The 115,343-nt window shown below is 33.5% G+C and carries 109 protein-coding genes and 1 pseudogene (1 of these 110 only partly in view); 62 read left to right on the top strand and 48 right to left on the bottom strand.

Features of this window, described 5'->3' with window-relative positions; all coding sequences use genetic code 11:
• From ABGT15_RS04935 to ABGT15_RS04920, 4 genes are all read right to left on the bottom strand, one after another.
• Positions 1-674, bottom strand: partial view of an SDR family oxidoreductase gene (locus ABGT15_RS04935; RefSeq protein ID WP_367230306.1) — the 5' portion only. Its footprint begins 64 nt before the window's first position; the window shows 674 of its 738 coding nt (coding positions 1-674); it begins with the start codon at positions 672-674; its stop codon lies beyond the left edge, outside the window.
• 41 nt (positions 675-715) lie between these two features.
• A complete protein-coding gene (locus ABGT15_RS04930) occupies positions 716-1,888 on the bottom strand; it encodes an acetyl-CoA C-acyltransferase (RefSeq protein ID WP_367230305.1) in 1,173 nt (390 codons plus the stop codon).
• Positions 1,889-1,931: 43 nt separating this feature from the next.
• Positions 1,932-2,516, bottom strand: a complete 585-nt coding sequence (locus tag ABGT15_RS04925) for a TetR/AcrR family transcriptional regulator (protein ID WP_367230304.1) — start codon at positions 2,514-2,516, stop codon at positions 1,932-1,934.
• Positions 2,517-2,610: 94 nt separating this feature from the next.
• Positions 2,611-3,348, bottom strand: coding sequence for a response regulator (locus ABGT15_RS04920; RefSeq protein ID WP_367230303.1), 738 nt, complete (start codon positions 3,346-3,348; stop codon positions 2,611-2,613).
• Positions 3,349-3,415: 67 nt separating this feature from the next.
• Here ABGT15_RS04920 and ABGT15_RS04915 point away from each other — a divergent pair, with 67 nt between their 5' ends.
• The 5 genes from ABGT15_RS04915 to ABGT15_RS04895 all read left to right on the top strand — a co-directional run bounded on the left by ABGT15_RS04915 (position 3,416) and on the right by ABGT15_RS04895 (position 8,734).
• Positions 3,416-4,060: a LytR/AlgR family response regulator transcription factor gene (locus ABGT15_RS04915; protein ID WP_367230302.1), complete on the top strand. Its 645-nt coding sequence runs from the start codon at positions 3,416-3,418 to the stop codon at positions 4,058-4,060.
• Between the two features lie 308 nt (positions 4,061-4,368).
• On the top strand, positions 4,369-4,587 hold the full coding sequence (locus tag ABGT15_RS04910) for a hypothetical protein (protein WP_367230301.1): 219 nt from the start codon (positions 4,369-4,371) through the stop codon (positions 4,585-4,587).
• 71 nt (positions 4,588-4,658) lie between these two features.
• Positions 4,659-6,692 (top strand): tetratricopeptide repeat-containing sensor histidine kinase, encoded by a 2,034-nt coding sequence (locus ABGT15_RS04905; protein ID WP_367230300.1) that lies wholly within the window; start codon positions 4,659-4,661, stop codon positions 6,690-6,692.
• Between the two features lie 84 nt (positions 6,693-6,776).
• A complete protein-coding gene (locus ABGT15_RS04900) occupies positions 6,777-7,844 on the top strand; it encodes a ligand-binding sensor domain-containing protein (RefSeq protein ID WP_367230299.1) in 1,068 nt (355 codons plus the stop codon).
• Positions 7,845-7,948: 104 nt separating this feature from the next.
• On the top strand, positions 7,949-8,734 hold the full coding sequence (locus tag ABGT15_RS04895) for a hypothetical protein (protein WP_367230298.1): 786 nt from the start codon (positions 7,949-7,951) through the stop codon (positions 8,732-8,734).
• 65 nt (positions 8,735-8,799) lie between these two features.
• Here the strand turns inward: ABGT15_RS04895 and ABGT15_RS04890 are convergent, their stop codons facing one another.
• Together ABGT15_RS04890 and ABGT15_RS04885 are read right to left on the bottom strand one after the other, a co-directional pair.
• Complete coding sequence (locus tag ABGT15_RS04890; protein ID WP_367230462.1) at positions 8,800-9,222, bottom strand: VOC family protein; 423 nt, start codon at positions 9,220-9,222, stop codon at positions 8,800-8,802.
• Between the two features lie 86 nt (positions 9,223-9,308).
• The gene (locus ABGT15_RS04885; RefSeq protein WP_367230297.1) at positions 9,309-13,010 is read right to left on the bottom strand and encodes a metallophosphoesterase; all 3,702 of its coding nucleotides are present in this window, start codon (positions 13,008-13,010) and stop codon (positions 9,309-9,311) included.
• A gap of 57 nt (positions 13,011-13,067) precedes the next feature.
• Between ABGT15_RS04885 and ABGT15_RS04880 the strand changes: the two genes are divergently transcribed.
• The gene (locus tag ABGT15_RS04880; protein ID WP_367230296.1) at positions 13,068-14,258 is read left to right on the top strand and encodes a Pycsar system effector family protein; all 1,191 of its coding nucleotides are present in this window, start codon (positions 13,068-13,070) and stop codon (positions 14,256-14,258) included.
• Here ABGT15_RS04880 and ABGT15_RS04875 read toward each other — a convergent pair.
• On the bottom strand, positions 14,255-16,564 hold the full coding sequence (locus tag ABGT15_RS04875; protein ID WP_367230295.1) for a GAF domain-containing protein: 2,310 nt from the start codon (positions 16,562-16,564) through the stop codon (positions 14,255-14,257). The two genes, ABGT15_RS04880 and ABGT15_RS04875, sit on opposite strands and share 4 nt — an antisense overlap.
• Positions 16,565-16,887: 323 nt before the next feature.
• Here ABGT15_RS04875 and ABGT15_RS04870 point away from each other — a divergent pair, with 323 nt between their 5' ends.
• Positions 16,888-22,281, top strand: a complete 5,394-nt coding sequence (locus ABGT15_RS04870) for a T9SS type A sorting domain-containing protein (RefSeq protein WP_367230294.1) — start codon at positions 16,888-16,890, stop codon at positions 22,279-22,281.
• Positions 22,282-22,542: 261 nt separating this feature from the next.
• On the opposite strand, the gene ABGT15_RS04865 is transcribed toward ABGT15_RS04870, so the two are convergent.
• The 12 genes from ABGT15_RS04865 to ABGT15_RS04810 form a co-directional block, all read right to left on the bottom strand.
• Positions 22,543-23,604 carry a PoNe immunity protein domain-containing protein gene (locus ABGT15_RS04865; RefSeq protein WP_367230293.1) on the bottom strand — a complete coding sequence of 354 codons (1,062 nt, stop codon included), beginning with the start codon at positions 23,602-23,604 and terminating at the stop codon, positions 22,543-22,545.
• Between the two features lie 227 nt (positions 23,605-23,831).
• Entirely contained in the window at positions 23,832-24,464 is a 633-nt protein-coding gene (locus ABGT15_RS04860) for a hypothetical protein (protein ID WP_367230292.1), read from the bottom strand.
• 58 nt (positions 24,465-24,522) lie between these two features.
• On the bottom strand, positions 24,523-25,158 hold the full coding sequence (locus tag ABGT15_RS04855; protein WP_367230291.1) for a hypothetical protein: 636 nt from the start codon (positions 25,156-25,158) through the stop codon (positions 24,523-24,525).
• Between the two features lie 2 nt (positions 25,159-25,160).
• Positions 25,161-25,541 (bottom strand): hypothetical protein, encoded by a 381-nt coding sequence (locus ABGT15_RS04850; protein ID WP_367230290.1) that lies wholly within the window; start codon positions 25,539-25,541, stop codon positions 25,161-25,163.
• Between the two features lie 45 nt (positions 25,542-25,586).
• Positions 25,587-26,381, bottom strand: coding sequence for a hypothetical protein (locus tag ABGT15_RS04845; RefSeq protein WP_367230289.1), 795 nt, complete (start codon positions 26,379-26,381; stop codon positions 25,587-25,589).
• A gap of 271 nt (positions 26,382-26,652) precedes the next feature.
• Positions 26,653-27,093: an immunity protein YezG family protein gene (locus tag ABGT15_RS04840; RefSeq protein WP_367230288.1), complete on the bottom strand. Its 441-nt coding sequence runs from the start codon at positions 27,091-27,093 to the stop codon at positions 26,653-26,655.
• Between the two features lie 15 nt (positions 27,094-27,108).
• The gene (locus ABGT15_RS04835; RefSeq protein WP_367230287.1) at positions 27,109-29,205 is read right to left on the bottom strand and encodes a DNA/RNA non-specific endonuclease; all 2,097 of its coding nucleotides are present in this window, start codon (positions 29,203-29,205) and stop codon (positions 27,109-27,111) included.
• 69 nt (positions 29,206-29,274) lie between these two features.
• Positions 29,275-29,619, bottom strand: coding sequence for a hypothetical protein (locus ABGT15_RS04830; RefSeq protein ID WP_367230286.1), 345 nt, complete (start codon positions 29,617-29,619; stop codon positions 29,275-29,277).
• 359 nt (positions 29,620-29,978) lie between these two features.
• The gene (locus ABGT15_RS04825) at positions 29,979-30,404 is read right to left on the bottom strand and encodes a hypothetical protein (RefSeq protein WP_367230285.1); all 426 of its coding nucleotides are present in this window, start codon (positions 30,402-30,404) and stop codon (positions 29,979-29,981) included.
• Between the two features lie 31 nt (positions 30,405-30,435).
• A complete protein-coding gene (locus ABGT15_RS04820) occupies positions 30,436-31,785 on the bottom strand; it encodes a DUF2586 family protein (RefSeq protein ID WP_367230284.1) in 1,350 nt (449 codons plus the stop codon).
• Positions 31,786-32,077: 292 nt separating this feature from the next.
• Positions 32,078-32,257, bottom strand: coding sequence for a hypothetical protein (locus ABGT15_RS04815; protein WP_367230283.1), 180 nt, complete (start codon positions 32,255-32,257; stop codon positions 32,078-32,080).
• A gap of 36 nt (positions 32,258-32,293) precedes the next feature.
• The gene (locus tag ABGT15_RS04810; RefSeq protein ID WP_367230282.1) at positions 32,294-33,031 is read right to left on the bottom strand and encodes a hypothetical protein; all 738 of its coding nucleotides are present in this window, start codon (positions 33,029-33,031) and stop codon (positions 32,294-32,296) included.
• A gap of 288 nt (positions 33,032-33,319) precedes the next feature.
• On the opposite strand from ABGT15_RS04810, the gene ABGT15_RS04805 reads away from it, so the two are divergent.
• Positions 33,320-34,120, top strand: coding sequence for a S24 family peptidase (locus ABGT15_RS04805; protein ID WP_367230281.1), 801 nt, complete (start codon positions 33,320-33,322; stop codon positions 34,118-34,120).
• An 88-nt stretch (positions 34,121-34,208) separates the two neighbouring features.
• Here the strand turns inward: ABGT15_RS04805 and ABGT15_RS04800 are convergent, their stop codons facing one another.
• The 7 genes from ABGT15_RS04800 to ABGT15_RS04770 form a co-directional block, all read right to left on the bottom strand.
• A complete protein-coding gene (locus tag ABGT15_RS04800) occupies positions 34,209-34,808 on the bottom strand; it encodes a hypothetical protein (RefSeq protein ID WP_367230280.1) in 600 nt (199 codons plus the stop codon).
• A gap of 198 nt (positions 34,809-35,006) precedes the next feature.
• Positions 35,007-35,219, bottom strand: a complete 213-nt coding sequence (locus tag ABGT15_RS04795; protein WP_367230279.1) for a hypothetical protein — start codon at positions 35,217-35,219, stop codon at positions 35,007-35,009.
• A gap of 21 nt (positions 35,220-35,240) precedes the next feature.
• Positions 35,241-36,260, bottom strand: a complete 1,020-nt coding sequence (locus tag ABGT15_RS04790; RefSeq protein ID WP_367230278.1) for a hypothetical protein — start codon at positions 36,258-36,260, stop codon at positions 35,241-35,243.
• A 10-nt stretch (positions 36,261-36,270) separates the two neighbouring features.
• Positions 36,271-37,584: a hypothetical protein gene (locus ABGT15_RS04785; RefSeq protein WP_367230277.1), complete on the bottom strand. Its 1,314-nt coding sequence runs from the start codon at positions 37,582-37,584 to the stop codon at positions 36,271-36,273.
• Complete coding sequence (locus tag ABGT15_RS04780) at positions 37,577-38,134, bottom strand: DUF6046 domain-containing protein (RefSeq protein ID WP_367230276.1); 558 nt, start codon at positions 38,132-38,134, stop codon at positions 37,577-37,579. Before ABGT15_RS04780 ends, ABGT15_RS04785 begins: the two co-directional genes overlap by 8 nt.
• An 18-nt stretch (positions 38,135-38,152) precedes the next feature.
• Complete coding sequence (locus tag ABGT15_RS04775; protein ID WP_367230275.1) at positions 38,153-38,623, bottom strand: hypothetical protein; 471 nt, start codon at positions 38,621-38,623, stop codon at positions 38,153-38,155.
• Positions 38,624-38,667: 44 nt separating this feature from the next.
• Positions 38,668-38,865, bottom strand: coding sequence for a hypothetical protein (locus ABGT15_RS04770; protein ID WP_367230274.1), 198 nt, complete (start codon positions 38,863-38,865; stop codon positions 38,668-38,670).
• A 291-nt stretch (positions 38,866-39,156) separates the two neighbouring features.
• Between ABGT15_RS04770 and ABGT15_RS04765 the strand changes: the two genes are divergently transcribed.
• The 12 genes from ABGT15_RS04765 (at position 39,157) to ABGT15_RS04710 (ending at position 52,845) form a co-directional block, all read left to right on the top strand.
• Positions 39,157-42,144 (top strand): hypothetical protein, encoded by a 2,988-nt coding sequence (locus ABGT15_RS04765; RefSeq protein WP_367230273.1) that lies wholly within the window; start codon positions 39,157-39,159, stop codon positions 42,142-42,144.
• 30 nt (positions 42,145-42,174) lie between these two features.
• Positions 42,175-43,203, top strand: coding sequence for a toxin-antitoxin system YwqK family antitoxin (locus ABGT15_RS04760; RefSeq protein ID WP_367230272.1), 1,029 nt, complete (start codon positions 42,175-42,177; stop codon positions 43,201-43,203).
• A gap of 156 nt (positions 43,204-43,359) precedes the next feature.
• Complete coding sequence (locus tag ABGT15_RS04755) at positions 43,360-43,827, top strand: hypothetical protein (protein WP_367230271.1); 468 nt, start codon at positions 43,360-43,362, stop codon at positions 43,825-43,827.
• A 484-nt stretch (positions 43,828-44,311) separates the two neighbouring features.
• Entirely contained in the window at positions 44,312-46,240 is a 1,929-nt protein-coding gene (locus ABGT15_RS04750; RefSeq protein WP_367230270.1) for a hypothetical protein, read from the top strand.
• Positions 46,241-46,243: 3 nt separating this feature from the next.
• Positions 46,244-46,393 (top strand): hypothetical protein, encoded by a 150-nt coding sequence (locus ABGT15_RS04745; protein ID WP_367230269.1) that lies wholly within the window; start codon positions 46,244-46,246, stop codon positions 46,391-46,393.
• 128 nt (positions 46,394-46,521) lie between these two features.
• Positions 46,522-46,809, top strand: a complete 288-nt coding sequence (locus ABGT15_RS04740; RefSeq protein ID WP_367230268.1) for a hypothetical protein — start codon at positions 46,522-46,524, stop codon at positions 46,807-46,809.
• On the top strand, positions 46,796-47,098 hold the full coding sequence (locus tag ABGT15_RS04735; protein WP_367230267.1) for a hypothetical protein: 303 nt from the start codon (positions 46,796-46,798) through the stop codon (positions 47,096-47,098). The genes ABGT15_RS04740 and ABGT15_RS04735 overlap by 14 nt, the downstream gene beginning before the upstream one ends.
• A 155-nt stretch (positions 47,099-47,253) precedes the next feature.
• On the top strand, positions 47,254-48,330 hold the full coding sequence (locus tag ABGT15_RS04730; RefSeq protein WP_367230266.1) for a hypothetical protein: 1,077 nt from the start codon (positions 47,254-47,256) through the stop codon (positions 48,328-48,330).
• A gap of 10 nt (positions 48,331-48,340) precedes the next feature.
• Positions 48,341-49,069, top strand: a complete 729-nt coding sequence (locus ABGT15_RS04725; protein WP_367230265.1) for a hypothetical protein — start codon at positions 48,341-48,343, stop codon at positions 49,067-49,069.
• A 9-nt stretch (positions 49,070-49,078) separates the two neighbouring features.
• The gene (locus tag ABGT15_RS04720) at positions 49,079-51,691 is read left to right on the top strand and encodes a PKD domain-containing protein (RefSeq protein ID WP_367230264.1); all 2,613 of its coding nucleotides are present in this window, start codon (positions 49,079-49,081) and stop codon (positions 51,689-51,691) included.
• A gap of 67 nt (positions 51,692-51,758) precedes the next feature.
• A complete protein-coding gene (locus ABGT15_RS04715; RefSeq protein WP_367230263.1) occupies positions 51,759-52,232 on the top strand; it encodes a phage holin family protein in 474 nt (157 codons plus the stop codon).
• Positions 52,233-52,434: 202 nt separating this feature from the next.
• On the top strand, positions 52,435-52,845 hold the full coding sequence (locus ABGT15_RS04710; protein WP_367230262.1) for a hypothetical protein: 411 nt from the start codon (positions 52,435-52,437) through the stop codon (positions 52,843-52,845).
• 128 nt (positions 52,846-52,973) lie between these two features.
• On the opposite strand, the gene ABGT15_RS04705 is transcribed toward ABGT15_RS04710, so the two are convergent.
• Genes ABGT15_RS04705 through ABGT15_RS04695 form a run of 3 tightly spaced genes read right to left on the bottom strand, consistent with a single transcriptional unit; the run spans position 52,974 to position 54,274 of the window.
• Positions 52,974-53,306 (bottom strand): hypothetical protein, encoded by a 333-nt coding sequence (locus tag ABGT15_RS04705; protein ID WP_367230261.1) that lies wholly within the window; start codon positions 53,304-53,306, stop codon positions 52,974-52,976.
• A gap of 32 nt (positions 53,307-53,338) precedes the next feature.
• On the bottom strand, positions 53,339-53,794 hold the full coding sequence (locus ABGT15_RS04700; RefSeq protein WP_367230260.1) for a hypothetical protein: 456 nt from the start codon (positions 53,792-53,794) through the stop codon (positions 53,339-53,341).
• A 3-nt stretch (positions 53,795-53,797) separates the two neighbouring features.
• Positions 53,798-54,274, bottom strand: coding sequence for a M15 family metallopeptidase (locus ABGT15_RS04695; protein ID WP_367230259.1), 477 nt, complete (start codon positions 54,272-54,274; stop codon positions 53,798-53,800).
• Between the two features lie 1,890 nt (positions 54,275-56,164).
• Between ABGT15_RS04695 and ABGT15_RS04690 the strand changes: the two genes are divergently transcribed.
• Positions 56,165-57,865, top strand: coding sequence for an amino acid permease (locus ABGT15_RS04690; RefSeq protein WP_367230258.1), 1,701 nt, complete (start codon positions 56,165-56,167; stop codon positions 57,863-57,865).
• 44 nt (positions 57,866-57,909) lie between these two features.
• On the opposite strand, the gene ABGT15_RS04685 is transcribed toward ABGT15_RS04690, so the two are convergent.
• From ABGT15_RS04685 to ABGT15_RS04675, 3 genes are all read right to left on the bottom strand, one after another.
• Positions 57,910-58,299, bottom strand: coding sequence for a DUF1398 domain-containing protein (locus ABGT15_RS04685; RefSeq protein ID WP_367230257.1), 390 nt, complete (start codon positions 58,297-58,299; stop codon positions 57,910-57,912).
• 87 nt (positions 58,300-58,386) lie between these two features.
• Positions 58,387-60,558 carry a S9 family peptidase gene (locus ABGT15_RS04680; protein WP_367230256.1) on the bottom strand — a complete coding sequence of 724 codons (2,172 nt, stop codon included), beginning with the start codon at positions 60,556-60,558 and terminating at the stop codon, positions 58,387-58,389.
• Positions 60,559-60,730: 172 nt separating this feature from the next.
• The gene (locus ABGT15_RS04675; RefSeq protein ID WP_367230255.1) at positions 60,731-61,936 is read right to left on the bottom strand and encodes an aminotransferase class I/II-fold pyridoxal phosphate-dependent enzyme; all 1,206 of its coding nucleotides are present in this window, start codon (positions 61,934-61,936) and stop codon (positions 60,731-60,733) included.
• 178 nt (positions 61,937-62,114) lie between these two features.
• Between ABGT15_RS04675 and ABGT15_RS04670 the strand changes: the two genes are divergently transcribed.
• The gene (locus tag ABGT15_RS04670; RefSeq protein WP_367230254.1) at positions 62,115-62,573 is read left to right on the top strand and encodes an Lrp/AsnC family transcriptional regulator; all 459 of its coding nucleotides are present in this window, start codon (positions 62,115-62,117) and stop codon (positions 62,571-62,573) included.
• Positions 62,574-62,667: 94 nt separating this feature from the next.
• Positions 62,668-64,071, top strand: coding sequence for a dihydrolipoyl dehydrogenase (gene lpdA / locus ABGT15_RS04665; protein ID WP_367230253.1), 1,404 nt, complete (start codon positions 62,668-62,670; stop codon positions 64,069-64,071).
• A gap of 44 nt (positions 64,072-64,115) precedes the next feature.
• On the opposite strand, the gene ABGT15_RS04660 is transcribed toward lpdA, so the two are convergent.
• From ABGT15_RS04660 to ABGT15_RS04650, 3 genes are all read right to left on the bottom strand, one after another.
• Positions 64,116-64,490 (bottom strand): DoxX family protein, encoded by a 375-nt coding sequence (locus ABGT15_RS04660; RefSeq protein ID WP_367230252.1) that lies wholly within the window; start codon positions 64,488-64,490, stop codon positions 64,116-64,118.
• Positions 64,491-64,544: 54 nt separating this feature from the next.
• Complete coding sequence (locus ABGT15_RS04655) at positions 64,545-65,438, bottom strand: DUF4349 domain-containing protein (RefSeq protein ID WP_367230251.1); 894 nt, start codon at positions 65,436-65,438, stop codon at positions 64,545-64,547.
• Between the two features lie 163 nt (positions 65,439-65,601).
• Complete coding sequence (locus ABGT15_RS04650; RefSeq protein ID WP_367230250.1) at positions 65,602-67,326, bottom strand: tetratricopeptide repeat protein; 1,725 nt, start codon at positions 67,324-67,326, stop codon at positions 65,602-65,604.
• A gap of 198 nt (positions 67,327-67,524) precedes the next feature.
• Here ABGT15_RS04650 and ABGT15_RS04645 point away from each other — a divergent pair, with 198 nt between their 5' ends.
• The 5 genes from ABGT15_RS04645 to ABGT15_RS04625 are packed head-to-tail and all read left to right on the top strand — an operon-like array spanning position 67,525 to position 74,970.
• Complete coding sequence (locus tag ABGT15_RS04645) at positions 67,525-68,946, top strand: choice-of-anchor B family protein (protein ID WP_367230249.1); 1,422 nt, start codon at positions 67,525-67,527, stop codon at positions 68,944-68,946.
• Positions 68,943-70,301, top strand: a complete 1,359-nt coding sequence (locus ABGT15_RS04640) for a hypothetical protein (RefSeq protein ID WP_367230248.1) — start codon at positions 68,943-68,945, stop codon at positions 70,299-70,301. The genes ABGT15_RS04645 and ABGT15_RS04640 overlap by 4 nt, the downstream gene beginning before the upstream one ends.
• Before the next feature lie 6 nt (positions 70,302-70,307).
• Complete coding sequence (locus tag ABGT15_RS04635; protein WP_367230247.1) at positions 70,308-71,609, top strand: anthranilate synthase component I family protein; 1,302 nt, start codon at positions 70,308-70,310, stop codon at positions 71,607-71,609.
• 17 nt (positions 71,610-71,626) lie between these two features.
• Positions 71,627-72,934, top strand: coding sequence for a tRNA lysidine(34) synthetase TilS (tilS, locus tag ABGT15_RS04630; RefSeq protein WP_367230246.1), 1,308 nt, complete (start codon positions 71,627-71,629; stop codon positions 72,932-72,934).
• A complete protein-coding gene (locus tag ABGT15_RS04625; RefSeq protein WP_367230245.1) occupies positions 72,934-74,970 on the top strand; it encodes a protein-disulfide reductase DsbD family protein in 2,037 nt (678 codons plus the stop codon). Before tilS ends, ABGT15_RS04625 begins: the two co-directional genes overlap by 1 nt.
• 29 nt (positions 74,971-74,999) lie before the next feature.
• Here the strand turns inward: ABGT15_RS04625 and ABGT15_RS04620 are convergent, their stop codons facing one another.
• Positions 75,000-76,199 carry a sensor histidine kinase gene (locus tag ABGT15_RS04620; RefSeq protein ID WP_367230244.1) on the bottom strand — a complete coding sequence of 400 codons (1,200 nt, stop codon included), beginning with the start codon at positions 76,197-76,199 and terminating at the stop codon, positions 75,000-75,002.
• Positions 76,200-76,383: 184 nt separating this feature from the next.
• On the opposite strand from ABGT15_RS04620, the pseudogene ABGT15_RS04615 reads away from it, so the two are divergent.
• Together ABGT15_RS04615 and ABGT15_RS04610 are read left to right on the top strand one after the other, a co-directional pair.
• A pseudogene (locus tag ABGT15_RS04615) lies at positions 76,384-76,827 on the top strand (magnesium chelatase domain-containing protein); the annotation flags it as partial.
• 204 nt (positions 76,828-77,031) lie between these two features.
• Positions 77,032-78,174: a hypothetical protein gene (locus ABGT15_RS04610; protein WP_367230243.1), complete on the top strand. Its 1,143-nt coding sequence runs from the start codon at positions 77,032-77,034 to the stop codon at positions 78,172-78,174.
• Between the two features lie 7 nt (positions 78,175-78,181).
• Here ABGT15_RS04610 and ABGT15_RS04605 read toward each other — a convergent pair whose 3' ends face one another.
• Genes ABGT15_RS04605 through ABGT15_RS04595 form a run of 3 tightly spaced genes read right to left on the bottom strand, consistent with a single transcriptional unit; the run spans position 78,182 to position 79,923 of the window.
• Positions 78,182-78,391 carry a hypothetical protein gene (locus ABGT15_RS04605; protein ID WP_367230242.1) on the bottom strand — a complete coding sequence of 70 codons (210 nt, stop codon included), beginning with the start codon at positions 78,389-78,391 and terminating at the stop codon, positions 78,182-78,184.
• Positions 78,375-79,031, bottom strand: a complete 657-nt coding sequence (locus tag ABGT15_RS04600) for a hypothetical protein (RefSeq protein ID WP_367230241.1) — start codon at positions 79,029-79,031, stop codon at positions 78,375-78,377. Before ABGT15_RS04600 ends, ABGT15_RS04605 begins: the two co-directional genes overlap by 17 nt.
• 4 nt (positions 79,032-79,035) lie before the next feature.
• Positions 79,036-79,923 carry a hypothetical protein gene (locus ABGT15_RS04595; RefSeq protein WP_367230240.1) on the bottom strand — a complete coding sequence of 296 codons (888 nt, stop codon included), beginning with the start codon at positions 79,921-79,923 and terminating at the stop codon, positions 79,036-79,038.
• An 855-nt stretch (positions 79,924-80,778) separates the two neighbouring features.
• On the opposite strand from ABGT15_RS04595, the gene ABGT15_RS04590 reads away from it, so the two are divergent.
• From ABGT15_RS04590 to ABGT15_RS04450, 29 genes are all read left to right on the top strand, one after another.
• Complete coding sequence (locus tag ABGT15_RS04590; protein ID WP_367230239.1) at positions 80,779-81,282, top strand: glycoside hydrolase family 108 protein; 504 nt, start codon at positions 80,779-80,781, stop codon at positions 81,280-81,282.
• The gene (locus ABGT15_RS04585; RefSeq protein ID WP_367230238.1) at positions 81,282-82,055 is read left to right on the top strand and encodes a methyltransferase; all 774 of its coding nucleotides are present in this window, start codon (positions 81,282-81,284) and stop codon (positions 82,053-82,055) included. Before ABGT15_RS04590 ends, ABGT15_RS04585 begins: the two co-directional genes overlap by 1 nt.
• A 242-nt stretch (positions 82,056-82,297) precedes the next feature.
• A complete protein-coding gene (locus ABGT15_RS04580) occupies positions 82,298-83,434 on the top strand; it encodes an ATP-dependent Clp protease proteolytic subunit (RefSeq protein ID WP_367230237.1) in 1,137 nt (378 codons plus the stop codon).
• Positions 83,435-83,466: 32 nt separating this feature from the next.
• The gene (locus tag ABGT15_RS04575) at positions 83,467-84,513 is read left to right on the top strand and encodes a hypothetical protein (RefSeq protein WP_367230236.1); all 1,047 of its coding nucleotides are present in this window, start codon (positions 83,467-83,469) and stop codon (positions 84,511-84,513) included.
• Between the two features lie 66 nt (positions 84,514-84,579).
• Positions 84,580-85,152 carry a hypothetical protein gene (locus tag ABGT15_RS04570; protein ID WP_367230235.1) on the top strand — a complete coding sequence of 191 codons (573 nt, stop codon included), beginning with the start codon at positions 84,580-84,582 and terminating at the stop codon, positions 85,150-85,152.
• An 86-nt stretch (positions 85,153-85,238) separates the two neighbouring features.
• Positions 85,239-85,628, top strand: coding sequence for a hypothetical protein (locus tag ABGT15_RS04565; protein WP_367230234.1), 390 nt, complete (start codon positions 85,239-85,241; stop codon positions 85,626-85,628).
• A 3-nt stretch (positions 85,629-85,631) separates the two neighbouring features.
• Complete coding sequence (locus tag ABGT15_RS04560) at positions 85,632-87,008, top strand: hypothetical protein (RefSeq protein ID WP_367230233.1); 1,377 nt, start codon at positions 85,632-85,634, stop codon at positions 87,006-87,008.
• The gene (locus tag ABGT15_RS04555; RefSeq protein WP_367230232.1) at positions 86,971-87,492 is read left to right on the top strand and encodes a DUF6712 family protein; all 522 of its coding nucleotides are present in this window, start codon (positions 86,971-86,973) and stop codon (positions 87,490-87,492) included. Before ABGT15_RS04560 ends, ABGT15_RS04555 begins: the two co-directional genes overlap by 38 nt.
• Entirely contained in the window at positions 87,492-89,219 is a 1,728-nt protein-coding gene (locus ABGT15_RS04550) for a hypothetical protein (protein WP_367230231.1), read from the top strand. The genes ABGT15_RS04555 and ABGT15_RS04550 overlap by 1 nt, the downstream gene beginning before the upstream one ends.
• A complete protein-coding gene (locus ABGT15_RS04545) occupies positions 89,220-90,080 on the top strand; it encodes a hypothetical protein (protein WP_367230230.1) in 861 nt (286 codons plus the stop codon).
• Entirely contained in the window at positions 90,080-90,262 is a 183-nt protein-coding gene (locus ABGT15_RS04540) for a hypothetical protein (protein WP_367230229.1), read from the top strand. The genes ABGT15_RS04545 and ABGT15_RS04540 overlap by 1 nt, the downstream gene beginning before the upstream one ends.
• 31 nt (positions 90,263-90,293) lie before the next feature.
• On the top strand, positions 90,294-90,737 hold the full coding sequence (locus ABGT15_RS04535; RefSeq protein WP_367230228.1) for a phage holin family protein: 444 nt from the start codon (positions 90,294-90,296) through the stop codon (positions 90,735-90,737).
• Positions 90,737-91,039, top strand: a complete 303-nt coding sequence (locus ABGT15_RS04530) for a hypothetical protein (RefSeq protein WP_367230227.1) — start codon at positions 90,737-90,739, stop codon at positions 91,037-91,039. Before ABGT15_RS04535 ends, ABGT15_RS04530 begins: the two co-directional genes overlap by 1 nt.
• 114 nt (positions 91,040-91,153) lie before the next feature.
• Positions 91,154-91,660 (top strand): hypothetical protein, encoded by a 507-nt coding sequence (locus ABGT15_RS04525; RefSeq protein WP_367230226.1) that lies wholly within the window; start codon positions 91,154-91,156, stop codon positions 91,658-91,660.
• The gene (locus tag ABGT15_RS04520; protein WP_367230225.1) at positions 91,660-92,832 is read left to right on the top strand and encodes a PBSX family phage terminase large subunit; all 1,173 of its coding nucleotides are present in this window, start codon (positions 91,660-91,662) and stop codon (positions 92,830-92,832) included. Before ABGT15_RS04525 ends, ABGT15_RS04520 begins: the two co-directional genes overlap by 1 nt.
• Positions 92,820-93,437, top strand: a complete 618-nt coding sequence (locus tag ABGT15_RS04515; RefSeq protein WP_367230224.1) for a hypothetical protein — start codon at positions 92,820-92,822, stop codon at positions 93,435-93,437. Before ABGT15_RS04520 ends, ABGT15_RS04515 begins: the two co-directional genes overlap by 13 nt.
• Positions 93,437-93,841 (top strand): hypothetical protein, encoded by a 405-nt coding sequence (locus ABGT15_RS04510; protein WP_367230223.1) that lies wholly within the window; start codon positions 93,437-93,439, stop codon positions 93,839-93,841. The genes ABGT15_RS04515 and ABGT15_RS04510 overlap by 1 nt, the downstream gene beginning before the upstream one ends.
• Positions 93,841-94,299 carry a hypothetical protein gene (locus ABGT15_RS04505; protein ID WP_367230222.1) on the top strand — a complete coding sequence of 153 codons (459 nt, stop codon included), beginning with the start codon at positions 93,841-93,843 and terminating at the stop codon, positions 94,297-94,299. Before ABGT15_RS04510 ends, ABGT15_RS04505 begins: the two co-directional genes overlap by 1 nt.
• Entirely contained in the window at positions 94,299-96,938 is a 2,640-nt protein-coding gene (locus ABGT15_RS04500; protein ID WP_367230221.1) for a hypothetical protein, read from the top strand. The genes ABGT15_RS04505 and ABGT15_RS04500 overlap by 1 nt, the downstream gene beginning before the upstream one ends.
• Positions 96,938-98,881: a hypothetical protein gene (locus tag ABGT15_RS04495; RefSeq protein ID WP_367230220.1), complete on the top strand. Its 1,944-nt coding sequence runs from the start codon at positions 96,938-96,940 to the stop codon at positions 98,879-98,881. The genes ABGT15_RS04500 and ABGT15_RS04495 overlap by 1 nt, the downstream gene beginning before the upstream one ends.
• Before the next feature lie 62 nt (positions 98,882-98,943).
• On the top strand, positions 98,944-101,697 hold the full coding sequence (locus ABGT15_RS04490; RefSeq protein ID WP_367230219.1) for a hypothetical protein: 2,754 nt from the start codon (positions 98,944-98,946) through the stop codon (positions 101,695-101,697).
• 164 nt (positions 101,698-101,861) lie between these two features.
• Positions 101,862-102,002: a hypothetical protein gene (locus ABGT15_RS04485; RefSeq protein ID WP_367230218.1), complete on the top strand. Its 141-nt coding sequence runs from the start codon at positions 101,862-101,864 to the stop codon at positions 102,000-102,002.
• A gap of 90 nt (positions 102,003-102,092) precedes the next feature.
• A complete protein-coding gene (locus ABGT15_RS04480; protein WP_367230217.1) occupies positions 102,093-102,617 on the top strand; it encodes an HNH endonuclease in 525 nt (174 codons plus the stop codon).
• 3 nt (positions 102,618-102,620) lie between these two features.
• Complete coding sequence (locus ABGT15_RS04475) at positions 102,621-103,382, top strand: sigma-70 family RNA polymerase sigma factor (RefSeq protein ID WP_367230216.1); 762 nt, start codon at positions 102,621-102,623, stop codon at positions 103,380-103,382.
• Positions 103,372-103,926, top strand: coding sequence for a sigma-70 family RNA polymerase sigma factor (locus ABGT15_RS04470; RefSeq protein ID WP_367230215.1), 555 nt, complete (start codon positions 103,372-103,374; stop codon positions 103,924-103,926). The genes ABGT15_RS04475 and ABGT15_RS04470 overlap by 11 nt, the downstream gene beginning before the upstream one ends.
• A complete protein-coding gene (locus ABGT15_RS04465) occupies positions 103,923-104,126 on the top strand; it encodes a hypothetical protein (protein ID WP_367230214.1) in 204 nt (67 codons plus the stop codon). The genes ABGT15_RS04470 and ABGT15_RS04465 overlap by 4 nt, the downstream gene beginning before the upstream one ends.
• Positions 104,127-104,150: 24 nt before the next feature.
• On the top strand, positions 104,151-104,375 hold the full coding sequence (locus ABGT15_RS04460; RefSeq protein WP_367230213.1) for a hypothetical protein: 225 nt from the start codon (positions 104,151-104,153) through the stop codon (positions 104,373-104,375).
• A complete protein-coding gene (locus ABGT15_RS04455) occupies positions 104,368-104,595 on the top strand; it encodes a hypothetical protein (protein WP_367230212.1) in 228 nt (75 codons plus the stop codon). Before ABGT15_RS04460 ends, ABGT15_RS04455 begins: the two co-directional genes overlap by 8 nt.
• Before the next feature lie 894 nt (positions 104,596-105,489).
• On the top strand, positions 105,490-105,765 hold the full coding sequence (locus tag ABGT15_RS04450) for a hypothetical protein (RefSeq protein ID WP_367230211.1): 276 nt from the start codon (positions 105,490-105,492) through the stop codon (positions 105,763-105,765).
• A 6-nt stretch (positions 105,766-105,771) separates the two neighbouring features.
• Here ABGT15_RS04450 and ABGT15_RS04445 read toward each other — a convergent pair whose 3' ends face one another.
• Positions 105,772-106,797 carry a hypothetical protein gene (locus ABGT15_RS04445; RefSeq protein ID WP_367230210.1) on the bottom strand — a complete coding sequence of 342 codons (1,026 nt, stop codon included), beginning with the start codon at positions 106,795-106,797 and terminating at the stop codon, positions 105,772-105,774.
• Between the two features lie 130 nt (positions 106,798-106,927).
• On the opposite strand from ABGT15_RS04445, the gene ABGT15_RS04440 reads away from it, so the two are divergent.
• The 3 genes from ABGT15_RS04440 (at position 106,928) to ABGT15_RS04430 (ending at position 108,928) form a co-directional block, all read left to right on the top strand.
• Positions 106,928-107,464: a hypothetical protein gene (locus ABGT15_RS04440; RefSeq protein ID WP_367230209.1), complete on the top strand. Its 537-nt coding sequence runs from the start codon at positions 106,928-106,930 to the stop codon at positions 107,462-107,464.
• 411 nt (positions 107,465-107,875) lie between these two features.
• Positions 107,876-108,217: a hypothetical protein gene (locus tag ABGT15_RS04435; protein ID WP_367230208.1), complete on the top strand. Its 342-nt coding sequence runs from the start codon at positions 107,876-107,878 to the stop codon at positions 108,215-108,217.
• Between the two features lie 75 nt (positions 108,218-108,292).
• Entirely contained in the window at positions 108,293-108,928 is a 636-nt protein-coding gene (locus ABGT15_RS04430; RefSeq protein ID WP_367230207.1) for a recombinase family protein, read from the top strand.
• 8 nt (positions 108,929-108,936) lie between these two features.
• Here ABGT15_RS04430 and ABGT15_RS04425 read toward each other — a convergent pair whose 3' ends face one another.
• The 8 genes from ABGT15_RS04425 to ABGT15_RS04390 all read right to left on the bottom strand — a co-directional run bounded on the left by ABGT15_RS04425 (position 108,937) and on the right by ABGT15_RS04390 (position 115,303).
• A complete protein-coding gene (locus ABGT15_RS04425; protein ID WP_367230206.1) occupies positions 108,937-109,293 on the bottom strand; it encodes a hypothetical protein in 357 nt (118 codons plus the stop codon).
• A gap of 212 nt (positions 109,294-109,505) precedes the next feature.
• A complete protein-coding gene (locus ABGT15_RS04420) occupies positions 109,506-110,102 on the bottom strand; it encodes a DUF6705 family protein (RefSeq protein ID WP_367230205.1) in 597 nt (198 codons plus the stop codon).
• Positions 110,103-110,107: 5 nt separating this feature from the next.
• Positions 110,108-111,634, bottom strand: a complete 1,527-nt coding sequence (locus ABGT15_RS04415) for a hypothetical protein (protein ID WP_367230204.1) — start codon at positions 111,632-111,634, stop codon at positions 110,108-110,110.
• Positions 111,635-111,710: 76 nt separating this feature from the next.
• A complete protein-coding gene (locus tag ABGT15_RS04410) occupies positions 111,711-111,875 on the bottom strand; it encodes a hypothetical protein (protein ID WP_367230203.1) in 165 nt (54 codons plus the stop codon).
• Between the two features lie 6 nt (positions 111,876-111,881).
• Positions 111,882-112,019, bottom strand: coding sequence for a hypothetical protein (locus tag ABGT15_RS04405; RefSeq protein ID WP_367230202.1), 138 nt, complete (start codon positions 112,017-112,019; stop codon positions 111,882-111,884).
• 193 nt (positions 112,020-112,212) lie between these two features.
• Positions 112,213-112,533, bottom strand: a complete 321-nt coding sequence (locus tag ABGT15_RS04400; RefSeq protein WP_367230201.1) for a hypothetical protein — start codon at positions 112,531-112,533, stop codon at positions 112,213-112,215.
• Between the two features lie 388 nt (positions 112,534-112,921).
• Positions 112,922-113,263, bottom strand: a complete 342-nt coding sequence (locus ABGT15_RS04395; protein ID WP_367230200.1) for a hypothetical protein — start codon at positions 113,261-113,263, stop codon at positions 112,922-112,924.
• A 270-nt stretch (positions 113,264-113,533) separates the two neighbouring features.
• Positions 113,534-115,303, bottom strand: coding sequence for a recombinase family protein (locus ABGT15_RS04390; RefSeq protein WP_367230199.1), 1,770 nt, complete (start codon positions 115,301-115,303; stop codon positions 113,534-113,536).
• Positions 115,304-115,343 lie beyond the last annotated feature (40 nt).

The following is a 115,343-nucleotide window of genomic DNA, read 5'->3' as shown; positions in this document are numbered from 1 at the left end:
GTGTCACCCACATGGATTTCAAATCTGTTATTGCTTAATCCGTTGAAAAGATCGTTGGCAACTACGTTTGGATGTATTCCTTTTTCGCCTCCGATTTCTTTTGAAAACTCGGTGTTTACCAAAGGCGGCATTACCTCAAACACTTTGATTTTTGAATCTTTCAGAAAATGTCTTAAAGACTGTGTATAAGAATGTAAAGCTGCTTTACTTGCAGAATAAGTTGAAAGTTTATGACTGGCCACAAGCGCAGCTACTGAAGATATGTTTACCACAGCGGCTTCGTCTTTTTTGGAAAGTACCGGCAATAATTTTTCAGTTAAGCGAATTACCGAAAGATAATTTGTGGAAATTTCGTCCAATGCGCTTTCAAAAGCATTTGCGTTCTCTTGGGTAAGATCGTGTAAAATGGCCCGTCCGGCATTATTGATCAGGATGTTAAGATTGGGGTATTCTGATTTTACTTTTTCAACGAGCGAATCGATTTCATTTTCGTTGGTAACATCACTAACGATATAGTGAACATTATTCAGTTTTGATACCGCTTCCTGCAAGCGCTTTTCATTGCGGCCGGTTATGATAACTGTATTGTTGTTTTCTGAAAATAATTTAGCCATCTCATACCCAATTCCAGATCCTCCGCCGGTAATTAGTATGGTGTTATTTGTTGTTTTCATTATTGTTGATTTAAATTTTTAAATTAAATATGCGTTTTGAATTATAGTTTTTCGATTACTACAGCCGAAGCGCCTCCACCACCGTTACAAATTGCAGCAACTCCGTATTTTCCGTTTTCCTGATGCAATACCGATAAAAGAGTTGCGATTATTCTAGATCCGGACGATCCGATTGGGTGTCCCATGGCAACGCCTCCGCCATAAACGTTTATCTTTTCAGTAGGTATTCCTAAGATTTTTTGATTAGCGAGAATAACAGAAGAATACGCTTCGTTGATTTCAAAATAATCAATTTGATCAAGTGAAAGATTGGCTTGTTTTAAAGCTTTAGGAATGGCTAACGATGGGGAAGTGGTAAACCATTCCGGTGCTTGTGCGGCATCTGCATAGCCAATTATTCTTGCTAAAGGCTTTAAATTGTATTTTTCTACAATTTCATCTGAAACCAGTATAATTGCACTGGCGCCATCGTTTAGATTGCTGGCATTGGCGGCTGTAATGGTTCCGCCTTCTTCGAAAGTAGGAGCGAGTTTGCTTATTTTCTCCGGAATGATTTTGTAGATATCTTCATCTTCATTTACAGTTACAACACCAGCTTTTGTTTTAATTTCAATGGGAACAATTTCATTTTTGAATTTTCCTGCTTTTGTAGCTTCGGTAGCTTTTCTGTACGATTCAAGGGCATAAGCATCCTGTTCTTCTCTGGAAATGTTATATTTGCGAACACAAATTTCGGCCGCATTTCCCATGTGAAAACTGTTGTAAACATCGGTTAATCCGTCTTTTAATAATCCGTCGATTAAAGTGGTATGCCCCATTTTGTTGCCTTTGCGTTGTTCTGTATAATGAGGCACATTGCTCATGCTTTCCATTCCACCGGCAATAACGACATTGTCGATCCCTAATTGTATTTGCTGCGCGCCAAGCATTACGGCTTTCATGCCGGAAGCACATACTTTGTTTACCGTTGTGCTGTCGACTTTCTTTGGAATGCCTGCGAACATTGCTGCTTGTCTGGCGGGTGATTGTCCAAGGTTTGCTGAGAGAACATTCCCCATGTATACGGAGTCGATATCGTCCTTATCAATTGTTGTGTTTTCTAAAATATTTTCAATGGCAATTTTACCTAGTTCTGTAGCACTTAATCCTGAAAGACTTCCTAAAAATCCTCCTATTGGTGTTCTTTTTGCTAAAATTATATTTACGTTTTTCATGAAATTATTTTATACCGTTCGGTATATTATTGATTAAAAAAAATTATAAAGCTTCAATTATTAATTTTAAACTGTTCATTAACGATTTCAAATGATTCATTTTTCCTGTAACTTTTGTGATCATTATGCCACCTTCAATTAGCGAGATAATTACTAATGCCTTGTCTTCTGCATTTGTTTCAGGTTTGAATTCTCCTTTTTCTTTCCCTTTATTTATCAGATAAACAAAGCTGTCAAACCATTTTATCAATGCTTTTTTGGCTTCATTTTTTAGTTCTGTATGGGTGTCATCAGCCTCAATAGCTGTGTTCATAATCGGGCATCCGCCGACCGGAAATTTTTCACCCAAAAAACCTAAATACAGTTCCGGAAAACATAAAAGTTTTTCTCTGTACGTTTTCTTTTTATTGATTTCACTGTTTAACATGATCAGCAGCCTATCAAAATTATATTCAAATGCAGCAATGGCAACCTCGTCTTTATTTTTGAAATTTCCATAAATACTTCCTTTGGTTAAACCGGTAGCCTCTGTTATATCGCTTAAGGATGTCCCAGCATAACCTTTGGTGTTAAAGATAGGGGCAGTCTTTTCTATAATAAACTGACGTGTGCGTTCTGATTTGTTCATGATCAAATTTTACATTACAAAATTATACCATTCGGTATATAATATTTTAAAAGTTATGTTAAATTTTAAAAAAGGCTCACTTTACAGTGTAAATTTATATCAGCTTCAAAATTTTACACTTATTGATTAATTCTTCATCTGAAGATTTTTGATCCAGTAAAACTCTTTTAATATTGGCTTTCCTTTTTTCAATCGAACTTAGTGACAGATCAATATAATTGGGTAATTCTTTAGTTTTAATCCCTTTGTCCAGCAATAAAATAATTTCCGTGTCAAATTCATCCCATTTGATAGTTTCCTTGAAAAAACCATTGAGTGATTCGTATATTGTTTTACTTATAAAACTGTCTCCATTTAAAATATTGTTGATTACATTGGGGAATGTCGAGAAATCAATATCGTTTTTCGATATAAATCCTTCCGGATAAATTGTTTTATATACTTTATTAAGAATTAGCGTTTCAGTATGCATAGTTAGCATAATAATTCTGCAATCGGGGAATTTTAATCTGATGATTTTGGCAATGTCAATTCCGGAAAAAATTTTTTCTTCTTCATAAGGGGGAATACTGATATCAACTAATGCCACATCCAGATTAACTCCGGTTTTTATATTCATCATTATATTTTTAAAAGCCATAGTACCGTCAAAGGCCTTTTGGAAAGTAGGCTTATTTTCCTTGTAAAGACTGGCAATCAGATTAGTATAGGCATCAGCTGTCATTGGATGATCATCTACAACTAAAATAGTAAGTGCTTGTGACATAATATAACCGTAAATATTTGTTTTAAAAACCGTAAGTGAATAACTTCGTTGGGTATTATTTTGCATCAAATTTAGTTGAATCGTGTTAAATTCCTATATAATAATTGATGCAACCCAAACTTTAGAGAAAAGTTTGCATAAGTTTCAAGAATTTGAAGAGCTTATATGTGTCGGAATTTGTACAGATTACAGCAGTGCATTAAATACCTTGCTGGAGAAAAAACCGCAATTGGTTTTCTTTTATTTTTCAGAAGAGATTCCGCTTCATCTTTTGTTGGAAGTTCAGCAGTATACGGATAATTCACCCTACATCGTTGCTTTTAACCCTGAAGAGAAAAATGCCTACAATGCTATAAAATATGGCGTTATGGATTATGTTTTAACCCCAGTAGACAGTATTGAACTGCGAAAATCAGTTTTAAAGTTTCTAAAATTTTTTAAAAAAGAAAATGTTGAAAAACTGTGTATTAAGTCCAATGGTGATTATCATTTCATTGCGATAGCAGATATTGCATACTTAAAAGCAGATAATAATACCACCGATTTTTATTTGCAAAACGGGAAAGTAATTTCCGGATTTAAAACCATGAAATTTTTTGAAAGTCAATTGCCGTTTTATTTCTTCAGAATCCATAACAGTTTTATCGTGAACATTCATTTTGTGAATAGAATTAATGTGGGTAAATCGGAATGTTATTTACTTGATAATTTATTTAAACTTCCCTTTTCCAGAACATATAAGGAAAATATCGAAACGATTATAAGAAGAATCGTATAAAAGATGTGTAAAAAATAGGGTTTTTATGGTTTGTTTTTCAGTCACTTACTTAAAAATGACTGTCATCCACTAATCAAATCCTGCTAATCACTAAGTAATCATTGCGGTTTACTAACAGGCCATTAGAAAGGTATACTTTTGAATTGTTCGAAAAGAACAATTGAATTCAATTTGGTTTTCAATAAAGGGACTAATATTACGTTAGTTATTGAATTACCGCTGAAAAAGTTATCCCGGCTTTTCAGAAAATCATTGATGTTGTTTAAACATCACCAAACGCTTATTGTTTAATTTTAAAAATGATTTTTATGAAAACGTATTATTTTTTATTTGTTGTAGCCCTAATCCTGGTATTAAATTCATGTACAACCGAAGATTTCGAAGAGCCTCAAAAAAAGTCAATAAACCCTGAAAAATTTAATGAGAACCCGGATATGCTTAGAGTAGGGGATTCTGTAATTACTAATATTATAATAATTGACACCATAACAGAAGGAGATCCTTTAGGGCCTCCCAAAGGAAAGTAAACTATACATTGTAAAATAAAAAAACTATGCTTAGCATAGTTTTTTTATTTTTGGATAAATTAAATAAAACCTTGAGACACTTATTAATCTTTCTTTTTATAGGCACTTTATTACTTTCTTGTGAAGAACGTAATCATGTCAGCCAATCAAATGCCCTTTTAAGAAAAAGTGATAGTCAGATTTTAAGAAAAGATTATCACCAACTATCTGATATTCAGAAAAAAAAACATCTGGACTCTATTTATAAAAAAATTCAGCTTGCTGAAGCCGATTCAATCAAAATAAAATTCCTTTTTGATATAGCCGCGGAATATTATTATTTGGAAGAAAACAGACTTTCATTTCAAGTTAGTAATGAAATTTACGAGTTTTCAAAAAAGGATCAAGATTTGTTCAATGTGGGGAAAGCCCTTTATTATATGGGTGATTGTTATGAAGAATCTCAAAAAGACAGTGCTTATTATTATTATAAAGAATCGGAGAAAATTTACAGATCAATAAATAACAAAGAAAAATTAGCGCACGTACTTTATAATAAAGCCGCTATTTTATTTACCGAAGGAAATTATGTTGAGAGTGAAGTAGAGCTGATAAAGACATTAAAAGAGTTGGAAGGCACTCAAGATTATGAGTTTATCACAAGATGTTATTTTTTACAGGCCTCAATCCACATAGAACTTGATGAACTTGACAAAGCCATTCAATACTTAGATTTAACAAAAGAATCAATCTTAAAATTAAAGCAATTCAATAAAAACCTCGATGTTTTTTTACTGTATGATGCTTTAGCGGCATCTTCGTTGGGCAATGTTTACGATAAAAAAGGTCAATATGATAAATCGATAAAAGAACTTGAAAAACGTTTAACCCCTCAATTAAAGGAAAAATATCCGATATATTATTGCGGTATTGTAGGCAACTTTGGGTATTCTAACATGAAAAAAGGAAATTTTTCGGTTGCAAAAAAATATATTGAAGAGTCAATAAGACTAACAAAACAAAACAAAGACATTGAAGGTTATTTAGCCAAAATTATTAATTATGGCGAGTATTATTTGTTAACAAAAGACACTGTAAATGCGAATCGCTTATTCAAAGAAGCTTTACCCTTAACAAAAACACAGAAAAAAGGAGCTCTTCTTTTAAAAACGCTTGATTTTTTATCTGTTTCTGATCCGTCGAAAGCCAATTTTTATAAAGACGAATATGTTAAGGTTAGCGACAGCCTTGTAAAACAACAACGAATTAGCAGAGAAAAGTTTGCCCGTATTGAATACGAAACAAGTAAAGTAGAAGACGCCAATAAAGTTTTAAACAACAGAAACCTGATTTTGATTATCGGGATAACCATTGCCATTATTATTTTCTTGATAATAATCATTGTCAGACACAAGATTGCACAAAAAAGAGAAGCCATTCTATTGGCACAAAAAGAAGACGCAGACGAAGAGTTGTTCAATCTGATAAGTGATTTTCAGATTCAGTTGGCTGAAACGAAGGAGAAGGAACAAAATCGTATTTCAAAAGAACTGCACGACGGAATTATGAATCAAATTTACGGGGTTCGATTGAATCTTGGATTCTTGAATGGTTTTGATGACAGCGATTCCAAAGAAAAAAGACTTTTCTATATTGCTGAACTTCAAAAAATTGAAAGAGAAGTCCGGGAGTTATCGCATGGTTTAAACCATGAAACAAAATTCAAGCAATCTGATTTTACTTTCCTTTTAAATGCTTTGGTTGCCTCCAATGATGATTTATCGTCGACCAATTTCACTATTGATATTTTGGATGAGATTGACTTTAGTAGCTTATCATCAGTGATTAAAGTTAACGTCTACAGAATGCTTCAGGAAATGTTTCTGAATGTGAACAAGTATGCTAAAGCTTCTCAGTGTAGCCTGAAGATTCATAAAGAAGATGATTTAGTGCTATTTGAAGTTACCGACAACGGTGTTGGATTCAATGTTTCAGATGCTGCTAACGGAATCGGAATTAAGAACATAAAAGACCGTTCCAAATTAATTAATGCACAGTTGGATATTCAAAGCGATCCGGGTCAGGGCACCAAGATTATTATCCGTATAAAAAAACAGGATTTGTAAAAGCTACTTAAAACTATTTATTCCTGTATTTGCGAAAACTTTAAGATAAACGATATGATTAATCAGAATAAAATAGCAAGACAAATGATAAAACTCTCATTATTAGTAGTATTCATTTATTTTTCTTCTTGTAAGGATCAAATCAAAACTAAAAGTATAATCAGTAGTGAAACGGAACAGAAAACTAATGCTTTCAAAACGAATACAGTAACCAAAATTGACAGGAATATCCGCAGTATTTTCCAGGATAAAAAAGGGAATTACTGGTTTGGTACAAATGGAGCAGGAGTGTATCGTTATGATGGTACAACATTGCTGCAATTTACGGAGAATGATGGTCTTTCCAATAATCAGGTTCAAAGTATTCAGGAAGACAAATTCGGAAACATTTGGTTTGGTAATGGTTTATTTCGTGTAAGTCGTTTTGATGGACAAACGTTTACCACACTCACAAATTCATTTGACAGTAGTTCCGTCAGTAATTGGGAAATAAAACCTGACGACCTTTGGTTTTATGCTGGAGGTGGAATTTTTCATTATAGCAATAATTTATTTTCGTATTTACCTCTGAATGAAACAGATGGTAAATCTAAGGATTTGCAAAATTCTCCCTATAACTTAAGTTCCTACGCAGTTTATTCAATTTTGAAAGACAAAAGGGGCAATCTTTGGTTTGGTACTCAGGCAAAAGGAGTTTGCAGATATGATGGTAAATCGTTAACTTGGTTTACTGAAAAAGGTCTGAGCGGACCAGCAGTACTTAGTTTGTTTGAAGACAGTAAAGGGAATATCTGGTTTGGAAATAATGGAGCTGGATTATTCCGATATGATGGAAAATCGTTAGTCAATTTTACAGAAACAAAGGGACTAAGTAATAATGAATTTCGAATTTCAGGCAAACCGGGTTTAGGCACTTTGGCTCGCATTTATTCTATAACTGAAGACAATAACGGAAACCTTTGGATTGGAACCGTTGATGCCGGTGTTTGGAAATACGATGGAAATAATTTAATCAATTATACCACTAAAGACGGACTTACCAGCAATGCTGTAAACACAATTTATAAAGACAAAAAAGGAAACCTTTGGTTTGGAACAGACGAAGACGGGATTTGTAAATTCAATGGAAAAACGTTTACTAGTTTCTTATAAAATACATTAATTGATTGATAATGAATATCGCATCATTTTTATCGGGTTCTCTCTTTTGTTTTTTGCTTGTTTCCTGTACTGCACAAGTAAAAGAGCCTGAGGCAATGTTTAAATTGCCCAAGGAATTAAAAGAAATTTCAGGGATAGAACTCGTAAAAGAAAAACTATTTGGAATTGCCGACAGCGGTAACGAAAATATTGTCTATCAGATAGATAATAAAGGTGATATCGTCAAAAGAACTACAATCACAGATGCCGAAAATATTGACTGGGAAGATTTAGCTTCCGATGCTGAAGGAAACCTGTACATAGGTGATTTTGGTAATAACGATAACGAGCGCAGAGATTTAAGCATTTACAAAATCAGCAGCGATTCTTTGGATGAGGAACAATGTAAGTCGGTTTCCAAAATTAGTTTCAGTTATCCGGAACAAAAGGATTTTCCACCAAAGAAATCCGAATTGTGGTATGATGTGGAAGCCTTTATAGTTTACAAAAATCATTTTTATCTGTTTACGAAAAATCGGAGCAAAAAATTCGATGGGACGACCTTGCTTTATCGTGTACCGATGCATTCCGGAAATCATGAAGCCAAATTAATCGGCTCGTTTAAAACAGAAGCCAATTACAATAACAACGCCATTACAGGAGCAGCCATAAATTCGGAACAGAATAAAATAGTTATTCTAAGTCATAGTAAAATTTGGCTTTTTGAGGATTTTAAAGGAGATAATTTTTTCAGTGGAAAAACCACGGAGTTGCCATTACAACATTACTCGCAAAAAGAAGCCGTTACTTTTAAAAACAATTCGACACTCTGGATTGCCGATGAAAAAGTTAAAAAGAATGGAGGTAATATTTATCAGTTTCACCTCAACGAGTTAAACTAACAATGTGTTGTTCTTAAAAGCTTAGCTAAGCTATTGTTTAAAATCATAGTTTACTTTTTTTGCTTTTATTTCAATGGTTCAGCAATTCCGATTAAAATTCCTTCAGGACCACGAATGTAACAAAGTCTGTAAGAATCTTGATATTGAACTACTTCTTCGACAAGTTGCGCACCGTGTTTGTAAAGTCTGTCGAGTGTATCGTCTATGTCTGCAACCGCAAACATAACGCGTAAATAGCCTAAAGCATTTACCGGAGCATTGCGATGATCTTCTATCACTTTCGGATTGAGAAATCGTGATAATTCCAGTCGACTGTTTCCGTCTGGTGTAACTAACATGGCAATTTCTACGGTTTGATGGCCAAGTCCTGTAACCCGGCCAGCCCATTCGCCTTCAATCATTGCCCTTCCTTCTAACTCTAGACCGAGTTCCTGGAAAAAAGAAATTGTGTCGTCCAGAGATTCTACCACAATTCCAACATTGTCCATTCGAAGCAAATTATGTTTTGTCATAGTCTTAAATATTTATGATTTAGCCAATTTCTTTTAGTGGTGCATAATATTCAGTACTGATGTTAAAAGCCAAAACCTAATCCGAAAGCAAAACGATTTCCGTCTGAACTGTTAAAAAAAGTCGCTCTTGCTGTAACAGTATTCAGTCCGTTTAGCCAAATTCCGCCACCTACGGATTGATGCCATTTGTCTGAAGTTTCACTGTCAAGCCAAACGCGTCCGTAATCGTAGCCGCCTAAAATTCCGTAGCTCATAGGAATAATACTTTTTCGTATTTTCCCGATAGACCATCTCAAATCAGAGCTTTGAAAGAACGATTGTTTTCCTAAAAAACGCTGGGTTCTGAAACCTCTTAAATCGTAATCACCACCTAATGAAGCTCCTTGATAAAATTCATAATTGTCATTTAAGACCGCTTTACCTTTTAATAATGTTCCGAAGACAAGTTTTCCATTGGAACTGATTTTATGACTGATACCGTAAGCTCCTTCCAGATAAGGGAAGTTTCTTTCAAATTCCGACAGATTTGCTTTCCAGCTTGCCAGTAAATAAAAAGTCATCCCCATGGTTGGGTTAGAAGCATTATCGTAATTTTCGAAACCATATTTAAAGTCGATGCCTGCAAATTGCTGGTACTCGAATACTTCAGGATTTACAATGCCTGGTAATTTTATAAAACGATCACTGTTTTCTTCGACTTCTATGTTTTCAAAATGAAGCTGAATTTGTGTGTTGCTTCCGTTTTTACCAATTCGGCGCAGTGATGGAGCCACTTTAAAAATCTGAATCTTAACACGGTTATAATCCATTCCGAAAGTATCGTCATTGTTTGGTGTTTCATTGCCATAGCCAAAATAATTGATACTGAAATTAGGTGTAGTGTATCGGGCATCAACTTCAAAATTCCAGTTGCCGACAGCTTTGGTGAAAATATTGTTATAAAATAATTCGAAGCCACCGGTAGCAAAATAATAGTTGCCTTTAAAACTGTGTTTTTGTTCGTAAGGATTATTGATAAAACCATATTTGGTGTAACTGATCGCAGCTCCTAATTTAATACCGTCATCAGGGTTAAACCCGAGAGATGGAAGTATCATCGTTGCGTTGAAAGTAGGCCTTTTGTAATAATATTCGTTGGCCTCATAATCATCAGATAGCGCAATTGAAGTGTTATTTTCGGTCTTAAAAGTATTCTCTTTCGATTTGAAATCGTGAATTTTAATTTTTTTTCCGTTTTCAACCAGATAAGAATCATTATTCTGACCACCAATCAAACGGATAAAAACAGGATTGTTTCCTTTGCCTTTTACTTCAAAAATATCATCATCATCTAATCCGTACAGCCATATTTCGTTGGTTTTAGCTTTACTGTATTCTCTTGAGAAGCGAATTTCTTCACCGTCTTTTTTTATTCTGGAAATTTCAATTTTTGTTTTGCCTTGTGCTAATCGAGTAATTACAAATTTGTCCTTTTTATCCGTTCCTAAAAGCAAGATTTTCTTTTCCAGTAATTCGCTATAACGAATTGCATATTGCTCAAGTTCAAGTTTTCTGGACTTTAATTTTGTCTTTAAATCTGAAGTGGTAGCATCGTTGTTTATTTCTTTTGGAAGATTGGCAAAAGCCTTGTCAATATCCTCATCTGATAAATTGTCAACAATATAACGTGCTTGTTCCTTCCATACGTTTACATCGTTATTTCTTATAAAAGCTTTATCGAGGGAATTCGCTGCAAAATTGAACCATTTTAAATTTGGAAGTTCTTTTTTGAATGATGTCATGTGTCTGGCCGCCGGGATATTAGCAATTAAGCTAAGCAGGTTTCCATCAATTTTTGCAAAAGCCTGATCACGGTCGCGCGGAATTGGTTTATAAATTATTTTGTCTCCCTTTTTATATTCAGCCCAACGCCATTGATCGATGTGTCGGTCCCAATCGCCAATCAGTATATCGAAAAGACGGGCTCTTATATAGGATTGCTCATCTACTTCATATTTTTCGTCTTTGCGCAAGTTGGCTAATAAATCATCACTACCAACTATTGCATCCGGTTTTCCGAAGCTTTCCAGTTCTTTGTGTTCGTCAATCGGGCGTTCTTCAATCATGTATAATTCATCCCCAAAGCCGTCATTATATCTTCCAAGAGTTTGTTGTTTAGGAATGTAAAATAATTTCGGATTGGAATGATAAACACCTACGTTGTCTGCCAAATCCCCAATGATAAAAGGGGTGAAAGGATGTGCAGTAGTGTAGTAATCATAAATAAAAGCCTCGGCAGTTGTGTTTTTAAATTCATTTTCAACATTTTGATTGTTAAATGCTACAGTTTGTAAAAAGCGGGTAGCACTTTTTTTCAAGGCTCTCATTACATATTCTTTTCCGTTTTTATCTTTAAGGCGAAGGGATAAGGATTGATGTCCACCTCCGGCTATTGCAGGTTTTAGGCCTCCGAAAAGCGTATCCAGATAAACAATTGGGGCTTCAATATCTTTTCCGTAATAGTTTCTGTAATGCTCACCCCAAAAGAATCTGTAAAAAGCATTCTTTTCCGTCATTTTTTTTGAATAGATGGAAGAAGATATGGTTTTGGCATTAATTTTTGGGTAATCAGTCTGAAGAGTACTTTCCGGAGTAATCAGGGTTTGTTTAAAAAGCTCTTTTTCCTGATTGTTTTCCGTACTGAAAAACTGAACTTCCGTACTTCCGTTTTGCTTCATTTTCAGGATTGCATAGCCATTTCCTCCGAAAGAAAAATTAGTAGGGTAGATGGTTCTTGCCGCTTCTTTTTTTGAGGCAGATCCGCTTATGATTTGTTTTAAACCTTCGTGTTCAATGTATTGAAGATTATGTTCATGACCGGAAACCACGATAATATTTTTTTTGTTTTGAATCATCGGCAATATTCTGCTGATGAATGCTGAATATTGTTTGTTTTGGATATCCTGCGGACTAATACCCGAAGTCTTTCTTAATAAATTGATAAACGATCCCAATACAGGAACAGGAATTCTGTTTTTTGAAGGATACAACTGTTTTTCCCATGAAAATTGACCGCCATGCGGACCATTACTCATCAGCGGATGATGGATGGCAATAATTGTTGTTTTATTCTGATTCTTATTGATTTGACTTTCAAATTCTTCGAAAAATTTTTCACGGGTTTTAATATCGCAATTGTCATTAATGGTTGGTTGGTTATCCCAATCTTCCAAAAACCATTGACTGTCAACAACAATAAGAGCAATACTGTCGTTGATATTTACGTTGTCGATCGCACAACTTTTTCGGGGCAGGAAAGACTTTTTTTCTTTCAGATATTCGTTGACATAAAGTTCTTGCTGCTGAAGCCCTTTTATTCCATGATACCAATCATGATTACCTGGAATAAAAATGGTTTTTCCTTTGAACTGGTTTGAAATTTTGAGTTGGTTTTTAAGTTTTGTTTCTGATGTTGCATATTCCGGGTCATTTTTATCGGCAGGCATTCCTAAGGGATAAATATTATCTCCCAGAAAAAGCAAAGTGGAATTTTTTGATGCGGTTTTCAGTTTTTGTTCTAAAAGGGATAGTGTTTCCTGGGTTTGGGTTTCATCGGCATTTCCGGCATCACCAATCAGGTAAAAAGTGTGGATTGTTTTGACAGAATCGTTAGCCTGATTTTGAACTTCCGATTTAGTATCCTTTCCAAATTGCGCGTTATGTGTCGCACACGATTGAATTAGTAAGACTAATGTAGTAAACAGGAGAAGATAAGTATTTCGCATTAATCGTTCGTTTAGCCAAAACAATTTCATAACTTAGTAATATTAAAAGAGAATATAATGAATATTATTCAAAATGCGGAAGACTTCGTTTTCAATCTATTGAAAGAATCGCTTCCGGATTCTTATACGTACCATAATTTTAACCATACACAAAAGGTGGTTACAGCATCCAAGAATCTTATTCAGCATGAGAATATTAATTCAATGGAAGCTGAAATAATCCTCATAGCAGCCTGGTTTCATGACACGGGTTATACAAAAGGGTTTCAAAGTCATGAAAATGAAAGCATTACAATAGCTAAGGATTTTCTTAAAAACCATAATAAAGATAGTGAATTTATTGATAAAGTATCTCGGTTAATTAAAGCGACTGAAGTTAATCATCATCCACAGAACATTTCTGAGAAAATAATTAAGGACGCGGATTATTGGCATTTTGCAAATGAAGATTACCTTTCAATTTGTCAGTTGTTGCGTGAAGAGTGGCGTTTAACACAAAATAAAATATTTACCGATCTGGAGTGGGCAACAGAAAACAGACACATTTTAGTAAACTGTCACCGTTATTTTACGGACTATGCCAAAGAAAATTGGCAATTGCTGAAAGATAAAAACATCTTCCAACTGCATAACGAGATTAAAAAACTGTCAGGAGAAAATACTGGTTTCACTAAATCAAAACTTAATAAAAAAAAGCTCGAAAAGTTGGAACGGCCTGAGCGTGGTATCGATACTATGTTCAGAACAACCTTAAGTAATCATACCCGATTAAGTGAAATTGCAGATAGTAAAGCAAACATTTTACTTTCAGTAAATGCAATCATCATTTCCATTGCGCTTTCAACCTTAATCCCAAAATTAGACAGTCCCGGCAACGTTCATTTGATTATACCTACTTTTACACTTTTGATGTTCAGTGTAGTATCTATCATCTTTGCTATTTTATCGACTCGTCCTAAAGTTACCAGTGGTATTTTTACCCGAAAAGATATAGAAGAGAAAAAAGTTAATTTACTTTTCTTTGGAAACTTCTATAAAATGCCACTTGCTGAATACGAGTGGGGCATGAACGAATTAATGAAAGACCGTGATTATCTATACAATTCGATGATAAAAGATTTGTATTATTTAGGTTTGGTTTTAAACAGAAAATACAAGCTTCTGCGAATTACCTATACGATTTTTATGGTTGGTATTATTTGTTCGGTAATTACTTTTGTATGGGCGTTTAAAAATGCAGGCATTTAATCTAGTTTGACTTTTACACGAATGGCTTTTAAACCCGAAACGCCTTGTAAATCTTCCACTTCCAGAAATTCTACGGTTGGTTCCAGTATTTTCTGAAACTGAAGGTACTCAATGTATTTTGTATATTCCTTTTCTTCATCGGTATGGGAATAAACAATGGTAATTTTACCTTGCTCGGTAATACGCTTTTGAGTTCCTTTTTCCATGGCTTTGTCAATTCGTTTTTTTACCACTTCATATCGGGCATTGTAGGAACCGTCAACATCGAATCGTTTTTCGTCCATTCTGAAACGGATGGTTATCGGCGAACTGAAAACCAAAATCAGCGATGTGACTTCCAAAGGGTAAGGAAGTGAGTCTTTTAAAGCATAATGTTCTTTTTCCATTTCGGCCAGAACATGAAGTTGCCATAGCCGCATATTGTACAAAAAGGTTAAATTAAAATTCGATTGCGGCGCTATGGAATGACCAATGTACATATTGTGTTCAACACCATCGGTATTAAAACGTTCAAAATAGTGAGGAAAGATACTTTGGGCTTCTTTTTGTTTGAAATCTAAAACAACACTGAGCTTTTTATTTATGGTTGTTAGCGTTGTATCGAATTTTTTTCTTTCATTGTAATAACTCCCGGTATTTTCATCTATTTTATCAAAATAATCCTGAACAAGTTTTGAAATTTTACTGTTGTTGATTTCACTATTCAGAATAGGATGGATTTCCATTTCCACATAGCGGTTAATCTGTTGTTCACTATCGGCTTTTAAATTGGTTAAGATGTCTTTTAAATAAGATTCTAACTCAAATTTCCGCTGCTCAAGAATTTCAAGATTTGTTTCCCGCTGTAATACTGTAATAATATGAATCAGATCATTTAATTGATTTTGAATGTCATTTTGAACAGCATGATTTCGGTTGCCCGACGATTCTTTAATATCAATTTGTCCATACAGCGGATACACATCTTTAAAAACGATTTCTTTAAAAGCGTAATTAGGGTTGGAATGTTCGTTAACAATGAATTTGCGGGCTTCTTTTTGAAACTTCCAATAGACACTTGGATGAATTGTGGTGTATTCTTTCTGAATTACTACTTCTATATTATTTTGAAGATCGGAATTGTATCGGTCAATTGTGTCCACAATGAAAGGCATAACAATATCCAGTTTGTTGGCATTTAGGGTGTTTAATTCTCCTTTTCGGGATGAAACCATTTCAACGATGCCTAAAAGCGTATCATTTTTTACGACTGGGGCTAAAATGCAGCTTTTAATATTTTGTGAAAGCAGATGAGATCCAAAAAAGTGGTTTCCTTCATCAGCGGTGAATTTTTCCAGATTCGATATAGCAAGGGTTTTCTTTTCATCAACCAACGTCTGATACACTTTGCTGTTTAATATGTTGGTGCATTTTATCTCTGTGCCTTCACAAAGTAAAAAACTCTTGATTTTATTTTCGTTTGGAATTGTATTAAACTTGATTTCCTCTGAAACAAAAGAAGTAAAGCCAATCTGTAAATCGGGAATTTTAAATATGGACTGAAATATTTTTTCAAAAGCCTCACCAAAATCAGTTTCTTCTCCATTTATTTTAAGCAAACTGCTTTTTAAATTAGAGACTGCATTATCAGTAGTGGCATCATAAAGGATTACTATTCCAAATCCTTTTAAGATCCAGCTGTTAGGCGGAAATTTTTCTTTCCATAATTCGATGTCGTCAAAATTATCGATTAGCTGATCAATATCTTCCTGAGTAATAATAACAGACGTTTCTGTAGGGATTATTTCTAAAAAATCGGCATTGTACAAAATACGATAATGCTTTGTAATTCCTTCTGCATCCGGTATATCGTAATAAAGTGGTTTGTTAAAATCAAAATGTTGGTTGTAATAGGCGTTTAATATTAAGCAGCAGCTCATCACATAAAATTGATGCTGGTCGAAATCACGAATGGTAATATCAAAGTTTGTCCCGGCTTCTCTCAGGATTTTCTTAAAGCGTTCTGTATAGTTAAAGGTAATGTTTAAGAAAGGTATGGTAACAGCCTTGATTTCATTGTGAGTAAGAGCTGTTGGAAATAAATCTGATAGTAGATGGTTAATTAGCACTGCATTATCATCTATTTGTCGCATGCTTGTAATCCCATCACGAAGTTCTGGAAATTCAGCCGTTTTCTGCAAAAGCGCTTTGGCGTAGTTGGAACGGTAATCTACATCGGAAGCAGCAATCTGCTCTAAGGTTTCCATTACTTTATGGAAAGATATTTTTATCTGGAATGGATTTTCCTGAAATTCGTTAAAATTCATTTTTGTTTTGGCTTATGGACTATAAAGTTAGTGAATAAGCTTCATTGAAGTACCTTTTTTTATCTTTTGGTTAACTAAAATTGAACTTATCATCGGATTTTGTAAATATTAAAATATAGGAATTATAATACGACTCATATATGTGTTAGCAAATGACGATAATCGATTATTTATGTTTATTGTGGGAAAAAACACAATATACTTTAGCTAATATTTAATTTTACGTGTCTCTAAAAACAACTAAAATATTGTAAAACAGTATTTTATCAAAATCCACACTTTACAGGCATTTTCAAGGAGTATTCAAACAAAATTATTATTGTATGAAGTCAACTTTTACTTATGTTATACTAACATTCCTATTGTTTGTTGGTAGTGTGAGCTCGTATCCTAATGTAAGGGTAACGGAAATTCACAAAGATAAGGTGTCAACTTTGAGTAACGGAACTATTCAATGCAACACCGAAGAACCTATTCCTCTTGCAGGAAATGTATTTGATAATCTGACATCCAGTTTTTCCACTTCAGGTTTATGTGTTTTAGGGTGCGGCATATCAAACATATCAAGATTAACGGATACGAATTTAAGTAATTACGCAACTGTTACTACCGCTATTGGGGTTGGCGTAACACACAGGTTGAGAGTAACGGATAATAATGATGTGTTTTCATCAGGAACTTTTGCAGGATTTCGCATTGCTCCGAATGGTGGAATACTTTCAGTAGAATTACTGGATAATATTTCCATAAAAACTTATTTAGGAGGCACTTTGCGAGAATCGTTTACAGGAACATCCCTTATCAGTTTATCATTATTATCAAGTCCCGGAAATTACATTGTAGGATTTAACACTTCACAATCGTTTGATGCAATTGAAATTTCAATCAACAGTTTAGTCGGAGTGTCAACATCTACAAATGTTTACTATGCTGTAATAAGGAATTACTGTGCCGGCCCAGATTTGGTCTGTAATACTCCTACAAGAATGAATCTTCCGAATTATCCGGCGGCCATTCAAAATTCGCATACAGGATTGTCCGGTATTGGGGTGGGTAGTATCATAAATCCTGAATCTGCAATATCTTCAAGCACAATAGATTATGCAGGATTGAATTTAGTTTCGGGTGTCGCTGGTTCTGTGAATTTAGCTGTAAAAGATCAAATTACAGATTATCCGACAGGAACCTATGCAGGCTTTGAAATAGAAAATAGTAATCTGGTTACACTTTCAGCAATAGGCAATGTTCAGGTAAAAACGTATCTCAACGGTTCCTTTCGTGAACAGTTTTCGGGAAATAATTTACTTGTAAACGGAGGTCTGTTAGATGCATCCGGACGTTATAAGTTAGGTTTTGTTTCCACTTTATCGTTTGATGAAATTCAAATTTCAATTAACCAGACAGTTGGATTAAATTTGGGGCTGACAAAAGTTTTTGGTGCAGTTTTCCAGAAATTTTGTGCAGGACCGCCTTTGCCTTGTAACACACAAACAGCAATTAGCGCTCCAACTTATCCGGTTTTCATAAATGGGGTTCGAACAGGTATTGATGGAATAGCTTGCGTGGCATGCTCTATCAGTAACAGTGAAAATTTAATTGATGCCAATACATCTAATTATGCCTTGATAGACTTGACAGCAAGTGTTGGAACTAGTGGTAAAATTTCTGTAAAAGAGCAAATTACAGATTATCCGGCTGGAACTTTTGCAGGTTTCGACATTGAAGGCATCGCTTTATTGAATGCAAATGTTTTTGATGCCATAAGAGTTACGACCTATCTGAATGGTATCCAACAGGAAACAAAATGGGGTAGTGGGGCTTTAGTATCTGTAAACACGAATTTATTAATCGGAACGGGCAGGCAAACGGTAGGTTTTGTTTCAGCCATGCCTTTTGATGAAGTACAGATAGCTCTTACCAACACCGTTACGATCACTTTGGGAACTGTCAAGGTTTATAGTGCAGTATTGGAGAAATTCTGTCCTACAACGGTAGTATGTAATCAAACATATCCGCTTACAAATCCAACATTTCCAGTCACTATTGATGGCGCACGATCCGGAATTAATGGAGTGGCCTGCGCTGCCTGTGCTGTGAATAATGCTAATAATGTTTTGACACCAAGTACCTCAGATTATGCTAATATCTCCATTACTGTAGGCGCTTTAGCATCAGGTTCATTAGCAGTAGCCGATCAATTATTTACTTATCCGTCAGGAACTATAGCTGGATTTACTATCAAAGATCTGAACAATCTGATAGAACTGGATCTGTTTCAAATATTGACGATAGCAACATACAATAACGGCCAGTTCCAAGAATCGAGAACAGGGGCACAATTACTGAGTCTGTCACTGCTTACTCCAATTTTCGGCAGCGGTCCTGGTTTTTATAATGTAGGGTTTAAAACAACATTACCATTTGATGAAATACAAATTAAGGTAGGTTCATTGGCCAGTGCAATAAGTAATGTAAACGTTTATGGAGCTTTTGTAAATACGAAAGACAGTAACGATGGAGGAGGACCACTTTTTTGTGTTAGCTCCGATTTGGGTGTTGTCAAAACAGTTAGTAATGTAAATCCGCCTGTTGGCTCTACGGTTGTATTTACTATTGTAGCTTCAAATTCGGGTCCGAGAGACGCTGACGGTGTAGTTGTAAACGATCTTTTGCCATCAGGATACACTTATGTTAGCTCCACGGTTTCCACTGGAAGTTTTAACAATTCGACAGGGGTTTGGAATATCGGAAATTTAAATTCAGGAGCCAATGTCACACTAACCATTACAGTCATTGTTAATGCTACCGGAAATTACGTCAATACGGCAACAATAGTTGGGAATCAACCAGACCCAAATCCTAATAACAATACTTCCACATCGACAACAACTCCAGTTAATGTAATTATTGCCAATGATGATACCGGTACATCTGTTAACGGATACGCGGGTGGAACTTCTTTTACGAATGTGTTGGTTAATGATACAATTAACGGGCAGCCGGTTTTAGCCTCGCAGGTAAATACTACGTTTGTATCTTCCACAAATGCAGGTATTACGCTTTCGGGTACTAGTGTTGTTGTAGCTCCAGGAACTCCAGCCGGGTCTTATTCTTTGGTATACCAGATTTGCGAAAAATTAAATCCGTCTAATTGCGATACGGCTACCGTTAGTGTAACAGTTACCCCTCCGGTCATTGTTGCCCAGGATGATACTATTAATGGCGGAAACGGAACTACCGGCAATCCAAATGCAGGAAATGTACTTGCCAATAATGGAAACGGAAACGATACTTTAAACGGAACCAATGTTACTGTTTCACAAGTCAATATAACGGTCACCACTCCAGCAACTCCAATTAACGGTAATCCGGTTCCGGTGATTAATCCTTCTACCGGTCAGGTCTCCACACCATCTGGAACCCCGGCAGGAAATTACACATTGGTGTATCAGATCTGTGAAAAACTGAATCCAGCCAACTGTGATTCTGCAACAGTAACAGTAACGGTTACACCACCACAAATTGATGCTGTTAATGATATAGGTTCGTCTGTAAATGGTTATGCAGGCGGTACGACTTTTACTAATGTTTTGGTGAATGATACTCTAAATGGTCAACCGGTTTTAGCCTCGCAGGTAAATACTACGTTTGTATCTTCCACAAATGCAGGCATTACGCTTTCGGGTACTAGTGTTGTTGTAGCTCCAGGAACTCCAGCCGGGTCTTATTCTTTGGTATACCAGATTTGCGAAAAATTAAATCCGTCTAATTGCGATACGGCTACCGTTAGTGTAACAGTTACCCCTCCGGTCATTGTTGCCCAGGATGATACTATTAATGGCGGAAACGGAACTACCGGCAATCCAAATACAGGAAATGTACTTGCCAATAATGGAAACGGAAACGATACTTTAAACGGAACCAATGTTACTGTTTCACAAGTCAATATAACGGTCACCACTCCAGCAACTCCAATTAACGGTAACCCGGTTCCGGTGATTAATCCTTCTACCGGTCAGGTCTCCATACCATCAGGAACCCCGGCAGGAAATTACACATTGGTGTATCAGATCTGTGAAAAACTGAATCCAGCCAACTGTGATTCTGCAACAGTAATAGTGACGGTCACTCCTCCATTGATTGTGGCTCAAGATGATAATGCAGCACCAATTGGTACAGCGGGTGGAACTGCCTTCACAAATGTGTTGGTGAATGATACTTTAAACGGTCAACTAGTTTCCTTGTCACAAATTAATCTTACTTCGATATCATCTTCCAATTCAGGAATTACACTTCAAGGAACTAACGTAGTTGTTGCTTCCGGGACACCTCCAGGAAATTATACACTGGTGTACCAGATTTGTGAAAAATTAAACCCAACTAATTGTGATCAGGCAACCGTTTTTGTAACAGTTACCTGTGAACAAATAGTAGCACCAACGGCTTCTGTAACGGCACAGCCAACTTGTACCACAGCTACGGGAACCATTACGGTTAGTTCACCGGCTCCTGGAACGGGCATTAGTTATACGGTAACGGGAACCAATCCGGTTGTGGCACCGCAAAGCAATACAACAGGATTGTTTTCCGGTTTGGCTCCGGGAGTTTATTCGGTAACAACTTCTAAATCGGGATGTACTTCGGCAGCTGTTTCGTTAACTGTGAATCCGCAACCGACAACGCCTGCAGCACCAACGGCCTCTGTAACGGCTCAGCCAACTTGCACCACAGCAACGGGAACCATTACGGTTAGTGCACCGGCTCCTGGAATCGGTATTAGTTATACGGTAACGGGAACCAATCCGGTTGTAGCACCGCAAAGTAATACAACGGGAGTGTTTTCCGGTTTGGCTCCGGGAGTTTATTCGGTAACAACTTCTAAATCGGGATGTACTTCGGCGGCTGTTTCCTTGACTGTGAATCTGCAACCGACAACTTGTAATGTAGCTGGAATATTTCATACTAATGTGACATGTACCGACTATAGAAATAACGCAAGTAGTCAATTAATAGGTCAGTTGTGCTATGCAACGAGATCAAATAAAGTATCTAATGTAACACCAGGACAATTTTTCTATTATACGAGTATAACTGCACCATCATCCAGTTTCTGTGTAGAAATCATTGAGACTAAATCCTGTAGCAGTCTGGCGTTGTTTAGCATTCAGCAAAGCAATCAGATTACACTGTATAATGCAAGTTGTTCCAATGTTGCTTCAGGAATTCAGGTTTCACTGGGACTAGGAAGAGTTTGCATTAATAATGCTGTTCCGGGAGCCCAATACATACTTTCTGTAAAATACGATTCAAAATCTGTTGTAGGTTCTACTTTTACTGGTACGGCACCGATATGTCAGTATTCATTTGAAAGCAGAATTAATGGAGTTACCGTGGCTAATAGCAGTACAAGCATTAATATGGTGCCAAACTGTTCTACGGCGTTAGTTTCGAATACAGGTTCAGTAAATGCTAAATCTGTAATGTCAGTGGTTTTAGCACCAAATCCTTCAACTAATGATTTCGAATTACAAGTTGAATCATCCAGTAGTGAAGAAATAATCGTAAAAATTGCTGGTGTAAACGGAAGTTTTATCAGGGAAATTAAATCAACTTCTAAAGAAAATATACGTTTTGGTGAAGAACTTTCAAGAGGTATGTATTTTATAGAAGTGATTCAGGGTGAACAACGTAAAGTCGTCAGAGCATTAAAATTATAACTTATTGTATAGAAATGAATGATTGATAATTAAAAAGCCAATTCTAAAGAATTGGCTTTTTTTGGATACTATTATAATGGCCTATTTCTATCCGATATTGACCGTGTTTTTCGTAACGACTTTTATTACAATGTATTTGTGGCTGAAGAAGATGATTAAGGAGAATGGTTCAAAGTGAACTATCATCTTTAAATATAAAAGCTACAGCGGGTTTTGCTGTAGCTTTTTTGTGTGTACAAGTTGAAAGCTATTCGTTAGAAATTATACGCCATGTAATAAATCGTATGGGTAATATTTTAAGTCTTTAAAGGTGCTGTCGTCTAAGCCTAACAATTTTACTAAAGCAGCGCTTTCGAAACTCCAGTAGCCATCGTATGAATGGCTATTATGCCTTCCATGCCATGAGTTTGCTTGAGTTTTCTTATACCAATCACTTTTTACATATTTAAATAGTAATTTTGTTGCTTCTTCTTTGTTTTGAGTGTGTATTATATCGTACAAACTAGAATATTTATTGCCATATTTCATGATATCGAATCCTTTTGGGACTGATTCGTTTTGTATGGCATTACATAAAGTATCCAACAGAAAATCGGGTTTATTGACTACAAAACGCAATTTAATTAACCTTTCTAATTTTTCTTGATCAATATTCAAAATATAGCCTAAACTAAGCATAGAAAGTACATCCCAATAATCATCAACAACATAATAACCATCAAAATCTTTTTCTGTTTTTTTCCAACCGTTCTGCATATAATCTAATGCTTCCAAGTAGGTTGTTTTAATTTCTGATATTGAACTTCCAACAGAATATTGGCATTTTAAAAGATTTAAAGCATCTAAAAACATACTGTAATTTAATCGTCTTACATACTCATCTATTGGCGTTCTTACTTTACTAAAATCTCCGATTATTAGTTTTTGTTTATATTGACTAATTGAAGAATTGTAATCCTTAATGTTTTCTTCAAAATAAGCAGTATTTTTATATGTATCTCTCATAGATATTTTAACTTTTTCAATATGTATTGGAGGACTTTCCAATTTACCATAATTTTTTATAAGTCGATCTGTATATTCTTTAATAATATTTTTGGTAAAGTCATCCCATTCAGGATAGCTTCCTTTATGCAACGGTAAACTTTTAGACATGCCGGTTGGGTCTTTGTCAAAATCTTCTATTGTTTTGGCTAAGTTAATATTATTATTTTTTGTAAGTTTTTTACTGGCTAATTTGTCAGATATTTTATTGCCTACAGATAGTTCTAAAATGCTGAAATGATAAATTAAGAGTTTAATTTTTTTATTCCATAAAAACACCCGCCTCCAAAAAAATGAAGACGGGTGAGTTGTATGGTAATTGTTTTTATTGGTTATCTGCTCTTGGGAAGTTGTTGCTGTTTAAACCATCCATGGAGCTTTTACCGTTGATGATGATTTCGCGGAATCATAATAATTTAAAAATAGTTTAATAATTGGGTTTGTTATAGTTTAGTGTTTACCTATGTAAATAGTTATGCAACTCGAATCGAGCATAAAAAATATAATTAACTACTTACTTCAACCTCCTCAAATTCACATCCTTTTACACCAGCTGATTCTAAAGCACTTTTGGCCTCTTCTGTAATGAATAGTAAAGTTGAATCTTCTTCGATTTTAAAAATAGGAGGGAAACCGTTTAGTGGTTCTTTTAAAACCAATTCCCTGATGCTGCCGACTTTTTCTGGATAGAGATAATGTTCTTCAAATACAGACTTTTCTTTATTGAAAGCATCTATGTATTCTAATAATTGCAGTGCAATATAATCGTTGTTTTTTATCCTTAAATCGTCTAAACCAATGCCTTCTTCAATGTGATAAGCTTCTAATTCTTTGTGATTAAAAAAAACAATGGGAACAAGAGTGTGTTTGAAATTTCCAAGTTCGTTAAGTATCGAAAGCATTTTTTTGCTTAATATGTTTAATAACAAACTGTTAATAGGAAAGTCTGATTTAGGAATAACATTAAAATCTGCTCCGAAACATATTTTTTCAGGGAGTTTATGTTTTTCAATACCAGACATAAAAAAAGATATGTCTTTTTCATCTTCAAAAGGAATGTGAACAGCTCCTTCCTGGTATTTTACATAGTTTATTTTTCCTAAATATTTAAAATCGTTCCGTAGTTTGTAAATTTTCATGAATACTTAATGGGTTTATGATGAAAAAGTTGTTTTTAAATTGTTTGGTGAATCCAATTTAACGGCTTACTTCCACTTCTACAAATTCACATCCTTTTATGCCGGCAGTTTCTAAAGCAGTTTTGGCTTCTTCGGTGATGAATAGTAATGTTACATCTTCTTCGATTTTAAAAATAGGAGGGAAACCATTTATCGGTTCTTTTAAAACTAACTTTTGTATGCTTCCAATTTCATCTGGAAAAGCCCTTGACATCCTATATACCGAATTATCCTTGTCGAATGCAGCTGTAAAATCCATTAATTGGAATGCCAGATAATCTTCATTTCTTTCATTTAAATCTTCAAAACCAATGCCTTCTTCAATATGATAAGCTTCAAGCTCTTTATGATTAAACATAATTACAGGAATTGTGCGAAATTTAAATTCACCAGTGCCAGAAAGAATAGTTAGCATTTGATTACTCATAATGTCTATAAGTAAGCTATTTGCAGGATAATCGATAGTAGGGATAATTTTATAATCAGCCCCAAAATAAAGTTGTTTAGGAAGGTCAAAGCTTTCTATTCCAATTATTTGACCATATAAATCATCTTGTTTTTCATAAGGGATATTTACAGCACCTACTTGATGTTCAACAAAGTCTATGTGTCCTCTAGAATTTTCGCTTTTATTTAATATAAATACTTTAGTCATAATTATTTTAGTTTAGTTCCTTTTGGCAAACTTGAAATTTTATCATGTAAAATGTCTTCTATATCTAGTAATACATTCTTTAATATATTATCGGGAATATTTTCTAATTTTCCATATTTAGCAATTAGCTTGTTTTCTTGATTTTTAATGACTTTTTTTACAGATTCATCCCATTCAGGATGACTACCTTTATGCAACGGTAAATTTTTAGACATTCCAGTAGGATCTTTGTCAAAATCTTCTATTGTTTCGGCTAAGTTAATATTATTATTCTTTGTAAGTTTTTTACCGGCTAATTTGTCAGATATTTTATTGCCTACAGATAGTTCTAAAATACTGAAATGATAAATTAAGAGTTTAATTTTTTTATTCCATAAAAACACCCGCCTCCAAAATAGGAAGACGGGTGAGTTGTATTGTAATTGTTTTTATTGGTTATCCGCTCTTGGGAAGTCGTTGCTATTTAAACCATCCATGGAGTTTTTGCCGTTGATGATGATTTCGCGGCCACCATAATAATTTAAATAACCTAGTTCATTTGGTTCATCATAATCTGAAGGTAATTCATAAAAAGGAGTAAACTCCATTCCCACGATATTGTTTTCTTCAAACAGTTGTTTTGATTTTTCTGAGATGATGAAATAAGGCGCGAGATATATCCAATCTAGTTCTTTTTTTAAAAATAGTTTTTGTTCTGTTGGAAAAAAACCGTTATGTAGAAGTTCCAACAGATGTGGTTCATCTTTAATTTCTCCTTCATTATAGAATATGGTTTTTTCGCCCCCAAGGATGGAATAAAATGAGGATTTTCCATAGTCCATATACGGATTGATATTATCTTTAATTTGAAAAATATAATAAGGTAAATCTACGCCGTCTTTTATATTTAAAGTAATTGGATAAAATTTATGTTCAGGTAATTTTAACTGCTCTAATAAGGCTTTTAGCTTTGGGGAAACGGTATAAAATTGTAACATATGACATAAATTGTCCTCTAAGATCAAGGGACCATTGTAAAAATCAATGGCTTCATACAAAAAATCTTTGAATTTTTTATTGTGAACATCTCTTTCTAATCGGTATTGTAATTGATTGATGATTTCTGTAAAATCTTCATTTTCATTGTAATCTGTTCCGGAAAAAGTTACATTGTTAGAAGGATCAATTGATTGAGTCCGATTTATATTGGGTTCGAATGCTGTATTTAAAACATATAATTTCATTACTTTTTAAATTTTAAATCGTACGGCGTGTTTGGATTTAGGAAATAAATATAGGAAAATTCAATATTTTTTCTGTGGTAAATAAATACACTACCTTCAAAAAATGAAGACGGGTGAGTTGTATTGTAATTGTTTTTTTATTTATTTTTTTGATAGTATCATAATTCATTGAATATGCTTAAATAAAAAAGCTACAGCGGGTTTTGCTGTAGCTTTTGTGTTTATAAATTGTTTGTCATTTGTAAATCATAAACAATTTATTAATGTTATTTTATTTTTTATTTTTAATTTCTTTCAACCAATCTGGGATATATTGGTTTTTCCTAGGAAAACGATTAAGATCATCAATATATTTGTCATCACTCGGTTCGTAGGTAAATTCTGGCTTGAGATCATATTCGAAATTTATTGAAAATTCTCCGTCATGATTTACTTCAATTTCAGCAGTATACCATGTGCCTTTGTCAGTGTTTTTTTCATAAACAGCTTTTCTTAAATTAATGAAGATGAAAGTTAAATCTTCATCGTTGTCTTCTGTAAAAGGGTATTTTGGGTCGAAATAAAAAGTTTGGCTGTCTTCATCAATGTAAAAAGCTTCTATTTCAACAAATTTTGATATTACTTTAGCTGTTATTGTAAAAGATTTCCAATTATCTTGAGCGGGTAAATTATTGTGAGAAATCTCAATTATTGAATTAATATAGTTATCCATTTTTAATTTAAGTTATTACTCGTTAAATATAGTGAAATTTTTAATCTTGCCATCGATATTCTCTTTTATTTCAAAATGAGATGGTCTTATGGTTTCATCTGAATATTTTATTTTTATTTCAATATTAATATCAACTTTGGGGGTATTCTTTAAAGATTTTGCCCATTTTTTTTCCATTTGCCCCCATTCTCCACTATGATAATTATTGATAGTTTTATCCATAGGAACCAAATTTTCGTTTCCACCAAATCCGCCAAATTGATCCCCTATTAAGTGACCTCCTTGATCATTAGGAAGTCTTCCGTCACTTTTGCCTACATTTCTTTGTCTATATGGGTTTCTTGTCCCTTTTTCTAGCCTTAATTTTCCTTTAGCACTGTTGATTCTTCCTTTATTATCAGTTGAATATTCATATCCATTTTTGATATAAGAGGAGTTTACTTGTAAACGTTTTTTATCATTTTTTTTAATTTCTTTTTTCTTCTCTTTCTTCTCTTTCTCCCCAGGACTAAAATCGTCCACAACTCTTTTCGGTTCACTGGCTTTCATCCACAAATCAAACGTTTGTGCTTTGACATCTTTTTTTGGCCAGGTAACGTTAAGTTTAGGATATAATTTGGCTTGAGTATTAAGGGCTGTGAGTAACATGGTTTCATTGGCTCCTTGTGCATCCATTAGTTTAGCCGTGGCACGGGCTTGAAGTAATAGTGCCCAACGTTGCCAGTTCTTACCGTCGGCATCCGAATCTTTCTCGTATTCTCCTTTTTTGAAAAGTTTTTTAAGATGCTTGTTTGCTTTGAGCTTTTCCCTGACTTCGTCACCTAATTCGGCTATTTTTAGCAATACTTTCCCTAGTTTTCCTAATTTACTGGTCCATTTGGCTAAGTTGGCACTTCCGCCGGTGAAAATAGCAACCAAAATTTCTAACAAAATGGTGCCTAAAAAAATCCCAATAACACGGCCTTTTTCAAATGAAGAAGATTTAACCCAGTTTTTGATGGTTTTTTTTATCGATTCCCCAACATTTCCCAATATGGCAAGAAACATGTCTAAAAGTTCGCTAGGTTTTAAATTGGAAATCATGTTGATTACCGTTTCATACATCTTTTTTATTTTGGAAAAGAAAGTACCGGCAATCAAGTCTTTAATGGTTTGTATAATGGAGCCAACCATATCGACTAAACCTTCTAAAGCATCATAAATTCCTCGTAAAATTCCCTCTATAATACCAACGATTACTCCAGCAGCTCCTTGTAGAATTTCACCTGCAGCATCGACGGCCTTAATCGTAAGGTTCATAAATTCCGGACGTGAACTTAAGGAACCCAATTGCCTTTGTAATTCAATATATTTCTTGTTTGGAATTCTGACAATATGTTTACTAGATAGCTGTAGCTGACTGTATAATAATCGTGCACTATTAAATGTAGGGTCAAAACTTGCTTTTAATCCTAGTTCGGCAATTTTAGCTCCGCCAATGTTTTCTTTTAAAGTAATTCCGTGAGAATGTTTACTTTGTGTGTTGAGTAAATAGAAAGCTTCGGCTATTGTACGCATGTCATTGCCAGTTTCTAGTTTGTAGTTTTTAAAGTAAACTTTAGCGATATTGTTCTCGAAATTCTCTCCCGATTTTACATAATGGAAAGTTTGTGTGTAGCGGTCTAAATAATTATCTTTCGGAATAATCACAATATTGCTTTTTTCAATAAAACCAAATTGGCCGTCTAACGTTTTTATCTTGTACCAGCCGTTATTCTCAAGCTCTTCATGTATTACGGTAACCATTTCCGATGGCTTATATACTTTAGCATATCTGCCAACTTTTGCTTTGTATTTAGCATCATTAGGAGAAGGAGTGTAATGTAATCGGATTCCTTTTTCAGCAATGATAAATCCTCGAACATCCAGTCTTTTAATCCCAGACTGAGTTTGTTTTTTTGATGAAGGATTGGCTGTTTTTTTAGTATTGCTTCCTTTTTTTGCAGGAGTGTGTATAAGGTCATTAAAATCGCTTCCTGGAGCTTGCCATAGCGTTTGTAAAAATGGCTTAACTCGCGCCAATTCAGAAGGGCTGGCATTTTTGAGGGTTAGTGTATGTGTTTTTCGATTCATGGTCGTATTTTTATAAGGGGCAAAAAGGAGGTAATCGGTACTTTGGCATTGGACTGGTTTGATTTAAGATTACAGCACTTCAATTTTTACAGGTTTAGGCTGTATGTGATCGGAAAAGGAAGTGGTAATGTTCAGACGTAAATCGTCTTCCTGCTCAATTTTGGCGTCTCCACCCAAATAGCAGTTTTTGAACAATACTTCCAGTGCTTTGAATTCATCCATTTTAGAAGCCTGCAATACCGCCGATCGGATACTGATGTCCGGTTTTCTGAAATACGCGAATAGGGTAGTACCGTCATCATCGGTAATGCTCAGTTTTACAACCTTTCTGTGTTTAAATTTCCATTGGTTCAATTGCGCTTGAGTGATGCTTCCTTCAAGTACATCTTCTGTATTTTGGGTAATCGGGTTCATATGTAGAGTTTTGTGTTTATTCGTATTTAGGATTGCTTTTGTAAAAGCATAGTTGTGGCTGTATCCGGGCGAGTAGTTAGCGCGAATTTGTTTTGTATTGCTGTTGTAATGGAGTGTTTTTGCTGTAAAGCAGTATGTTTTATAAAAAAAGGCTGCCTGAGTTTTCTCAAGTGGAAAATTCTCAAAACAGCCTCTTTTTGGGACCTATTCCTGCGGACTTATCAAGAGCAGTTGTAAAGTGTATGCTGGCAAAATCTTGTTATGTGTAATTTCTTTTGCGTTTTTGCATCAAGGATTTGGTTTTCTCTTTTAAATCGGCCGGAATAAGCGTAATATGAATGGAGTTTAGGATCTAAGGATTAGTTCCACTCAATGTGAGAACAGATAAGGTCGAAAGAAACCTGGATCTTAGTATCTCCTTGGCTGATTCCTCTGCTGTTTGAGTTAAACTCACAGTTTCTTACTGTATGTGTAATCACTTCATTACTGTCATCCAAATAACTTACGATGATGCTGAATGGTGCTACGTCCTGTAATCTTTTTCCTTTTGGTAAAGCGGCCAAAATAGCCTCTACTTCGTAGTTGTATAAGGTGATGGAAGCTTTAGCCTCGTATTTTCCTCTTCCTCTGTGTACTGGCATGTCACCGGCACCATAGTGGTTTTCTTTCGATACGGAGTCGCTGTAATTTACAGCTGTGATTCCTGTTACAATGTTTCCGGCAATACTTACTTCGATTGAAGACCAGCTGTGTTGTTGTCCGTTAATTAATGGTAATTTATTCATGTTATTCTGTGTATTTTAATTGATAAATGGATTAGGCTTTGTCGATTCCGAATGGATTTTTAAATCCTAAATCAACAGTGATTTTGCGAGCTGTACCGATTGGGATGATCTCTGCTTTTACTCTTAATTCTGAAGTAGCCAAGATGTTTTGAGAAGGGTTAACATATACATCGAAAGCTGAAACTTCTTGGTTGGCAACCATGCCTTCTAAAGCAGCTCTACACAAACCTTCAAAATCTTTAGAAACGGATTGTGGTAATTTTCCGCTGATGTCCACTAAAACTGGAGAAGCTAATTTTGGTAACAAAGCAGTGCGCAATAAACGAGTTGCTTTGTTGATCGTACGGTTGTTTTCTACATAAGCAAAATCAGAAGTACCTTCCGTACAAGTATGGCTGTCGTTGAAATACAAACCGGCTAAACCTGTATGTGTTTTAGCGAAAATATAGCGGTTGTCATTTAAGGTACTTAAAGTTCCTTGTGTTTTGATTTCTTTACCACCTACGAAACCAGCTTTTGCAAAACCTTCACCGGCAAGGTTGAATTTTTCAATCCAAGCAATGTTTTCAGAAACTTTAGCTTTTGAAATGGTTCCTAATGCCATACCAACGGCAGCTGAGTTTTTGTAGATTTTTTTGAAAACGAATTGAAGAGCTGCTCCGTTTGCTTCTTTAATCTCTCCATCAACTTCAATATTGTAAACAGCTGGAGTGTTTACGGTAGCGGGTTGAGCTACTACTAATACTTCTTTTGGGGCTAAAGTGTAAAGTGTGTCGGCTGCTTCAGTAGCTCCTTTTAGGAATAATTTTTCTTCGTTTGCTTTTTCAGCGTCCATTGCAATAACTACAGATACGTTTGTAGCATTTAGAGCTGCTAAATTTGGAGCAGTATCAACGTCAAATTTTTTACCTTCAAGAATAACTTCAAATGGCATATACGCTGCATAAGCCAAATTAGCCTGAGTTTGTGCAGTTGCAACTGCAGTTGTTGTTTGTGCGAAAGCAGCGTCTAAATCAGCATAAATAACAGCCATCTGACGGATTTTACCATCTGTTTTTTCCTGCATTTCCATAGCTTTTCCAACAACTTCTCCATAAGACGTACCAGTTGTTGCCATGATAAATAAATCTCCCGAAGGGTTCATTCTGAAGAATTGCTCGATTTGGTAATAAGCCGATTGTCCATCAACATCGTAAGCGGCAGTAATTCCTAATGCTTCAGCATCTTCTAGGGAAGCTAAACGGTAAACTTTGTCTTTTTCAAAGCCTTTGGTTGTTGCTTCTCCGTCAAAAAGTAAACCGGAAACCATGTCCTGGTCTGGGTTTCTTCTTCCTAATCCACCCGATAATTTGTTAATTACTACATCGTTTAATGTACTCATAATGTAAATATTTAATTGTTAAAATTTTATTTTTATTTAAAATTGGGCAAACCATGGGCTGTTGCGAATTGGTATATTCGTAATTGTCAAGGTGTTACCTTATTTTTTATATTTGATTGTAAATAGTATTCTTTTTTAAAAGAACAGAATCGTGTTGGTTGAAATACCCCGTTTAGGATTTAGATTTTTCAACTTTTGAGGATGTTTACTTTACTATTTGTGAGAGCAAATGTATAACCCTTTATTGATTTTTTCAACTTTTAAAGTCTTTATAATCAGTAGTTTCAGTGCTTTATGTTGTGGCCGGCGTAGTTAGTCCTTCATTGATTATGGTATAGATAGTACGCTCAGTTAAGAACAGCGTATCAGAAAGCTCGGCAACTACAACTTTCATTTGTTTGGCCTGATTTGCATTAAGGTAATTGATAACGTAATCTCTTCTTTTTTCCAATAATTGTTTGCTTCTTCTCATGATGTATAGGTTAAGTTTTTTAAGATGGTTGTTAGGTTAGTTTATCTTGATGTTTTTTATTGTTCTAGGATCTGCTTTTGGTTGGTCGTTTTCGTCTGGAATTTGTACCAGGGAATTCGCTGCGTTAATCGCGGTGTCATCCGTATCTGTAATGCCATCATTATCTAAATCCGAGTCTGTTAGTATTGAAGATTCTGTTTGATGTACTGGATTTGTGTTCAAGTATAAATCTCCAGTAACGTTTCCTTCTGCTACATCTGTTAAACTGTAACCTAATCTTAGGATTTCATCATTTGTAGCGCCATTTCGGATCAATTTGTATTTCTTCTTTAAACTATTTTCAACCAGTGTAGTCTTATAGCTGATTTTCCAAATGAAGAAATCATTTTTATCCCAATAATCACCTTCGTTCGTCCATTGTTTTTCCTGTACTTTAAAGGTGGAATTAGTGTCAATCAACGCGGTGTTGTCAATTATATCGGCTTTGTATAAGATAGCTTTGTCGATATGACTGGCAATTGAAAAAGCATCGTTATAATTGCTGTTCAGAGGTAGTACGATATAACATGAAAAGGATACTTCAGCTTTATAGGTTTTTTCCGAAGAGGATTCCCAGTTGACAGTATCGTACTTGAACATGATTAAAGGATTAGTGACAGTGTTTTTAAAAACAGTATCGCTGTAAAGCTGAACAAGAGCATTAATAACAGGTGCTGTACCAAGCTCGTTTTCAATTGCAGCTTTTTTCTGAGTATAAAATTCTTTTAAAATCATATGTTTAATTTTTACACTGCAAATATTAAACATATGTTGTAATTTACAAAATTTTATTTAGTGATGATTCAGTTATTTCAGTAATATGTTTTATGTATTTTAAACATATTGTTGGTAATGTGTTTTGAATTAAATGATTAATGGGCTTGCAATTAGTTTTAATTTTTATACCTTTATAAAAGAAATCATTAATACAACAGTTTTAAATTAAATATTTTAATTTTGCAACATATATTGGAATTACTACAAAATTTAAACATTTTGCACAAATATTAAATAGTAATAAAAATGGATATCCACGATAAGATAAAATATATTATAGAAATACTGAATCTTAATAATAACTCATTTGCGAAACTGATAGGGGTTACAACAACAACTATTGACAGTATTACAAATGGAAGATTACAAGAAGACGGTCAACGAAAAAGAACAAAGCCCGGTTTTGATTTGATCAATAGTATCATTATTCACTGTAACATTAATCCGGAATATCTATTTGGGAAAAGTGAGTCTATCTTTTTTGATCATGAAAAGGATAATGTTGGTCTTAAATTGCCCAAAGTGATCACGGTTAATGAAAGCGGGAAGGAGAATATCAACTTTATAGGAATACAGGCAAGAGCCGGTTATTTGGATGGTTATGCCGATCCTGAGTACATTGAACATTTACCTTCATTCAGTATGCCGATGCTTAAAAACGGAACCTACAGATGTTTTGAGGTTAAAGGAAATTCCATGACCAATACCATACATGACGGTGATTTTGTTTTTGGGAGATACACTGAAAATTTTGATGATATTGTAGACGGAAGGATTTATGTTATTGTTAGTAAATTTGACGGCGTTGTTGTAAAAAGGGTGTTGAACCGAATTAAGGAAAGCGGTAAACTGATTTTAAAATCAGACAATCGCGACGGCAATTATCCAACCTATTCTATCGATGCCGAAGATGTTGTAGAAGTTTGGTATGTTAAAATGTATGCTTCTAAACAAATGCCGGATCCTGTCAGTATTTATGAAAAACTTCACAATATTGAAGGAAAGCTTTATGAGTTGGAAAGCATTGTTAAGAAAGATAAAGTCTGATTATTAAATTCTTATTAAATTAAACCTCAATCGATTTTAAGCGACTTAAAAGTAAGTATCTTAAAATCGATTGAGGTTATTTTTTTGATTATTTTATTGTTTCAAATTCTTTGGTTTTGACATAGTAATCATGAAATTTTGGATATAAATGATTTATTATTTCATCCAATCGTTTTGTGTTCCAATTATTTATTTCTTTATTTATTTCACTGCAGTTTAGTTCAAGGTTTTCCAGACTTTCTGTTTTCAGATGGTTAAACTGTTCTTTAGCATTTTCTTTGCATTGAAATGTAAATGATAAAAATTGCTGATTCTTATAATCGCATTCTGTGATTTTGCCAATTAAGTCAAACCCGTGGAAGAAAATTGGTCTGTATTTTAAAAATCGACTGTTTCCTGTAAAAGGCACTTTGCAATTATATGTTTTTATGACAATTTCTTGAGTATTGTTTGAATTGATCGTTATTCTTTTAAGCCTGTTTAAATCACTGTCCTCAACTATTGCGTTCTTAATATCGAAGCGTAGTTTTTTAATTTGAAAGTCAGTTTTGATTTCTTTTTTAATTCTTTCTTCAATAAGATTATGGCTAATCTTAATTTCAAGTTCTTTGCTTATGGATTCACTTAAAGTGATTAAATGGTTCTGAAATAATACACCTTTACTGCCTCCGAAAATTAATTGATTCATCTTTGTGGCTTTTACCTTATATTTTTTTACATTTGTTTTACGGCTGCTAAAATATGTACAATTTTTCTTAAAAAAACTATCAAAATGAATTTTAACAATTTTATAGTACTAAACTTGTTAAAATGTCAAATTTTCCGTTGCTTTTTAAGAGTAAAGGAAATACCCCTTCCTGGTTTTAACAAAAAGGGGTAATGAAAATTAACTAATGGTACCTGTTCCTGTTCCGGCCTGAGCACTTGCACTACCGGTAGTTGTAACATTGACACTCACTAGTCCTGTTTTTACAAATGTGTCAATCGCGTTTGCTAAACCGCTAGCTAAAGAATCAATTGAAGATCCTGATGTTTTTGCTTTTTCAGCAGTTAATACTGCTTTAATGGCGCTTTCTAATCCAGCTTTATTTAATGGCATAATTTTTAGTTTAATAGTTTTTTATTCTAAAAGAGAATTTATGTTAGCGTTTATAGGGGTAAATGCTGCAGAATTGATAGGCATTCCAGATGGCCCCACAGGAGTTGTAACTGTAATTTTCTGTATTTCCGAAATTAGAGAATTCAGCTCCGTTTTTAAGTTTATTCCTCCTGCTGTAATTTTAAATTTATTGCCCATCTCAAAAGTCAACTGATCTTTCTTAAACGATGTTTTCGCATCAGTGATAAGTGCTTCAAAACCATTTTCTATCGCAACCTTAGCCAGTTTATCGTTTAAAGTGAAAAGAGTGCTACCGTCATTAATATTAACTACAGTACCCGTTTCATTTAGGGTTAGCTTTTGTTTTTCGTTTCCATCGGCATCCGTAAACAGCATTTCTGCTTTAGTGGTGTCGTTGGAGGAAAGCGTGAATTTTAAGCGTTCTACAGTATTTTCTCCATTAACAGTCGACAAAATAGTTTGGTGTTGCGTTCCGTTGAAATTGTTTTTCGAAATTTCCTTTCCGTTTTCATCATAAAATGAAGTGGTCACACTTGGAGCAGGCGAGGAGAGATTGAAATCGATCTCCGCCATTTTATTGTATTCAGGTGTAGTGGTTGCAGTAGTTCCTCCTTCACTGGCTTTCTTTTTTTTGAAAAGTACTTGCAGCTGGTCAGTTTTCGAATTGATTTCCAAATATTGATTTTGGTCATTTTTATAGCGGATAAAAGTGCGTTCCACTTCAGAACACTCCGAAATAAAAGCTCTTGTTTCCACACCATCGATTACCGAGGCCAATACCCAACTTCCAAGTTTAGGAATTGCAATAATACCTTCTTCTTTATCTTGAATGGAACCTTTTAAGCGTACATTTTTTATGATGGCTCCATCCCCGCGCATAATGTTTACCGTATAGGCGTCATCCGCACTGTGAAGTGGTTCAGCTGTTTCCCTGTTGATTTCCGTTACTTTTGCAGCAAAGGTTTGAATGGTCTGATTGTTACTGACAACATTCTTTATTAAATCTGATATGTTTCCCATGATTTGTTTTTTACATTACTTCAACTCTTCTTCCTAAATAGATCTTTTGTCGGTAACCGCCATCACCGTAGCTTCGTTCGACTTTCTTTACCTGGAAGGTTCCGTTTTTATCGTCGTCTTTATTGTTTTCCAAAACAACTTTATCTGTCGGACGAACAAATGGTTCACCAAAGGTTTCGAAATAGCCTTCAAGACCATTTGGCTTATTTTCCATGGCTCTTAACGCGGCATATTGATACAATTCAGAGGCAGTTTCCAAAGCTTTTTTCTTGTAAGCCGTCACATTTTTGGGAAGTTCCGTTTCATTGTCATGAAGCACATAGGTTTTAAATAACTGTCCGTTTGGATCTCCCATTTCTACGTGAATAGGCGTGTTTGAATTCGGAAAGTATTTCTCCACTCTAATTCGTGTATTCCTTGTGGCTTCCTGTAACACTGTTAGATTATCATTAATGATGTTATAATGAAAACGGAAACGGGCCTTACCTGGAAACAAATCACCTCCAAAGTTGTTCATCGCATTGTCAAGTTGTGAACTCAAAAGATCTAATCCCTTGTTTATCAGTTTTTTTACCAAGGCTCCGGCTATAGGAGATTGGATGAAATTACGATTGATAAAACTGCCTAATTCTGCTGCGGAATGATGCTGCGGATTGTTGGTTATGGTTAAAACCGGGACAGCTTTTTCAATTTTGAAATAGGTGTAAATGCCTTTATTTTTTAGCATTTCGAAAACCTGCGCGATGCTATGGTTTCTGTTGATGAGCAAGTTTCCCATGTCTTCGTCCAAAGCATTTATTTTAATGGGCAAGCCAAGTTGTTTTACTCTTTTTTCGAAAAATTGCTTAGGATTGAATTTTTCTTCATTAAGGGTTGGATTTGTAGCAATGGCATTTAAATTGTCATCAGAATGTTGGGCGTCTCCATCATCTACAGCTTTAACTTTTTTTAAGGCATACATCATGTCTTCACATTCTATGGTTACCGGGGAATCGCCTTTTACCGCTGTAACATAGCCTCTAAAAGCAGGTTTGTATTCACCATCATATCCCAAATGGATTTCCACAAAACTTTCAAGTTTGAAAAAGTCGCGAATGGATTTTTCGGAGCCTTGTTTACCGACAAGATTGGCCGTTCCACTTTGTTTAAAGCCGGAAGCATTGGTAAAGACTTTTTTAGGCATTTCAAAGGATGCCGTATCGGTGAGTGATTCGTAAGAACTGCTTATTTCAACCTTCTTTACATAAGTGAATTCGTAAAACTTGGGTGTAGGAACCAGCTTTACGGTATCATAGACTTTGATTTTAGCATTTAGATTAAACATTGTTTTTGATTATTAGTTCAACAGTTTCATCTGAAGTAGCACTTGCAGAAAATTTTTGAATGTTCTTTGTCCCCGAAATGGAAGGGATGGAATACGAGTCGATTACCAATTCATAAATTCCAAATCGGTTCAGGATAGCGTGTGTAATCCTCAAAGAATAAGGCGCATTAAGGAATTGTTTCAAAAGGAAAAGTTTCTCTTTTGGAAATTCGTTGTCCTTTTCGTTGGCAATTAAACCATCGATTGAGATACTGAAATCACCATTTGTGATGTGTTCTTTAATGGTAGATTCTCTTCCTTCAATACTCTCTTTTTTAATACTTTTGGTTCGGTTTAGATTTACCGTAACGGCGTCAATGCGCAAGCTGGGTAGTTTAAGGTCGGGTTTGGAAAGCGGTTCGAAAATTAAAGGAGCAAATACCCTTAAGTTAAAATCGCCACCTGTTTTGTCGATGATAAAATCTTTCGATTCTGAGTCATTAAAATTGATACCGGAAAACGCTTTGTCTTTGGTACTTAAAATGTCGTTTACATTAATATTGAATGCCATTGTTATTGTTTTAAATTTTTAATTTGAAAATGTTTTTGCGAAAGCGGTCATAAATGTGTTTTCCAGTTTCGCAGCGTTGTGTTTTTGGATCCAAAGCGCTTCTTCCAGCAGTTTATAGAACTCGTCAATCGGCAAGGCATAAGGATCTACATGAAAAGCATGTCTGATAATTGCTGCAGATTTCTTGTACTCGTCTTTTTGCGGAGTAGCATCTATGGAAAATTCGCTACTTGCTTTAATCATAGCAACTATGGAATTACCGCAAGACAGCATAAAATCATCATCATAATTTTCGTCCGATAAGACACATTCTTTAAATAAAAAGAGGATGGCTTCGTGTACATTGTCTTTGTATTTGTCCTGATAGGCTATGAAAGTTGCATAGGATGGTTTTCGGCAATAGGTTGTTGTAGTGCCGTCTTCGGAACTGAGTTTTAAAACAGTACCGTATTTTTCCTTTAGTTTTTCTATTGTTTCTTTGTCTGACATTTTTATTGATTTTCTCTGTGTTACGATACAGTTTGTTGCAGTGTTTAAACAACTCCGCTATCTCTTCTTTCCCTTTTTACGATTTCGGCGATACTTTCTTTTTTGTCTGAAGGCATCATGGGAGTGATGTTGAAACTCCCGATTGTAATAGTGCCGCCGGTTTGTTGGTTTAAAGGATTTTTAAAATTGCTCATGTCTGGTGTCTCCAGCACTTCGCCCAAGTCTTTAGGTGTATGGTCCATAAATTGATGTTTTACAATTAGTATTATGTGTTTTAATTTTTTTTGGGATTGGCTTTCTGAAAACAGTTGAGAAAGCATAAGAAATCCATTGCCGAAATCAAGCAATGAAATGATGTTGTTTGAGGGTGTAAAAGTAATTAAGAAGAATTTTATAAAGGGGCAATTTCAAGCACTGAATTCGGTAGTTTCAGTAAAAGGCAATAATGCTGAAACTACTGAATACAAAGGGATTAAAGTTATACAAATCTCATTTTGACTCTTAATTTTGCACCCAGAAAAAACACAAGCACAATGAGTAAAAATGTAATTCACGATATCAATATTATAATCGAAAATAATCCTGATTCAAAAGATTCTGAGCAATTGAGCAAAGACTTTTTAGAGCAGATTGCTCTGGTTATAAAAGAAGCAAGTGAGCAAAACGATACAGAACAATTAATGCAGGAGCAGCAAACCAATACTGCTACTGCCGAAAATACCAGTACCCCAGCCGGAGAAGGCGCAATTGCCTCATCAAAAGGACAAAGCGCTACTCCGTCAACGGCAAAAAGCACTACTTCTTCGGCTTCGGGGGAAACCACTACTACTTTTAGCGCTCCAACCGGAGGAGGCGTTACTGATAACAGCGAGCAGGAAGCCATGAACCTGAGCGCATCAGCTGACACTACTCCTTCGGTTTCGGAAGCGGAAAATGGTGAAACCGATTCGTTTTCGGGAACAACTGCTGAGACTTATGCAGGAGTCGATACGCAACAAAGTATAGCGGTTCCTAAAGCGTTGCAGGGGAAGACCAATGAGCCAAGTATGGAAACTCTGAAAGAAAAAGTAATAGATGAAATATCCAAAGCAGTTAAAAATAATGATGAATCAGTTATAGATTATTGGAGAGGAATTTTAAAAGCCCTTGAAAACGGAGCCACAGCAAAAGATTTCTATCGTAAAAAAGATCATGAAAGATTTACAAAAATGTATTTTGGGTTACAAAAATGGAGACTTGCCACAGATGAAGATTTAAAAAACTCACCTTCAATTTATAATGTCAATTGGGGAGAAGCAAGTGAGAAAATGATTTCGAAATTGCGAGAATTGGCAATTAATGATCCTGAAATTGGTGATTACTACAAAAAATTAATTTATAAAATAAAGGATTCTAATGTAGATATTTCTAAACTATTTGAAGAACATGATGAACTTTTCCTGTTGCTTAAAACGATATTTCCTTCTTTGCCCGAAAGAATAACGGTAATAACTAGAAAAAGAATATATCCCGATTTAAGCCCCAAAAAAGTATACCCAAACCTTGGAGCAGAATGTATTTATTCTATTTGGTCCGGTACACTTATAGATGAAGTTGTCGTAAAGTACGGTATTGGAGAAAAAACTATTGGGAAAAATGGCAGATACCCTGAATTGAAACATGGTCATTGGTATGATTATGATAGGATAAATAATCCAATCAAAGCAGGATCTACTTTTTGGAATGCTTCAATTTACAATACTAAAAAAGGAAACGATTATTTATATAATACAATCGAACAACGACAAGCTTATTACCTATTTGCGGATGCTTATTTAAAAACTAAAGGTATAATTTCTGAATGGTTTGATGCAGCGGCTAGAGTTACAATGGGATCAATAAAAGATTCTCTACAAGGAGAAACAGCATTAGGAGCCGCAGAACAACTGAATTTATGGTATTTGTCTAATGACACCGAAGAATTTTTAAAACAAGGTAATAAGTATTTGTTTTCTGATAATATGAAAAATGTAAAACTTTTATTGGAAGGAAAAGGAAAACTGAGCGGTGAATTTATCGATGCAAAAGGTAAAAAGCAAAGTTTTAAGGGATTAACAAAACAAGAACTAGACCTTAAATTAGTTGAATTTGAGCAATCTTTAGTTCAGGAATATATCAATTCTTCTTTTAATGATTTAAACAACAGTTTCATGAAAAAATCATTAGATGAAGTCGCATATACTTCAGGAAATAAAGAATATGATGCTATTGTTAAACAAGTTAATGAAAATTTCTCCCATTGGATGGCTCCAGATATTATTCAGGAGATAATGGAAGAACATTTTATGGAAAAAAAGAAACTCACCTTTAACTTTGCGAAATATGAAGATAGAGTTAAACTTGGTCAAATAATGGTGAAAAAATTATATTATTTGAAACTAAGTGACACTTTTAAAGTAGATAATATTGATAAAATACTTAAAAATCCCAAAGACTTCAGTCAAAAAACAATCTTTTTCAAAATTAATCAAGAAAATGCTGTTAGAGAAAAAACAAAATACTTAAAAGAATATAAAATAGCATCTCGATTAGAGAATATAAAAAATAATTTTAACAAAAAACATACTTACATTCTTTCTAATTTAGACAAAGTAGGTGAAGTTCTTAGCGATGTTAAGGATGCGATAATTGAAGAATTATTAAAATCTGCGGGTGAGATTAAAGAAGATTTTGAAAATGATTTGAATGAGCTATACGATGAAATTGCAACCGAATTCAATAAAATAAAAAAAGGTAAGCATTATGATAAAGAATATAGTGATAAGGTTGAGCAGTTGTACAATGAAATTAAGGATATTGTGGAAAAAAGAAACGAATTACTTGAAAGAATAAAAAAGATATCTAAAAATAAAGCTATTAAATTAAAAAATCAGGTAATTGAAGAAGTGACCCAAATTCCTAATGAAATTGCTGGTGATGTTTTAGTTAAAACAGCAGAACGGATTTACCCTGGAGTTGGTAAACTCAACGACAAAGGGAAAGAAAATTTATTTAAAAAAAATTACGAAGCTTCTGTTGCCATTTTGTTATACGAATTTGCCACAGGTACTGGACCGGAAGCCCGCAATTTTGATTATCATAAACATGCTTTTGCCCGGGCTATTTTACACGGTCGAATGATTAATGAAATTATGGAAGAAACTTTAAAGTTATTGCGACAAACCCGTTATGATTTTGTAAACAAACCTGATAGTAAAGAATTAAAAATTGATTTAGAATTTAGTCCAACCCCAACTTATGCCATAGAAAGTTTAGATAAACATTTGGATTCCAATTTTGCTCAAATATTTATTGGAGGAGCATTTGCTTTAGTCCGTATAAGAAACGGTAAATTAGAAGGCTATATATACAATCAAACATCAAGGGAATCGTTAGGACTTCATTTGGAAATAGGAAATATAAAAAGGAAAAAAAATGGAAAAAAAGAAACAGCAATATCAACTGTTGTACAACGATTTTATTTTACTTTCAAATTACCTTAAAATGAATTACCTTGCAATAAATTTTAACAAATGAAACCATACAAGATTTTAGTTGTTATATCATTGATATTTTTTACGGCCTGTGCACCAAACCGGGAAAGTCTCATTGGTAAGTATTATAATGTTGAAGACGAAAAAGCTGTCCATTATGTGGACTTCAAAGAAGATGGTACTTTTTTTCATTATTATAAAAAAGATACTGTCCAGAGGAGTCATTCAGGTGAATGGTTTCTGGAAGAAAACAAAATAAATATTTATGACTGGGAAGAATACAGTTATGAGTACCTGAAAATCATATCAGGTATGGGCGAAGTAAAATTTGGTTCAAAATTGGCGAATCAAATTTTCTGGATAAGCGGTTCATATTTAAATACTACGCCTGATGGGAGTAATCCAGGAAGTTATATAAAAGAAGAAGATGTTGCAGAAATTGTTGCCGGTAGAAAAGCTGAAGAGAGAAGATGGGATAACTATTTAAAAGATAAAGACACTTTTTATTATCCTAACTCAAAAATTATCAAAGCCATTGGTATCTTGAGTGATGAACCTGGAGCAGATCTAAATGCTAAAAAACAAAAGAATTATGACTGGAAACATTTTTATCCTACAGGAGAAATAGAATCGAAAGGAGAATACTCATTGGATAATAAAGAGGGTATTTGGAAATTTTATCATAAAAATGGACAATTAAAAGAGTTGGGGGCGTTTCAGGATAGTTTAAAAGTGGGTCCTTGGGAAAGTTATCATGAAAATGGAAACTTAAAAGAAAAAGGGGTGTATGTTTATATAAAAAAAGGAGGAATTGATGAAATATCTGAAAACTCAAGTTCAAAATATTATCTGACAAAAAAACGTGGAGTATGGAACTATTATGATGCTTCCGGAAAATTGGTGCGAACTAAAGAATTTCTTTCTAGGGAGAAAGCGTATGATAGTTTATTGCATGTCTGGAATAAAGATGAAGATAAAGAATATATAATATCTCAAAGAAATGAATACATTCAAAAAGAAGATAGATATTATAACGACTATAAAGCCTCTTTGAATGCAAAAAAATAATTTAAAAGAGTTTTAAAATTATTGATTTGTGAAAAAAACGGAATGCTATAGTAATACTTCATTGATGTGGCTTTTTTTCAAATGAATTGTCGAGTAGTTAGGATACATTTGAAGCGTGGCATGTTAATCAATTACTTTCGTAAAAAAAAGTTAAAAATGAGTAAAGCCATTTTCATTATTCTTCTGTTTATAGCCTTAACTTCCTGTCAACAAAAAGACACCGCTATTAAAGAAGTCTCAGTAGAGAAAAATCAAAATACAGAAATCAACAATGAAGCTGCATCAGCTAACAAAATTGAATTAAACGATTTCATTGGACAGTACGAATTTAGAGATACTGATAATCCAAAGGAAAGTCTTTTCTTGATGATGAAAAAAGTCGATGTAGAAAGTATTCAAGATTTTGAAGGATTTTCGTGGGAAGAAAAAAATGAAAAAGGAGAAGTCGTTAGGATGACTTTAACGGGATTACTTTATGGCAATACAGATTTGTTTGATGATACTAGGGAAGGGTACGCTCCGGGCTTTTTTGTTGTAAATTCTCAAATTGAACCATATGAAAATAGTGGTTTGAAATTAAGTTTAAATGTTAAGGAATCTGATATTCTAGAAAACCCTGTTTAATTTCCTACACAATCGACAGAAGAAGCTTTAGAGGAAGGGAATAAAAAATGGGAGATCACAACATTTAATGTTTCGAAAGATCTTTTTTTTGAAATTAAAAGTTCAGAAGAACTTTTATTGAAATCAGATTTAGGTGAAAAATTGTTTAAAAAGATAAAATAGTGAGTGATAAATAAATCTATTTTACATTGTTAAAAGCTACCCTAACCGGTAGCTTTTCTCTTTTTTACAACTTACTGAAACTACAGATCCCAAGGCTCCAAATATTTTTCTAACCCAAATATTGACGTTACTTTTACACTCAGAAAATCACACAGGCTTTCTTTGTAAAGGAAGTTTTCTTATAAGCTGAAACAGCTTAAAAAACACCAAACAATTTATCACTAAGAATTGACTCTTTTTTTGAGTCAGGTTGCCTTCTATTGCCTTAAAATTTCATGCGGAAAAGCATTTCATAATAAACATTATAAAAACATTTAATTAAATGAAACAAACAAAAGAAACATTAAAAACGTACTTTGAAACGGGGGATAAACCCACGCAAAGGCAGTTTACAGATTTAATCGACAGTTTTATCACCGAGCCGGAACTGATCGAAATCCAGAGGAAAAATTCTGAGGAAGAACATGTATTTGAAACGCTTAATTATCAGGCTAAAAACGGTGATTTGGTTATAGGTCAAAAATATATTTTATCAGACTATCAAACAAAATATTATATCGAAGGATCATCTTCGGCAAATATTGAAAAGGAATTCAAAAATCAAAGTTTAGTATCAGGTTATGGTTTTTTTGATCCTCCAATAGTAGATGTAGTTGTTGGTAATGATGTTTTTGTAACCAGTTTGCCATCCGATTATACGGGAACAATTCAAGTTGGGGACAAGGTTAGTATGACTTCAAGTATTTCAGGATATTATGTAAAGTTTGCAAACAACTTCCATAATATTATTGGAGCAACTTTTAAATGTTCTTTAAAGCGATATGATTCCATAGATACCGATGCAACTATTTTAGATAGTAATTCAAAAGTAGTTATGTGCTCTAATGGGGTAATAAATACAGATGTTCATGATGGAACTGCTTATATGGATATGTCTGCAAATGAAAATAAAGCAGTTCTTAGTGAAATTCTATTATTAACAGCTATTTCTAATTACCAATTCTCACCTATAGCAGAAAGTATCACATATCCCGGAGAAATTCTGGAGTATGATTTTACCGATCAAGATATTAAAAATGATAATGGTAAGATAATTGGTTCAAGAAACGGTTTGATAACAAGACGAATTTCAGCCGATAAAAAAATCGATATTGATAAGGACTGGCGGGTTCAAAGGTATAGAAGATATAAGATGTCAGAAACAGACTGGAAGAATTATTTGCTGAACAACTCACAAACACCTTCACTTTACTATTTAGGCAGTAATCATGCATTAACCGCAGCAAATATTAATACAAGAGATGATCACAAATATTTACTTCCTTATGTAGATGTGAAAAACTTCTTTCAAGACTTTAGTAAAATGATCCCAACAGAGAATCCTTTTATCAAAGGTACTACTAATCCAGGCTATTTTGTATATGGAGATATGATGGAAAAAACGGATGATAATGCTTTTAAATTCAGTGTTACTGCAGCAACGAGTAAGAATGCTAAAGATTTTTATATTTTCCCGATGAGCACCGAAGCAAGAGTTGACGCCGTAATTGTGAAAAAGTTGGAGAATACCGTTTTTCTTAATTACAATGCTCAGTATACTTCAAATGATGTTATTGATGTAAAAATTACAGACAGTATTTCCGAATCAACGTTTTGTGCCGGAGCAATTATTAACTCGTCATCAGGGTACCGAATTAATAATCTTTCAAAAATTACTGCCATAGATAATTTACGACTTCGTAATAGTGGATATATTAAAAATATGCATGTTCTTGCTACTAGTATTGTCAATAACAGTGGGGATTTACAATATGTAACAGTTGCAGGAATGGCGGCCAATGCATCTCCATTTGGTATGACCTATATTGATGTCTCATTCGATGCACTGTGTTCAATAAGAAACACAATGATTGGAGGAAAACGGGTAGACAGAATGACTTTTAGCAATGTTAAAACAAATAAATGTCTTTTTGCATTTACCAGAGGCCAGTATTTGAGGTTTGCCGATAGTATTATGTATTTGACTGCCACTATGATGGACTGTGATTACTATACTAATACAATAATATTGGATACAACCGGGCCTAATGATTATCTAAATAAAAAAGCTTATGGATATTGGTATAGTACCAACAGTTCTTTAACCAGAAAAAGAGTGATTATTAATGATTTGGGTGAAATGGTGTATCACAGCATTGATTCATTAAATCAAAATGCATCAAAATATTTAACCTATACAAGTCCTAAATAAACCATGACACAACAAGAAAAATTAAGATTAGAAGAATTAATGGCTGAGTTGAGATTATTTACTAATAACAATGCTTTTGTCATGATGGGTGAGCAAAAATTAGCAGAGTTATTAGAATTACTGATTATGAGCCAGAATTCTTCTCAGTTGTAATTGCTGAAACTACAGATTATACAGGCTGTTTTAGACATGAAATTTGTAAGATGAAAGTTATTTTTACACTATGAAATTTCAAGAAACAGAATAGTGTAACAAGTAAAAAAAAAATTAAAACATAGCTTATGAAAGATTTTATCCTAGAAGAGGATTTGCTCATTGAAGATGGAGATTTTGCTGTCAAGTTTGCAGATCAACAGAATCTTGAGCATTTGCTCCTGAGTGAAAAAGGAAGTTATAAAGAATTTCCTGTATTGGGTGTGGGCATCAAAAAATATATTAACAGTCCCGATGCAACATCTCGATTACGATTAGAAAATGAAATAGACAAACAATTATCGTATGACAATTTTTATGTAAAAGTATTGGATGTCAACGATTTGCAAAACATTAAAATAGATGGGAACTATTAGACCTTTACAAAACCAGAACCTCTTCGATATTTCATTGCAGGAATATGGAAGTGTAGAAAACGTGTTTGATATTTTGGAAGATAATGACATTTTTGACGTTACTAAAGATATCTCCGTATATGAAGACTTAAAAGTAAGCAGAGAAGTATTTAAAAAGGACATTGTAGAGTATTACAAATCCAGAAATCTAAAGCCGGCTACGTCTTTAACAGAAGAAGAAGCCGAATTAATAGATGATTTTTCAGGGATTGACTACATGACACTTGATGATGACTTCATTATTTACTAAAAAGTAAGTGCAAAAACGATATTCAATTTCTTTAGGAATATCTAAATGATACTGTAATTCTAGCAGTATTTATAAATAATTTAAAAACATATAACTAAGTCATTATAAGCATATTAAATATGTCTTACAGGATGATCTATATTAAAAAGTAAAATATGGCACGTACAATTGCTGAAATCCAAAATCAGATTTTGGAAGAAAAAGGTAAGCAAGCAACCTTAAATGGCTTGACCGATAATCAATCCAAAACTGCAATTTGGCGACTATGGATTAATATCGTGGCAACAGCGATTTGGATTCATGAAAAAATCGTTGAAAAGAATGCGTTGATATCCAGACCACACACCTTGAACTGGTATCGTGAACAAGCTTTAAGTTTTGTTTACGGACAGGATTTAATTTGGAAAGAAGGATCGTATAAGTTTGATACACAAGGACTTTCTGAAACCGAAATCAGTGAAAAGAAAGTTGTTAAACATTGCGCGGTAAGTGAAGTGGATTTGAGTTCTGTAATCAATCCTGATACTAGTGTTAATCAAATTTTTTCCGATTATTTCCACAATCAAGTGGGGGTGGTTTTTATTAAAGTAGCGACAGAGAGCGGGGGATATATCTCGCCCGTTGATTTAAACGTACTATCATCATTTAAAGAATATATTGCTAGAATAAAAGATGCTGGTAACCAGGTTATTGTTAGTTCTTTACCTGGGGATGTTTTGAAGCTTCATTTAAATGTTTTTGTTGATCCTCTTACCATTTATATTAAGCCACAGGATATTAAATATTATAAGGAGTTAATGATGGGGAATCCAATTCCAGAGGATTATGAATTTGATCCTCAGAATGGGGCTTTGATCTCTAAGCCTTCTGTAAAGCCTGTAGAAAAGGCGATTGAAGATTATTTGAAGAATATTGAGTTTAACGGTGCTTTTGTAAAGTCTTTCCTAGTTGATACCATTCAAAAAGCGGAAGGTGTAAAAATTCCTGTTTTGAAATCAGTTAAAACAGTGTCTTCCCTTGGTTTAGGAAATTTAGCACAACAGGGAAATAGTGCAGCTAGAAATTCAGAGCCACTGTCCGAAGCACAACAATTGGAATCAATACTTCAGGATGCCAGTAAAATAGAATATTTTATTCCAAAGGCAGGATATTTCGACCTAAAAAGCAAATATTTTGAGATTAAAGTAAATTATGTCCCTTATACTTTTTACAGAGATAACAGAATCGAATAAACAAGACTAAATGAAAAAGTATACTGTAATTAAATGGGAAAAGCTGTTACTATGGCTTATTCCTCCCATTCTTAGAAAGAAAACACATTACGATTGGCTAAACACTTTGCTTTCACCAATTCGTGCAATCTATGAAGAAACGCTCTACAAGATGCAGCACACCGGGCAGGTTATCTATTTAGAGAAAGTTTTAAATGAAGCATTTAATCCAGAAAGAATATATAACCCTAACTATACTGTTGAACAAAAGAAATCTCATCAATTGATTTATATTGAGGAAACGGTAAAGCCAACTTTACATTTTCTTTATCTGCATGAAGAGTATTTAAATATAAACATCGATAAATCATTTATTTATACATATGATGAGCTTAAAAGTCAAGGAAAAAAGCCGTTGTATTTAGCAAACAAAATGGACTATACTGAAATGACCTATGCAAATTTCAGGGTGTTTATTCCCGAGGCTTTAAATTATTCACCTCCAATTGAGTTATATGGGAATGAAGTAAGATTAAGTGATACTGGAGGAGTCGTTTATCATCGATTAACATTAGAAGAATTAAGCAAAAAACTTGTCTTTAACAGCCATCCGATAGCAACAAAAGAAATTAATGGTGCAATTGAAGTGCATACCGCGAAATATCATGATTTGCTTAATTTTTACAAACTGGCCGGTAAAACGTATGAAAGTTACAGCTACCGTGTTAAAACAATAAACTTAACAGAAGAAGTCATATAAATTAATAAAATGAAACAAATAAATTTTAAGAGACCGGGAGGCTTCCCGTTAGAACAAGAAACGTTAGATAGGCTTCAAACCGCTTATAGAACTGAATTATACGGAGTATTAAAAGCACATTTAGGTATTGATAGTAATGTAAATTATATTATAGCTAAGCCTACAATGGAAAAGAAAGGATGGGCAATTATTCATCAGTTAGAAAAAGATTTAGAGAACCCGACAGTTACAAAAGTTCAGGGAATTTTGTATCCTATTGAGGAAAGTAATTCATATTTAAAATACTTGAAGACTACTCGGATAGATTCCTCGTTACAATTTGGAAATGGAGTGCCGGAAAGTGTATACACGGATTACAAAGCAGAATATGTTTCGGATCTTGAAGGACATACACTTTCAGAAAAATACGTTGTAGTTGACGAAGTTCTTTCTCAATCAATAACTACCTATTATTATGATGCAGACCAATTTACCATTTTAAATACAATTCCTGTTTTAGAACAAAAATTTTTGCCAATAAATGGCAGTAAGCCCATGGAGGGGAATTTAAAATTAGGAGGACATTTATTATCTAATTTAGATACCGATTTATTCAATGTAGCTAATGTAAGATCGCATGAGTTTAATTTTGGACATCCGACAAAACGAGGGCTTCTTTTTCCAAATGACTATTTAGGAAAAGCTTTAGTTGATGCCAGTGACGCTTTAAATACTATTTTGCATGTAAACAGTGAAAAAGATTGGGAAAGAACTGTTATTGGAGGCAAAATTAACTTGCCAAATATTGATTTTAACAGCAAAAAAGCAACGTCTTTATTGATAGACGATGAAGGAAATGTAACAAAGAGTTCTGGACAATTTGACTCGGATGTGCCTTTGGGATTAATTGCTCTCTGGAATATGAACTCAGGAGCTATTCCTTTAGGCTGGGTAGCCTGTGATGGCTCGGGATCAATTTCAGGAATTCAGATTCCTAATTTAATTGCTTCAGGAATAGATTCGGATTCAGATGGTCAAAGTAATGTTGTTTATATCATTTATGTAGGAGTTAATGATATTCCAACAATTTTTGCCGGAACTGATCAAGTAGTTGATTTGGCAGTAGGCACTACTTTAACAAATGTAACGCTCGCTGCTACCATCACTCCTGAAAATACCGTTATAAATAGTTATAAATGGACAAATACTGCAACTTCAGCACAAGTTGCAGATGTAGACAATCAAGCTTCAGTATCGATAAATAATCTAGGTATAGGAATTCATACTTTCAAGGTTACTGCGGTAACGGATTCCGGTATAACAATTAATGATGAAGTTAAAGTAGTTGTTAAATCTGGAAACCAGGCTCCTGAAATTAATTCTGTCAAAAGGATTGGATACCTTACTGATGTAGAAGGTGATTTAGTAACAGGACCTATTAATCTTAGCTTCACTACTGGAAGTGGAGATTTAAATTTAACTTTTAATGTTAATGACCCTGGTGGGAATAATAGTGCAATGACTTATGGTTGGACACAGGTTGCTGGTACGGGACCTTCTTTATCAACAACGACAAGTCCTTTATTTTTAAGCAGCGATCCATCCGGATTTAATATTAAAGTTCAAGCCACTGGTTTAATGGTTACTACATCTGCTAATCCGTATAAATTTAAGTTTAAAGCTACTGATGCTCAAGGTGCAATAGTGGAGCGTATTATCGAAGTAAACGTTGCTCAGGCAGCTAAAATAGCAATTGTCCCAATGACAGAATTTGAAGCAAATGGAGAGTATAATAGTAAAATAAGAGTTACTGCGGCTAGAAATCAAAATGTAACGCTTAAAGCTAATATTTCTTATATGACTTCTGGAACTTCTGGAGCATACAGTTTGTTTGGTTTTGGACAAGGAACAATTAGTACAACCAGCATGACTAATGAGAGACAGTTTACAGTTAATGTAGGAGATACGGGATCGATCGATCTATATTGCAGAATTACAGCTTCAGCGACTAGCTCTACAGATTTTTCACTAAAAGTCGTAACAGGTAATTTGAGTATAATTGGAGTTGCCCATCATTTAGAAATGTCGGCAGAGTACAGAAGACCTACATCAACCGGCGGTGGTGGCGGTGGTGGCTGTTTTGATGTTGAATCACTAGTGTCGATGGCTTCAGGACAATCTAAAAAATTAAGGAACATTGTTATTGGAGACAAGCTTCAAGGACTTTATTTCCCTAATGAAATTGACGAATCTAACGGTGATTATATGCTGTGGAGAGGAAAATTAAGTGAAGGAGTTAAAGCTGAAGTTACAGTTGTAAATAAGAGAACTTTCTTAGAACCTAGTTACTATGAAATTACGACTGCCGATGGTGTGGCTATTAAAGTAACTCATGAACACCCATTATTAGTTACTCAAAATGGAGAAGACTTGCAGTGGGTTAGAACTAAGAATGTTCAAGAATCAATGTATTTGATTGATAAAAATGGCAAGCCTAAACCAATCCAGTCTATTATTTTCAAACAAGAATCTTTAGAGGTTGCATTATTAGATGTTGAGAATGTTGATAATTACGTGATTTCCGGAATTATTGCGCATAACTTAAAAGATGCTATGGATGATAGTTATTTAAGTGCAAATTAACCAAAAGAGGTGGTAATTAATTTTCCAGGGAAGCAATTCCCTGGGAAATTATTATTAAGCAACATACATGACAGATAAAATACTGGAATACTCGGCAGAGTTGAAATTATTACTATATGGCGTTTTTATTTATTTGGGCATGGATATGGAAATAGTAAAAGTGCTCTTCTATTTAATGATTATGGATACTTTTCTCGGTGTTATTAAAGCTTTGGTGTTAAATAACAGGTTTAGCTTTAAAAAAATGGCATTGGGATTTGTTTCTAAATTAGCGGTTTTGCTTATACCGGTTTCACTGGCCTTAATGAGTAAAGGTCTTAATTATAATTTCAAATGGTTTGTAACTATTGTAATCGATTTATTAATAGTTAGTGATGGTATCTCAATATTCAGTAATATCATAGCGATTAAGTCTAAAAGGGAAGTGGAAAATTTTGATGCCATGACAATGATTTTAAAAGCAGTCAGAAACGGATTAATTCAGATGTTTAAAAAAACATTATCCGTGATAGAAACTAAAGGAAATATTGAAAAATATTAAAAAGGAACGATTCTATTTCTTCATAAAATTAAGAATAACTAACAGATGGAAACGTAACCTTTGCTTACCAATAATTTCCGAATGTATTGTTAATGTTACCCAATTTTTACAACGCATTATTTTTTAAATAAAAATGTTTTAATAAAGGTTAAATTTTAACAAATAATGAGGTAATAACTGTTTTTTTGTGTTAAATATAATTATGAAAACAAATTTAACAATTAAAGAAAAAAATGTCTTGGAACGGTTATTTAATATTAAAAAGAAAAACAATACAATAGATTTAAGAGCTTCTTATTCTGTTAGAAATGGAAAAGTTTCAGAGTTGCAGTTTAATTCTGAAATTTATAAAGTTACTTTTTGTACTAAAAATAATCAAGATCAAAAAGTATATGATTTGTATCTTACCAGTAACGAATTAATTTGTGAAGAGGAGATAGAATATTTAAAGCAATATTTAGGAATTGAGATTTTTGGGGACGGATCATTATTCGAGGTTTTTGATTTTGAAAATGATTTTACACTTCAATTCGATAAGGAAAACAGTTCTTTCATAAATTCTGAAGGTGTTGAAAACGGACTGATCCAATTTGTCAAAATTCCTATGAAATAAAGCTACGCAAATCAATTACTATAATTTTAATTAAATAATAAGCCCGATTTTGATATAAAGTCGGGCTTTTTGTTTTCAGTAGATATTGGAAGTTCAATAAAAAAGCCGCTCAAAGAGCGGCTTTTTCTTTATAAACTTATTACAAGTACTTTTAAAACGGTCTGAAATATGACTTTAAAAATAGTATTCTTAAGCGCATTTAATTTGATTTTGGAGATTCCTGCAGTTTGCAAGGTCTGTAAGGTTAATAGATTTTGTTGGCTTTTTAACAACCATTCAAATTCTTCCGGGCTTATTGCGGATGAGTTTAAAAGGAATAGCCATCGTTCTAATTTTTCTTTTGAATCCTCTAAAAATTCATTGATTTCTGATTCTAATTCTGGCTTCAGTTCTTTGTATTTTGCATCTAATACGATTTCAAGCTCTTGCTTTAATTCCTTTAGTATTTTATTGATATCCATAGTTTTGGTTTTTGAAATCTTTATCGATTATGTTATTCGGCAATTTTTAAAAGTTCGTTTTTTGATGCTTCGTCTTTGGTAATTTCATATTTGATGATTAAATCCAACGTTTCCAAAAGCTGTTTTTTTGTTTCCTCAATAAAAATAGGGGATAAGGTCTTTTTAGCTTCCCAACGGATAAAAAAACCAGAAATAAGATTTCGTTCTTTATCCGTTAAGATTTCCCAAAGCGTAAAAGAGATTTGATTGTTGGGTTTGCCTTTTTCATATTCCTTTAATTTTTCGATTTTAAGGAGTAAGGCCTCAACCTCTGTTTGATGCAATTCATACGGAGCCGTTGCTTTATCCATTACATTAGACAATTCGACTTTTATGGCTGTAGTTTCTTGATACGAATGGTAATCAAAAGCAGCAGTTCTTGTTGATTCACATGACATCATTGTGAAAGAAAAAGCAAGGGTCAGCGCAATTTTTTTAAGTATGTTCATAAGTTATAGTAGGATGTAGTTGTTTTTATCTCTTTTTAAGGTGCTTAATTTTTTCCATTCATTGTATCCGCGTTTATCAAAATGTGGAAAGTCTTTGAAAGTTTTCCAGTTTCCACCCCATTCCCAGCCATATTTTGCGAAAATTTTTACGCATTCATACCAGTCAGCAATTTGATCATTGTCCCAATCCTTTACGATATCCCATGAAGCTACTTTTCCTTCAATTATTAAGCAGATGTCTACAGCAAAACCATAATTGTGAACGGATTGTCCGCCCTTTGCGTTTGTAACCTTGTTACCGGGTTTTGTTCTTCCTAATGCGAATAAAGCATCTTGTTCAGCAAAAGTGCGTAACCCTTGTGTAATCCTCATTTTTGCTTTGCCGGATAATGCCACATCACATTCCTCTACAATTTTCTTAACTTCATCTCTCACTAAAGGATGGAGCTTTTCAATTTGTTTTTTTGTTGTTTGATCCATATATTTTTAAATTAATTTGATATTATTTCGTCTATTGATAACCATTGATTGTTTGATAGAATGCAGCGTGCATTAATGAAGTTTTCTGCAAAACTTTAGAAAATATTCAGAAATACGCTGAGAATTTTATACTGAGAAGTTAGTTTCAAGTTAAAGAAACAGGGGGTAAAGTTACCTTTAAAAAGGAAGAAATATTGGTTGTAATCTTTTGTAAAACAGTAGTTTCAGTAGTTTTAAAAAAAAAGTCGTTTCGTCTTGTCAGTTCTTTAAAAATAAACTGTTAAGAAGGAATTGGATAAAGAAAAGAGGTAATCAGTTTATTGAGTTTTTAGTTTAACTCTTTACAATTGTATTTTCTTCTGATTTATTATTAAAAGCAATTAATTTTTTTGGAAAATCTGATATAACGTCAAATAAAACCGATCGCTTTTATGATTTCAGTTACTCATTTTTGGGAGTCTATTGCTTATTTATAGCCGAATGATTTGCCAATGCAGTTGAAAGAATTAGACAAGTTATATATATGACATATCTAAAATTCGAATATAAGCAGGATAAAAATTTATCAGTTGGATTTTCGTATTCTGATGTCAAAAGGAGTATATAAATATGCCACAGCATAAATAATATTAAGATTGAAAAACAAATCAGGTAAACAGTTCTCGAAATGTTTTTCAGAAACCTATATTTTTTAATGGAAAGAATGAAAATCGATATAATGTAGGTTGTCAATAAAACAATTTCAATAATAAAATGCATAATAATCTATTTCATTAATAATCAAGGGCGAACCTCAAATATAATGAAAATAAAAAAGACATCAATAAAATGTCTCTTTTATTAAAATCAGACTATTAATGTATAACTTGAAACTCAAAGAAATCAATTTTAAATAGTTAGATTGTTTCTCTCTAACAAACTATATTCACAATTTGTTCTCCAGATGCTATATACAAAAACTCATTGGTAGCTTCGTTTTCCATTTGAGCTTCTAACTCATTTATTTGCTGTGTATAATAATAAAATAGATAGCCTGTAACCGCTACAATAATGATAGTTGCAATAATCAGCCAGTAAGTTTTTAAAAAATTGAGAGTATTAAGCATGCGTTTTTTTTATAAAAATATAAAATATATTCTTACGAAAAAGAAATGTTGATAATTTCATTTCAAAATAATAATATTCATTTGAAACTAATACCGGAGTCAATGCCACTTCCATAAGTGTAAGATTATACATCTTCATAATCAATCAACCGTTAAATGGAGAAAAAGTTGTAAAGGAATTTATGATGCTTATGCAATATCCCTTTCTGTATTCCCAAGGGAGAAAAGCCTTTAACGAAATCTAGTAAAGTTTTATTTAATGATAAGAATATTTAAGTATTAAAAAATGCATTGAATTTTACATTGCTTCTTTACCTCCATAATCTATATTTTCTCTTTGAGTTGAAGGGTAGGGTTTATAATTAATTTTTCGTATTTGTTAGATTCAGAACTACTTGTGTTTTCTATTTCTGGTCGTTCCGAAGTAATAAGCTCATCATTTACAAAAATCGCCACGTAGCGAACCGCTTTCAAGATAAAGGTCAAGTCCCGCATTAATATTCATGCTTCTTAATTTTGGGTAAAAGTACTCTATCCGAATAAAGTACATTCTTTTGTAGCATACAGCTCTGTTGATTTAAAACACTTTATGCCTATAAAATGATCTATTGTTCACTCGTTAAGCCGTCAAAGTTTGCAACATGTATATTTTTAGATATTAATAAGTTGATAATCAATGACGATTAAAATCATAAAATTCTGTCACTCATAAGCTTTAATTCATCTGGTTTCATATATTTGTTTTCCTAAAAAACTAACAAACCAAACTAAGGAAAAACTATTTATGTCTTTTACCGATTTATTCAGAAGAAAATCTACTGCAACCATATTAAAACAAGGCGGTGATGGCGATCATGCAACAGGCCTTCATAAAGTACTTACCGTTCGCGATTTAACCTTTTTCGGGATTGCCGCCATTATTGGAGGAGGAACATTCTCCGCAATTGGAAACGCTTGTTTTTCAGGTGGTCCCGGGGTAATTTTACTGTATGTGATTTGTGCCATAGCTTGTGGTTTTACGGCAATGTGCTACGCGGAATTCGCTTCCCGTGTACCTGTTTCCGGAAGCGCCTATACGTATGCTTACGTTTCTTTCGGGGAATTATTTGCCTGGATTATCGGATGGGCTTTAATCATGGAATATTCCATTGGAAACATTTATATTGCTTTTTCATGGAGTGGCTATTTCACCAATTTACTGGAAAGTTTTCATATTCATTTGCCGGAATGGTTAACAATAAATTATCAGTCGGCACATTCAGCTTTCCTTGAAAATAAGCAGGGAGAAGGTTTTAATGCCTGGCAAAATGCGCCAATGCTTGGTAGTTTGAAAGTGATTTTCGATATGCCGGCCGTTGTTATCAATTTACTGATAACATATTTGGTTTATAAAGGAACCAAAGAATCGAAAAACTTTAGTAATGTAATGGTTATGATTAAATTAGCAATCATAGCTTTAGTAATTGTTGTTGGTGCTTTTTATGTAGATATTGATAATTGGACGCCATTTATGCCAAATGGTTTTGGTGGTGTTATGGCTGGAGTATCAGCAGTTTTCTTTGCATATATCGGTTTTGATGCGGTTTCTACTTTAGCAGAAGAAGCTAAAAATCCACAGCGCGATTTACCGAAAGGGATGATTTATTCACTTGTAATTTGTACCGTTGTATACATCATTTTAGCAATGGTTTTAACCGGAATGGTTTCTTACGAATTGTTGGGCGTTAGCGATCCATTAGCAGAAATTTTTGCCTTAAAAGGTGTAAAGTGGATGTTATTTATAGTGTCAATTGCTGCAGTAGTAGCGATGACTAGTGTAATGTTAGTGTTCCAGATGGGACAACCGCGTATTTGGATGACCATGAGCCGTGACGGTTTAATGCCGAAGAAATTCGCAGAAATCCATCCAAAACACAAAACACCAGGTTTCGCAACAATAGTTACCGGTTGTGTAGTTGGTTTACCGATTTTCTTTACCGATGAAAACTTTGTCTTGGATTTTACCAGCATCGGGACCTTGTTTGCGTTCGTATTGGTTTGTGGAGGTGTGTTAATGCTTTCTCCACAAAGTGAAGCAGAACTTGCAGAAAGACAGACAAAAGGTAAATTCAGAATTCCGTATATCAATTCGAAATTTATTTTTCCTGTTTTAGTAATTGGTTCCGGTTTATTGGTGCATTATTTATTCCCGACTTTCTTTGCCGATACGTTTGATTTCTCAGGCGATAAATTTGCGACTAACATTTCAATGGTGGTATTCTTTATACTTTGTGCCGTGATGACAGTTATAGCCTTTATGAAGAACCTATCGTTAATTCCGCTTTTAGGTTTGATTTCCTGTTGTTACCTTTTAACCGGAATGGCAGTGTCTAACTGGAAATGGTTCGGCGTTTGGTTAGTAATCGGATTGGTATTCTATTTCTGTTACGGTTACAAAAACAGTAAGCTCAACTTCAATAAAATTGAACCTACTTTAGAAGACTAAATATAAAATCCCGAGGGTAAGCTCGGGATTTTTGTTTTTAAAAATTATTGAGGAATATTTTCAATTAAAATTTTATTGCCAGCTTTATCGAAGTATGTGCAGGTCATTTTTGCCATGTCTACTGCCCATTTTTCAATACCATGCTCAGCGCTTTGGTTGATGAAGGTTAGATAATCGCTTTTACCTTGTTGATGTGCTTTCAAATCTGTTTTGAATTGATCATCATTACAGGCATCGGAAACAAATATGGGTTCATATTTTCCTGGTGCAACAGCTTTGAAATCATTTTCACCGTAATATTCGGTATGGCCGTCTGCAACAAAAGTTTCATAATGGGTTACACCCAACGCTTTGATCGCTTTAACATAAGCCGGAAAATCAGCTCCGGATTTCACTTTGCTGTGTGCTGCTTTAATTTGCTCTATAGAAAACATTTCATAGAAATTTAAATATTATACTAAGTTACACTAATTAAAAAAATCCGTTGTGTGAGCAACGGATTTTTTTATAACGCTTGAAAATTATTTCTTCAAGTGTACATTAAAATAATCAGCAATTTTAGCATACATATGAATTCTGTCTTTTCCGCCAACATTGTGCTCGTGGTTAGGATATAAGAAGTAATCTACCTGTTTACCTGCTTTAATACAAGCTTCCACAAAATTCATGCTGTGCTGTTGTACCACTACCGGATCCTGTGCGCCGTGGATTACCAATAATCGTCCTTTTAAGTCTTTTGCTTTGTCTAATAAAGAAGCTTTTGCATAGCCATCAGGGTTTTCTTGTGGTGTATCCATGTAACGCTCTCCATACATAATTTCATAGTATTTCCAGTCGATAACCGGTCCGCCGGCCACACCAACTTTAAATACATCCGAATGATTTGTCATTAAGGAAGTAGTCATGAATCCTCCGAAACTCCATCCGAAAACACCAATTTTGTCAGCATCAACAAACGATTTCGATTTTAAGAATTCAACACCTTTCATCTGATCGGCCATTTCATTAACGCCCAATTGACGGTGGGTTACATCACAAAATTTCTTTCCGCGGGAATCACTTCCTCTGTTGTCTAATGTGAAAACCACATAACCTTGTTGTGCCATATAATAATCGAAGTAGCCTCCGCCGCCCATCCAACGGTTATTCACCAATTGCGCGTGAGAACCTCCGTAAACATAAACCATTACAGGATATTTTTTTGTAGCGTCGAAATTACCAGGGTAGATAATTCTTCCGTTTAAAGGTGTTTTACCATCTGCGGAAGTTATCGTTACCAACTCCATTTTTGGCATGTTGATTTTTCCGGTGAACGGATTATCAGCTTTTACAAGAACGGTATTAGCCATTTTGTTCTTAATATTCAAAACGGTAATTTCATTCGGAGTGGTTACATTGCTGTACTGATCTAAAACCATAGTTCCATCATCAGAAACTGAAGCAGTGTGCATACCGGAAACCGAAGTTAACTGAAACGTTTTTCCAGATTTGATATCCACCTGATACAACTGTTTGTCTAAACCATTGTTAGCCGTTCCCATGTAGTTGATCTTCGTTCCTTTAGCATCAAAACCTAAAAGATCTTTTACGACAACATCTTTATAGCCAAGGTTTTTTAACAGTTTTCCATCGGTGTTGTACAAATACATTTGGTTGAAACCGTAAAAATCTGTCTGATAAATAAATTGATTAGGATTGTTTGGTACAAAAGTTAAAGAATGTTGTGGCTCAACCCAAGTTGATGCTTTTTCTTCAAACAATGTTTTTACAAAAGCTCCAGTGTTCGCATCGTATTTATTGAATTTTAAATGATTCTGCTCACGATTTAAAATTCCGATGAAGATGTATTTTCCTGTCGGTTCCCATGAAACCATCGTTAAATATTGTTCCTTTGGCTCACCGGTTTGGATGATTACTTTGTTTCCGGTTTTTACATCGTACACTACAAGCGTAACATTTTCACTTGTCATTCCCGCCATAGGATATTTGATATCCTTGTTAACCGCTTCACGCTCGTTCCAGTTGATGATAGGATAGTTGCCTACCATGGTTTCATCTTTTCGGTAATATGCCAATTGGGTTCCGGCTTCGTTCCACCACATACCACGGTCTATGCCGAATTCCTGGCGGTGTACATAATCCGAACCGTTTACAATTGCCGGATTCTGATCGTTAGTAACTTCTGTAACATTCCCATTGGAAGTAATTCGGATGTTATTATCTTTCAACCAAGCCACATTTCCGTTGGAAGCGAATTTTGCCTGAGTCCCTTCGTTAGAATAGGTAGCAACATTTGTGATTTGTTTCGTAACCACATCATAGGTTACTTTATAATTGTTTTTCTTTCCGGCTATTTCGGTTTCAAAAGTGTTTGCAGTTTTCCAACTGAAAGCAAAAGGAAAAGTTCTAACGGTAAATTCATCGTTGGAAATTTTCGATTTCAATGCAGCTTCAAAATCAGCTTTAGTAGCCAATGCGGTTTCTTTCCACAAAGTCGCGGCACTTTTCTCAAATAAAGTTGAAAAATCAGCACTTAAATACGTAATCGATTTTGAATTTTTACGCCATTGCTGTGCTGTTTGTGTGGTTGGAGCATATTTTCTGCCGCCCATTACTGTTTCTTCAATAGTAAAGTTCTGTTGTGCAAAAGCCGCCGAACCCGCCAGAAGAAAACATAAAGTAATTTTTTTCATTAATTTTTGAATTTTAAAGGGCTAATTTATACAAAGTTAAATTCTTAAACTGTTAAGGAATTTAAAAAATTAGTTGACACATCAATTAGTTACATTTTTTTAGAATTTGTTACAAAAAAAAATCCGCCAATGAAAACTCAAAAGCGGATTTTTGACTAAAAAACTAAAAAACTTAATTTAAAATCGAAAGTTCCTTCATGCATGCTTTCATCATGTTGTAGGTTCTCTCAATATCGTTATCTAAACCGATGGAGAAACGAATCAATCCATCAGTAAGACCCATTTCTTTTTGTTCGTCAAGTGGAATTTCAGATGAAGTGGAAGTTCCTGGTGCACTGAATAAAGTTTTATAAAAACCTAAACTTACTGCTAGATACCCTAAATTTCTTTCCTGCATCAATTCCATCAATTCGTTGGCTTTGTCCAAAGAACCAACATCGATAGTCATCATCCCGCCGAAACCGTATTCCGGATTGATCATGGTTTTATAAATCTCATGGCTTGGATGTGATTTTAATCCCGGATACACTGTTTTGATTCCGTCGGCTTCAAATTTTTCTGCTAAATATTGTGCGTTATGACTGTGTTGTTTCATACGAATATGAAGTGTACGCAGGTTTTTCATCACTGAAGCTGAACGTAAGCTGTCCATTGTTGGCCCTAAAAGCATGCTGGCTCCGTCGTTTACATTTTTCAAAGCATTAATAAAATCCTGAGAAGCACAAACCACACCACCAACAGTATCACTACTTCCGTTAATATATTTTGTCAAACTGTGAATGACGATATCAGCACCTAATTTTGCAGGAGCTACTGATAAGGGAGAAAATGTATTATCCACAACTAATTTCACATTGTGTTTTTTTGCAATTTTCGCCAAGGAAGCTATATCAGCAACTTCCAATAATGGGTTACTAACCGTTTCACAATAAATTACTTTTGTATTTGGTGTAATGGCAGCTTCCACAACGTCTAACTTAGTAATGTCAACGAAAGTGGTATTTACGCCCATACGCGGAGCGAAGTTTTTCAAGAAAGCATAAGTTCCACCGTAAATAGTACGACTGGAAACAATATGATCGCCGTTTCCGCATAATTGTAATAAAGTAGGAGTAATAGCACCCATTCCTGAAGCGGCTACGTTGGCACTTTCGGTACCTTCCATGGCTGCTAATGCTTTATCCAAATATAAGTTACTTGGTGAAGAATGACGGGAATATAGATAACAGCCTTCAGCATTGCCTTCAAAAGTATCGAACATGGTTTTTGCTGAAAGGAAAGTGTATGTAGAACTGTCTGAAATTGATGGGTTTACACCACCAAATTCTCCAAAATATTGTAAGTCCTGAATTCTGTCTGCCGGATTGAAATCTGCCATAATAAATAAATTTTAGTAGGTTGTTAGTAGTTGAATAAAGGTCAAATTAACTAGGTATTCGAAAAATAATCAATAGTTGACTAATTATTTGGATTAATATTCTTAATTTTAAATGTTTGTTAGTTTATTTTTCTTTTTAATTCTTAAATTTGAACTTGAAACCAAATTTTTTACCCTTATGAATTTTGATGCTATAGATAAAAAACTGCTAAAATTATTACAAACGGACAGTAAGCAAACCACCAAAGAGTTGTCTTTGAAATTAAATCTCTCAGTTACTGCGGTTTACGAGCGAATTAAAAAACTGGAAAAAGAAGGCGTGATTTCCAATTATGTAGCTTTGATTGATCGGAATAAAATCGATATGGGTTTTGTGGTATTCTGTCACATCAAATTAACCCAGCATAAAATTGAATTTATCAATCAGTTTGAAAAAGAAGTGGTAAAGCTCAAGGAAGTTCTCGAATGTTTTCACGTAAGTGGTGACTATGACTATATTCTGAAAATTTGTTTGAAAGATATGGAAGAATACCGTGAATTTATGGTAACCAAATTAACCACCTTGCAACATATCGGAAGTACACACAGCACGTTTATGATTAGCGAAGTAAAAAACACCACGGTTTTTGAAATTTAAGGAAGAAATAACTTAATTCGGAACTTCATACTAAACAAAAATCCTTAATTTTGTCACTCGAAATTTTTTAAAAACACAACATAAAATAAATACTATGAGTTCATTTGACGTAGTTATTATAGGTTCAGGCCCTGGTGGATATGTAGCGGCTATCCGTTGCGCACAGCTAGGAATGAAAACTGCTATTATCGAAAAATATTCAACCTTAGGGGGAACTTGCTTAAACGTTGGTTGTATTCCATCTAAAGCGATGCTAGCCTCATCCCATCATTATGAAGAATTGCAACACTTTGCAGATCACGGAATTGAAGTTTCCGGAGATGTAAAAGTGAACCTTGAGAAGATGGTTGCTCGTAAACAAGCGGTAGTAGATCAGACTTCAGGAGGAGTTAAGTATTTAATGGACAAAAATAACATTACTGTATTTGAAGGAGTAGGATCTTTCGAAAATGCAACTACTATTAATGTAACGAAAGCTGATGGTTCTGTAGAAAAACTTGAAGCTAAAAATACGATTATCGCAACAGGTTCAAAACCATCGTCTTTGCCTTTCATCAAAATCGATAAAGAAAGAATCATCACTTCTACAGAAGCTTTAAAATTACAGGAAGTTCCTAAACACCTTGTAATCATCGGTGGAGGTGTTATCGGTTTAGAGCTTGGACAAGTATATTTACGTTTAGGCGCTCAGGTTTCTGTTGTGGAATTCATGGACAGAATTATTCCGGGAATGGACGGAGGTTTATCAAAAGAATTAACCAAAGTTCTTAAAAAACAAGGAATGAAATTCTACACTTCTCATAAAGTGCAGGCTGTTGACAGAGCTGGAGAGGGTGTTGTTGTAAAAGCTGAAAACGCTAAAGGTGAAGTAATCACTTTAGAGGGAGATTACGCTTTGGTTTCTGTTGGTCGTCGTCCATACACAGACGGTTTAAATGCAGATAAAGCAGGAGTTAAAATCACCGAAAGAGGTCAGGTGGAAGTAAACGATCATTTACAAACTTCAGCTTCAAATATTTATGCAATTGGTGATGTAGTTCGTGGAGCAATGTTAGCACACAAAGCTGAGGAAGAAGGAGTTATGGTGGCTGAATACTTAGCAGGACAAAAACCGCACATCGATTATAACTTGATTCCGGGAGTTGTTTATACTTGGCCAGAAGTTGCTGCAGTTGGTAAAACTGAAGAGCAATTAAAAGAGGCAGGTGTTGCTTATAAAGCCGGAAGTTTCCCATTCAAAGCTTTAGGTAGAGCACGCGCAAGTGCTGATATCGAGGGATTTGTAAAAATTTTGGCTGATGCTAAAACCGATGAAGTTTTAGGAATCCATATGATTGGTGCAAGAGCGGCAGATTTAATCGCAGAAGCAGTAACTGCTATGGAATTCAGGGCTTCGGCTGAAGACATTTCAAGAATGTCACACGCACACCCAACATTTGCGGAGGCTATTAAAGAAGCAGCATTAGCGGCAACAGAAAATAGAGCATTACACGTGTAATGATTTCATTATAAAGCAAAAGCCGTTCATTTGAACGGCTTTTTTTATGCTTTGAATATTTCTTTATAACTGTCCCAATGTTTGTAAATTAAAAATATGTTTCCAAGGAACAAGAAGGCTCCAGCGCCAATATTGGCAGGGTCCAAACAAAGATGAACCAATACAATATTTACCGATATCGGTAATAAAACCAAATTTGCTAAACGGATAAACTTTCCGGATATAAAGGCTAAACCGCAAAATAATTCCAGTCCTTTTACCAAATTCATTAAATAACCGGAAGCCGCTAATCCTTCATTAAAAGTTTTAAGATTTCCGGTCAAAACTGGTTCTGGAAATAATTTTAAGAAATAGACGATAGAGCCAAACAGTAACAAGGCACCCATGAGAACCCTTATAACAATAGTTGCGATTTTCATAAATATTTGATTTTTAATGGTTAGTTAATCAAATGTAAGAAAATAATTAAAGTGTTATTGTTGTTTTCTGTTAACTTTTTTATAGCCGATATACCCTAAAACACCAATCAAAATCAAAGCCCAAAGTTGCACAATGAAAGCAATTATGGATTCTAACATATACCAACCGGTTTTCAAACTATCCCAAATCTGTAAACCTAAATGTGGTCTGTATTTGTTAATGCTTTTCTCACTGGCGTACAATTCATGCTTAATCGCTTCACGTTGATATAATTTAATGGAAACCGTACTGAAATTGATTTGATCGTTTAACGAAAGATTATTCAGCTTTGCATTATCATTCTGCTCTTTTTTGTTGGCCAGATTTTCTTCCGCATCGATCACATTGTTTAGTTTTTTACCTTTTTCGTCAATTGCTTTTTCGATTCTGTTTTCTGTTGATGCACTTCTTTTTTGAGCCATTTTGTTAGAAAGGAGCTGCAACGTCACATCATCGGCTTTAATTACTCTCGAATCCAGAAAATCAATTTCTTTTGCAATCGATTTCAACAAGGTGTCCAGTTTTGTATTGGGAACCCGAATCGTAATATCATTTTCAACCGTATATTTCGTAGTCTCTAAAATACTGTCCTGACTCACACGGGTTTCTTCTTTTTCGTTTACATGACTTTGTAAATTTGTATAGGTAACAAATCCTCCGAATTTATTGGTGACATTTTCAATCGAATAGGTAGATTTTGCAACATTCTTGACCTTGAACTGCAAATCGACTGTTCGTACAAATTTTCGATTGCTGTCTTTTTTTTCCACTGCTGCTGATGAAGAGATTACATCTGTAGAGCTTTCAGTTGTTGCAACTTCTTCTGTTTTTGCTTCAGAAGCTTCTTTACAGGAATAGGCCAACACCAGAAGCAATGCAGCCATACCAATTCGAGGAATTGTTTTCATAAAAATTACTATTTAAAGGTTAATGTTACAGTGTAAAGTTGTAATAGTAATTTTCAGTCAATAGGAATTGGTTTTTAGTAGTTTTTACATAAGTATTCCTACTAAAAAGTGTGCCATAATTTCAAAAAAACGGCAATGCAATAATATTTTATTTTTTGAGTTTTTACTTGATTCTGGATGTCTCAATTTTAATATCGGCAGTAGCCCAACTTTTATTGATAAGTATATCAATTTCAGTGACTTTTGCTTTGTTGTTTAGTTTTTCATAAGCTAATTTCAAGCCGTGATACGACCATCCGTTTTTTGGAAATCGTTTTAAATCTTCTTCGTACACTTTAATAGCTTCGTTGTATTTTCCGGCTTCGATAAAAACGGCTCCTAAATGGTGTCGTACCGAGAAAAACCAATCCGGTGGTTCGTTATAATTTAAATCATCTTCAATAACAATAGCTTTTTGCAACAGATGGATGCTTTGCGTGTAATTTCTTTCGGAGGCTAATATTTCGGCTTTTAATACTTTGGCAGCAATATTCACAATCGAACTCATCGAATTGATTTGCCAGATAGTCATTTTCTCCAAATCTTTATCATTGGCTAAAACTTCCAGACGCATTAATTCGGTTTTGGCTTTTCGTAAATCGTGTTTGCCTAAATAAGCCATTCCTCTGGCGTAATGGGAGATTGCCTTCGGATATTTTAGTGTATCGGAAACCAGTTTCATTTTAAGTATATCGTCCCATTTTCCAAACTTTACAGCAACAAAATAAGGGATAACATAATAATGTTGTAATGTTTCCAATCCAGGCAAAACCATATTTTTGGGATGTACTAATTTTGAAGTTTCATTTGCACCGATCATAGCCCATTTTGAATTTCCTTCCAAAGTCGCTGTACCCGCCATAAAATGATAATTATGAGGATAATAGGCTAGAGGGTAAGCACCTTGCGCGTGACACATCGTAACATAAGCACTATCTACTTTACAAGCATTAATATTTGCTATCGTCCCTTTATGATAATCACCGGTTCGGATATAAATATGAGAAGACATATGCACCAAATGTCCAAAGGATTTTGCATGGCCGTCATCGAAGAATTTAGCCGATGCATAACCAAGCTGTGGTGTATTGGACGCTTCAACCGCATGAATATAAAAGTGGTTGGCACCAATATGTTTTGGATCTTTTTTGAGGATTTTTTCAAGCAATGTTACAATTTCCGAGGTCCATGGTTTAGGTTTCCCGTTTTTCTCGTATAAATCCCAAGGATGTAAATCCATAACCGATTCTGCATATAACGCATTGATATTAATGTCATCAGGAAATTTTGTATTAACTTCTTTCATCGCTTGCGAATAGGTAATATCTAAAGCACTTCTATCCTCTACAGGTTTTTCCACATAACGTTTGGAAAGTGCATGAATCAAAGCTTTTTCACTTTCACTTGTCTTAGTACTTAACCTTAGAGCAGTTTGTATGGCCTTGTAAGCCCGTTCATAATTGTCCGGCTCCATTCCGGCGTTGTAGTTTGGACCAAGTACGTATGCAAATCCCCAATAACACATAGCACATTCCGGATCTAGTTTGGTTGCATAATGGAATGAACGCGCTGCTTCCGCATGATTGAAACCATAGGCCAAAGCCAGTCCTTGATTAAAGTATTTCTGCGCTTCAGGATTTTTGGTAGTAATTTTATAATCAAGCACATCCATGCCCTCGAACAGTGGCGCTTTACTGTCGGAGGTATACCAAACTGCGTCTACAACCGGTGGTGCGCAACTAATGCTGTTGGTTCCGATTTTAGATTTTTCTTCGGTTTTTGGAGCTTCTTTTTTGCACGAAAGAAATAGGGCAAATGCAAACATCAGAAAGATAATTCTTTTTTTCATGACCGCATTTTTTAGTATTGTGAAAATATGTATAAAGTTACTTAAAATGAATTAGTTATGTTGTTTTTCATTTGTTTTTTAAATCTAGATTAGTTCTTAATTTGTACAAATAATTTTACAATCAATATTTCGTAAATAAGTTTGTATATTAGCCTCAACTAACAAATAAATACATTACTTAACCTAACTAACCAACTAATGAAAAAAATAATGCTTGCAGGCATTGTATTATTCTCTTTGTCTGTATTTTCCCAAACACCGTGTACCGGTGGTTATTCCGGAATTTTTCAATGTAATAAAATTGATTTACAAGCTAATCTTAATTTTTCGCAGATAGGTGGAAATGCTACAACCGAAGGTAGTGGCTGCTGGGGTTGGACAGATCCTCTGACTAATAAAGAATATGCCATAATGGGCTGTTCAACTCATACCGCAATTGTTGATATTACCGTTCCTTATGCTCCAGTTTATTTGGGTAAAATTAATTCACATAATAATATCGGTAGTATTTGGAGAGAAGTTAATGTGTACAATAATTATCTTTATATTGTAAGTGAAGCTTCTGGACACGGTATGCAGATTTTTGACCTTACCCGTTTACGAGGCGTGACCTCACCTCAGGTTTTTACACCGGATGCCCGCTATACCGGCTTTGGAAGTTGTCATACTGTAGCAATTAACCCGACATCAGGTTATGCTTATTGTAATGGTTCCGGAACGTATAACGGTGGCCCTCACGTTGTGAATTTGCAAAATCCTTTAGCTCCAACGTTTGCTTTTGGATATGGTGCGCAAGGCTATACCCATGATGCTCAAATTGTAACCTATAACGGACCGGATACTGATTATACCGGACGTGAAATTTTTATAGGAGCTAATACTGATAAAGTCGTTATTATGGATGTAACGATCAAGGCCAATCCGGTTTTGATTTCAACGTTTACCTATGCGAATACAGCTTACACGCACCAAGGTTGGTTTACCGCTGATAAAAAGTATTGGATTTTAGGCGATGAAATCGATGAAATGAATTTTGGCTTCAATTCCAAAACAATAATTGTGGACATGACTGATTTAAATAATCCTGTTCTAAAAGGAAACTATTTTGGTCCAACGCAGGCAATTGATCATAATGGTTATGTGGTTGGTAATGAGTACTTTTTGGCAAATTACAGAGCCGGAATGCGTATTATAAACACTTCAAATATTACAACATTAGGCACCATGAATGAAACAGCCTATTTTGATACGTACCCTGGCAGTGATTCAGCTGAATTTAACGGAGTCTGGAATGTTTATCCGTTTTTTCCCAGTGGAACTATCATTATGAGTGATATCGACAGAGGTTTGTTCATAGTAAGAAAAAATGCAGCTTTAGGAAATGAAGATTTTGAAAAGAATACATTAGGAATTTATCCGAATCCAACCGATAACCTTGTAAATATTAAGTATGAAAAAGGCATTCAGTCGATTGAGATATTTGATTTGCTTGGAAAAAAAGTAAAAGAAATATCTGAATTGAACGTACAGGAGCATTCGTTTAATGCTTCCAATTTAGATTCAGGAGTTTACTTGATCAGAATTAATAGTGAGATTACCCAAAAGCTTATTGTGAAATGAAAATAATTGCAGGGTTAGGTTTAGCACTTTTATCACTTTCCTGTGCTAATGATGGGACAGATTTGTATGACTCAAAATTTAAGGGAGAAGTGGCCTGGACGAAATCATACGGAGGAAGTCTTGAGGACAGAATTACAAGTGTTGTAGAAACTCCCGATGGAGGCAGTCTGGTTTTAGGTTTTACTAATAGTAATGATGGAAACGTTATTAAAACCAGAGCTTTAGTAGATATTTGGCTATCAAAATTAGATTCTGAAGGAAATCTTGTCTGGACAAAAACTATTGGAGGTTCTCAGGACGATTTCGGAACTAGTATAATTGCCACAACAGACGGGAACTATGTAATAGCTGGTTATACGGGTAGTAATGATGGTGATATATCCGGAAATATTGGCTTTCATGATTTTTTAATCACAAAAATTACAGGAGAAGGCGATATCATCTGGAGTAAGAATTACGGATTCGTGAGCCATGACCATGCACATAAAGTTATTCAGTTAAAAGACGGAGGCTTTTTCTTGGCAGGTTATGCCGATTATGCCGGAATAGAAGGAACACCAGGTGACGGAAATCACGGTGAGGGACATTCTTTAAAACAGGTCCAGAATGCGGCAAAGCATGGCGTTGGTGAATATTTTGGAGTTCGTTTGGATGCTAACGGAGATTTTAAATGGTACCGTTATTTTGGGGGGAGGCAAAACGACAGAATCAATGATATTGCCGAAGCTAATGACGGAGGCATTGTTCTGGCAGGTTATTCAGAAAGCACGGATTATGATATTGACAACAACAAAGGCAGCTACGATTATTGGATATTAAAGTTGGATCCCAACGGACATTTGCATTGGAAAAAGAATTTTGGAGGTTCCGGTATTGATCAGGCTTTCGGAATTACAAAAACCGAAAATAATTCTTATTTGGTAGTAGGCCGTTCAAATAGTGGGGACGGAGATGTGTCCCATCCTAAAGGGAATTTTGATGCCTGGGTTATTCATATCAACGATCATGGAGAATTGCTTTGGGAAAAATCGTTAGGGACTTCAGATTTTGATGTTGCCACATCGATTAAAAAATTAAAAAGCGGTAAATTTGGCGTGGTCGGAAACACCAGAGGGAATGTTGACAATAATTCCGGAAGAGGTGAAAACGATTATTGGTATTTTGAAATTGATAATCATCCAAATTCACAAATATATTTTCAAAAAACCTTGGGAGGAAGTGATATAGATATGGCAACTGATTTTGTACAGACAAAAACTGATGAAATTATCATTGTTGGAGAATCCCAAAGTAATAATGGAGATGTTCCCGAAAACAAAGGTTTTAATGATTTGTGGATGGTGAAATTAAAATAGTTTTTTTTGAGAGTTTCAGTTTTTAAACCGATTGCAGAACCTGACGTATTCAAAACCAAGTTATTGAACTGGGCTCAGCAATTCAGAGAAATAGTTTTTCTGGACAGTAACAATTACCCGCAGCAATACGGGAGTTATGACTGTGTTTTGGCCTGCGACGCCTTCACGTCTTTAAAAACTGATTTTCACAACGCCTTTGAAGATTTAAAACAATATCAGCAACAAACCAAAGACTGGTTATTTGGTTATTTGTCTTACGATTTAAAAAACGATACCGAAAAGCTCCACTCTAATAATTTTGACGGCTTACATTTTCCGGACATGTTTTTCTTCCAGCCGAAGAAACTATTTTTATTAAAAGGTAATGATCTGGAAATCCGTTATTTGAATATGTGTGATGATGAATTGGAGGAAGATTTTGAAGAAATAGTTGAAAATCAAATGGCAATAGCCGAATTTTCTACTGTCATGCCGATTGGAGTTGAGGTACGGCAGCGTATTTCTAAAGAAAGATACTTGCAGAAAGTAAATGAAATGCTTATTCATATACATCGTGGCGATATTTATGAGGCGAATTTCTGTATGGAATTTTTTGCTGAAAACACTCAAATTCATCCGATTGAAATCTATCAAAAATTAAATGCAATTTCAGAACCGCCATTTGCTACATTTTTTAAAAACAACACAGACTTCCTGCTATCGGCATCACCGGAACGTTATTTGCGAAAACAAGGCAGTAAAATCATTTCCCAGCCCATAAAGGGAACTGCAAAACGTTTGTTTGACGAGGAATTGGACAATCAATCCAAAATCGAATTGTCATTAAATCCGAAAGAACGCTCGGAAAACATAATGATTGTCGATTTAGTCCGCAACGATCTATCGCATACCGCCACAAAAGGCTCGGTAGAAGTTGAAGAATTGTGCGGTATCTATACTTTCAAGCAAGTACATCAAATGATTTCTACAATAGTTTCAACTGTAGAGGAGTCAACTTCACCAATCGAAATCATCAGGACAACATTCCCAATGGGAAGTATGACTGGCGCACCGAAAATTTCTGCTATGCAAATCATTGAGGAGCTGGAAGAAACCAAACGCGGTTTGTATAGTGGAGCTGTTGGCTATTTTACACCAGATAACGACTTTGATTTTAATGTGGTAATCCGTAGTATTTTATATAATTCTAAGGAGAAATATATTTCTTTTTCTGTTGGGAGTGCTATTACGGCCGAATCTAAACCGGAAAGTGAATACGAAGAATGTCTGTTGAAGTCTAAAGCAATGCGAGAAGTGTTACTTGGTTAAATTTCATACATTTGGCAATGCTTTTAAAACTCCAAAATCATATCAATAGCAATCTTTCCTTTCTAACGGAAAAAAAACTCTTGCTTGCCGTAAGTGGTGGAATTGACAGCATGGTTTTATTACATCTTTTGAAACAGTTGCACTTCGATATTTCGGTAGCCCATTGCAATTTCAATTTACGAGGAGAAGAAAGTGATGATGATGAAAATTTTGTAAAATCTCTATGTAATGATTTGAATATTAAATTATTTGTAAATCATTTTAAAACAGAAGAATATACTAATTCAAATAAACAATCAATTCAAGTTTCTGCACGTGAATTACGATACGATTGGTTTAACGAATTGCTGCAGCAAGAAAACTTTGATTATCTTTTAACAGCACATCATTTGGATGATTCTCTTGAAACTTTTTTAATCAATTTTACAAGAGGAACCGGCCTGGAAGGGCTTACAGGAATTCCGCAGCAAAATGATAGAATTGTACGTCCGCTGTTAGTTTTTTCACGTCTTGAAATTGAAAATTATGCCAAAGAAAATAATATTCAATGGCGGGAAGATTCCAGCAATGCATCGGACAAATATTTGCGAAACAAACTTCGTCATGACATCGTTCCGATTTTAAAAGAAATGAATCCAAACTTTTTGAATTCATTTCAGCAAACTCTGGAAAATCTGCAACAGGCAAATTCTATGGTTGGCGATGCTTCTCGAATAGAATATGACAAAGTGGTGAAAAACATCGGTTTACAAAAGCAAATCAACCTAAAAGAACTGATGCTTTTGCCTAACTATCAGGCCTATTTGTATCAATGGTTAAAACCTTTCGGATTTACAGCTTGGGATGACATTTACGATTTGGTTGACGCACAATCCGGCAAGCAGATTTTTTCCGAAAAATATCGTTTGCTTAAGGATAGGGAAGTGCTTATATTAGAAGAACTTTCAGCAAATGAAAACGATAGCCATCAGATTGCAGAAAATCAAACAGAAATTAAACATCCAATTCCGGTGAAAATCTCGTATGTAACAAATGTTACAGATGCCGGAAGTTCAGAAACTATCTTTGTTGATAAAGATTCGTTAAAGTTTCCGTTGGTATTTCGAAAATGGCGTCAAGGTGATTATTTTTACCCTTTCGGAATGGATGGCAAAAAGAAAGTGAGCAAATATTTCAAAGACGAGAAATTTTCGCTGATTGATAAAGAAAATGCCTGGCTTTTATGTTCCGGAGAAGAAATTGTCTGGATTGTCGGAAAGCGTGCGGACAGACGATATTCAGTAACAAAAACAACACAAACTATTATAAAATTTGAATTAATGTAATGAAACGATTTTACGCCCTATTACTCTTATTTTTTACTTTTTTAAGTGCACAGGCTCAAATACTGAATCCGGTTTCATGGAAAACTTCCGTTGAGAAAAAGTCGGATAATGAAGTAGTTTTGGTTTTTGACGCCTCAATTGAGCACGAATGGCATATGTTTTCACAGTTCACTCCGGATGGAGGTTCGTTGCCAACAGTATTTAATTTTAAAAATGCAAAAGGTAATTTTGAGTTAGTTGGAAAAACCAAAGAAAGCCCGTATAAAAAAGTGTACAGCGATATTTTCGAAGTAGACGAATATATGTTCGAGAATAAAGCGCAATTCAAACAAACGGTTAAAATCACTAACCCGAATCTGAAATCAATTTCGGTTTATGTTGAATATCAGGTTTGTAAAGAATCATGTATTCAGCAGGATAAAACTTTTGAGTTTAAATTGCCACCGATGAATGTGAAAGCTTCAGAAGCCACGGCAACTACAATAGCTACAGCATCTGTAGACTCAACTTCTTCAGAAACAACGGTTGTTACAGATTCAACTTCATCATCAGAAGTTAAAGAAACCGTAGTAACTTCTGCAGAAAAACCGGTTGAGAAAAAAGAAGAGAAGAAAGGGTTATTATCGATTTTCTTTTTCGCATTTTTAGGAGGATTTGCAGCATTGCTGACGCCGTGCGTTTTCCCAATGATTCCAATGACGGTAAGTTTCTTTACCAAGCAAAGTAAAAATAAAGCACAAGGAATCAGAAATGCCATTATATACGGAATTTCGATTATTTTGATTTATGTAATTCTTGGAACTTTAGTAACGGCTGTTTTTGGTGCTGATGCTTTAAATGCCTTATCGACAAATGTTTGGTTTAACATTATTTTCTTTGTTTTATTGGTGTTTTTTGCAGCTTCGTTCTTAGGAGCTTTCGAAATCATGCTTCCAAATTCCTGGGCAAATAAGGTTGATCGTCAGGCGGATAAAGGAGGGATCATCGGAATTTTGTTCATGGCTTTAGCCTTGGCAATTGTTTCGTTCTCCTGTACCGGACCAATCGTTGGAACATTATTAGTGGAAGCCGCTTCAAAAGGAGGATTAGCTCCAATTGTCGGAATGTTAGGATTTTCATCGGCTTTAGCTTTACCGTTTATGTTATTTGCGATGTTCCCGGGTTGGTTGAATTCATTACCAAAATCGGGCGGATGGTTAAATACTGTAAAAGTGGTTTTAGGATTCTTAGAATTAGCATTAGCCTTTAAATTTTTGTCTAACGCAGATTTAGTGTTGCAAACGCATTTACTGGAAAGAGAAGTCTTTTTAGCTATATGGATTGCTGTTTTTGGAGCACTTGCTTTTTATCTTTTTGGAAAGATTACCTTGCCCCACGATAGCCCGTTGACTCATATTTCAGTAGGACGATTATCCTTAGGCTTATTGGTATTATCATTTACAATTTACTTGATTCCGGGACTTTGGGGGGCACCTCTGAAATTGATTTCAGGATTCCCGCCACCAATGACATATAGTGAAAGTCCTTATGGAGTTGGCAATTCCAAAGGCGGTGGAAATGGAGATTCGCATGCAGATTTACCGGATGGAGCCCATTTAGGACCACACGATCTTGTTGCGTTTACCGATTATGAAAAAGGTATGGCCTATGCAAAATCCGTAAACAAACCAATCTTGTTGGATTTCACTGGATTTGCTTGTGTAAACTGTCGTAAAATGGAAGAGCATGTTTGGTCGAAACCGGAAATTTTATCAATTTTAAAAGACAAAGTTGTATTGATTTCCTTGTATGTTGATGATAAACGTGAGTTGCCTGAAAATGAGAAGTATACTTCAAAAGAAACGGGTAAAGAAATTAAAACCATTGGTAACAAATGGAGTGATTTCCAGATTACACATTATAAAGCCAACGCCCAACCATATTACATTATTTTAGATAACGAGGCAAACCGATTAACTGAACCTGCTGGATATACTCCGGATTCAGACGAATACAAAACCTGGTTGGAGGCCGGTATCGCAAAATATAAGAAGTAATTAAATTTTAAAAATACTAAGAAGCGAGTTTATTTATCAAAACAGATAGTAAACTCGCTTCCTTGGTTTATAACTGAACGTAATTTGATTTTTCCGTTTAGTTTTTCGGCTATTTTTTTTACAGTAGCCAAACCAATGCCTGTGCCGTAATTTCCGAATCGATCCTTTTTATTAAGTGTCTTAAAGAATGAAAAAATAGTTTCGAAATCTGTAATTTCAATTCCGTTACCGTTATCTTTTACGGAAAGTATCGTCTGGTTTTCCAAATCCTGACAGTCTACTTCGATAATGATTGGTTTTTTGTCATTGTATTTTATGCCATTACTAATTAAATTCACAAGGATCTGCTCTATTGCATATTTGTTGTTTTTGATAGTAACAGCCTTGTCTGGTATTTTAAAAGTATGTTCTTTCTTCGGATCTAGCACATTAATTATGTCTTCTAATATAACTGCAATTGAAATTTCTTCTGCATCGTTTTTCTGAAATGACTCGCTTTTGTAGTAGTTAAGCAGCCCATCAACATACTCTTTGAGTTGGTACGAAGACTCAGATAAAAACTCAAGAAATTCTTTTTCTTTTCCGTCAAATTTATCGATGCAACTCTCTTTCAAAAGAATAATTAACGAAATAATGTTGTTTAAAGGTGATTTGATATCATGTGAAACTACTCTCGCAAATTGTTCCAATTCTTCATACTTCAGATTTAAGGTTTCATTTTTTTTAGACAATGTCAAATTAATTTTCCGTAGCTCTAATAATTTTGAAATTTGATTTCCAAGAATTTCTAACGCTTTTAATTGATCAGATGTAATTTCTTTAGTAATAAAATCGGCTACACATAGCGTTCCGAGTGCATAACCATCCGGACTTTTCAAAGTAACACTAGCGTAAAATCCGCTGTTGTTAAAGCCATTATGTTCGCTTATGTCGCTAAATTCAGATTCGTATTTAATATCCGAAATGGATAATAATTTTTCAGGTCTGGTTATAGCTAGTGCACAAAATGAAGTATTCCGATTAGCGTCATAGGTGTCAAAACCAACTTTTGATTTTACCCACACACGATCTTCATCAACAAGTGTTATTGCTGAAATGGGCACGTTGCAAATTTTTGAAGCCAGAAATGTAATGTTATCATAATCGCTTTCGGGATCCGTATCTAATATTTCATAACTTTTTAAAATTTCAAGCCTTTTGATTTCCTCAGGAGTATTTCTTTCATTCATATTATCTCTGTTATAAATGTTCGAATACCTATTAAATTTATGAAAAAAAATGCGAATATTTTAGTTTTTTGTTATGCTTTTAACTTGTGTAATCAATTTATTACGAATTAATTAGAAGAAAATGTAGAGTGCTATTTTGATTTTAAATTTTAAAATATAATATTTGCCTTACAAATTATACGCCATGTTAACAAAAGTTTTTGGAAGCGCTGTATTCGGGGTTGATTCGACTACAATTAAAATAGAAGTGAATATCGATAAAGGTATTGGTTATCATTTGGTAGGATTGCCAGATAATGCAATTAAGGAAAGTAGTTACCGTATAGCTGCTGCATTAAAAAACAACGGCTATGAACTACCGGGAAAAAAAATAACCATTAATATGGCTCCTGCCGATTTACGCAAAGAAGGTTCAGCTTATGATTTAACCCTTGCAATTGGAATTTTAGTAGCCTCAGGACAAATAAAATCAGCGGAAACAGAAAAGTATATTATTATGGGAGAGCTTTCGTTAGATGGAAGTCTGCAGCCCATAAAAGGAGCTTTATCAATTGCGATCAAAGCTAAAGAAGAGGGGTTTAAAGGTTTTTTTCTACCAAAGCAAAATGTTAAGGATTTTGCATTTATTTAGTCATATGTATTAAAATAATTGTTATTTACTGGTTTTGAAGGGGTAGAATATGCTTATCCAAAGTATGAACCAGATTTAACGGCTGAGATTGTTCAATAATAGCTTCCAAATTTATTAAGCCATTTGTAACATATTACAGGAAATTTAACCAATTTTTTATTGTAAGATATTATTCCGAATTTTGTAAAAAAAAAATAAAAAATGAGTGATGAACATGATGATTTAGATGGATTACGTCCATTACATTTATCCAAGATGATAAAACAAATGACTTTAGGGGCGAATTCAGTAAATGGAGTGGATTTAGCTATGAGTAAAGTGCCAAAAATTGATTGGATGAATCTTGGCTCTGTAGCAGCTATGCGACCAAATAAAAATTTACCTTGGTTAAATTACGATGAAAATAAACTAAAAAGAATTTTTGGAGGTATTAGTTCAATGGCTAATGATAATTCACTTTTGAAATTAAATCCATTATTTTCTGATTGGGAAACTTTCAAAGGATTTGAATTTTCAAAAACAATGATGTCTGCATCCGAGAATTCTGAATCATGGAAAAAAGTTTATAATATTTCTCAAACTGCAACCCATTTCGATTGGAAAAATAATTTTCCAGATTCATTTTTTAAAGTACCTAAAGATCTAAATCGTTTCTATGAATCATTTAGTTCAATTCAAAATAATTTTGCCAATCTAAATAAATCATATCAATTACAGATTAATGATGAATCTTTGACTATTGATGACGGTTTAATAGCTTCAATGAATTATGATCTGGAAAACGATAAAGAACCAGATATTACTGAACTTGAAATAATAATTGAAGAAACTAATAATTTCTTAATTGAATTAACTAAGGATATAACTAAAGTATATGAACTTTTTGAGTATTTTATTGATAAAATTTCAAAGATAAAAAACTTTCAAACTTCAAAAGATCTAATAATAGAATATGGTTGGAGTATTGTTATCACCATTCAGTTAATAACTTTTAAAATTGAAAATAATTTGAATATTGATTCATTTAAAGTCGAATCCGAGATTGGAGTAAACAACAATAATACTACCCAAACTAATTCTAATAATGATAATTCAGTTACTAATAATTACAATTATGGAAACATAATCAAAATACAAACTAATTTAGCTACCAGTTTAAAACCAACTAAAGATAGAAGATTTAAAAGTTGTGTAGATGTGCCAGCAAATAGCGTTTTAATAGTTATTAATATAGAAAAGGATTGGCATAATGTCAGATATATAGATGTTAATGGAAATGAGTTTGTAGGTTTTATTCATGTGAAAGAAATAGCAAGAATAACATCAGAAGAAAAGGGGCAATAGCCCCTTTTTATTTATAACCCATTAATTTATCAGAAGCCAAACATATCAATTCATATTCAACTTTTTCAATCCCAAATATTAATTCAATCCGATCTCTAATTTGGGTAATGTGATTCCCTTCACCCGCGCCATTAAGTTTTATCACACCGTATGTTGGACATATATGGCAATTCTTAACCAGATAATCCACAATCACATCATCAAAAACCCCAATCATCGTTCATTATATTAATTTGATTATGGTCTGGAATTAAATAATTTTTCTCGTTTATTATTTCTACAGTAATAAGCCCATTATTGATTAAAGTATTTACAATATTTTCCATAACTTTTAAAGTCATCCCAAAAGAGTTAGCCATTTGAAATAAGCTATAAGTATATTTGTACCCAGCTATGTGTAAACTGTTAATTTCTAACAAAATAAGTTTGCATGAAGGGGAAAGTTTAGATTTCTTGATTAACTTATTGGTAAAATATTTATCTGAGTTATTTATTTTTGGTTGAGTAGCTTTTTTAACTTCTGTTTTCTTTTTGGCCTTGGGTTTTTCTTCTTTAGTTTCATTCGCTAATCTATCGGCTTTCAGTTTTTCCATTAGTAAACGTATTTTTTCTTGACCAGTTAATCCAGATTCATGTATACTTTGTAAAAATGACGTATTTCCTATCGGTTTTAAAGTAACATAGTAATTTTTATATAGCTCATTATCATCTTTGATAACTTTAACAATATCATCGTGAGATACACTTCCATTAGTGTTTAATATATCTAGCAATCCGTTGATAATTTCTTCTGGGCTGTTTTTTTTTGTGGCTTCATCCAATAATTCTTTAACCACTTTTCGGTATTCAGTACTCATATTTTTAATCATTTGTTCTTTCTAATTGTTCTGTTTCGTAGTCTACTTTTTGCTTAGGTGGGTACATCATAACCATCTTAGTATATTTTGTTTCAATATTTTGTACAAATTCAGTGTACGGTTGAATGTTAAATTCGTCGAATACTTTCTTTTTCAACCATGCTTTTGTCGCTTCAAAAGCACGCTTATTTTGTTCTGGGTTCTGAAGTTTTTTTATCTCGGAATTGTAAAAATCTTTTAGGAATTTTTCCGCGTCAGCAATCAGACCTTTAACATTGAAATTATCATTAATATTTTTTGCTACCAGAAATTCAAATTCTGGCGAATATGTTAATTTATTGTAAGCAATTAATGCTTCAAAAAACAAAGCTTCTTTATCTTCATCGACTGATTGAGATTGTTCTGGTAATTTAACTTTTTCAGTTGCTTTAATTTCAGCAGTTTTTTCTTCGGAAACTTCTACTTTAGGTTGTTCAGTAGCAACAGTTGGTTTGTCTTTTTTTGAATAAGGTTTAACCGCGCCATTTACTTTAACTGTATTTCCATCTTTATCGGTTTCAAAATGTAAATTTCCGTGGAATGAAACAGTATAACTATATGAGAAACCTTTACCAGTACCTTTTGGATATTGATTTATTTTAAGGTAACCGTTTTCAATTAAATTTTTAGTTGCATTTGTTAGTTTGGCTTTTGACCAACCAAGCAAATTACGGTAATATGTAAGGCTTATTTTTGTAGTTGAAGGTGTATCACCAATTAATTGAAGTAATCTTACTGCTGAATCTGTAAGATCTTTATTGGTAAGAATTGTTTTTGAAGTTTGAACGAAGTTCCCTTGGGATAAATCTTGTTTAATTATCGTTCCATTTTTTACTTTTTTTGAGTTTGACATTTTATTCCTTTTTATACTCGATCCAGCAAAGCTGGTTATTGTCCTTAATTTTTACTTGGTAAGGAAGCTGGGGTTAATTACTTCCCCAGCACCCAAGGCTTTTTGAAACTATGCTGTTTTATTATGAGAAAACCAAAAACGAGGTCTGTATAACTCAAATATATCATTTTAATTGAGAAAAACAAATAATTATTGTTAAAATATTATAATATTTGTATCTTAATTAAAGTTCTTTATAATAAATAGTATGATTATTTTGAAAGTTTGATTTTTTATTGAAATATTTTGTTAAATATGTAACAATACGTTATTTTGTTAAGTCTTTTAATGCTAAAGCATATTGAAAGTGGTCTGAAAAACAGACCGAAAACGGTCTGAAAAACAGACCTTATTACATACTGTAATATAAACACCTTACGGTGGCTGTTTATTATATGTGTTTATTAGATATTTAATTAAATCAAAAAAAAAGAAGGCAACCCCTTGTGGGGTTTTGCCATTCTTTTTTATTTGTGATTGGAAGAAAAAAGTGCTACAGCACAAATATCATTTCAATTAACTTCAACGTGCTTTAGCACAATCTTATTCCTTATTACTTCAACCAGCGATAGCTGAATAAACTCTTTTCATTTCAATGTGCTTTAGCACAAATCACTTCTTATCTCAATGTGCTTTAGCACAAATATCATTTCTTATCTCAATAAGCTTTAGCGGGCTTAACCAACTTCTGGCCTTGCCAGACAAACCAACCAAATGGAGTGCTTCAGCACGACCAACCAGCCTTTTGAGATAATATTATATAAGTAAAACCTTTCTTTTTTCTGATCCAACGGTATAATTCAATTAAAACGAATTATGCTTTCAAAAAAGAGATTTAAAGAAATTTACCAACATACCCTTAAATGGGAAGGTGGTGAAAAACTTCATAATGTAAAAGGTGACAGCGGGGGCTGGACAAAATACGGAATAGCCTACAACTTCAACAAGCATCATTTTGATTCCCTTGATGGCTTCAAAGAAATGACTTATGATCGCGCAGCGGAAATAGCTTATCAAAATTATGCTCTTCCAATCAGCTTAGAACTGGTTAATGGAGAAGCCCAAGCTATGCTGTTTGATATGGCTTTTAATATGGGTGTGAAATCGGCCATAAAATGCGCTCAGAGAGCTTTAAACCTTGAAGCTGATGGAATTATTGGGAAGATAACAAAAGCGGCTCTAAAGGACTTGGATAAAGAGAAACTTTATTATCAAAGAATGGCTTATTACCAAAGGGTTGTAAATAACAATGCAACGCAAAATAAATTTTTAAAAGGGTGGACAAACAGAACCAACTATTTTTTAAACACTTCTATTTAATGGCAAAGTTAACTAAGGATGAAATTAAACGTCATAGTCTGGCCGTTGAATATCTTCAAAAGGAAACACTAACCTTTGAAGAAAAACTATATGTCTACCAAAATTGGAATGAAGGGGCGAATAATAACAATGCTGAAGCTGGTGCTTTCTTTACACCAATTCAATTGGCTAAGGATTTCAGTTTTACCTATTACAATAATGAAAAAACCATTGATTTATGTGCTGGGATTGGGATGTTATCATTCTTTGCCTATCACTGGAACAACTGCAAGGATATTACTTGTGTTGAACTTAATGCAAGTTATGTTGAAGTAGGTAAGATGCTATTACCAGAAGCTAATTGGATTCATGGGAGTATTTTCGATTATAAAGAATTTGGTCACTTTGACCAATCAATAAGCAACCCACCATTTGGAAAAATTAAAACTGGTGTACCAGATAATTTAGGGTTGAGTTACAAAGGTTCTGAATTTGATTTGATGGCCATTGAGATAGCAAGCAAAATATCCGATTACGGTTCTTTCATTGTGCCGCAAGGATCAACACCGTTTAAGTATAGTGGCGCGCCATATTTTCAAGATTCCAGAGAAAAATCAAAAGGTTACAACCCGCACGAATTTGAAGTGCCGATGAAGGTTGCAAAATTCATTCGTGAAACAGGTTTGGTTTATGAATTTAATCTTGGGATTGATACCAGCATTTATAAAAATGAATGGAAGGGAGTTTCACCAATATGTGAGATAGTAACCTTTGATTTTAAAGAAAATAGGTAATGATACATATCTATCTTTTAAAATACGATAAACTATTTCATCAATTCTCTGTTGATGAAGATCAGGAAAAGAATGTGATGTACACAAATAAACCAATTGATATAAATTCTACGGAAGAATTGAATGATTTGATTAGAAATAATAAATCTATAATCAGATTACGCTCTAAAATAAGATTTAAAGCCTAACAATAATTAGGCTTTTTCTTTCTTTTTGGCATTCCCACGGTATAATTATAGTATATGCAAGGGAAAATATTCATTTCTGGTGAGATTGGTGTTGATTCAACTTTAGTTGATGTTATACGCCAAGTAAAAAACCAGCCATTAGCCACATCTTTTTTAGTTAAAATCCATTCTGAAGGCGGTTATGCTGAAGATGGGTTTGATATCTATGATTATCTAAAAAATCTTGACAAAGAAAAGCCAGTTACAACTTCTACAACTATGGCTTATTCCATTGCCAGCGTAATATACATGGCTGGTAGCACTAGACTTATGGTAAATGGAGCGAATGAAGTATATATGATTCATTTGCCTTGGATGCAAGTAGTTGGTGATACTATCCAACTTACAGATTATTTAAACGGATTAAAAGATTGCGAAAATAGGCTTATCAACTTCTATACTGAAGCTTTAGCAATCGATAAAAACACAATCCACTCATTACTTAAAAATGAAACCTACTTATCGGCCGATGAATGCCTTGATTTTGGTATTGCGACTGGTTTAGAAGTCCCACTAAAAGCAGTTGCTAAACTGCACACCCAAAAAGAAAATAATGATTCAATAATGAACAAATTAACAAAAAAAATTGACCAGATCTGGAACAAATTAAACGGTATCAAAAACGAATTGATTCTTCAAGATGCTACTGGTTTGGAATTAGTATTCCCAGAGTTGGAATCAAGTGATGTTGCCAGTGTTGATGCTAAAGTAACAGTTGATGGTAAGCCAGCCGAGGGAGATTACTTAATGCCTGACGGTTCAACAGTAGTTGCTGCTAATGGTGTTGTAACCGAAATAAAACCAGTTGAAGAACCAACTGAAGATGACACACAAGCTGCGGAAGGTGATGAAACTGAAAGCGATCAAGAAATCCCAGAAGATCCAACTGAAAAGGATAAAATGATTGAAGAACTTCAAGCTAAGGTTGCTGAATTACAAGCAAAATTGGATGAACTGATGACTTCAGAAGATGCTTCAAACCTTTTAGAAGCATTTGAAAAAAGCCTTGAAAAACAAGCGGAATTAGAAACCAAATTTAACGCATTGGCAAAATTAATCGGTTCAGATTTCACAACTACTACAAGTGAAAATAACCCAACAATCAAAGCCAAAGATGGAGAGGTTAAATCCTTCTCAATCAAAAGAAAATAAACCAAAAAAAGCTAAAAAACTTAATTAAATAAATGGCAAATTTCAATTTTGACAATGTAACATTGTCACCAAAAGAAGTTTCAGAATTAGCTAAAGCTATATTTGAAACTGCTTTCGCTAACCCAGCGTTAGCTGAGATGCACAGCATTGTTGAAGGCATCGACATGAAAACCCAAATCCTTTTACTTTCCTCAATGGGATTACAAGGGTTAGGAGCAAATGGTACTTGTACACCACAAGATTCTGAAGCTGGTATTGTTGCCACTCAAAAATATTGGGAAAACAACCAAATCGAAGTAAGAATTCCTTATTGTGCTAAAGAGTTACCAGAACTTTTAAAAGCATTCGGAGCGAAAACCAATAAATATGATGTTGAAGGATCTGAAGAAATCAAAATGATTGCTTCAAGATTATTAGAAGCATTAGACGAAACAATTTTAAGATTAGTTTGGTTTGGTGATAAAGATGCTGCTAATGTTGTATCTGGTGGTACGATCACAAACGGTGTTAACGTTGACTATTTCAATTCAGTTGATGGTTTATTCAAACAAATTTTTGCTGGTGTAACAGCTGGTAATATTAAAAGAGCTACGATTGCAGCTAACACTGGATCAACTTATAATGCACAAGAATTAGCAGCTGGTGAAGCTTTAACAGCAATGAGAAAAGTGTACAACCAAGCTGATACAAGATTGAAAAACCACAAAGATGGTATGTTCATCGTAACTCAATCGGTTTATGATAACTTCTTAGATAAATTAGAAGATGCTGGTTTATCAGCAGTAGGACAATTAGCTATCAATGATGGTGTAATGACATACAGAGGTAAGAAAATCTTAGTTGCTGATTTCATGGATAGAAATATCACTGCTTACCAAGATAACGGAACAAAATACAACTTACCAAACCGTATTGTGTTCACAATTCCAAGCAATATTCCAGTAGGTACTTTAGATTCTGGAGAATTCAAAGAATTAGGAGTTTGGTTTGATAAAACTGACCGAAAAGTTTACACCGAAAACATCTTCAGCTTAGATGCTAAAGTATTAGAAGGTTACTTCATTTCTGTAGCATACTAATAAACTTCAAAAAATAATACAACCCCAGTTAATAGCTGGGGTTATCTAAAAAATCAATAAAATATAATGAGTTGTATTTCAAAAGTAACTGGAAATTTATCTTATGATTGTTCAGTTCCATACAAAGGTGGTTTGGAAACAAAAGCCGTCCTTATCAATCGAGATGACTTAGATTTCACATCGGTAACAACTTCAGGTGCAACTGTTACCAATATTTCTTTAAAAGCTGGTAAAACTGGCTATTCAGTCCAATGGCTTAAAGATTTAGGGACTACTGCATCAGAAGCTAGTATTAATGATGGTGGTTTAAACAATTTCAAACATTCATTTTTCGGAAGAATTTTTGGTTCAGAAGCATCTGACGTAGAAAGAGCTTCAGAATTGTTAAGAGGTGAATTTATTTGTGTTGTTGAAACGAAATTCAAGGGTACAAATAACAGTGCTGCATTCAAAGTTTACGGACTAGAATCAAGTTTAGTTATGTCGGAAGGTAATTATGCTTCTAATGAAAATGATGGATCTTTCTTATTCACGTTAGCTACACCAGAAAATTATGGTGAACCTTATGTACATAACATCTGGTTAGAAACAAGTTATTCTACTACTAAGACAAAATTTGATAATTTATTATCTGCATAATCCCTTTCTTTTAGGTTAAATCACGGTATAATTATAAGGTGGGCGGGTTATTTACCCACCACCTTTTTTTATTAAAAACAAAATTAATGAATAAAGATAGACTACAAGAATTATTAGCCATTCCTTATGATGGACTGGCTTTTAATTCAGATTTAAAAAAGGAATTAACCGAGTATTACAAGTTCATATACGGTGTTAAGACTTGTTCTAGTTGTAAAGACAAATTCCCCCAGTATTACAAAAAGTTAATGACTGATGGAATTGAGAAAATGGAACAATTGGAAATGGCCAGCACCAATAATTTTAAACTAAGATCAACAATAGGTGTTGTTCAGATCAATTTTGGTGATGGTGAGTTCATTTCACCAGCTTATTCACCTGATGCTTTGTGCATCGAATTCCTTAAAGCTAATCCAAACAGAATTTCAATGTTTGAAAAGTACCCAGAAAACTGGAAAGATTTAATTACAAACTAATAAATGCGCATAAAATTAATAGATGTAGATAACCGTTTATCGATCAAATTTAATCAAACCGATGGAATACATAATTGGGGTGATGATAACGCATATCCAAGCCTTGTAAAGTCAATTATAGGTAGTTCCGTAACAGCAAAACAATGTGTTGATATTAACTCAAAATACATATATGGTAAAGGGTTTGAATTTGCCAAAGACAATGCTCCGATTGTAAGCAAAAAAGGTCTGAATATTAATCAGTTACTTAGGGTTACTTCAAGGGAATTTTCAGAACAAAATAATATTTTTTTACACGTTAATTATAATGCATTATTTGAAGTTATTAGCGTTGATTTAATCCCTTGTACTGATGGTAGAATTGGGAAAACAGATTCGACAAATTATGCTGGTAAGTATGTTGTTTATAACAACTGGGATAAGTCAAAATCAAAGAAGGTAAACAAAGATGAGTATACCTTAATTGACCGTTTTAATCCTAATCAAACGGTAATAGAAGCACAAGTTGAAGCCGCTGGTGGTTGGAATAAATATAAAGGTCAAATTCTTCATTTAACGGCTGACTTTAGTGATACATACAGCCTTTCGGATGTTGATTGCGTGATGAGTGATGCTGATAGTCAAAATCAATCAGGTATTTTTAAAAATGGTGGCTTACGAAAAGGATTTTTTGGAGCGAAATTGTTCATTACAAAGCCATTTGATGATGAAGACCAGCGTGATGATTTTGTAAAGACTATTGAAGATTTAAAAGGGGCTGAAGATAGTGCTGGTGTACTACTATTAGAATCAAAATCAGAAACTGATAATCTTCTTGAACAATTAAGAATAGAGAATATTGACAGTAACATTGATGATAAAAAGTTTGAATATACTGATAGGTCGACTAAAGAAAATATAATTGATGCTTTTGATATCCCTTCAATTTTAGTTAATAATTCTGATAATTCAATTTTCGGAAACTCTGGGGAGTTACTTAAAGAAGCAAAATTAACGCATTGGGAGAAAAAAGAAGAAGAAAGAAATATTATCGTTGATGCTTTCAAATTAATCTTTTCTAAGTTCCATCAGACAATAAACCCATCCAATAACTGGAACATTTTACCAATCATTCAGATTGAAAATGCACAATCAATTGATCCAGCTGAAACCAAAAGACTTGAAGCGCAAGCACAATTAAAAGGCTCAGTTGGTGGTGTTCAAGCTTTACTACAGATCCAACAATCCGTGGCACAAGGCCTAACCGATTTAGAAAGTGCTGTTGTTATCATTTCTGAAATCTTTGGAATTGAATCTTCATTAGCTAGACAGATGCTTGGAACACCTAAAATAACACAAACAAATGAGAATATTAACCCCGACGGAAATCAAGCAGCATAAAGATATTGGCCAAAAGATTGATGAACAAAAGATAACCCCAATCATTGAACAAGCCCAAATAACGGAATTGAAAGATAGATTGGGAAGTGATTTCTATTTTGATGTATTGGCCAATTTATCTAATCCAGATTATCAAAATCTGTTATCTGGAAGCACTTTTACTGTAAATGATACATTGTACTATCAAGATGGTTTAAAAGCTCTTACAGCTGATTATTTCATGTCAAAATATGTGCTTTTAACCAACATAAATCAAACACCATTTGGTGTTACAACCAAACTATCAAATGATAGCCAGCCAGTCGATAGGAACACTTTAAAAGATATATCAACCCAACAATTACAATTGGCGGGGGCAAGGTGGGAAATCATAAAAATGTATTTGGATTCCAATTCAGATTTGTTTCCAAAATGGCAAAAAAATAACGCTTGCGGGGGATCATCAACTTCTGGTGAGCGAACATTCAGAATTAGAAAAATATAATGCAAGTATTTCAAACAACAAGTAACCCAAATACTTTTAAATATAACGGTTTAACATACCCGAAAAACTTTATGTGTATCAAGCAAGGTGATACTAATATTGCTATTCATAATGCTTATGATACACGTTTTCAATTATTGGGTTCAACACATTATAATCAGTTCCAAGTTGATGGTGTTGTACCAAGTTCACAAGCCAATTTAATGGCCGTTTTGAGTACTTTAATATTCTCTAAGCAGTTTAATTATATCACACAAGTTAATGGAGGAAATCAGCTTATTTCGATTGGTAGTATAACAGTTGATACAAACTATGTAACAATTGAGCCAGCTGAATGGATTATTAACGGTTTAACGTATCAAACCACTATCAATACTGTCTTAACAGTTCCTTATGCGGCAACTGATAAGAATAGAATTGATTTAATTGTTGCTACTGATACCAATGAATTAATCAGAATTGAAGGTGATGAAACAAGTGGTATCGCCGTTGCACCAGTTGTACCACTAAATACTATCTATGTTACACAAATAGCGATTAATGACAATTCAATAGGTGAACCAGAAGAACCAACATTAGGTGATTTATACATTCCAAAGGATGAAAAAAGAGTAACTAGAATTGTTTATGAAACCCCAATATCATTTACAAATTTTGGAATAAAAGACAATACCATTTTTGTGTTTGAAAATAATGTTAATGGTATTCACTCATTTACAATCAATCCCGCTGCATTATCAAGTATGTATGATGGCAAGGAATATGTTTTTATAAATGGTCAAGCATCAAACATAACTTTTTATCATGATTCTCCATCTGGCACTGGTGCCATTTCAATCAATACAATTGATGGTAATGACTTTGTTTTAGAACCCAATCAAGCGGTAAGGTTTTTTTATAGAACTTATGATTCAACCTTCATAATTAATAGATTTTCAAGTTCTTCAGGTTCATTAAGTCTTGATGATGTTGTAAATAATGGAAATATAACTGATATCGTAATTAGTGGAAATAATGGATATACAACTAATGACCTTCATTCTAACTTTGAAATAGCTACTAATTATACTTCTGGAACTAGAAGGATGGATTGGTATATTGAAGGTGATAATGTTGATTATCCAACATCAAAATCAGCTCAATTTAGGATGAATTTGGATGAGTATTTTTCATTTTCATCAATATCAGGGGCAACTTCTAACACGGTTGGTGTTCTTCCAAATGAAACTAGAAGTAATAAAATAGTTAATGGTTTAGAAGGTTTTAAAACCACATGGGATTATGGGAATTATGAAGTTGGTACACCGTATTCTGATAATTGTAAAAAATTTATTTTTTCAACATTTGGGGATGATATTGAATATCTATCAACCCAAGGCGCAACTGTAACAATTAATCCCGAAGAAGTATTTTTTAAGCTTCAAGTTGACCCTTCTATTTATGCTCAAATAGGGTTGAGTACCCAACAAGTAACACTTTATGGACATGAAGGTGTTTTTGTTAAAGGAAACGGTACATATAATGCGAGGTTAAGAACAACAAATTTAACAGCACAAAGAAATTTTGAATTTCCAAATGTAGCTGGTACACTTGCTATATCAGAAAATGTAATCGCTAAACACGATGGTGCAACTTATGATACTAATGCTATCCAAACATTAACACAAGCTGAGTACAATGCTATTTCGGGTAGTACTAACGCTGGGACACTTTATTTTATAATTTAAATGGGAAATATCAAGCTAGGAATAAACACAATTTCAAACATTAAATTAGGTGCAAACCAAGTTCAGAAAGTGTATTTGGGTAGTAATCTTATACGGTCTTTTACTAACTATTCTACGGAATTACAAGCTATCATCAATAAAGCAAATTCTGAAGGTTTTACTGTGCCAAATTCAACAACATTAGGGTATATTGATACTTTGATTGGTAGCATGAAATCAGCGGGTGTTTGGAATAAGCAAGATAGAATATACAATTTTGCATTTAATAATACTGGACTAACAAACTTTTCTAGGATAGAATGGAAGAATCCTACTATATCACCACTTCTTACATTAAATGGAGGTATCACTTATCAAGTTGGTGGGTTTGAAGGTAATGCTGTTGATGGATATATTGATACTGGTTTTATACCATCAACAAATGGGGTGAATTATACTCAAAATAACGCTTCAAGAACAGCGGTTATCTATACAGCACCTTCTAGTGGTAATGTTCTTGATGGAAATAGCCCAACTGGTAATAATGGTATGTTTTTAAACAATTCTGCATCACACCGAATTAACGCAACAAACAACCTTAATACTATTGCAAATATTAGTGGAACTGGTTTAAAATCGATTAATAGGGATAATTCAACGGATTTAAGGTTGTATTCCAGTTCTACAGAATATGTGAGAACTGAAACAACTAATACATTTCCAATATTGAGTCAATACATCTTAAGAAACACAACAAGTTACGGTGATTCCGTAGTCTCTAATTATATGTTGGGAGCATCTTTGAGTTCAACCGAAATTTCAAATTTAAGAGGTGCATATAATACATATCTAATAAGTTTAGGATTATCAGCAATAGCATAATGGAAGTAGCAAAAATAGCCTCAGAAACCGCTGCACAAGTTAGCGGAACGTTATCTATTGATGGCATCCGATATTTTAACCCAGTTCAAGATATTAATGGTAATTGGGTTATGGATTTACAGATGGCCATTGATAATAATATAGCCCATGAAATTATTGAATTTCAACCCATAATTGAATAAAATAAATAAAATATTAACCCTTAAAATACAAATGAAACAAATCATCATAACCTTGTTATGCTCAATTTTTACTTTTCTTATCCCAATCAAAGGTTTGGTGATTTTAATTACGCTGGCCGTGGCCATTGATACCGCACTAGGTATATATGTTAACTGCAAAAAATTAAAGCAACCTTTTAGAAGTCATAAGTTTTTCAACGTGGCTGTAAAATCATTTTTTTATATGTTCACAATTTTGATGGCATTCTTAATTGATTCATTTGTACTTGGTGGTACATTACCAATTTTAGGAATACAACATGGCTTATCCAAAATAATAACAATAGTTTGGACATTGAATGAGTTGAAAAGTATGGATGAAACAAGCCAAAAATTAGGAAATAAACCATTTTGGGATATTATCAAAGGCTACATCAATAAAGCTAAAGAAATAAAGAAAGATTTGAATGATCTTACGGATTCAGATAAAGAATAATGGAAATTGTAATTTTTTCTTTAATAGCTTATGGTATTACCAATATCTTGGTTTATGGTAGTATTTTCCAATCCTTGCGTGACTTCTTAATGAAAGTTAATCCAAAATTCTTAGGTAAATTGTTAGAATGTCCTATGTGTACCAGTTACTGGGTAGGGTTTGGTTTATGTTTTATAATCGTTTCACCAATAGGCTTTGTATTTAATTTAATTGGATTCTGGAATTTATTTTTAACAGGTTGTTTTACCTCTGGTTGCGTTTGGATAATACATACGATACAAGAATGGTTTGAACGGAATTAAAAATGGTGCTGAAAAGCACTTTTTTTATGCTTTTTCCTTTCTTTTTGAGGTTGTTGCGGTATAATTATATATATGGGTAGACCAAAGAAAAAACGCCCACATAAAGCTTTCAAAATGCAAGAATGGATTATAGGGCTAAAAAAGGTATTAGCAGAAGAAAAAATAGAGTTTCTTTCTGATGATGATTTGTTCCACTTGGTTAATCATCGACTGAATAAGAAGAATAGAATAGCCAAACGAACTTTCGATTACTGGAAGGCTGGAAAATACGCACCAGATGATGTGATAGGAGAGGAATTTATGGATTTAATCAAACTATCAAGGATCAAGCAAAAACAAGCACTTGGGCAAAAAATGTTTGAAGAAAACAACATGAGCTGGACAAAGTATGCTTGGATCTTAGAACGAAAATTTGAAGAATTAAATCTGAAACGTATAAGCGAAAATGTAAATAAGAATGAAACAACAACCATTATTCAAATTTCAGCTGGAAATGATGAACAGAAACAGTTAATAGACAATATAATTAATGTTGATTTCGAGGATATAACCGATGTTAAACCACAACCATTTTCGGCAATGGTTGACAATAAAAAAGATGATGAAGAAATGCCTTTTTAATGATCATTCCAACAACTTGTTTCAACAAAATAGGTGTAATGACCAAGCCTTTGCGAATTGTGCAAGGCGGATCCAGTGCGGGTAAAACATATAGTATATTACTATACTTAATTTATTACGCTTTAAAGCGTAACGTACAAATTTCAATTGTAGCTGAAAGTGTGCCAGTTCTTAAAAGAGGTGCTTATTTGGACTTCTTGAAGATATTAAAAGAACTTAATTTATATGAAGAAGTTAAGCATAATAAAACCGATAGACTTTATCAACTCAATGATTCAACTTTCGAGTTTTTCGGGGCTGATGATAGTGACAAATTAAGAGGTGCAAGACGAGATATTTTATTTATAAATGAGTGCAATAATGTCAGCTTTGATGCTTTCCAAGAATTAAATGTAAGAACAAGACTTTTTACATTTTTAGACTATAACCCAACAGCAAGTTTCTGGGTACATACTGAAATACTAACTAATCCTGAAGGTTGTGATTTTACAATTGTGACTTACAAGGATAATGAGTTTTTGGATGCCAAAATTCGTAAAGAAATTGAGAGCTGGGAAATAAAAGCTGAAACTTCAGATTATTGGGCGAACCGATGGAAAGTAATGGGTTTGGGTGAACTTGGTATTCAACAAGGATCAGTTTTCAAAGATTGGAAAATTATTGATGAACTTCCAATAAATGCTGAACTGTTAGGATCTGGGATTGATTTCGGATTTTCAACTGACCCAACGGCACTTATTTCAGTTTATCGCTATGATGGTCAAATCATCTTAAATGAAGTGATTTATGAAAAGGAACTTCTTAATAAGCAAATAGTTGATAGAATAAGAAATTCTGATGCTATTCATAAAATAATATATGCCGACTCAGCAGAGCCACGAACAATCGCAGAATTAAAAGCCCACGGTTTAAATGTTCAGCCAGTTATCAAAGGAAAGGATTCTATTAATTATGGAATCCAACTAATGCAGCAACAGCCATTACAGATTACGGCCAGTTCAACCAACTTGATTAAGGAGTTTGAAAACTATGTTTGGGCGCGGGATAGGGAAGGAAATACGCTTAGTTATCCGATAGATGACTATAACCACGCTATTGATGCAACTAGATATTTTTTCCTGATGAAAATGGGTAATAGATCTAAACATTTTAGTTTAACATGGAAGCGATAATTGATTATAAATTAAGTGAGTTTCTCCAAATAACTGATATTAATCTTATAACCAATTATCTCTTTGTTTTAGACCTTTTAAAGCCACTTAAATCAATTGATAACCCAAGATTCAAAAGGTGGAAAATATGGTCTAATAAAGAGCCTAAACAGTTAATAATAAAAGCCCCGCGGGAATTAACTTTTGCTGATGTAACCAACATCAGGAATTACTTTAATGAAGCAACAATTCACGGTGTTATTGAAAGTGTTAAGCTTGTAAGTGGGTTATCCGAAAGGGAAATTTTAGAATTAAGAATAACTCAGTTTTACGGCATTATAAACTTTATGAAAGAAGATCTAATCCAATTAGCCAACATGGAAATCAATGAATTATCTGATGATAGTTTTGATATGAATCTGGAGAGTGTAAATGCAAAGGGAAGGATGGCCAGATTCGGTGTATTAAACACAATTGATAGCCTAGCAAAAGAAGATATTTTGCGCTGGGAAGAAATAGAAAAACTTCCATACATGACAGTATTTACCAAGTTATTAATGGATAAAGAAAAGAACGATATCCAACGAGAATTGGCCGAAATACAAAAAAGAAAACAAAAACAATAATGTACGATTACTTTAAAAATGTAGCAGAATCAAATAACTGGGTGTTCAAATATGGTCGTTCAGATTATTTGAATCTATCCAATGAAATTGAAGAACCTAACAAAATCCACTTTTTTATTGATCCAATCATAACAGATTCCAACTTTTCAGATGTTGGAACTGAAACCAAATCCTATTCTGGTAAGTTCATGATGTTGCTTTCTAGTGATGTAGATGAAAGCTATGATGATAAATATAATGACTATATCAAACCTCTTATAAATGGTGCTTTACAAACGTTAAAGAACGATTTGGTATGTGCTGATTTCGATATAAATAAGTTCCAAGTGTTGGAAGTAATCAACCTATTTGATTATAACCTTGACGGTGTGCTTGTGAATTACAGTTTAACCCCTTACGAATAATGGAAGTCGATAATGAAAAGATTCTGGCTGAAGAAATGGAACTTTTAAAGGCTGAAATTCTTGGGGTTTATAATGCCAGTGGCAAACGTACATCGGGTGAATTTGAAGAAGGTTTAGAGATTCAAGTAAATGGTGATTCAGCAACACTTTTGGGTTATTTATACTTAGGTGGTAGGGCGGCTGGCAAACAACCACCAATTTCAGCCATCGAAAAATGGATTGAAGCAAAAGGAATCAAACCAATAGAAGATAAAATGAAAGTAAGCACACTGGCTTATTTGATTGCTCGAAAAATTGCGAGGGAAGGAACAAACCCAGAAAATCACTTATACATCTATGATGAAGTGATTACACCAGAAAGGATTGAGCAAATCCTTGATAGGCTCAATAAAATAAATGTTACAGCATTCGTAAATGAAGTTAGTGTGACAATTCAAAAATTAGTGAATAACCGATAATGACGACTGGAAATATTAAGATTAAATTTCTTCAACAACCATTAAACAATCAGAATTTTAATTACGTTGTAAATAAGAATAGTGTACCGTTTCAAACCATTAATAAAACCTTTAAAGCACCCATATCATCAGCTTCAAATAGAATCTGTAAAATCAATGCTATTGGTAATACACTTGATACTTCATTTAATGTTGGTACTGGTTTTAATAGTGGCGGTGTTACCATTATGGCCGCGGCCATTCAAAGTGATGGTAAAGTACTTGTTGGTGGTAACTTCACAACCTATAATGGAACAACAACAAATAGGCTAGTAAGGCTTAATACCAATGGGAGTATAGATACAAGTTTTAATATTGGTACTGGTTTCAACAACTATGTTTGGGCTATCGCTATTCAAACCGATGGTAAAATTATTGTTGGTGGTTTTTATAGTTCAGTTAATGGCACATCTAAGGGTTCAATTGTAAGACTTAATGCTAATGGTTCAATTGATACATCATTCAATAGTGGTGGTTCTGGCTTTAATGAAGGTGTTCATTGGATTCATATTTTACCTGATGGAAAAATGCTTGTTGCTGGTCAGTTTACAAACTATAACGGTACAGCAAAAAGGGGATTGGTTAAGCTTAACTCAAATGGTAGTATTGATACATCATTTAATAGTGGTGGTACTAATTTTGGTTTGACTTTTGGTAATGCTGGTGCTGGTAATTTAAGAGAAGTTAAGCTTCAAAGTGACGGTAAAATTATTTGTGCTGGTTATTTTGACAGCTATAACGGCACAACAGTTAGAGGGATTTGTAGGCTAAACACAAACGGAACGTTAGATACTTCATTTAATTCTGGTGGTGCTGGGATTACTTCAAATGGTACACAAGCAGCTTTGGTACGTTCAGTAGCAATATTGCCTGATGATAAAATTATAATGGCTGGGGATTTTCATTATTTCAATGGAACAGCTAGTGAATATATAGCTAAATGTAATGCTGATGGTAGTATTGATAGTTCTTTCAATGTAGGTAGTTCTGGCTTTATTGGTTCAACAACAAATAGAATTGGTCTGATGCCAGATAACACACTTTTTATTTCTGGTAACTTCATTAAATATAATGGGTATGATAGAGGGCATATAGTTAGAATAGATGAAGATGGTACTTACATTCCTGATAATCTATCATTCAACAACTACACAAACTTTGTATTGGTTAAAGATGCTGATGAAGTATTCATTTTAGGGGAATTTTCAAATGCAACCACAAGCGCATTGTCAACATCAACTGAAATACCAATTGGAAGTACTATGTTAGATACAATGAACAACACGGTATCAAACTTTAATACATTCAATGTACAATCTGATGTAACTTATAGTATATCTGGTGATACCGTCAATCATAAAGTTGATTATGATAATACAACAACAGTATTAACAGTAAACAGCATTAATGATATTCCATTCTTTGTTATCATCACTTTTGATGATGGTGTTGCAGAACCAATTGGTGACGTTATCATAATTGACGAAAGTAATCCTTTATCACCAAGTAATATTCTAAATCCAGCTTACAATAATACAATCATAAGATGGCAAACCGATATAAGTAACTTGTCTTATGCTGAGGTAATCGCAGGCGGAATTGGTTATAAGATATATCCGTTTGGTAATTCATTTACCTTCAATTTTAAAGAGATTGCTAAGAATTTAATCAACCAGAATTACTTCAAAGATACAATCATCCCAGATTTATCACTTAATGCAATTTACGATGATTCAACACTTTCACTTGATTTACCAATAACCATAAACGTATATGATACTGGCAACGAATTTCTAACAATCAACAGAACATTAAAGTTTATTAAGTCGGTAGAACAGTTACCAAACTATGTTAATAAATTGGCGAATGCGCCAGCGGTTAGAACGTTATTACCAACCAATAATTTTATTGATTATTATCTGCCTTATTTTGAGGGCTTTCCGACAGATTTTGCAGTATATGGATTAACTCAAAATGATACATATTTCTTTAAAAATATAAGCAATTATAATCAAACAGATACTTATACTGGAACAACCAACCAAGTTAAAAGATTCTATTTATCTGATGGTTTTTCAGATGGTTCAATCAATGAAGATTTGAACCTAGCCAGTACACAAAATAAGCTAGAATTATGGGTTAATGATTTATTTGTAAACAATCTTATCATTGACAAAAAAGAATCAAAATGCGGGGTTTATTTACGTTGGTTTAATAATTCTGGGAGCTACAGTTATTGGTTATTTGATGAACCTTATCAGCAATCCACCCAATACAGAATGATAGATGATATTCAAGGTGTTTATGATAATCTTCAAAGCATCACATCATCATCAGAAATCATTGGAAAGAACGGTTCCAGAACGTTGAGGTTAAAAACCAAATATAATCTGAATCAGAAGGAATATTTGGAATCACTTTTAGCTTCACCCTTGGTTGAAATGTATGCCTATAATAAGCCCTTTGCATCACCAATAAATACCTATTCATTCTTTGGTGTAAAGGTAAATGATGGTTCTTTTCCTTTCAATTCAAAGAACTCCAATAACACATTGGAAGTTACAATAACACTACCTGAGATTAACACCCAAACCCTTTAATGGAAAGACTTTTTATAAATGGTAAACAATGTAATTTAACTGCTGGTGATAGCGGATTTGCAAAGACACTTCAATGTAATGATTTAGCAAATATTGCGAGTCGTCAAACCAATAGAACCATGTCTATTAAATTACCATTTACACCAATTAATGATGAGATATTTGGGAATCTGTCATTTATGGGTAGCCAATCACAATTTCCTTATCAAAAAAATACTTGTGATTTGTTTTACGCTAATGATAAGATAATTCATAATGGATGGGCTAACATAAACCAAACATCAAAAGCGTATGAGATCCATGTTTATGATGGAACTGTTGATTTATGGAAAGCTATTGAAAATAAAACTTTAGGTGATTTATATATTGGTGAAATTACACACACAAAGTCCTTAACGGCTGTTACAAATACTTGGTCAAATGATTTAGATTACAGTTACATTCTAGCTGATTATGGTGGTAAAACAATAGTATCAGGCGATTCAATCAATATTGATTATTTGGTTCCAAGCGTAAAGGTTAAATATTTGTGGGATAGGATTTTTGATACGTTTGGTTATACCTATACTGGCAGTGTTTTTGAAACTATTGATTTCAATAACCTTTGGATGACATACCCCAAAGGGGTGAACCCAGAAGCTAATGATAATATCATTCCAATCAAGTCATTTCAGATGTTTACTACAGTATATGGAAGGGGTGATTCAGCTAGATATATATTAGATTCAACAGCATATACTGATTCTTACATAACAATTATTCAAACACCGAATAGTAATGCTAATGGATATGGTAATACTGATGAACATATTAAGCTATTATCAGATGGTGGAAAGTATAATATTAAGATTAATGGGAAAATCAATACTGTTAAAGTTGGTAATCAATCTGAATCAGCACCAGTTGATATATGGTTTGTAACAAATAGTGAAGATGATAGAGCACCAGCAGCACTTGTTTCACCAATTAGATTTCGTGAAAAGTTAGCAGAAGGAATTACTTTCAATCATACGCTAGATATTGATTATAATTTCCAATTGGGAATGAATGAAACCTTTTCATTGGTAGCAGCAACACCAGCAGCATATCAGGCTACATTCATTGCTGGAACTGATTTCACAGTTGATTTAGGAATTTATGATGACCCGCTTTATGATTTCCAGAATGAATTGAAGGATTTTTCAATAACAGACTTTTTTAAGGAAATCATCTGGCATTATGGATTAACCTTTTATAAGGATGAATTCTCAAATAACTATGAGTTTAGAACCCTAAATGAAGTAATGAATGGGGATGTGGTGAACTGGTCTTCAAAATTTCAGAATGTCACTAATGAAAAATATACTTACAATTCATACGGTCAGAGCAACGCATTTAAGTATAAATACAATGAAGAAAATGCCAATCATAATGATGGGTATCTGTTTGTGAATAACCTTAACCTTGATGAAAAGAAAGATGTAATCAATTCAAAAATTTACAGTCCAGAATCTGAAACTACTTCATTAACGGAATTGAATGATGTTCACATTTATAAGATGTGGAATAAAGAGGTTAAGGATGATGGTGAAGTGAAATATAAAGGACTTAATAAGAAATACTATTTTCTACGTGGTGTTGATTATGAATTTGCAAGTTCGCAAACAATCGTATCAGAATCAACAAGCGGATCCACAATCGTTAATTCAGCAAAAGTAGAAACCTATCAGGGTATTGGGTGGAATGATGTAATCAATGATTATTACTTACCACTTTTCAATATCCTAAACAACACCAGAATCATCAATGCGGTTTTCTGGTTAACACCAAATGACATTGCAAACTTCGACTTTAGAAAGCTTTACTATATCGAACAACTGGGTGGATCATTCCTGATTAACAAGATTACAAACTACAAGGTGAATAAACCAGTTACGGTTGAACTTATCAAAGTCAACAAATAAAATATTGTTTAATCAGCCCTTTGATTAGGGCTATTAAACCGAGAATAAAATGAAATAATTAAATGGCAAACAAAGTTGAAATCCTATCATTGGATATTAACACTTCAGCACTTATCGCTAAGATGGCTGAAACTAGGGCTAAGATAAACGAACTACAAACAGCCCAAAAACAACTTACTACTGAAAACAAAACTACGTCAGCAGAATTTCAAAAAAATGTTGTTGAACTTGGAAGACTTCAATCTTCTTATAACCAGCAAAAAGCTGTTGTAACTCAATTAAGTACAGCAAGTGAACAATTTGCACAAGTTACTCATGCTATCACTTCAGCGGTTGAATCTGAAATTCAATCAATAGACCAAGCAAGGGATAACAATAAGCAACTTTTAACATTAAGAAATCAACTTAATTTATCTACTGATGAAGGCGTTCAGAAATTAAATGAAATCAATGCAAAGCTTAATGAGAATAACGAATTCATTAAACAGAATGTTTCGGCATACGAGCAACAAAAAATATCCATTGGCCAGTATAAAGAACAAATTGGTGAAGCATTTGACCAGATAAACATCTTTAACGGTGGTATTGGTGGTTTTATTCAGCGTTCCAAAGAAGCGGGTGGTGCTGGTAATTTAGTGACAGAATCATTCAAGGGTATGACCGCTGGTTTATATGGAATGATTAAAGCTGGTTTGGCTTTTATTGCTACACCAATTGGTGCTGTTATTGCAGCATTAGGTTTAGCAGTTGGTGTAGTCGTAGGAGCATTTAAGTTTATGCAAGCTTCAATGAATTCAACTGAAGCTGGAGCAAATAAATTAGCTAAAGTAACTGGTGCTATAACTGGAATCTTCAACGGTTTATTTAAAGTTTTAAAGCCATTGGGTGAATTTATTTTCAACGGTTTTGTGAAGTATGTTGAATTAGCTGGGGCTGCATTAGATAAGCTTGGTAAGGCTGCATCAGCAACTTTAAGATTTCTTGGATTTGATAAGGCAGCTGCATCAGTTGATAACTTCAGTAATTCAATCAAAGAATCATCTAAAGCGGGTGAACAGTTGGCGGTAGCTGAAGGAAAACTAGCTGAAGCACAACGTAAATCCAGATTAACCCAGCTTGAATATCAAAAGCAAGCTGAAAAGCTACGTCAGGTTAGGGATGATGAAAGCAAATCATTAGAAGAAAGAACCAAAGCCAACGAACAATTGGGAGTTGTTCTTAAGCAACAATTAGCAGATGAATTAGCTATTGCTAAACAAGCCTTGGTTGTTGCTAATCTAAGAATCCAAGCTGAAGGTAAATCAAGGGAAAACCTAGATGCACAAGCAGCTGCATTAACTGAGATTGCAGATATACAAGAACGTATTACTGGCCAAGAGTCGGAACAATTAGCCAACTTAAATAGTCTTAGAAAAGAGGCTGCTGATAAAGCCAAAGAACAAGCTGATAAAGCATCACAAGCTAAACAAGCCGCTATTGATAAGGATATTCAAAAGAGCAAAGATGAAATTGAATTGTTTATTCAGCAACAAGGAATCAAAAAGAAATCCCTTGAAGAACAATTAAAATTTGAAGAACAATTGGCAACCAAAAGGCTTGCCGTTCTTGATAAAGAATTTAAGGCTGGTAAGATGGGTAAAGAAGCTTATGAAGCTGAAAAACTTAGAATTACCAATGAAGCAAATCAGAAAATTGTTGATGCGACTATTTCCAATGCACAAAGGGAATTAGACATTTACAAGAAAGGAATTGAACAGAAGAAAGCTGATGATACATTCTTCACCCAAGAAAAGTTAAATGCCAAAGTAGAAGAGAATGCACAAGTAGCCCAAAAAGAAATTGAATTCCATCAGTTAAGGTTAGCCCAAGGTGTTATAAATGAGCAAGAATACCAAGATGCTGTTGATCTTGTTAAAGAGAATCAACGAATTAAGAACGAAGAAGCTGAGAAAATTAGAGAAGAAGCTAAAAAGGAACAACAAGCCATTGACCTAGAAAACCAAAGAATTGTTGATGAAGAAAAATTTACTAATGATTTTGATTTACAGTTATCCCGTGAGAATCAGAGATACCTAGCAGAGATAGCAGCAGCAGAAAAAACTGGTGCTGATAAAACTCTTATTCAGAAGAAACACGCAATAGCACAAGAAAAGATTGAGAAAGCCAAATTTGATGCTCAATTACAAAGTGCTAGTGATGCTTTTGGTGGGATGGCTCAACTTTTAGGGGAGAGTACTGCGGCAGGCAAGGCCGCTGCCATCGCTCAGGCTACTATTAATGCCTACCTCGGAATTACATCGGTGCTATCAGCACAATCCGTATTGCCAGAACCAGCGGGTTCAATCGCTAAGGGTATTGCTGCTGCTGGTATTGGTGTTGCGGCATTAATGAACGTTAAAAAGATTGTTTCAACCAAAGTACCATCAAAGGCTGTTGGTGGTCTTATTGGTGGTGTTCCAACACTTGGAAGTGGTCTTATCGAAACCCCATCAAATTTATCAGTTCCACTAAGTAATGGGGATAATCAATTAATATACGCTAAGACTGGAGAGATTATCTTGAACCGCGAGCAACAAGCCCGCGCTGGTGGTTCAGCATTCTTCAGAAGTATTGGTGTTCCAGGATTCGCTGGTGGTGGACAAGTTGGTGGAAACCATAGCCTTGGATCATTAAACGGTATCAAGGTTGATATGGATGGACTAGCTGAAAGAATGGCGCAAGCCAATAGAAGTTTGCCAGCACCAGTTGTAAGTGTTGTAGACATAACCGATACCGCAAATAGAGTATCAGTGATCGAATCTGGCGCTAATTTTTAAATAAAATCAATCCTAAACAAAAAAAGTTTAGGATTTTTTTATTCTGCAAACCCTTGTAAATAAAGGGAACTTTAAAATAATTAAAAATATTTTCAAATTTTTTTACTCAAAATCTGACTTTTCAAAAAGTAGCTACTATTTATTATTAAACAACATAATCGATTATGAAAAAAGAACTAAAAAATGAAGATGCTGATAAAGCTTTAATCAATCACGAAATCCAAAAAAGACTGAAAGAACTGATTGATAGAGCCGAAAAGAATCTTCAAAAAAAGTCCTTCCTAGATAAGTTATTCGGGAAGTAATCAAACTGACGTTCCGCAAAAAAAGAGTAAACCGCGGGGCAAAAAAATAAGCCAGAACGATGGCAAAGAGATAAATAGTAGTAACAAAAAATGAGAACCGTAAAACAAAATGAAACACAATTTGAGAATGAAAACTGGAGAATTATAAAAGAAGCTCCAAACTATGAAATAAGTGACTTTGGAAGATTACGTCACACCTTCAAAAATGGTAAAACCAAATTGGTTAAGCCATCAGAAAACACAACAAATAAAGGTAAACGAGATTACCAATTCTACATAATAGAAAACAAGAAGTATTATGTTCATTTCCTTGTTCTTACAACATTCGTTGGAACAAAGCCAATAGGGTGGGAATGCGACCATATAAATGGTGATAAGCATGATAACACCCTTCAGAACCTTAGATACCTTACAAGGTCTGAAAACCGTTCCCATAAAGGAAGCCAGCACCCAAATTCAAAGTTGAATGATGAAAAAGTTAGACAGTTAAGAAGCCTTTGGCAACTTAAAAAATCATTGGATTTAAACCAACAAAAACTTGCTGATTTATTTGGTGTTACACCATCGGCCATTAGTTCCGCAATTACAAGAAAAAGCTGGTCACACATCGATTAATCCATGACAGTCAATAAGAATTACTTCAGTGATCTTTCAAAATTTGAAGGGTTATCTGAAACAGATTTGTTGAATCTTTTTGAAGATTATAAGCTTGGTAATCAGAAAGCTTATAACAAGTTGGTTGAATCGAATTTGAAATTAGTTGTTTACTATGCAAAACAGTACTGGAAAATTATAAAAGATCATAAAATGATTGAGTTCAATGATTTGGTAAGTGAAGGGAATTTGGGTTTGATAAATGCAATTAAAAATTATGATATAACCAAAGAAATCAAGTTTGCATACTATTCTGGGTTTTGGATTAAAAAAGCTATTCTGGAATTTATTCTAACTAATAACACAAATGGGATACGTGAGCCAGAACCAAAACACACAGCAACAACAAAAATACAAAAAAGGGTTGATGAATTGTTTCAAATTGAACAAATGGAAATAACGGATGCTTATCTGCATTTTTTAAATGAATTCACTCCTAGGGAAATTGAGCATTATTTTTCAACGGTTCAGTTTGTTGAACCTTCAAATCCAATTATTGATTCCTCTCAACAAACCTATGAGTTGGAGGTGCTGATGATAAAACATTTAGATAAGCTAACTAACAAAGAGCAATTTGTATTGAAAATGCACTACGGTTTAGGTCAGGGCAAAGTTCATAAACTAAAGGAAATTGCTGAGATGATGAATGTAACACCTCAAAGGGTTTATGAGCTAAAAATGACAGCTTTAAAAAAATTAAAGAAAAAGTTAAAGAATGAAATATGATTTAATTAAAATAAACGAATTAGCTAAAGATAATAATTACAATGAGTTGGTTAAGTTATTTAAACCTTTTGTTTATACGATAGCACAATCATATTTCAATCAAAATGTTGAATTGGATGATTTGATAAGTGAAGGGAATTTGGGGCTTTTAAAAGCCATTTCCAACTATCAGGAAGGGAACTTTACCACAATGGCAAATACTTATATCAGAAATCAAATTATTGATTTCATCCGTAAACATAGCAATACAGTAAGACCTTCAAACTACGCCCGCGGGGGACATGAGAAAATGAATATTATGAATGAAAATAAGATACCAGAAAATAGTTATGAAGATGTATATGCTGAAACGGATCACATCAAAAAAATGATAATAAGATATATAACACATCTATCAGAGATTGAAAGTATTGCAATCACCGAGTTTTATTTGAATGAAATGAGTAATAAAGAAATAGCTGAAAAGTATAACTACAAACTAGAACAAATTCAAGCTGCAAAATGTAGAGGGTTGAATAAACTCAAAAAAATGTTGAAACCATGAAGTATATCATTATACCCATTTTATTGGGGTTTATAGGATGTTCCCCAAAAATAGAACAAAACGCGGGGAAAGAAAATAATTATGATACAATAAAATTCTATAGATACACAAACCAATATCAATATAAAAACCTAAGAATAACGGTAACTGGTTTGGGATATGTTGAAGATTTAAAGATTGATACTTTAAAAAATGAATAGGTGATGGCTTACCATCAATTTTAAATGAATAAAGAAGAATTAAAACAAGTAATGATTGACCATTTAAATAATATGGATATTACTACAGACAAAATTGAGTTAGTTGAAAGTGAAGGCAAAATAACTGGTAAATTCTATTTTGAAATGGAATGTATATCAGCTGGTGGTAAAGGTTATGATATTGATAAAGATTTCAATTCATGGCTGAAAAACTACATAAAAGAAAAATTAGGTATTAAAGATGAATAGATACCAACTATTAAAAAGAAACGAAAAACTAATATTCCAGTTTGTAAGGAACGGAATTCTTTCATACCAAATCATTAGAGATATTGAGATCTATGAACGATTTGATGAAATGGAAGAACCAATAAAGGATGTTAAATATCTTGTACTTGGGGAACAGTATGAACTATCTCCAAACAGGATAGAACAAATAATAACTCAAATGAACAGAATAATTAATTAGCCTAGGTTGTTTTTAGGTCTGTTTTAGGTTGTTTTTCCTATTAGTTTACTATAAATTATCAACAGATTTTTCGATATCAAAAGTTTGGAATGTCATTATTTATAGGGTTTTCGGTATAAAAATGTTAATAATAAGTTTATTTATAATCGTTATAAATAGTGAAATCGTTTGAAAATCTGGTAGGATATCCGTTAAATTTACCAAGTAATTAAAACAAAAAAAGAAAGCCCTATCCGATTTAATAGAGCTTTCTTTAGTTTAACAAATCAGCGATGTTTTAAACATCCTGACAAACAGAGTAACAAATAAGGGGTGAGATACTTATTGTTTCTTTACTAGGATTCTGTAACAGCCTCTGGCTTTACAAACCCTTTTGCCATTGATGGTAGTACATTTTCTAAAAATGTATTCAAACCCTTCAGGAGCGCAATTGTAATTCATAATACAAAGTATTAATTGTTAAATTGTTTAATTACGTTATGTCTAAGACCATTTCTGACAATTCCAAAAATCGGTTAGAATTGTTAACAATCTGAAATAGGCTGATGCTACAAGGGCGTTGGCCTATTTTCATTTACAAAGATTAGCATTTGATTTGATAAAAGAAAGTCAAACTTATTCACAATACGGTCGAGTTTTTAACAATTGGGATTTTTCTTTCTTTGATTTTTTATTATTTTAAAGTATTGATTATTAGATGGTTAAAAATAAAAAAAATCTTATAAATTGTGATGAATGCCAACAAATACAGGGATTAAAGAAATATTATAAAAACCGTTAATTATTCGGTCATTCTTCAAAATCCAAATGCTCGCGCGGGGAAAGAATAAGAATCAAAATAAAATATTCTCTAAACACTTTTATTAAATTTGAACCCTAAAATGATATAAGGATATGTTTAAGGTAAATGATAGGGCAATATTGAAGTATTACAAAGAAGAATTGGAAAAGGAAATGAAATTTATAAAACAGTCCTCAACACATCAACCGATTCAAGATCATATCCAAAACACCAAACAATCCTTAAAAGAATATTTGTTCAATAATCTGGATAATATGCTGGCCGATTCATATAGAAATGAAGAATCAGAAAATAAGATAAATAAGTTAAAAGAAAAGCTAACGGATATTGAAGATAACTATATACCAAAAGTGGTGTTAATCAATTAATTCTGATTAATTTTTGTTGTAATCATTTTTATATTTTTTGTCTAAAACATTTCTGTTAAAATAAATTTCTTTACCTAACGTGGTGAGCTCAGTATTATTACTGTTAAATTTTGAAGTATTACTTTTGGGTTCAGAACTTGACATCAAACCTAATTCGAGAAAGTAGTTTATGTATTCATTATTAAAAGAACTTAGTCTGTCATTTTTTTTGAATAAATCCTCAGAAATTTGTAAAAATGGTAAATCAATTTTTTTTAATTTGAGTTCTACGAATTTTGAATACAATAGTATAGGAATTCTTATATCAAGATTTACCTCTCCGTTTTCCTCATATAACTTTAATTTTTCAAATTCATGGTAATAGATTTTCTTAAGTTCACTTATTTCTTTGATTTTTTCATCTACTTCTTTTTGTAATATTTCAGAACCAAGTTTAGCACTTTCGATATCTAGTGTTAGTTGGGCAAATTTATTATCTTGCACTTTATGTACTTCTTCTAATACATTGTATTTAGTTACTAGTGATGAATGTTCTTGATCTAATTCGTTATACTTTAAATCCAATTCAGAATAAGCCTTTTTAATTTTTGAATGTTTATCTTCAGATATTATCAGCTTTTCATTTTCTTCTTGAAGTAGGCTGACATATTCATCTCTTTGTTTTTTTACAAGATCAAATGAGCTTCTATTAATTACAAGTTTGCTTACCGTTTTTTCATTAAAATATGGGATAATACGGTGGTCAACAACATTAACAATTATTCTTGATAAGATTATTAGAACATAGGCCAAAACCATCAATCCAAAAGCAATAAAAATGTTATTAGTAAATATTCCCAACAAATCTTTATCATGATAGTATTTGTTTATGTATGCTACTTTATAGGTTAAGTTATGCTTCTTATCAAAATTGAATAAAGAGAACACCAAATCCCAATTACGAATCAACCAAACTAAAATAAGTGTTCCAAAGAATGGGTTAGTAGTTTTCTGTTTTATATTATCAAAAAATGAAGTAATTATTTCTGGCATAGCATTGTGATTTCGTGGGCTAAATGTAAGAAATAAATTAAATATAGCTAATTGAATCAATATAGAAAATAACTTATATTTGGGCTTATATGACCGATTCGTTTAAAAACGACAAAAGCCGAGGGAAGAAATGAAAGACAATACCAAACTAATAGAAGATATAACCAAAGTGGTTAAATATCTACAGAAAGAACACGTTGCTAGTATACCTGATATAATATTAGGATTTAATAAATATCCATCAGATTTTAATGAGCTAAAATACTTAAAGCAGATTCAAAACACATTAGTTAAAATGGGATTGGCTAATTATCAATCTGAAAGGTTAAATGGTTTTTATGACTTAAATTTAACTGATAAAGGGTATGCAGTAGAAACACTAAAATCATCATTTGAGGTTTTAAATGATGATAGTACTATATCGGTACATAACCGTAAAGAATCAATGAAAAGTTCTGTCAGTAAAATTCATAATATACTTTCAAATAACAGTTCTAAGATAAGCAAAAAGCCTTGGTATAAAGACAGTGATAAGATCGCATTAGTTTCATTAGTAATAACAATTTTGGCGTTGATTTTGTCAATGATAGATTCTGATACCCTATCGAGGTTTAATGTGTTTAGTAAAGATGTATCTGTTGAAGAACCAGCTAAAAACATTAAATAATAAAATAGGAGAAGGTGAAAGCTATGCCTTGAAAAATCTAAATAATGTTCCTAAACATAGCCAACACGCACAAAATTGTTGCATTCCCAAAAGAAACGGCTTTTTTGATCCCAGTTTTTCAGCTGGGATTTTCATTTTGATATAATTTGTGTGCAATAATAGGGTAGTATTGAATGCACACCCTTAACACCACTAATTCCATACAATAATTATTTAATAAATGTGCATAAAAAAAGTATACTTTAAATTTGCACAGTTAATTAATTTAATATATCTTTGAAGTGTTCAAAAGATAGGAACAAAAGTTATTTGAAATATTGAGATTACCACCAGAAAAAAATAAGGGGCTAGTTTGCAGCCGCCCCTTATCTAAGTAAAGCATTAATCAAAGCGATTAATACATTAAAAGTTATGACAAAATTAAATAAAAAATTCGAGAATATCGAATCATTACTTAAAAGAGATTTTGATATAAATGAAACGGTTAATCAATTGAAATTCCCAAACATAAATGTCTTTTTTAGTTGGGGTGTTGAAAGGTTAATCAACTATCAAAATAAAGGATTGTTAATGTTGGTTAACGGTCATCATCATAAAGGCTGGGTTTTAATTACATTGGCTTGGAATGATACTTACTCTTATTACTTGTTAGAAGGTAATAAAACAATTAAGGTTGAAAGGCATGAAGTTTATTGTGATGAACTTCAATATCGGATTGACCAAGATGTTGAATATATTGAAGATTATAAATAATTAATTAATAACCTTGCTTTGATATAGTGCTTTCTTCTGGTGGTTTATCTCAATTAACTATTAAACTTAAAAGATATGAAAGCACGTTATGTAAGGGTATCATCCCAGAGCCAGAACCCAGCCAGACAATTAGCTAAACGTTACCCCGATGAAAAGCTATTTATAGACGTTATAAGCGGTTCAATTCCTTTTACTGATAGACCACAAGGGAAGGAACTAATTAAAGCAATAGAAGCCAATGAAATCACTCAATTAACCGTTTCATCAGTGGATAGGTTAGGGCGTAATAGTTTTAATTGTCAGGAAACTTTAAACTGGTTGAAGGATAAAGGTGTTAATGTATGTATTGATAATCTTGGTATATGTTCTATACTTCCAAATGGTAAGTATAATGGCATCTTTAAAATGATAACCGATGTATTAAGCAATGTGGCCGAAATGGAAAGGGAAGCCATTAAGGAAAGACAAGCCGAGGGAATAGCTATTGCCAAGAAGCTTGGCAAATTTAAAGGTAGGGTTGAAGGTACGGTTGAATCTGATGATGAAGTGCTGGCCAAGTATAAGAAAGAAGTTAAACTGATTCAACAACATTCGGATCTAAGCCTTAGAAAGCTGGAAGCCTTAACTGGTGTTTCAATGAATACGGTTAAGAAATTAAAGTTGATATTGGATAAACAAAAAGGGGAGCTAATGCTACCCTTAAAATTTTAAAAATGAAATTAATCAATATTCTTTTTTCTACATTCACCATTAACGACTGTTACTGTGCCTGTTTGGAACGTTCCATGATTAACACTTGAAGCCGTATAAGTGTATGTGCCACCAGATAAATTAAAGAATGCGTTACCAATATTTGACACACAACTTGGAGGTTCTGAGAAATAGTTAACAGTAATGAAACTTTCCTTACCCTCAATAACTATTTTTACTCTTCCATCGTGAGTTGGTAAATAAGATGACCAAAAAACAATATTACCTGATGTAGGTGGTACAGGTGTGTAATTTGGAGAATCGGGTTCATCATCGGAGCAACCAGTAACAATGATAAGGAGCATAATTAGCATAAAATTTTTCATAATTTACTGATTTTAAATTAATAGTAAATTTACGAATAATAAAAAAATAAGAATAATTCTTATTTTTTTATTAAGAGGATATGGTGATATGAGTGAATGAAAGTTGAAATCGTTAATTAGTGATTCAATGAATACAGTAAAGAAAATTAAGGTGATATTGGATAAACAAAAAGGGTAGCAGTTGCTACCCTTTTAATATTATTCTAAGAAATTTAAGGTTGTTTAATCAAAACATATGTTCCATTGGGAAATGTTTCACCAACATAAACCTGAGTAAATTCAAGATCAGAGCCTCCTATATATCTGGTTCCATTAAGGATAAATTGTGCAGATATTGCTTCCTGACCACCAACATTTATTTTTCTTAAATATAATGGGCCCCAAGTTTGTTTAAGAGGATCTCCAAAGCTCACAACTAATCTTTTTTCTCCTACTACACAATCATTACATGTGGGTTTAGAATTATGATAAATCACAGAATTGCCATGAATATTATTTTCAGAATTAGAAATATTATTCAAAGTATTAATTATTTCAACACCGTTTTCAATATATTTATATTCACCTATTAATAAATCCTCTGAATAGTTTGCACGTTGCCGAGTAATTTTTTGAAAAATGATTGTTAAACTATTATTACCATTAGTATATTCCCAAGTTCCAACAAATCTATTTAATAATAGCTCATTATCTTTATAATATGCTCCATCTATAGGAATCAAGCCAATATCTTCAATTGAGATTATTTGACTATTAGAATTTAAGCAATAAAAAAACACACTTACGATTGTTATTAATATTTTTCTCATAATTTTTAATTTACATTTAAACATGGCGAAGCTACTTTTCTCCCAGCATTTGGTTGTCCTGAAGGGGGAATACTAAGATTTTCCCAATTATTCGTCAATAGATTATATTTAGATAATGATATTGGGATGTCAAATTCCTGCAGTGTTTTTAAGAAACCCAATTCAAAATCATTACCAAATCCTTTATGTTTTTCTGTTCGAGAATTAATTAAAATATTGGCATTATCTAGCTTTTCCTCAAAGGTTGTCCCATCAGCATTATTTATTACAGCTTGAAGTTTATTTGTTAATTTAACAAGATCATTAACTTTAATTGTATAAATACCAGTTTCGCAAACTAATGCAAAAACAACTTCACTTCTATATTCGGGTTTTGCATGTCTATATAATTCTGCAAGTTTTGCTAAATCACTAAAAGAAAACATCGGCATAAGATGACTGGGATGAGAGTGAACGGCTCCATAAATAGATGGATCATTTCTACCAGTTGGTACATCTAAATTATTTCCAGTACTATTGGGAATATCAGGATTACTGTAACCAGAATCATTTTTCTTAAATGAATACCCAAATTCTTTACCTTGATCAGTTCCATTTGTCACTCTATTCATTAAAATATTAAATTTACCTAAAAGATTGGCATGACTTACATCAGTTAATTTATATAAACTTTCACAATGATCTTGATTGTCAGTAATTTCAGGACAATTCAAGCATCTATTTACTGGTGTTGTTGTTGTACTTCCACTATTAGGTGTTCCACCTCCAGTACCAGAGGATCCACTGCTAGTACCACCACCTGTACTACCTCCACTTCCTCCATCATCACATGAAACAATTGAACTTTGCCAAGTCCAATAACCTGGTAAAGGGCCATAAATACTTCCAAATTGAGAACAGTACTGTCCAGATTGAACTTCTTCAAAAGTATGGTTCTCTGATCCAGTCCCTTGACAAGTTTGCCCTGCGATATATACGGGGCTATCTTCATAACAGTTTCCATTAAAGTAGTATTTTCCTGTTAAGTCGCTAATGGTTATCGAGTTTTCCAGAAGTATTTTATCTATTTTTCCTTTGAGGTCAACAAATAAACCGTTATCAATCTTTTCTAATTCTTCTTCAGTTATATTATATTGATATAATAATGTCTCATACTCGCTCTCATTTTTTTTACTAATTACAATGTTTTCTAGTAAATAATTACTTCCATTAGGTCTATTAATTTTGAATGTGTATGAATGATAATTACCTTCCGCAATAAATATACCATAATTTGTGTCAACAGTAAAATTATTTATTGTATCATTAATAACCCGACCATTATTATTTAATTTAAACCTACTTTTTGGATTTGTTAATTTTTCTACTACTTTTTGATTGTCTATAATATCAATAAAGCTTATTGGCTTTACTCTAATTTCATCTTTTGTTTGATTATGCTCATGTGTATCAAAATCTTCACTACAACTATAGAATAGAAATAGAGATAATACAAAGCACAAACCAAACAATTTTAATCTTTGTTGTTTCATATAATTTAATTTTTCCTTTCACTTCGCAATTCGCTGGGCAGAAAAGTTATCCCAATGACCTTAATTAAAGTTATCCTTATTTCTTTTTATATTTTTGATATAGTTCTTTTGCAAGCTTTATTACAGTTGGATTTGATCGGCCAAATTCCTTTAAAGCATTCAAGAATTCAATAACTTTTAGATCATTTGGATAAGAATCCCCTAATGCTTCAGCAAACATAATGTAATCAATATCTTCCATCTATTTTCAATATTTATCTAATTCGATTAATCTTTGTTCTAGTTTGTTTTTCTTTTCTTGTAGATCTACTAATAATTTCGCTGCTACTAAAATCACAACAACAATGGCGATATGTGCCCAATAGTCTTTTAAAAATTTCATCATTTTGGCTTATAAATTAATAGTGCAAGTATATTAAAATATTTCCTACAAAACAAATTAATTTAAAACGATTTAAGACATAATCTTTTTGTAAACGATTAAGTTGTTTTCATATCTTAAATAATGCCTTAAATCAAAGAAAAACAGTTTATTGAGGGATTTGCCTTTTGTCTGTCAATTATTGTTTTTCCTAGAATCAAAATGTATAACTTATATGAACTTTGATAACTTCAATTATATCATCAATATTTGAATCTCGGTTGCCACCATGATAATTATACTTCCAATGTCCAAACACTTCTTTGGCTTTCATTTCATTGCCAAGGAAATTTCCAAATAGGGAATAACAAAAACAATTATCATCTTCAACCTTCAAGTATAGATCACCAATTCTGGTTTGAATTACCAAATTATAACTTAATGCTGATGTTGTTTCCTTTGCTCCAAGTTCTTTAAGCATTTGTGTACATTTCAAAAAAAATTCCTTGGATTGTTTTTTATTTATTTCATTTTTCATTTTATTAGTTATATTCTTACAAAATAAACCATTTTAAAGCGATTTAAGACAATATCTTTTTAGAAACGATTAAGTTATTATCACTCATAAAAGAATGTCTTAAATCAAAGAAAAAAGGGTTATTGTGATTATATTAATAAATAGTTGCAACTTTTGAAAAGTTCAGTTATTTAAAAATATTTTTCTTTCCCGCGCGGGGTGTTTAAATTTGGCAACCTTCAAAACAAATCTTTCACTTATTTGGATTAAACCCAAGGGAATAATTTTCATTAAGTGTTATTTAACTTTTGGTATTTCTCAATTAAATTTATTTATGAGATACCTTTTAAAACACAAATGGATAACCTTTTACAGTTATCCATCTTTATGTTTGCTTTATCATTTCTGATTAATTCATTCTTTCTTTTAAGTTTTCAAAATAAATGATTTGTTCTTCAATTGAAGCCAGTTCTTCTTTGGCTGTATCAAGATTTAATTGAGCCACCCTAAGATCATTAATATAACCTCTAGCATCTATTATATCATTTGTTCGGTATAAAACATCGTTATACTTTTCTTGTAGTTCTGTTACAGCTTGATTGGCATTAAAAGCGGCCAAGCCTAATCCTTTCAAATGATTAAAAATGATATCGCTTGCTTTTTTCTCAATGGCTAATGGATTAAATGTGTCACCATTTTTTTGTTGACGTGCTTTTACTTCTTGTACGAATGTTGATGTTGAATTTTTCATGTTGAATAAAATTTAAAGATTTAACATTAATAGTAAAAAAACATTAGCTAATTGTTTTGTACACTGCAAAGATTTGAATAAAATTTCAGATTACAAAATTGATACTTTTCAAAACTGTAAGTAAATACAACAAAATTGTTGATTAAATTTAATCAAGTCATTTTTTGACTTAATTAAAGTAAACTATGATTTAAATAACTGATTTGTAATTGTTTACAAAACAGACTTTAAAATGTTAATGTTTTGTTAAAAATATAAGATTGACATCATCTACTTATCTGATTCACCAATATAAAGCCAATTTTCATTTGGAACATTAACCCAGCTATATGGTAAGATGGTTTGAGTTTGTATGTTGGCTTGGTTAACAATGTATGTTACTTCATTGGTTAATTCGGCCATATCATTTTGAAGAATGTTGTTTTCAAATTCTGGTTCGTTTTGAAGTGATAGAGTAGGTATATATTTATATTCTTTTGATTTATGTCTTCCAGCATTTCTAACACCGCCAGCGTATATTAAAAATTTAAGGGTTTGTGGTAAAACAACACCTTTTACTTTGGCAAAAAACGTTACCAGTGTATAATCACGGTTTATTGTGTTAATCACAACCTTATGGATAAGTTGTTTAAATATGGCTTGTAATTCAGTTCTATTCTCTTTGGCATTTATTAGCATATCAATTGATGCTTTTTCTTGGTCATAATTTGCAAGGATTCTTTTTTTCTGGAATATTTCTTTGTTGATAAGATGAAGTTTGTCTTCAATAGTCTGAATTTCCCTGTTTAGTACTTCTTGTTTCTGTTCTAATTGGGTTTTGCTAAAGGTGTTTGATGAAAGGTACAAGTCAAGTAATTTGGATTGTTCCGCTTCTTTATTCTCTTTGTCTGAATTAATATTTTTTAATTGTTGAGTTAAACCCTTTAGTTCAGCTTCAATTTGTTTTTTTAGATCATTCGGGGATTCCAGAATTGTTAGTAAAGATTTGGAATTTATAAACTCGTTAAAGATTACACTTTCCAAAAGTGAAATACTTATGGCTTTATTTCCACATCCCTTAGCTCTGATATAGGAAGTACACTTGTATACTTTAGATTGTTTAGGATTAGGGGTGTAAATGGCATAGTATTTATTTCCACAACAACCGCAATAGATCATATCTTTTAGAAGATATGTGTAGTTTGTTATGATATTCCTATTGTTTTTGGTGGTCATTAGGTCATTGCAGAAGTTGAATAATTCTTCTGAAATGATTTGCGGTGATGGTACCGTATGGCCTTTGAATTGTCTTTTACCAATATAGATTGGATTCTTTAAAATTTGTCTAACTGTTGCGCCTTCCCATTTGATGGATGCTCTGGATTTGGTTAAATCAGTTCTTCTAACCTTTATGTCTTTTTCACCAGTTAATCTTTTTAATCGTGTAGGGATATCCATTTGGTTAAGGGTGGCCGCGATTGCATCAATGCCTAAACCTTCTTTGTACATATCGTAAATCTGTTCGACAACAACACTTTCTATTTCATCTATTACCAAGTACCCATCAACATTTTTATAACCGTATGCTTGGTTGGCACCAGAAACTTTACCTAAGCCAACTTTTTCTAATTTTCCAGATTTCATTCTTGATTTCATGGTTTTACTTTCAATATCCGCAAATTCGATTAGAACTTGGAGAATGATTTGCATGATATTATTTCGAGCGCCATCATCTTTGAGGGTTCTGTCTTTGAGAGTAAGTATATAAACTGGAACATTCCTTTGTGATAGATCATCAATAATTTCTCTAGTGTGTTCAGGGTTTCTTCCAAGTCGTGATATCTCAGATACATAGATGCATTTGTAATCTTCAGCTTTGCTTAGAAGTTTTGCTAATTCTGGTCGATCCTTTTTGTAACCAGAAACCTTTTCAGCGTATGTGTCTATTTGTTCTTTTGTATATCCTTGATTAAGAATTTCTCTAGTTAGTTCGGAAACTTGACGATCATAGTCTTGTAACTCTAATGTGGAAACCCTTGCATAAATGGCTACTTTATCCATATATTTAAAGTATTGATCATAAGGGCAAATTTATACCTAA

Source organism: Flavobacterium enshiense, assembly GCF_040750275.1.
Classification (GTDB): domain Bacteria; phylum Bacteroidota; class Bacteroidia; order Flavobacteriales; family Flavobacteriaceae; genus Flavobacterium; species Flavobacterium enshiense_B.
Note: the sequence above shows the minus strand (reverse complement) of the source record. Positions and strands in the feature narration are given on the sequence as shown.

Bases quoted from the DNA above. Each gene is read 5' to 3' on its own strand.
- ABGT15_RS04660 (WP_367230252.1), bottom strand. From the start codon at position 64,490: ATGAAAATCGCAACTATTGTTATAAGGGTTCTCATGGGTGCCTTGTTA.
- ABGT15_RS04725 (WP_367230265.1), top strand. From the start codon at position 48,341: ATGAAAAAGTATACTGTAATTAAATGGGAAAAGCTGTTACTATGGCTT.
- ABGT15_RS04870 (WP_367230294.1), top strand. From the start codon at position 16,888: ATGAAGTCAACTTTTACTTATGTTATACTAACATTCCTATTGTTTGTT.
- ABGT15_RS04700 (WP_367230260.1), bottom strand. From the start codon at position 53,794: ATGAACATACTTAAAAAAATTGCGCTGACCCTTGCTTTTTCTTTCACA.
- ABGT15_RS04705 (WP_367230261.1), bottom strand. From the start codon at position 53,306: ATGGATATCAATAAAATACTAAAGGAATTAAAGCAAGAGCTTGAAATC.
- ABGT15_RS04760 (WP_367230272.1), top strand. From the start codon at position 42,175: ATGAAACCATACAAGATTTTAGTTGTTATATCATTGATATTTTTTACG.
- ABGT15_RS04890 (WP_367230462.1), bottom strand. From the start codon at position 9,222: ATGGACAATGTTGGAATTGTGGTAGAATCTCTGGACGACACAATTTCT.
- ABGT15_RS04745 (WP_367230269.1), top strand. From the start codon at position 46,244: ATGACACAACAAGAAAAATTAAGATTAGAAGAATTAATGGCTGAGTTG.
- ABGT15_RS04755 (WP_367230271.1), top strand. From the start codon at position 43,360: ATGAGTAAAGCCATTTTCATTATTCTTCTGTTTATAGCCTTAACTTCC.
- ABGT15_RS04585 (WP_367230238.1), top strand. From the start codon at position 81,282: ATGGCAAAGTTAACTAAGGATGAAATTAAACGTCATAGTCTGGCCGTT.
- ABGT15_RS04525 (WP_367230226.1), top strand. From the start codon at position 91,154: ATGCAAGAATGGATTATAGGGCTAAAAAAGGTATTAGCAGAAGAAAAA.
- ABGT15_RS04785 (WP_367230277.1), bottom strand. From the start codon at position 37,584: ATGTTTAATCTAAATGCTAAAATCAAAGTCTATGATACCGTAAAGCTG.
- ABGT15_RS04640 (WP_367230248.1), top strand. From the start codon at position 68,943: ATGAAAATAATTGCAGGGTTAGGTTTAGCACTTTTATCACTTTCCTGT.
- ABGT15_RS04820 (WP_367230284.1), bottom strand. From the start codon at position 31,785: ATGAGTACATTAAACGATGTAGTAATTAACAAATTATCGGGTGGATTA.
- ABGT15_RS04750 (WP_367230270.1), top strand. From the start codon at position 44,312: ATGAAACAAACAAAAGAAACATTAAAAACGTACTTTGAAACGGGGGAT.
- ABGT15_RS04710 (WP_367230262.1), top strand. From the start codon at position 52,435: ATGAAAACAAATTTAACAATTAAAGAAAAAAATGTCTTGGAACGGTTA.
- ABGT15_RS04475 (WP_367230216.1), top strand. From the start codon at position 102,621: ATGACAGTCAATAAGAATTACTTCAGTGATCTTTCAAAATTTGAAGGG.
- ABGT15_RS04490 (WP_367230219.1), top strand. From the start codon at position 98,944: ATGGCAAACAAAGTTGAAATCCTATCATTGGATATTAACACTTCAGCA.
- ABGT15_RS04530 (WP_367230227.1), top strand. From the start codon at position 90,737: ATGGAAATTGTAATTTTTTCTTTAATAGCTTATGGTATTACCAATATC.
- ABGT15_RS04655 (WP_367230251.1), bottom strand. From the start codon at position 65,438: ATGAAAACAATTCCTCGAATTGGTATGGCTGCATTGCTTCTGGTGTTG.
- ABGT15_RS04835 (WP_367230287.1), bottom strand. From the start codon at position 29,205: ATGAATCGAAAAACACATACACTAACCCTCAAAAATGCCAGCCCTTCT.
- ABGT15_RS04675 (WP_367230255.1), bottom strand. From the start codon at position 61,936: ATGGCAGATTTCAATCCGGCAGACAGAATTCAGGACTTACAATATTTT.
- ABGT15_RS04390 (WP_367230199.1), bottom strand. From the start codon at position 115,303: ATGGATAAAGTAGCCATTTATGCAAGGGTTTCCACATTAGAGTTACAA.
- ABGT15_RS04810 (WP_367230282.1), bottom strand. From the start codon at position 33,031: ATGATTTTAAAAGAATTTTATACTCAGAAAAAAGCTGCAATTGAAAAC.
- ABGT15_RS04885 (WP_367230297.1), bottom strand. From the start codon at position 13,010: ATGCGAAATACTTATCTTCTCCTGTTTACTACATTAGTCTTACTAATT.
- ABGT15_RS04535 (WP_367230228.1), top strand. From the start codon at position 90,294: ATGAAACAAATCATCATAACCTTGTTATGCTCAATTTTTACTTTTCTT.
- ABGT15_RS04775 (WP_367230275.1), bottom strand. From the start codon at position 38,623: ATGTCAGACAAAGAAACAATAGAAAAACTAAAGGAAAAATACGGTACT.
- ABGT15_RS04770 (WP_367230274.1), bottom strand. From the start codon at position 38,865: ATGGACCATACACCTAAAGACTTGGGCGAAGTGCTGGAGACACCAGAC.
- ABGT15_RS04575 (WP_367230236.1), top strand. From the start codon at position 83,467: ATGGCAAATTTCAATTTTGACAATGTAACATTGTCACCAAAAGAAGTT.
- ABGT15_RS04715 (WP_367230263.1), top strand. From the start codon at position 51,759: ATGACAGATAAAATACTGGAATACTCGGCAGAGTTGAAATTATTACTA.
- ABGT15_RS04460 (WP_367230213.1), top strand. From the start codon at position 104,151: ATGAATAAAGAAGAATTAAAACAAGTAATGATTGACCATTTAAATAAT.
- ABGT15_RS04495 (WP_367230220.1), top strand. From the start codon at position 96,938: ATGGAAAGACTTTTTATAAATGGTAAACAATGTAATTTAACTGCTGGT.
- ABGT15_RS04825 (WP_367230285.1), bottom strand. From the start codon at position 30,404: ATGAATAAATTACCATTAATTAACGGACAACAACACAGCTGGTCTTCA.
- ABGT15_RS04645 (WP_367230249.1), top strand. From the start codon at position 67,525: ATGAAAAAAATAATGCTTGCAGGCATTGTATTATTCTCTTTGTCTGTA.
- ABGT15_RS04720 (WP_367230264.1), top strand. From the start codon at position 49,079: ATGAAACAAATAAATTTTAAGAGACCGGGAGGCTTCCCGTTAGAACAA.
- ABGT15_RS04605 (WP_367230242.1), bottom strand. From the start codon at position 78,391: ATGATTGGGGTTTTTGATGATGTGATTGTGGATTATCTGGTTAAGAAT.
- tilS (WP_367230246.1), top strand. From the start codon at position 71,627: ATGCTTTTAAAACTCCAAAATCATATCAATAGCAATCTTTCCTTTCTA.
- ABGT15_RS04650 (WP_367230250.1), bottom strand. From the start codon at position 67,326: ATGAAAAAAAGAATTATCTTTCTGATGTTTGCATTTGCCCTATTTCTT.
- ABGT15_RS04925 (WP_367230304.1), bottom strand. From the start codon at position 2,516: ATGAACAAATCAGAACGCACACGTCAGTTTATTATAGAAAAGACTGCC.
- ABGT15_RS04560 (WP_367230233.1), top strand. From the start codon at position 85,632: ATGCGCATAAAATTAATAGATGTAGATAACCGTTTATCGATCAAATTT.
- ABGT15_RS04895 (WP_367230298.1), top strand. From the start codon at position 7,949: ATGTTTAAATTGCCCAAGGAATTAAAAGAAATTTCAGGGATAGAACTC.
- ABGT15_RS04595 (WP_367230240.1), bottom strand. From the start codon at position 79,923: ATGTCAAACTCAAAAAAAGTAAAAAATGGAACGATAATTAAACAAGAT.
- ABGT15_RS04420 (WP_367230205.1), bottom strand. From the start codon at position 110,102: ATGAGAAAAATATTAATAACAATCGTAAGTGTGTTTTTTTATTGCTTA.
- ABGT15_RS04455 (WP_367230212.1), top strand. From the start codon at position 104,368: ATGAATAGATACCAACTATTAAAAAGAAACGAAAAACTAATATTCCAG.
- ABGT15_RS04680 (WP_367230256.1), bottom strand. From the start codon at position 60,558: ATGAAAAAAATTACTTTATGTTTTCTTCTGGCGGGTTCGGCGGCTTTT.
- ABGT15_RS04425 (WP_367230206.1), bottom strand. From the start codon at position 109,293: ATGAAAAATTTTATGCTAATTATGCTCCTTATCATTGTTACTGGTTGC.
- ABGT15_RS04780 (WP_367230276.1), bottom strand. From the start codon at position 38,134: ATGGCATTCAATATTAATGTAAACGACATTTTAAGTACCAAAGACAAA.
- ABGT15_RS04670 (WP_367230254.1), top strand. From the start codon at position 62,115: ATGAATTTTGATGCTATAGATAAAAAACTGCTAAAATTATTACAAACG.
- ABGT15_RS04900 (WP_367230299.1), top strand. From the start codon at position 6,777: ATGATAAAACTCTCATTATTAGTAGTATTCATTTATTTTTCTTCTTGT.
- ABGT15_RS04830 (WP_367230286.1), bottom strand. From the start codon at position 29,619: ATGAACCCGATTACCCAAAATACAGAAGATGTACTTGAAGGAAGCATC.
- ABGT15_RS04450 (WP_367230211.1), top strand. From the start codon at position 105,490: ATGTTTAAGGTAAATGATAGGGCAATATTGAAGTATTACAAAGAAGAA.
- ABGT15_RS04515 (WP_367230224.1), top strand. From the start codon at position 92,820: ATGGAAGCGATAATTGATTATAAATTAAGTGAGTTTCTCCAAATAACT.
- ABGT15_RS04435 (WP_367230208.1), top strand. From the start codon at position 107,876: ATGACAAAATTAAATAAAAAATTCGAGAATATCGAATCATTACTTAAA.
- ABGT15_RS04620 (WP_367230244.1), bottom strand. From the start codon at position 76,199: ATGAATGAAAGAAATACTCCTGAGGAAATCAAAAGGCTTGAAATTTTA.
- ABGT15_RS04445 (WP_367230210.1), bottom strand. From the start codon at position 106,797: ATGCCAGAAATAATTACTTCATTTTTTGATAATATAAAACAGAAAACT.
- lpdA (WP_367230253.1), top strand. From the start codon at position 62,668: ATGAGTTCATTTGACGTAGTTATTATAGGTTCAGGCCCTGGTGGATAT.
- ABGT15_RS04795 (WP_367230279.1), bottom strand. From the start codon at position 35,219: ATGCCATTAAATAAAGCTGGATTAGAAAGCGCCATTAAAGCAGTATTA.
- ABGT15_RS04430 (WP_367230207.1), top strand. From the start codon at position 108,293: ATGAAAGCACGTTATGTAAGGGTATCATCCCAGAGCCAGAACCCAGCC.
- ABGT15_RS04600 (WP_367230241.1), bottom strand. From the start codon at position 79,031: ATGAGTACTGAATACCGAAAAGTGGTTAAAGAATTATTGGATGAAGCC.
- ABGT15_RS04625 (WP_367230245.1), top strand. From the start codon at position 72,934: ATGAAACGATTTTACGCCCTATTACTCTTATTTTTTACTTTTTTAAGT.
- ABGT15_RS04800 (WP_367230280.1), bottom strand. From the start codon at position 34,808: ATGAATCAATTAATTTTCGGAGGCAGTAAAGGTGTATTATTTCAGAAC.
- ABGT15_RS04815 (WP_367230283.1), bottom strand. From the start codon at position 32,257: ATGAGAAGAAGCAAACAATTATTGGAAAAAAGAAGAGATTACGTTATC.
- ABGT15_RS04695 (WP_367230259.1), bottom strand. From the start codon at position 54,274: ATGGATCAAACAACAAAAAAACAAATTGAAAAGCTCCATCCTTTAGTG.
- ABGT15_RS04510 (WP_367230223.1), top strand. From the start codon at position 93,437: ATGTACGATTACTTTAAAAATGTAGCAGAATCAAATAACTGGGTGTTC.
- ABGT15_RS04400 (WP_367230201.1), bottom strand. From the start codon at position 112,533: ATGAAAAATGAAATAAATAAAAAACAATCCAAGGAATTTTTTTTGAAA.
- ABGT15_RS04485 (WP_367230218.1), top strand. From the start codon at position 101,862: ATGAAAAAAGAACTAAAAAATGAAGATGCTGATAAAGCTTTAATCAAT.
- ABGT15_RS04685 (WP_367230257.1), bottom strand. From the start codon at position 58,299: ATGTTTTCTATAGAGCAAATTAAAGCAGCACACAGCAAAGTGAAATCC.
- ABGT15_RS04910 (WP_367230301.1), top strand. From the start codon at position 4,369: ATGAAAACGTATTATTTTTTATTTGTTGTAGCCCTAATCCTGGTATTA.
- ABGT15_RS04880 (WP_367230296.1), top strand. From the start codon at position 13,068: ATGAATATTATTCAAAATGCGGAAGACTTCGTTTTCAATCTATTGAAA.
- ABGT15_RS04470 (WP_367230215.1), top strand. From the start codon at position 103,372: ATGAAATATGATTTAATTAAAATAAACGAATTAGCTAAAGATAATAAT.
- ABGT15_RS04395 (WP_367230200.1), bottom strand. From the start codon at position 113,263: ATGAAAAATTCAACATCAACATTCGTACAAGAAGTAAAAGCACGTCAA.
- ABGT15_RS04930 (WP_367230305.1), bottom strand. From the start codon at position 1,888: ATGAAAAACGTAAATATAATTTTAGCAAAAAGAACACCAATAGGAGGA.
- ABGT15_RS04405 (WP_367230202.1), bottom strand. From the start codon at position 112,019: ATGATGAAATTTTTAAAAGACTATTGGGCACATATCGCCATTGTTGTT.
- ABGT15_RS04410 (WP_367230203.1), bottom strand. From the start codon at position 111,875: ATGGAAGATATTGATTACATTATGTTTGCTGAAGCATTAGGGGATTCT.
- ABGT15_RS04570 (WP_367230235.1), top strand. From the start codon at position 84,580: ATGAGTTGTATTTCAAAAGTAACTGGAAATTTATCTTATGATTGTTCA.
- ABGT15_RS04415 (WP_367230204.1), bottom strand. From the start codon at position 111,634: ATGAAACAACAAAGATTAAAATTGTTTGGTTTGTGCTTTGTATTATCT.
- ABGT15_RS04550 (WP_367230231.1), top strand. From the start codon at position 87,492: ATGCAAGTATTTCAAACAACAAGTAACCCAAATACTTTTAAATATAAC.
- ABGT15_RS04590 (WP_367230239.1), top strand. From the start codon at position 80,779: ATGCTTTCAAAAAAGAGATTTAAAGAAATTTACCAACATACCCTTAAA.
- ABGT15_RS04735 (WP_367230267.1), top strand. From the start codon at position 46,796: ATGGGAACTATTAGACCTTTACAAAACCAGAACCTCTTCGATATTTCA.
- ABGT15_RS04730 (WP_367230266.1), top strand. From the start codon at position 47,254: ATGGCACGTACAATTGCTGAAATCCAAAATCAGATTTTGGAAGAAAAA.
- ABGT15_RS04480 (WP_367230217.1), top strand. From the start codon at position 102,093: ATGAGAACCGTAAAACAAAATGAAACACAATTTGAGAATGAAAACTGG.
- ABGT15_RS04545 (WP_367230230.1), top strand. From the start codon at position 89,220: ATGGGAAATATCAAGCTAGGAATAAACACAATTTCAAACATTAAATTA.
- ABGT15_RS04875 (WP_367230295.1), bottom strand. From the start codon at position 16,564: ATGAATTTTAACGAATTTCAGGAAAATCCATTCCAGATAAAAATATCT.
- ABGT15_RS04580 (WP_367230237.1), top strand. From the start codon at position 82,298: ATGCAAGGGAAAATATTCATTTCTGGTGAGATTGGTGTTGATTCAACT.
- ABGT15_RS04500 (WP_367230221.1), top strand. From the start codon at position 94,299: ATGACGACTGGAAATATTAAGATTAAATTTCTTCAACAACCATTAAAC.
- ABGT15_RS04790 (WP_367230278.1), bottom strand. From the start codon at position 36,260: ATGGGAAACATATCAGATTTAATAAAGAATGTTGTCAGTAACAATCAG.
- ABGT15_RS04465 (WP_367230214.1), top strand. From the start codon at position 103,923: ATGAAGTATATCATTATACCCATTTTATTGGGGTTTATAGGATGTTCC.
- ABGT15_RS04690 (WP_367230258.1), top strand. From the start codon at position 56,165: ATGTCTTTTACCGATTTATTCAGAAGAAAATCTACTGCAACCATATTA.
- ABGT15_RS04565 (WP_367230234.1), top strand. From the start codon at position 85,239: ATGAATAAAGATAGACTACAAGAATTATTAGCCATTCCTTATGATGGA.
- ABGT15_RS04520 (WP_367230225.1), top strand. From the start codon at position 91,660: ATGATCATTCCAACAACTTGTTTCAACAAAATAGGTGTAATGACCAAG.
- ABGT15_RS04765 (WP_367230273.1), top strand. From the start codon at position 39,157: ATGAGTAAAAATGTAATTCACGATATCAATATTATAATCGAAAATAAT.
- ABGT15_RS04845 (WP_367230289.1), bottom strand. From the start codon at position 26,381: ATGAAATTATATGTTTTAAATACAGCATTCGAACCCAATATAAATCGG.
- ABGT15_RS04920 (WP_367230303.1), bottom strand. From the start codon at position 3,348: ATGCAAAATAATACCCAACGAAGTTATTCACTTACGGTTTTTAAAACA.
- ABGT15_RS04540 (WP_367230229.1), top strand. From the start codon at position 90,080: ATGGAAGTAGCAAAAATAGCCTCAGAAACCGCTGCACAAGTTAGCGGA.
- ABGT15_RS04505 (WP_367230222.1), top strand. From the start codon at position 93,841: ATGGAAGTCGATAATGAAAAGATTCTGGCTGAAGAAATGGAACTTTTA.
- ABGT15_RS04840 (WP_367230288.1), bottom strand. From the start codon at position 27,093: ATGGATAACTATATTAATTCAATAATTGAGATTTCTCACAATAATTTA.
- ABGT15_RS04440 (WP_367230209.1), top strand. From the start codon at position 106,928: ATGAAAGACAATACCAAACTAATAGAAGATATAACCAAAGTGGTTAAA.
- ABGT15_RS04805 (WP_367230281.1), top strand. From the start codon at position 33,320: ATGGATATCCACGATAAGATAAAATATATTATAGAAATACTGAATCTT.
- ABGT15_RS04555 (WP_367230232.1), top strand. From the start codon at position 86,971: ATGAGAATATTAACCCCGACGGAAATCAAGCAGCATAAAGATATTGGC.
- ABGT15_RS04855 (WP_367230291.1), bottom strand. From the start codon at position 25,158: ATGACTAAAGTATTTATATTAAATAAAAGCGAAAATTCTAGAGGACAC.
- ABGT15_RS04610 (WP_367230243.1), top strand. From the start codon at position 77,032: ATGAGTGATGAACATGATGATTTAGATGGATTACGTCCATTACATTTA.
- ABGT15_RS04860 (WP_367230292.1), bottom strand. From the start codon at position 24,464: ATGAAAATTTACAAACTACGGAACGATTTTAAATATTTAGGAAAAATA.
- ABGT15_RS04740 (WP_367230268.1), top strand. From the start codon at position 46,522: ATGAAAGATTTTATCCTAGAAGAGGATTTGCTCATTGAAGATGGAGAT.